Source organism: Paenibacillus albidus (assembly GCF_014644435.1).
In the GTDB taxonomy this organism is placed as follows: domain Bacteria; phylum Bacillota; class Bacilli; order Paenibacillales; family Paenibacillaceae; genus Paenibacillus_AQ; species Paenibacillus_AQ albidus.
Window position 1 is genome coordinate 1 of the sequence record NZ_BMKR01000028.1, and the last position, 93,239, is coordinate 93,239.

The following is a 93,239-nucleotide window of genomic DNA, read 5'->3' on the forward strand; positions in this document are numbered from 1 at the left end:
CCGTTGGAAACGATTGATCGTCTACTTATCAAGTTATAAACTTAATTGCGGTTTATATAGTTGGTCTTTTATTAAATCGTAAACATATAGGTTTTTCTTCAATTATATATTCTTTTTTTGTAGGGCCATTTATTAATTTTATTCATCCATTCATTGCAGATCTGGAATTGCATGATTTATCTTTATTTATAAAATTAATAATAGTAATAGCGGCTAACTTTTGTTTCTCTATAACTTATGTTTTGTTGATGAAATTTGGCAATGGTATGTATGCTATAGATGCTATTTTGCGATATACAGAGTCCAAATTTGGATTAAGGTACGATATCGGCAGAATAGGCGTAGATGCTGTCTTTTTAAGCACCGGATTCTTTTTTGGGGGTATAGTGGGCATTGGAACTGTCATAGCCTTTATTCTAACAGGTCCGGGAACTTTGTTAGTCGAAAAGCTGCTATTTGATAAGAAAAGAAGAGTTTAGAAGATTGATGCCTTCAGAGGAGAGAACGAGGGAAGATCGCATGGATCTCATGAAGTAATGAGAGCTATGCGATCTTTTTTTATTTAAAAGATCAGAACCTCACTCATCGTTGAGGCTGAAGATACTTTTGAGCTGTTCTCCAAATGAGAATAATTGTTGGCTGTGGTGGAGTAGTTACTGTGACCAGCGCAACAATTCATGGACGGCGGGGAAAGGAGCTTGTTATCAAGGAGACGCAAACTGTTGATAACGGGTTAGCTGCTTGAGCAAGTTAAGGCCGCGGGCCGATAGGTACGCCAGGTACGCCAGGACATTCTTATGCCTGGTGTTCCGTTCGATTCTGGTTCCGGTCAAGGCAATGCTCGGAAACGACGTACGTGGACGTCCTTTCATAGGGCTTGATGAGCCCTTACGTGTATCGAGTGCTCTCCGTTTTGATATTTCCCTACCCATACTTTAAGCTGGGTGCAGTTACGAATCCCCAACCTCTCTGCGACTACTTTATAACTCTCCGACCCAGTCAGATACAACTGAATGGCCTTCATTTTGAATTCTTCCGTGTACGATAGAAATACCTGCCCCTTTATCCCCTCCAAGTTCACTCATTTCCTCATGTTAACACAAGTTTTTTAGGAGTGTCTACTTAAAGGGGACATTACCAATTACACATCCAATCTGCGGCTAACTAAAAAATAGAATATGGATGTATATAGAATATTACCAGTGTCCACGTCATAATAGAGTGTAGTTCCAGCTTGTTCTGTTATACAACATCGAATAAGAAAGAGGTGATATTTTTGAAGAAAAGTAAACGGGCTTTGCTGCTGGCCCTGTCCGTGCTGCTCCTGAGCTTTATGATGAGCGTTCCGGCCCAGACAACAGCTGCCCAAACAGGGCCTTTCGTATCCGAGATTATCGTGCGGACGGGCGCCAATTTCAAAAACCATAATGATGTTGTCAGCTTCGTGAACAATGCGGCAAAGAACAAGATTTCCGTCATCAATTTGAGTGTAAAGCAGGATGAGGATGAGGCGGTTCCATCGGGTTATGTATATTATAAGAGCAAGATTGCGCCGATCGCTGCTGGATACGCTAATTTTGACGCCGTCAAGGATGTTATTGCTGAGGCACATAAAAAGAATATTCAGGTGAGGGCATGGATTCCGCAGTTTCACGACCGGGCGGCCTTCGACAAGAACAGCGAGTGGCAGATGCGCGCGCTTGTGGACGGCCAGGTGAAACCTTTTACAGGCTCCAATGGCAATGAATATTTTGTGAATCCGCTCCATCCTGATGTGCAAGCTTATGAGCGCTCCATCATCAAAGAAGTTGCTGCAAATTATGATGTTGATGGCATTGTCCTGGACTGGCTCCGCTTTGACGATTACAACATGGATATGGGGAACTACACGAGAACTCAGTATCAAAATCAATACGGCTATGATCCAATTACCATTGACTTTGCTTCGGATAATGCGAAGCGGGAGGAATGGAACGAGTGGAGAACGACCAAGCTTGGGGAGTATGTACGTGATGTGAGAAGCGATTTGGAGGGTATTACGCCAGAACTCTTTTTCGGGGCTTATATTCTGCCGCCGGAGTTTGTGGAAGTTGGACAGGATGCCGCGAAATTTATGCCATACATGGATTTAATTTCTCCGATGGCATATTTCGACGATTGGGATTTTCCTCAAAGCTGGGTGTATGACAGCGAAGGTATACTAAGCCAGACCCGGCAAAAAATTGGCAATGCCGAAATTATAGCCGCGTTGGATACCGATTGGACCGATGCACAGTATCATGACGTACACCAGGGGATTCGCTCCAGCTTCCCTGACATTTCAAACCTGGCTTTTTTCGTTTATGGCAAGTGGACGAATAATGATATGAAGAATATCAATAAGCGCGCAAGCTGGTAGTAAAGAGCTGAAGCATCTAAAACCTCCTTTGCAGGATCTGACTGAATCAGATGTCTGTATACCGGAAATTATGGCGATTTGTAGTATGATAAATCAGTCAACTGAAGTTGTGGAAAGTGAATAATGCACTTATCCGATACGGTCCGCAAGGGCCGTTTTTTTGTTAAATTGAAAAAAATACGATTATTACCAATATTCGACAAAGTTCCCCTTACATTTTCAAAATAATGTGTTAGCATTAAAAATGCAGTTGTACAAACGTTTGCACAGGCTCGAAGTATCGCTATTCAGAACTAAAGGAGATGTTTTGCATTTAAATGAAAAGAAATGAAAGGAAAAGTAAGGGGATGTAAGGGGAAAGTTGCTGTGAAAGAAGAAAGGGGTATGAGCAATGAAATCAGAACATGCTGAATGTGCAGAATCGCGTAAGATGCCGGCATTAGTATGGAATTCTCAGAGGCTGAATCTGTCCGAATTAGACACCCCGGTTATCACGCTGGAAACTGATGTAAAAGTGAAGATCCAAATGACGGGCATTTGCGGAACGGATCTGGCAGTGATCACAGGTAAGGAACCCGGTGTTCCTGGAGTGATACGTGGTCATGAAGCCGTAGGGACGGTCATTGAAACCGGGAGAAATGTAATAGGGTTGAAAGCAGGCGACAGAGTAGTTATTGATCCCAACCACAACTGCGGCAAATGCAGGTTCTGCCTTCAAGGCAAACAGCATCTCTGCACAGGAACGGATGGACAAGGTATGCCGATTGCCGGATTGAATAAAAATGGAACTTTTGCGCCATGGTTCGTTGCAGAAGAAAAGTATTTACACAAATTACCTGAGCAGATGAGTTGGGAAGCGGCATTGGCCACTGAACCCCTCGCCTGCGTTCTGCATAACTTCCGGGAAAGCAGAGTCCGGGAAGGAAACTCGGTGTTAATCCTTGGTTCCGGACCCATGGGACTATTATGTCAAATTGTTGCTAAACGCATGGGGTGCACCACTGTTTCGATAGAAATCAATACAGGGCGACTGGCCAAAGCAAAGCAATTCTCTGACTATGCCTGCCCGCCGGAGGAGCTGACCGCAGAGCGGGTGTCCCGCATTTTGGGGGATAAGAAATTTGACATCGTAATTGATGCGGTGGGCACCCAGATGGAGATAGCGGAGCGGTGGGTGGAGCGCGGCGGTACGATCATTCCCTTCGGGATAAACGGAAAATACCAGTACACCATTTCCCCTACTTTTTATACCCAGAATGCAGTACGGCTGCTGGGAGCCGGCGAATATCTGAACACCTTTGAGGATGCCTTGCAGTTTGCGAAAGACGTTCCGGAGGTATCTGCTCTGATTACACATAAGTATAGTTTGAATCAATTCGAGACGGCAATTCAGGAGTTGCTGGAAAATAGGACAAATTCTAAGGTTTCTTTGGAGTATCCAGTTTTGAAATCGGCCTTTGTTTTCTGAAAAATAAAGACCCTTACAAAGGAGATACATTTGATGATCAGACCTAACAAGAGAGTAAACCGGATGCTTGAATATTTTGCTGGCTGCCGATTTCAAAAAATGGACCCAATCTGGATACCCGCATTGTGGAACGAGTGCGGCTATGTATCGGCATTGGATATCAAGGATGGCGAAATTCTTGTTGAACCGGCAAGATTTATGGTTAAACATCTGCAGTACTTGCTTGAGTTGTCTTCAGATTATGCGCATATCGTCCAGGCAGATTTAGATGATAGTGTCATCTATTGCTCCTTGCTCCGTTATTCTTCAGCCTGGGATTATACTCATACCGGGAATATCCAATCCGGAACATTCCTGAAATTTATGATTTTGTTGCCAATACTAAAAAAAATGAATGTTAATATCCTTTATCTGCTGCCTGTTACCCGGTACAGCAATTTGAATCTTAAGGGGGATATTGGTTCACCGTATGCGGTTTATAGCCTGTTTGATTTGGATGAGAATTTACATGATTCATTGCTGGACGGCATGGAGAACTTGACCATCCATGATGAGTTGGCGACCTTGGTTGAGGCCTGCCATCTGCTGGACATCAAAGTTGTGCTGGATTTAATCCCCCGGGTGAGTGCAAGAGACAATGTTTTTATAGCAGAACACCCGGAATGGTTTTATTGGATTGATGTTAACGCGCTGCCCGGATTCCAGCCCCCGCAAATTGCTGAATTGGAATTCTTCGCAGAGTGTACACCTGACAGACTGGAAACCATTTACCGCAGTAAGGAAACCTTATCTTTTCTGAACCACTTCCGTCTGCCGCCGAATGAACTGGACTTAAGACTTTGGAATGACCTCAAAAAACGTGCACTTGCGTCCGGCGAGTCCCTATTGCCATTGATCGAACATGAGATGGGCATTACGCCGGCCCCCGCCCATTCGGATTGGATTAATGATGTTCAGCCGATCTGGACGGATATTTCCTTTTTTCGTCTGTACAAGGACCCTTCGCCATTGGTCCGGCCTTATCTGCCTGAGGGTCAACCCCCATATGTGCTCTTCGATACGATCAAGTGCAATGTTTACCCGGGAGAAGAGCCGAATCGGGAATTATGGGACACGCTAATAGAGGCCGCTAGCTTCCAACTGAAAACTTATAACATTGATGGTTTCCGGATAGATATTGGACACACGCTCCCCGTCCCCTTGCTGCAATCTATGTTTAAGGTGATCAAAGAGATAAAGCCAACAGCGATTCTAATCAGCGAGGATTTATTCAACCGCAATCACCGGGAAGCGGCAAAAACCGGATACAATGTGATGTTAGGCAGCGGCTGGAATATCATGACCGATATCCGTGTCGAACGTTTGCAGGATTACTTGCGGGAACTTCCGGAACTGCAGATTCATGTGTTTGCCTGCTCGGAGACGGCGGATACCCCACGCATTACAAGCCGGGGCGGGACAGAACTGGCCCGGCTTATGACGGTATTCAATTATTTCCTGCCGAACGGGATTCCCTATCTGACTACAGGAATGGAAGTTTATGAGGAGCAGCCCCTCAATTGCGGTCTCGGGGATAATACCGGCGGTGCGGATATTCCCAAAGCTTTTTTCAATACCATGGCCATCCACTGGGCTAGTGAATCAACATTACTGCCGCTTCTGGAGCAATTGCAGCAGATGAAGCGACAATACGCTAATCTGCTGAAGCCTGCGAACTTCTATCTTTCCGATTCACAAGGCGATATTTTGATTTACTCTTACTATTTGAAAGATGAACTGTTCAGCGCTTGTTTTAATTTGAACCCGGATCAAGAGCAAACCTTGAGGACTAGGCTTATCTATCCGGGCCATAAAAAGACAAGTCTGCTGCTGGAAAGCGAACAGGGGGGTTGGAATAAGCACAGCTACGATGGGACCTATGAAATGCGGCCCTATCAAGCTCTGGTACTTTTTATGGACCTAATCAAATGACGAGGGAGGAAGGGCAGCTATGAACAAACAAACTTCATATCAACTGAATATCTGGCATGAATTCGATGGGAAGGGAGATACATCCATAGAGGTATTGGAGCAGCTCTGTCGTGCCTATACCTCTAAATTCGGAGTTCCCGTTATTCCGGAAGTCATGAATATCTCCATACTGACCGCCCGCTTGCAGCAGATAAAAACCGGCGGGGCTATACCGCAAATGGCTCTGGTACCGGCAGATATGGCTGGTTACGGGGAAGCCGCCATGTATTCGGAGATTCCCGAGAAATTCTGGTCCATGTCCGGCTTTTCTGATTTGAATATCCGTTACTCCATGCGGTCCAACGGCCGGCAGTATGGGATTCCTATTCTAAAAGGCAATCATTTGGTTCTATATTGCAATTCGGAAATCTACCCGGAAGCTCCCTCTTCCTGGGAAACGATTGAAGAGCAGGCAGAGGCGTTAATAGCTAAAGGAATTGTTCCGGTCGCTTCCGATCTGGCGGACCCGTATTACTTCATCCCGTTTTTGACCGCATTTGGAGGCTGGCCATTGAAGGAGGGGGAACCCAATCTGGCATCTTTTGAAATGGATGCGGCCCTGCGGTTCGTTCAGCGGCAAGTTGCCCAAGAGGTACTCGGCAGTTTTCACGGTTCAACTGAACTCCTGGACCGTTTTATCGCCGGAGAGATTGGAGCGATCCTTTGCGGGGAATGGATTTACAATTATTTGGACCTTCAAATGAGAGACAGACTGCTTGTAGGTGCGCTGCCGGCGATTAATGGCAATCCGGCGGTCTCCATGGCTTCATCTATCGGTCTGGTCTTTCCGCAACAATCGCTGGAATCGGAGCAAGCGGACGAGCTTCTGTCTTTCGCGGCGTATCTGCTGAATGAAAGCAGTCAAATGGAATGGGCAGAGCAGGTGCAGCGAATTCCAGTACATTCCCGTGTATTGGATGACATCAGGGCTACCGCCTCACCGGCCAGGGCTAAACTAATTACCTGCCTTGAAAATGCGCGTAACATGCCCATTGAGCCGGTTATGCGGAATATCTGGGATGCCATGGCCGTTGGCCTACAACATTTATCAGATGAAGACGCCGGGAGAATAATGAGGTTAATGAAAGAGCATGTGAACAGCAGCATCATTCAACAAACTTTATAGAGAAGAGGGAGAACCATGAAAACCACTATTTTTAGCCAAGTGTCGATCGACGGCAAACTTACTTTGGGCGCCGGGAAGTCCAGCAAACAGTTATTCAGTATGTTTGAGGAACCCGATATTAAATACATTCATAAATTCAGGGGTTTAATTGACGCTATCATGGTAGGTAAAAATACAATTCAATATGATGATCCGATGCTGACAAACCGGTATGAGGAGAATAATAACCCGCTGCGGATTATTCCCACAACACATATGGATATTTCGTTGGACAGCCATGTCCTTGCTGACGACGGCAGAACGCTGATCGTTACCACTGAAAACGGCAAGAATCCGGAAATGATAAGTATTTTGAAGGATAGGAATAAAGATGTGTTAATCTGCGGGCAGGACAAAGTGGATTTTGCGAAGCTGTTTCGTGAATTGGAAGATAACTATAATGTACACAGTATTATGGTAGAAGGCGGCGGATTTCTTAATTGGAATGTATTGGACCAGGATTTAGTTGATGAGATCATTATCATGCAGCTGCCGATTATCATCGGAGGCGTGACCAATATCACGCTTGTAGACGGCACGGGATATAATGACCTGGACTTCGTGAAGAAATTCAAAGTTGTCGAAGTTCTCCCGAACAAAAACTATACACTGCTTCGTTATCAGAAGGCTGTTTAACAGCGATGGGAGGCCCTGCTAATGTTAAAAGATTCAAAGGCGGATTTTTATAGCAAAATCTATACAATTGCAATTCCTGTAACCCTGCAAAGCCTGATTATGGCACTGCTAACCTTAACCGATCAGCTGATGGTCGGACAGCTCGGCGATGTGGCCGTTGCTTCTGTAGGGATTTCCATAAAAATATACGGGATCATAACTGTAGTATTGGCAGGGCTGGCTACAGGAGTATCCATTTATGCCGCGCAGTTCTGGGGAAAGAAGGATGAGAAAAGCACTGCACAACTACTGGGATTGGGTTTGCTTTTTGGTATGGGCATCTCCATTATTTTTACGTTGCCTATTCATTTCTTCCCGCAATTCAGTCTCAGCCTATTTACCAAGGACCAGCGGCTGATCACAGAGGGGGCCGGTTTTCTGAAAGTCACCTCACTGAGCTATATTCCTGTCATGCTGACGATGATATTTTCCGCTATATTGCGTGCTACAGGACATGTAAAGCTCCCTATGATGACCAGCATCGTTGCTGTATGTATGAACATTATACTGAACTATCTGCTAATCTTCGGTAACTTTGGTTTTCCGGAATGGGGTGTAAAAGGAGCAGCAGTTTCTACACTTATCGCCCGTTTATTTGAATGCTGCTTCATTATTGCGGCTGCCTACAAGCTTCGCCTTCCGGGAGCAACCCATATTCGTGATTGGTTCGGGGTTTCCAGAACACTGATGGGGAAGTTCCTTCGCACCACCTATCCGATCGTATTGACCGAGCTGATTTGGGTGCTGGGTGAAACAGTATATGCGATTATTTACAGCCGTATGGGAACTGCAGAAATAACCGCGATGACGATAACCTATCCGCTCCAGAGCTTAAGTATCGGATTATTATCCGGGCTCTCCAGCGCGGCCGGTATTATGATTGGGAATAAGCTAGGGGCCGACGAGCAGGACGCGGCACTGGATTTTTCGAAGCGGTTCATTAAGCTGGGGATTGTTGTATCCCTTGGGATAGGTGTATTGATTGCCTTATTTGCCCCTTTATATGTTTCCATCTTTCAGGTGTCAGATGAAGCTCATCTCATGGGAACCCGTCTAGTGTGGGTATTCGCTGCGTTTCTATGGGTAAAGGTTGCCAACATGATATTGGCAGGCGGCATTCTCAACAGCGGCGGTGACAGCAAGTTTGTATTTGCAATGGAGGCTTCAGCGACATGGCTGATCGGTGTCCCTTCCGGATTATTAATGTCATTTGTCTGGAAACAGCCTGTGTTTATGGTTTATATGATCTTGTCGATGGAAGAGGTGGTCAGGCTTAGCATCGGATTGGCCCGAATTCACTCCAGGAAATGGATGAAAAATTTGGTCGCTGAAATCTCTGCGTAATTGACAGCAACAATTAATACGTGATAACTTAACGATAGAATAATAAAGGCAATGTAACCTTCGGGTTCAACCTCGCTGAGAAGTGGGTTGGACCCTTTTTGCATTCAAAACCTGGGGAGGGTTCGTATGCTGAGAACAGAATTGTTGTTACAGCGGCTGGACGAGATCGGCAAATCGCTTGAACGTATGGGGGGAGCTCTTTTATTATTAGGCGTTGGTTCCGTTGGGGTCGAGATAGAACGAATGGATGAATATTCAGATTTAGATTTCTTTGTTATTGTGAAACCGGGGGAGAAAAACAGATTTATCGACCGATTGGATTGGCTCGAAGGAGCACACCCTCTTGCCTATTCATTTAAGAATACGGCTGACGGGTACAAGGTATTGTTCGAGGACGGAATTTTCGGGGAATATGCTGTATTTGAGGAATGGGAGCTGACGGACGCCGCCTATACGGAAGGACGGGTCATATGGAAGGATTCGATGTATGGCAATACGGAAATCGCCAAACCTGTACGTCCGATCCCCAGCCCCAAAAATGATTCCTTGGACTTTCCTTTGAACGAAGCGTTAACCAATCTATACGTAGGGCTCTGCCGCTATGCCAGAGGAGAACGCCTATCCGCTACGAGGTTTATTCAAGGCTACGCTATAGACAGGATTCTATCCGTGCTCCATCTACTGGAACAGGAGGAGGATTACTTTCCCGACCCATTCGGGAATGAGAGGCGGTTAGAGAAGAGATACCCCCGTTTTGCGGAAATCATCGGAGACATGATTCAGGGATATGATCATGTTCCCGAATCGGCACTCCGCATTTTAAATTTCATAGAAGAAGTGTATCCAGTCAATCAAAGGTTAAGCGATGAGATACGGCGCTTGGCTAATCTAACTTGCCGATAGAAACAGCACGGTGAACCGTATCATAATACTAATCTATGGACGCTATATCACCGGGACTATGATGTTTTCGGATTTTTCGTGGACCATCCCGTCTTGTATCTGGTACCCGCCGCGCTGATCGTAGTAACCCTGATGCTTGCCGTGTTTCATTCGGCGCTGCGGCGGAAGCTGTATGGCCGTATCTACCAGGAGCTGAAAAGCAAACTAGGGATGAATGCCTCCTATTTGAAGCAAACTAGAATTAATTGCTCTAGTAGGAGGTTTTATTATGATTTTAAGCGAACTTTGGCTTCATTATGAAGCGGACAAACGAATCGAGGGGTTTAGTCCAAATACACTGAATGCATATGCTCTACAGCTCAGGATGCTGGTTACATATCTCGGGAATATAGATATTTCCGAGGTAACTCTGAATCTGCTAAAGGAATACTTAGCTAAGCAGTCAGATCGATTGAAGCCAAGTAGCCAAGGCCCAAAATGGATAAAGCAAATCCCTAAGTTTTTGATGGAGGAAGATGTAATTCATCTGAAGATCTCTTGTCAGATACTAAGAGAAACGGGAAGGGTTCAAAGCAAAGAGAAGATTACTTCACCACTGAGTGTAAATTAGATTTTATCCAAGGCATGCTGGGTCATGAAAAAGCTTCAACCACGCAAATCTATGCTCAGCTCCGTGGAGGGCGTCGGAGAGAACTGTATCGTCGATTTTTTTAGTATGTGTTAAAGGCGAATTCTCCTTTAGAGATCCGCCGCTTATTCAACGAACGGGCAGTTTAATGTAATAAAGCTGCGGAGGGAGTATACCATGGATTTAATTAAATCATATAACGCTTTTAATGAACTTAATCATTTTGTTGAGGATATTAGGAATCAAATTTCTGCATCGGCATCATCGGTTTTAGTCATGCAAAATAATCAAATAGTAAATGAGTTTTATTCTGGCAATCATGATAAATCTCCTAACAGTCGATCGATTGATGATGATTCGCAATTCAATATAGCATCAATTCGCAAAACATATCTTGGACTTGTTATTAGCCTTGCGCTCTATGAAGGGAAAATAAGAAGCATTAATGATTATGTAATTGATTATTTAGACGGTCTGAACGAAAACGTATTAATTAATACAACAATACGGCATCTTTTGACACACACGCACGGCTTACAAAGTCCAAACATAAGACTATTTCCGCCGGGAACAAACTGGAATTACAATAATGCTGGAGTTCATATACTTATTAGGGTTGTTGAAAAGGTCTTTGATCAATCTCTTGCACAAGTGTTGAAGGAACGAGTGTTTGTACCTTATGGATTTATAAATACAGGCTGGAGAAAAGAGAAAAATGATAAATTGGTGTGGGTTGGTGAAGATTACATAGACCATCAAGGCGGTGAGGCAAATTTATTTGTAAGTACACGAGATTTAGCCAATTGGGGAAACTTACATCTCACTAAGGGAAATTATATGGGTCAACAAATACTACCTAGTTTGATATTTGAACAAGCTGTTTCAATCGTAACTCCAAGCCAACTTGACGAAACGTCACCCCGGAATGGATTTTTTTGGTGGGTAAAAGACAAGAGCCGTCCCTTATCTGAGCTAGGGAATGATCTTCCAAAGGGTTCATATCAATCACTTGGTTTTTATGGAAATGCTGTATTAGTTATTCCTGAGTATAACGTAGTAGCAGTTAGAATGTTAAACCAACTTGATTCTAATCCACCAGAATATGATTATATCAAAGACATTCAAAGGTTCGGGAATTTAGTATTGAAATGTATATTGTCACAATAGTTTGGACGTTTAGGGTATAAACCTAACGGAGTTGGAAATCTGAGTCATTGATGGATGAAAGCATCCGACACAGGCTTTCTTGTTGCGCTAACCGGGAACGTTAGCACAGAAAACACATCATGAGACCGCCGCGGACCAATCGGGCGGCCTCATTGAGCTTCCTCGGACAGAATAACTTGGTCAAGTCACGGATATTTGAAAATGAAGAATGTTAAGGGATGTGTTATTAAAATGAGCCTACAGTTGGTGCCATTAAATATTCCGTCAGATTGGACTGTCGTATGGAATCATTTTTTCGAAATTAATCCCGATGACTTTCATGACGACTCATTTCCTTATGTATGGGAACTACATGAGGATATATTCTATTTTAGAAATGAAAAGAAAGGATTAATTTTGGATTTAGGATGGTATCCAGCTATGAGTTCAGAGGGTGCGTATACATTGTATTTAGTAAAAATAGGTGATGAAGAAACTGGAGCCGAATATTGGGCTAATCCTATTTTGAAATATCGTTCCCGCAACATTAACGAGATAACAAATAAAATCCATGAAGTCCTCGATAAAGAGCAATCTGATTCGTCCGAAACAAAGTAAATCATTGAGCAAAAGGAGAACGATAGTTGATTCAAACAAGGAGCAGTTTGCCACGGCAGAGCTGCTCCTTGTTTTCGTTAAGCTAAAGGGCAGTTTAGCACGCCTTGTAAGCAACAAATAGAGCCTTTGAATAAGAACCTTTACAGAAATGAACCTTTGTATCAGCTAAATTTGTCTATTACTTAGCTAGCTATGAGGGGGAAGGGTAGCGTTTGACTATTCGCTTTTAAAGGGAAGTTAATCATTTTGGGACTGTCAGCCTTTTTTGGTATCTTTCCCGATCTTTTAGGACCACGTGGTATTTCGCCATGGTCACATTCCATTATAGTAATGGGACTTGTCATGGTTCCATTAGTGTATTTATTAGGGTTTTTTCTAAAAAAATACTCTTATATCAAACTGTATTTATGTTTCGCGGGGAGCGTATTGGGGCACATTCTCGTAGACTATCTGGGACATGGGGTACATTTGGTATATCCGCTTTCAAAACAAGCCTATACATTGCCATTGATTTATCTCGGAGACCCTACGGTATGGGTGCCAATGTTACTTGGTGTAATTATATTTATTCTTCCGACGGTATATAAAGGAAAATGGGTATTAAATACAATGTTTGCTGTATTTATTGTCATCTATCTCGGTCTTAAACTTGTATTGCTTGCGCAAATTGAGCAAAGTGTTCCCCATAAGTTCATACTTACTCAGAAGGCAATTGTAAAGGTTTATCCGTTAGGGGAATATCAGGTAAAAAAAATAGCGGATTTTTGGAAAATGGGGTTTGATGTAACAGATTCACAAAGAGCCATCAGGGGGATAGTACCTCTGTTGGGCGGAGATACTCAGTTGCACTCAAACGTTATTTTTTTGATGGAGGGAGACATCGTCGTAAGTAAGACTGGTAAGGATGGGATCGAAGATGTGTATAGAGTGCCAAATTCTAAAAATGAAACTTCATTTGAAGTTATAGAGGAGAAAAATGTAGGGTCTGACGAAATGGTTATTGCACGGGATCGGGAGGGGAATACCCACCAGTTTATATTTAGGGATGGGAAGTGGATACCCTAAGAGTTGTATGTAGGGGCGTGGCGTGCCTAATGTTAAATGAAAATAAACTATTAGACTGAAAAATAAAGTATTAGACTCGGAAAATAAAGTTGTAGACTGAGAAAATAGAGTGTTAGATTGTCATGGCCTTATTAAGCTATACGAACGGGCAGTTTAGTGCGAACTTGTTCAGGAAGGAAAACACAGACCCGATCTGGAATTTATTTAAATATTATTTTAGGAGGACTAGGCCTATCTCCCTTATAATCAATGTATACAAAACGAGGTGGGTGTTCATATGGAAGATGTGTTCAATGCGCTACCAGTTTTAGAGACCAATCGACTTAAACTAAGAAAGATAACATTAGAAGATGCAGAGGATATGTATTATTACTGTTCTAATGAGGAAGTACCGAAGTACGCTTCTTGGAATCCTCACAAAACAATCACAGAAACAAAAGAGGCGATTGAGCGGGTACTTATCCAGTTGAACAATAAGAGCTTGGTTCATTGGGGTATTGAATATAAAGAAAATAGTAGATTGATTGGTACAATAGAGTTCGCCACATGGGATAGACAGCATAAAATTTCCGAAATTGGATATGCCTTATCACCGGATTATTGGGGAAAGGGTATCGCAACGGAAGCCGTAAGAAAAGTTATTAAATTCGGTTTTACCAATATGGACTTGGTTCGTATTCAAGCGAAATGCTATTTAGAAAATATCGGTTCAGCACGAGTTATGGAAAAGGCGGAAATGTCATTTGAAGGGATTATTAGAAAGGGGCTCTTCATAAAAGGGAGACATCAGGATTTAAAAATGTACTCCATACTAAAGGATGAGTTTCAAACTATATGCTGAACTAAATTTAGTTTGATACACGCATAAGAACAAGCCAGTCGATTCAACTAACGGGCAGATTAGCGCAGGCTCTATATATATCAAAGGTCATGATAGAATTTGGAAGAGAATATATACAATCCGAAAGAGAAAATACCATACCGAAAGTGAGCGGGAACAGTATGGACTATAAGTGGAGCAAGATCAGAGAAAAAATAGCATCCAGTGATACCAGTGCGCGTCGCAAATATGAAAAATCCGGCCGTGAAATCAATGTTGCGGCAAGATACCAATTTAACCACTTGTCAGATTTCGTCCTATTGAAAGTCGCATTTTATGCGGCTTTTTTTGATTAATGGGATCAAGTTCGAAATTGAGCGGCCTTATCATACTCATGTTACATCTTCTTTAAATTGTCGACAAAGAAATTTTAAACAATTTTGCTACTCAAGTCTCAAGACCTATTCACCAAATAATTCTAAAATTGAACAGATGTGTTTCACAATCAACATTGATCCTATTCAAACATCTTACAAAAGAAAAGCACGTTAAATTACTCAGTCGGAGGAATCACTATTTTGAGAAAGCTATCTTTCGTTATTGCCATTATTATGTTAGGTGCAATGTTGTCCGCTTGTTCTGCCATTACATCCACCGTGGATCAAGCGCCTGCAGGCGTTACGTCCGCTGAGAGCAAAGAAATCGATAAATACAATGCGTATGTGAGGCTGAATAACTTGATGACAGGCAGAATCAATGAAGTTATGGTTCATTATTTCGAGAAGTTCGGAGTGGATACACAGCCTGTAATCGAGAAGAACTTCAGCTTCATCATGCTCGGCGTTGCTGAAACTGAGCGGGAAGCTGTTGATAAAGCGAACGGTTATACCGCAAGCCAACCTGCTTTTGCGAACGCAGACCCCATAGTGACCAAACTGACACCGGTCATCAAAGATCTGTTGTCCGTCCTGGACGATATGAAAGCCTACTATGATACAAGAGGCTACGTGGATGATGATTTCGTAAAAGGAAAACAGCTGCATACCAAGCTGGTAAGTGCCAATCTCGCTTACGAGACTGTCGCCAAACCATACTTCACGGCTTTGCAAAAATTGGGTAACGAGCAGCGTCTGGCTGAACTGCAAAAACTCCAGGATTCAGACCAGCAGATCAGGTATAATGCCTTGAAGTTCATGATAGATGCCGAGGCTACGGCCATTGAAATGGATGAACAGGGAATCACAGCCGACAATGTGCTGAAGCTTGATATGACGAAGTTTAAAGCCAAATACGACATCATGACCGCAGATCTGAGTGCGCTCATGACAATCTCAAAAGACAAGAAAAGAATTCAAAAAGAAGGGATTAACAGCTTCAGTATCGGGAGTTATGTAGATTCAGCCACTGAGGCAAAAGCGGCCGCTTCAAAAATCATTGAACGTATCAATAAGCAGGAACCTGTATCTGATTCTGACCTGAACGGCCAGTTCCTGAACACTACGGATGGTACACCTGAGAATTTCAATTATAAGCTAAGCAAGGCAGTCGAACGATATAATGAAATGAATTAAGCGTGTCTAACAATTGGGGCTGCGAAATCAAATACGGAATTCCGGTAACGAACAAGCCTTATCCGCGAATGGAACGCGGATAAGAGAGGCGAAAAATATTTTACTGAAGAATTATTCGTTAGAACTTAAACAGGGACAGAGAATAAGCTCAAAAAGACTTGGAGGAAAATAAGACACTGAGGCTGTTATACAAGAATCTCTAGACATAATTGGTCGTTACGCTCCCTCGGGTACGATAGTTGAACAATTGCGTAAGCAGATAAAGTAACATGTGCCGCTTCTTGCGAAGCGGTTTTTTTGTAACATTTAGCCCTTCATAAAGTGGCTTTACAGCATTTGAGGCCAATGGTTAGGCTAGTTTTGTTAAAATCGCCTGATGCATTTAATAGAGCCCTTTCCTTAAGGATACAGGCTCTTTTTATTATGCTCTTCATTTTATTCAGCCGCTTAGTGTCCATGATGTGATGGACAACCAATATTTACAATGGCGGGACCGAGATTTGGAAATAAAGGTTTGGCCCTTAAAGGATTGGGTTATTACGCTTTAGTGTCTACGCTCTGCTCTTAACGAAAATATAGACAAAAACCCTATATAAAGTGAACTTATAAAACTATAAGAGGCAAAAGTGCGGAGGGGAAGTTTGGATCTGGAGGAGCGAATGCGTCCGCCTTTATGTTTGGATTTCTACCGCAGCTAGCGGTTTAAATCAGGAAATCCAAACATAACAGCGGCCGGAAGTTCAAACATTCCCCGCAGTCACGGCCTAGCCGATATATACTGCACTCAAGCCTCATTTTTTAATGTATATAAGCGCTTACAAAAAAGAGTTGAAACGTTTCCAATTTGGTGCTATCATGGGTTCAGAAGCAAAGGTGGGAAGTAAATGCTAAGTATTAAAGACGTAGCGCAATTGGCTGGAGTAGCTGTTGGAACCGTATCCCGTGTGATTAATAACTCGGGTGCCGTGAAGCCGGAGACGCGTAGAAGAGTAGAGCAGGCCATTCAGGAATTAAATTATGTCCCGAATGAAGTCGCCCGGAATTTTAAAATGCAAAAATCCAAAATGGTAGCGCTGCTGCTTCCGAGTATTTGGCATCCCTTTTTCTCGGAGCTTGCCTACTACATTGAAGATGAACTGGATCGGGAAGGCTATAAGCTTATGCTGTGCAACAGCAGCGGCAAGCCGGAGAAAGAGCTGTATTATCTGGAGATGCTGCAGCAAAATAAGGTAGCAGGGATTGTGGGAATTACCTACAATGATATCGAGTCCAGTGTGAGCACCGATATCCCGATTGTGAGCATTGACCGTCATTTCAGCAAGAAAATCACATGTGTAACTTCGGATAATTATGAAGGAGGACGATTGGCACTCAGGGAACTGGTCAAAGCAGGGGCCCGGAAGCCGGCCTTTATGGGCAGTGTAACCGCTGTTTACAGTGAGACGATGAAGCGCAGAGAAGGTTTTGTCGATGAAGCTAAGGCGATGGGAGTGGACTATGTGGTCTACGAGAAACCCGATCCCGTGACTGACGATGACATCTATTACGGAGAGTTTCTCCGAGATCATGCGGATGTGGACGGAGTGTTTGCCATTACGGATATGTTCGCCGCCAAGTATATAGAGAGAGCACGTGAGCAGAACATCCGGGTACCGGAGGATGTAAAGGTGGTCGGATACGACGGCATTCAGGACCACGCTTATTTTCACCCGCTGATATCCACGATCAGACAGCCTGTAGAAGAGATGGCACGTATGACGATCCAATTACTCTATAAGAAAATCCGGGGTGAAAGCCTGGATCTGGAAACCTACCGGCTTCCTGTAACCTTTCGTCCGGGCGAGACCACATAATTTTTTTGTTTCAAGTTGGAAACGTTTCAATTCCACGGGACGTTTCGTTCAAAATTGGAAACGTTTCAATTTTATCCGAGAACGCTTCCAGAATAAACTGACACATGATTATAGAAAAGGGGAGTGAGCCAATGGCATCAAGAGACGCAGCTGTCAATCCGGTACATGTGAGAACAAACCGCAGGCTATGGACACGGATTAAACGTGATTACGAACTGTATCTGTTTTTACTGCCAATCATCGTAGTGTATCTGCTGTTTAAGTATTATCCGATGTACGGGATCCAAATCGCCTTCAAGGATTTCTCGGCCAGCCGGGGAATCTGGGGAAGCGAGTGGGTGGGCTTCAAGCATTTTGTTGATTTTTTCAATGACTATAATTTCTGGCCGATTATCAAAAATACCGTGATTCTCAGCTTTTCATCGCTTGTATTTAGTTTCCCGGTTCCGATTATCATTGCGATTATGCTGAACCAGATGCTCGCCAAACGATATAAAAAATTTGTGCAAACCGTAATTTATGCTCCCCATTTCATCTCCACCGTTGTCCTTGTCGGCATGCTGAATGTATTCCTGTCGCCGAACAGCGGCATCGTCAATCACGTGATCAGCTGGTTCGGCGGAGAGCCTATTCTTTTTATGGCTGATGAGGGCTGGTTTCGTCCTCTGTATATCCTGTCCGGCATCTGGCAGGAGACCGGCTTTGCCACCATTATCTATCTGGCTTCTCTGGCGGGAATTAATCCGGAGCTTCATGAAGCGGCGGTTATGGATGGGGCCAGCAAATGGAAGCGGGTGTGGAATGTGGACATTCCCGGGATTCTCCCAACCATCGTCATCCTGCTGATTCTGGCGCTCGGCAATATGATGAGCATCGGGTTTGAAAAGGCTTTTCTGATGCAGAGCGATTTGAATTATGCCACCTCCAATATTATTCCGACCTATGTATACGAGATGGGGATCCAGAAGGCCCAGTACAGCTTTTCGACCGCAGTCGGGCTGTTTAATTCCCTGATCAACATCATTCTGATCTTTACGGTCAACCGGATTGCCAGAAAATTGACAGAAACCAGCTTGTGGTAAGGGGGAACCAGCGATGAATTCATTATTGAAAAGAAAGACCAGAGGCGATATGTGGTTCGATACCATCAATTATGTCCTGCTCACGATTGTGATGCTGCTGGTGTTGTATCCGCTTTATTTTGTACTTAATGCCTCGTTCAGTGATCCCGATTTGATTTATTCCGGCGAAGTCTGGCTGTTCCCCAAGGGTTTTACGCTGGATGGCTATGAACGGATATTCAGTGACGCCGCAATATGGACTGGGTATGCCAATTCTATAGTATATGCGGTGGTCGGCACGGTGATTGGAGTTGCTATAACAGTCTTTGCAGCGTATCCGCTGGCCCGCAAGGACCTGTTCGGCAAATCGTTCATCATGTGGTTCCTGCTGGTTACCATGTTTTTTAGCGGCGGTCTGATCCCGACTTATCTGCTGATTAAAGATCTGCATATGCTGAACACGATCTGGGCGCTGGTTCTTCCCGGAGCCGGGGGTGTATTCAACGTCATTATTGTGCGTACCTTTTTTCAATCCTCCATACCAGATGAGATGTGGGAAGCGGCTTCCATTGATGGCTGTTCCAATACCCGCTTTTTCTGGAGTATCGTCATGCCTCTATCCAAATCCATTATTGCGGTCATGGTGCTGTATCATGTGGTTGGTTTTTGGAACGGTTTCTTTGATGCCCTGATTTACTTGAATGACGAGCACAAATATCCGCTGCAACTCGTGCTCAGGAATATCCTGGTTCAAAATCAGGTGAGCACTGGAATGATGGCTGATGTGGAGTCCTATGCGGCGAAGATGCGGGTCACCGAGCTGATTAAGTATGGAGTAATTATCGTTGCGAGTGTTCCGCTGCTCGTGTTATATCCCTTCCTGCAAAAATACTTCGTTAAAGGGGTGATGATCGGTTCCATCAAAGGATAATTCCGGGTGAGCGGGGCAAAGGATGAGGTCAATCTGCCATGCTGTTATGTTTTCGATGTACATCCAAGGGGAGGTTCACAAAAATGAAATCTGTATGGAAAAGCACAGGAATTTTAATGGTGGCTGCAGTATTTGCACTGGGCGGATGCTCGGGCGGAGGAAACGCGGTGAATCAGGAAGGTCAGGCGGATGACGCTGCCAATTTCAATAAGACCGGTCTGCCGATCGTCAAGAATGCGGTAACCCTTAAGATGGTGTCTCCGAAATCTTCTCTTGCTCCGGTCTATTCCGAGATGGAAATCTTCAAAAGACTGCAAAAGAGCACGAATGTGGATATCGATTGGGAGAACATACCGGATACCGACTTTGCGGAAAAGAAAAACCTGCTGCTGGCCAGCGGAAACCTGCCGGATGCATTTTACGGCGCGGGACTCTCCGATTACGAACTGGCCAATTACGGTGAAGATGGCACCCTCATTCCGCTTGAAGATCTGATCGATCAATATGCGCCTAACTTGAAAGCGCTCTTAGAGAAAAGACCGGATATCCGTAGCGCGATTACGGCACCGGACGGGCATATTTACGGGTTGCCGTCATGGGAAGAAAACGATCTGGGGACCAACCCTTTTTTTCATTCCATCAACAAAGCCTGGCTGGATAAATTGGGGTTAAGCGTGCCTCAGACACTGGACGAATATACGGATGCTCTGCTCGCCTTCAAAACGCAGGACCCGAACGGAAACGGCAAAGCCGATGAAATCCCATTAAGCTTCATGCATATGCAGTGGTGTATGGATATCGCCGGAATATTCGGAGCTTTTGGCCTGCCTGACAACTTGGAGCACCGCATTGTCCGTGACGGTAAAGTGATCTTCACGGCCAATCAGCCTGAATACAAGGAGGCGCTGAAATATTTTAACGAAAAGTGGTATAAGCAGGGATTGATCGATCCCGAATCGTTTACTCAGGACGCGCCTCAATATCTGGCAAAGGGAAAATCAACGGAGGAGACATTGGGGTCCTTTATATGGTGGGAGATTGAAGAAGTTGTCGGCGCCGACCGCGGCAAAGATTATGTGCTGCTGTCTCCGCTGAAAGGACCACATGGAGATCAGACCATCGGACGCGGTAATGGCGGAGGCCCTGCACACGGCGCATTCGCTATTACCAAGGAAAACCGCTATCCCGAAGTCACCATGAGATGGGTGGATGAGCAGTATGAACCTTACATGGCTGCACAGATGCACTGGGGTCCGCTGGATGTGGTCTACAAAAAAGACAATAACGGTAAACTGGTCGCACTGCCGTTGCCCGAAGGAACATCGGCGGGTGAATTTCGTCAGACGGTTGCTCCTGGGGCCGGTGCTCCCGGGGTCATCACCAAACAGGATTTGGGCGTTGTCGTTGACCTTGAACCCCGTGCCCAGCAGCGCGTCGATGATCTGAAAAAGTACTACGATCCTTACATGGAAAAAGAAAATTATCCAACCATTTTCTTTGAGCCTGACGAGCTGGATAAGATTAATCAGATTGAACCCGCACTGATCAAATACGTGAATACACAAAGAGGCAAGTTCATTGTTGACGGCGGTGTGGATGAAGAGTGGGATAACTACGTGAAGACACTTGAAAAAATGGGGCTGAAGGAGCTGATGGAAATCTATCAGACCGGCCTGGACCGTTACAATGCAGCCTTGAAGAAATAAATCTGAGGTTTGCAGTGCAGAAAATATATGGATAGATGGGGTGGCACCGTGCTTAATGTAAAGAAAAGTTATACCGAACAATTCCGTCCACAGTTTCATTTGACGCCGCCGGCGCAGTGGATGAACGATCCGAACGGCTTGGTTTTATATGAGGGTGAATACCATTTCTTCTATCAGCACCATCCCCATAGTAACGTTTGGGGACCGATGCACTGGGGACACGCAGTCAGCCGCGATCTGATGCATTGGGAGCATCTTCCGGTCGCACTGGAGCCGGATGAACATGGCCATATCTTCTCCGGGTGCTGCGTTGTGGATTGGAACGACAGTACTGGCTTGTTCGAAGGCAGCCATGGCTTAGTCGCTCTGTTTACCCACGCGGATCAACACCCTGAGACCGGCCAGCCGCGGCAGCGGCAGAGCCTTGCTTACAGCAGGGACAAGGGACGGAGCTGGAGCAAATACAAAGGGAATCCGGTCCTTGAAGAATCCGGCCTAATTGATTTCCGCGATCCCAAGGTGTTCTGGCATCAGGAGACGGACCGCTGGATAATGCTGCTCGCTGCTGGTGACCATATTCGTTTCTATCAATCTGAAAATCTGCAGGAATGGGAGTATTCAGGTGAATTCGGAAGTAGGGATGGCTCCCATGACGGAGTCTGGGAATGTCCGGATCTGTTTGAACTGCCTGTAGAGATGAGCGGCGGAATTAGCAAATGGGTGCTGATTGTCAGTATCGGAGATCATCCCTCCTACCCGGAGGGATCGCGGACGCAGTATTTTGTCGGCCATTTCGACGGACGAAGCTTCGTGAATGAAGATTCCGCGAATTCTATTCGCTGGCTCGATCACGGACGGGATAATTACGCAGGCGTCACCTGGTCCAACAGTCCGGACGAAGACGGGCGGCGCCTGTTCATCGGCTGGATGAGCAATTGGAAGTATGCCAATCTCACACCGACTGAAAGCTGGAGAGGCGCGATGACATTGCCAAGATCGTTGTCACTGCGTGAGCAGGACGGTGATATTATACTCATCCAGACGCCGGTCCGGGAAGCAACCGGGCTTCGGAAACAAACGAAGGAGCTAAGGGGGATCACCCTTGCTCCCCATACACCTTTTAGAACGGAGGTTCAGGACGATTTGCTGGAGATTGAAGCCGAATTTGAAGCCGGTTCTTCCAGCGAGATCATCATCAAGCTGCAGTATTCTGAGCCAAACGAGACGCTGATTGGCTATAACTCCCGGGAGCAATGGCTCTATATCGACCGGAGCGCATCCGGACTGACAAGCTTTCATGAGGCTTTTGCCTGCCGGCATGGTGCGCGGCTGAGACCCTCCCAAGGAAGAGTGAAGCTGCATCTTTTCCTGGACCGTAGTTCCATCGAGCTATTCGCGGATGATGGCAGCGTGGTGCTCACGGATCTAATCTTTCCCGAGGGGACGGTCCGCAGTATTGAATTCAGTACAGATTCGGGTGAAGCCGTACTAACTTCGCTCTGCATTCATTCTTTGGATTCTATTTATGCTTTGGAGGAAACGTCATATGCCGGAAAATAAGGGTCTGCTTAAATACTGGGCATTTGATGAAGGGGCCGGAGACCGGGTGAAGGAAAACATCTCCGGGCATTCGGATGAAATCTATGATGTCTTTAAGCAGCCGAAGTTCACAGATAGCCGGGACCCGCAGTGGAGGCGGGGCGTAAGCGGGAATTGTCTGCTGCTGGACGGCTATTCAACGTATATTGCCCATGAGGATCGGCAGGGGGATGGAGAGAATAGGCCAAACTCGCTAAGTGTCGGAGCTTGGGTGGCCCCGCGTTCTTATGAATGGGGAGATGAAGGCAGACTATCCGCCATAGTGAACTGCCATGACCGGGAGAACAACCGCGGCTACCTGCTGGGCATGTATCGGCACGGAGCCTGGTCCTTCCAGATCGGGCTCGAATCGGGGGAATGGGTAGAACTGTGGTCACCGGACGGATACGAGCTGCGCAAGAATGAATGGTCTTGCATCAGTGCTGTATTCGACAGTGAACAGGGAATGATGAAGCTGTATCTGAACGGGGACGAGATTGCCTCGCTCGCTCTCCCTGCCGGTGCGAAGATCGCCCCTTCTCTGGACCGGAAGCTATTAATCGGCAGAAATAACGAGAGCCTCCGCTTGGCGGGAGCCTTCCAGCTGCATATGTTCGCCGGCTTGATCGACGAGCTCAAGCTGTATGGCAGAGCGCTTCAGGCAGAAGAGGTAGCGAAGGCTTACAGAGTGATTTGTGATAACCATGGAGGAAAACATCCGGAGCTTGCCTATGATGAGATCAAGCTTGACCGGACCCCGCTGCTTCATGACAGGCACCGGCCGCAATATCATGTCAGTCCTCCGGCACACTGGATGAACGAGCCGCATGCACCTGTATATTTTAACAGGAAATACCATTTGTTTTATCAGCATAATCCCCAGGGTCCCTTTTTTCATCAGATTCATTGGGGACATTGGGTGAGTGAAGATCTGGTGAACTGGAGGGACCTGCCTGTAGCTCTTGCGCCGGAAAAGGATCATCTGGCTCCCGACGGCATCTGGTCAGGCAGTGCGAGCTATGATTCCAGCGGCCAGCCCGTGCTGTTCTTCACTGCCGGCAATAATAGTGTCACTCCGGATCAGAGCGTTGCTTTGGCCAGAAGCACCTATCTTCAGGACGGAGACTCCGATCTGGTACGCTGGATCAAACATCCGGAGCCGCTGATTGTGCAGGAGCAGGGCTTGGGGTTAACCCGTGACTTCCGGGACCCGTTCGTCTGGAAGGAAGACAATGTCTGGTATGCACTGGTAGGCTCCGGCGTGGAGGGAGCAGGGGGGACAGCACTTGCTTATATATCCACGGACATGATCCATTGGACGTACAAAGGGCATTTTTACCGTGCTGATTTCGGCAAATATTCTTTTCTGGGTCCAATCTGGGAGCTTCCGGTACTTCTTCCGCTGGGAAGAGATGCGGCAGGTGCAGAAAAACATCTGTTCCTGATCAGCCCTGTAGGCCAAGGAGCCGATGTCGAAGTATTTTACTGGATGGGCACACTGGACCGCGAGATGTTATCTTTTACCCCGGATCAAGAAGAGCCGCAGCTGATCGATGTGGGAGACTTTCATTTTACCGGTCCGAGCGGAATGGTTGATCCCAAGACCGGCAGAGCGATCATCTTTACGATTGCCCAGGGTGAGCGGACTCCGGAGCTGGAATATGCATCGGGCTGGGCGCATAACGGCGGCCTGCCGCTGAACGTATATCTGCGGGAAGACGGGCGGCTTGGCATCGAACCCATTCAAGAACTTCAGTCACTTCGGGGCGAGCAGCTGATTTCAATTACCGGCAAGTCACTGAAAGAAACCAACGGACTGCTGGAACAGATCCGGGGGGATATGCTGGAAATTCGCTTGGAAATGAAAATAGATCACCAAGGCCGTAGCGGAATCAAAGTCAGAGTTACACCGGACGGTGAAGAAGAGACACTTCTGTACTATCATGCAGGAAAATCTTTATTGGCGGCCGACCGTACACGCACAACGCTTGACCCGGAGGAGAGAACCAGAGGAATTCAAGGCGGAACGCTGGAGCTGCACGGCGAAAATCTGAAGCTGCATATCTACCTGGACCGTTCGATGATCGAAGTCTATGCCAATGGGTTGAAAAGTCTGACAACCCGGGCTTACCCGAGCCGGAAGGATGCTCTGGGAGTTACTCTGTGGGCAGATGGAGAGGCAGTTGTGCAGTCGCTGGAAATATGGGAAATGAAGCCGGTCTGGAAATAAGGAGGGACATGAATGAAAGAATTTTTTTATCGTCCGGACAATGCTTGGGTAGGGGATGTCATCCCCTATTATGAAGACGGAGAGTTTAAGCTATTTTATCTGCACGGGTGGAGAGACAACTACCGGGAAGGTCTCGATCATGGCTGGCATTTGCTTGGAACGAAAGATTTCGTGAATTACAGAGAAGATGGAGCTTGCAAAATTGAAGGCGGGACCGGCCATATTCTCAAAGTGGATGATGTCTATCATATGTTTTACTGTATTTTTCCCGAAGGGAAACAGTTCGCCTGCCATGCGATCAGCAAGGATCTGAAAACATGGGAGCCGATTCCTGAAGACACTTTTGGTCCGGATGGCGAAATTTATGAACTGGCGGACTGGCGTGATCCCTTTGTATTCTGGAATGAAGAAGAAGGCCAATACTGGATGCTGATCGCTGCCCTGGCGAAAGGACCGACGAACCGGAAAGGCTGCACCGGTCTGCTGACGTCCAAGGATCTGAAGCATTGGGAATACCGCGAGCCGCTATACGCACCGAACCTCCATGTAGGAGCGCATGAGTGCCCGGACTTGTTCCGGATGGGAGATTGGTGGTATCTGATCTACTCTTCTTATACGGGGCGTTTCGGCACTTTTTACCGGATGAGCCGGTCTTTAAACGGGCCGTGGATTACACCGCAGGAAGAGGCGTTTGACGGACGTGCTTATTATGCGGCCAAGTCGGTATCCGATGGACAGAAACGTTATTTGTTCGGCTGGAATCCGACAAAAGATGACGATCTGTTCGGCTGGAACCCGCCGAAAGCCTCAGGCAAAGATTATGACACCTGGGATTGGGGCGGCAATATGATTGTACATGAAATTATTCAACGCCCGGACGGAACACTCGGTGTGAATGTCCCAGAAACCGTAGACTCTGCTTTTGCCAAGCAGGTGGCCGCGAACTTTCATGGAGTTGCCGGAGACTGGTCGATCACGGACGATGTACTTCTGTGCGAATCCCCATATGCGTTTGCCGGCTGTATCTCGCAGGAGGAACTGCCTGATTTGTGCAAGATTTCTACAGACGTTCGATTCTCCGGGGCGACCCAAGGACTGGGGCTTATGCTTCGGGCAGGCGAAAGTCTGGATTTTGCCTACTACATCACGCTGGAACCCCATCGGGGCCGCATTACCTTCCGTGGACCGATTATGCAATCTGAGGAGGGAGGCAAAACCTTCCCTTACGAGGTCGAACTGGAACGTCCGCTCAAGCTGCTGCCGGAACAGGAATACGAGCTAAAGGTATTTATTGACGGTACCATTTGCGAGATTTATGTCGGCGGGGATGTGGCGATGAGTGCCAGAATGTACGATATTCAGCATGGCAAGCTCGCCATGTTCGTCAGCCAGGGCTCAGCGGAATTTAATCGGGTGAAGATTGAAACTGTAGGAGCCGATTAGGCTCTTAAATAAGAGCAATATATGAGCGCATCCGGTTAACTTCATGCTTTTCATGTTCATGTTAAGAACAACCATTTTTATTGAATGAAATGGTTGTTCTTTTCACATAGATGTATGTGGATATTCACCCCCCCACATTGAAAGCGCTTCATTCGTTTTTTTCTCCTATTTGACCTATGACTATTCATCCTTGCACAAGGAGAGCACCTCGAAATCAGGTATCAATGTTTACATGAATAAGAAATTATGAAGGAGGCTCTTGAATGAGTATAGTCAAAGGAAGAAAACCTTGGATCTCCAGAATGGTTATAGGGGTGATGGTTCTTCAGCTTGTAGCTCCCGGAATCTCGGCCGCAGCCGAATCCAAGGCTGATGTTGAGGAAGCACTCAGTCCACAGGTGAACATGGGATTGTCGGTTACGGATGCGGTCTATCATATTCCCAAGGCTGACGAGGGGTTGTCAGTTACGGATACAGTCTATCAAATCCAAAATCCAAGCTTCGAAACTGGGGATATGTCAGGCTGGACGGTTGTCAGAGGTCAAGCGTTCGGTCAGGACAGCGTATCGGATGAAACCACTTGGTGGGCGGAACAAATCCCGTACAACCAGGAAGGCACTTATCACCTAAACGGCTGGAAGCATGACGAGGCTGCGACCGGTGTGCTTCGTTCCAGCACCTTCGAGCTGGACGGAAGCGGCTGGATCAGCTTCAAGCTTGGCGGTGCCAAAAATCCAAACAAGGCATATGTAAATATCGTGGAAGCCCAGACGGGGCAAGTCATTGCCCGGTATGGCAATAGCGCCTTCGCTGACGTTGGCTTCCCGAATCCCGACCAGGGCTTGCGGCTTGCCAATATGGAGCAATATAAGGCGGATCTTTCCGAATATTTGGGCAAAAAGCTGTATGTGGAGATCGTCGACAACGCAACCACGGATTGGGGCGTGGTCTTTGCGGATGCCTTCTTTATGTACCATGAAGCCGAGCCGGCTGAAGGAATTGCCGCCACGGATATCAAGCCGGATTTTAAACGCTATCAAATTGAGAATCCCAGCTTTGAAACCGGGAACTTAACAGGCTGGACGGTTGTAGAAGGAGAAGCGTTTGGTCCAAACAGCGTGTCGGACGAAACCACCTATTGGGTTGAACAAATCCCGTATAACCAGGAAGGCACTTATCATTTAAACGGATTGAAGTATAACGAGACTGCGACAGGTAAGCTTCGTTCCAGCACCTTCGAGCTGGGCGGAACAGGCTGGATTACCTTCAGATTGGGCGGAGGCAAGCATACGGATCAAGTGTATGTGAACGTCATCAATGCGGACACAGGTGAACTGATTGCCAGGTACGGTAACACCGAATTTAACGAGTCCGGGTTCCCGTATCCGGCACAGGGCCTGAGACTCGCGAATATGGAGCAATATAAAGCCGATCTCTCCAAGTATATCGGGAAGAAGCTGTATGTGGAGATCGTCGATAATGGGCACGCGGATTGGGGAGTAATCTTTGCGGACGCCTTCCACTCCTTCAATGAACTCGTGCCGGAAGAAGGAGTCATGGCAGATAACATTATGCCGACTGAAATCCAGAATCCCAGCTTTGAAACCGGAAATTTAGAGAGCTGGATCGTTGAGGGCAACGCTTTTCAAGTGAATAATGATGCTCAAGCTGGTAAAGAAGGGAATTATTATGCCAAATCCTCCTTGGAAGGACAGGGCTCGATTACCTCTAGCACCTTCACACTTCAGGGAACCGGGACTATTAACTTCACTGTTTTAGACATCGACAACCCGGCGGACGCTTACGTCGCATTATATGATGCCAGCACTAATACGTTGCTTGAAAAGACCGGGGATGTCAGTGCGAATGAGAAGATTTCCTGGAAAATGCAGAAGCACTACAATAAGAGGCTTTATGTCAAAGTTATCGATCAATCCAATCAAGCACTTATCTCCGTTGACGCTTTTCAAGCGAATAGTACGGGAACGATTTTCTACATGAATCTTGATGAAGGCGCAGGAAAAAAGGCGCTGGAGGAAGTAAGCAATCTTGAACACGATGTGAACTATGTATTTAACAACGCCAGATACATGGACTCCAAAGAACCGAGATGGACTCCGCGCGGAGTAAAAGGCGGCGCCCTGCTGTTCGATGGATACTCGAATGATATCGGGGTCAATGCAAAGGATGCCGTTCCTGTAAGCGACGCGTTGACGCTTGAAGCTTGGGTCGCGCCGCGCAGCTACGAATGGGGCGACGGAAACAAGCTGTCTGCTATCGTGGGCCAGTCCGATCAGGATAAGGCAGAAGGCTTCGCGCTTGGCATGTACCGGCACGGCACATGGTCGATGCAGGTCGGGATTGGCGGCCAGTGGATTCAGGTATGGGTCAAAGATCATCCACTCGAAAAATACAAGTGGAATTACGTGGCGGCTACGTTCGACAAAAAGGACGGAATGATTAAGTTGTACCTAAACGGTCAGGAAGTGGCTTCTGAGGCGACCCCTGTCAACGTTCCGATCACACCTTCTACGGAAAACCTGATTATCGGGAAAAACAATAGACCTGTAGAGTTTGCGGGATTGTTCTCCTACAATATGTTCAGCGGACTCATCGATGAAGTGAAGCTGCAGAACAAAGCGCTTACGGGTCAGGAGATCCTTGCTGAGTATGAGACTGTAAAGACGCTTCACGGCGGCACGGTTCCGGAAATTCCAAATGGCGATATTGATGAGGACCCTAGTGTATTCGACGGTGATCAGCACCGTCCGCAGTACCATGCGATGCCTCCGCAAAACTGGATGAATGAAGCGCATGCACCGATTTATTATAACGGCCAATACCATTTATTTTATCAGCATAACCCGCAAGGTCCATACTGGCATCAAATCCACTGGGGACATTGGGTGAGTGACGATATGGTACATTGGGAAAATGTGCGGCCTGCCCTTGCCCCCGATGCGGGCACGCTTGATCCGGACGGCGCATGGTCAGGCAGCGCAGCGTATGACCGCGACGGAAATCCCGTTCTGTTCTATACCGCCGGCAATGACTCCCTGTCTCCGAATCAAAGAACAGGGCTGGCGACTCCGGCGGATTTGTCCGACCCCAATCTGGAGCAATGGGTGAAATATCCTGAACCGGTAACGGAACAGAACGGGAATGGCATCCATAACGAGTTTCGGGACCCATTTGTATGGTACGACGAAGAGGTAGACAAGTGGTATCAGTTAGTGACCTCCGGTCTCCAAGACTTCAGCAGCGGCACAGCTTTGGTGTATGTGTCAGATGATATGTACAACTGGGAATATAAGGGGCCTTTATACGTTAGTGACAGAAGCCTGTATCCGGAGCTCGGTACGGTATGGGAACTGCCGGTATTGTTGCCGTTAGGCAAGGACAGTACAGGCAAGCAAAAGTATATTTTCATGGTTAATCCCCATGAGAAACCGGAGCAAGTGCCTCCAGCTAACGATGTGCAAAGAGATGTTGAGGTCTTTTACTGGATTGGCACCTGGGACCGGGATCACTTCAAATTTATACCTGACCAGGAGGCGCCATCCAAAATGGATGTGGGCGATGGCTATTTAACCGCAGAGAGCGGTATGGTCACACCTGACGGAAGAACGGTCGTTTACTCCATGGTGCAGAATGTAAGAACACCACAGGCTGAATATCAAGCCGGTTGGGCTCATAATCTGGCGCTGCCAGTTTCCCTAAGCCTGGATGAAGATGATCAATTGCGCATTGAGCCGATTCAAGAATTGCAGAGTCTCCGGGGAGATAAGGTGGTTGATTTCTCGGACAAAAATTTGGCTGCCGCCAATCAATTGATCCAAAATGTCAAAGGCGACATGCTGGAGATTGTGATGGAAATTGATCCGGGCGAAGCCCAGAAATTCGGTCTCAAAGTGCGGCGCTCCGATAACGGCCAGGAGGAAACGCTGATTTACTATGACAAGACGAACGGGACCTTCAATGTGGACCGGACCAAGAGCAGCATTGATCCGGATGTGCGCGTGGACGGCATTCAAGGAGGGTACGTAGATCTTGACGGAGAGAACCTGAAGCTGCATATCTTCCTCGATCGCTCGGTTGTTGAAGCCTTTGCCAATGACAAGAAAAAGCTGACAACCCGTGTCTACGTAGGCAGATACGACTCCTTGGGCTTGCAGGTCTGGGGCGACAACGATGTAACGGTCAAGTCGATGGAAGTATGGAATATGAATGCCTTGACGGGTGAACCGGCTGCTCCGGTCGACGTGCCTGACAACTGGGACAACTCCGTGTACACCGATATTACGGATCTGCCTAACCATGATTTTGCCACAGGCGACTTAACAGGCTGGATTACGGAAGGAGACGCCTTCCAGAATGTCCATGTGACCGATGCCCAATTTTTCTGGGACACGATTTATTTCAATCCGTCTCATAAAATTCCAGGCGGCTATCATTTGTGGGGCTTCAACGAGGAAGCCGGCGGTGACAGCTTAACGGGAACACTGAAATCGCAGAATTTCGTCCTTGGCGGGAACGGTAAAATCAACTTCCTGGTCAGCGGCGGCCGTGATATCGATAAGCTGTATGTTGCGCTGGTCCGGGCGTCGGACGGCAAAGAGCTATTTAAAGAGACTGCGACCAATTATGAGGAGTATCAACGGAAGATTTGGGATGCGTCGCAGTATATCGGCCAGGAGCTTTACATCAAGGTGGTTGACCAATCCACAGGCGGTTTTGGACATATTAACGTCGATGATTTCAATGTGCCGGTAAAAGTGCAGAATCCAAATAATCCAAATAATCCGAGTAATCCGAGTAATCCGAATAACCCGATAGAACCAACGGATACAAACGGTCCAAGCGATCCGACAGAACCAACGGATACAAACAGTCCAAACGATCCGGCAGATCCAACGGATACAGCCGTCCCAACTAGTCCTCCGAGTAACACTGTGATCCCTGTAAGCAAACCGAACAGCCAGAACAGCTTGTCATTCGAAATGGCAAAGGGAGAGCGGCAGGTGCAATTTCCGGTGACAATGGCAGCAAACGATGGGAACAGCGCTTTGAAGATCAAACAGAGTGGTGCAGAGATCGAAGTTCCCGCAGAGGTATTGAAGGATTTGCAGGGGCTGGTTACCAAAGAGGAACTTGAAAGTGCGCAAATCTCTTTTGAGCTAGATACATTAACTGCAGATCAACTCAAAGTATTGATAGAACGTGCCGGAAGCAAAAATAATGCGGACATATCCGCGGTAGGAGAAGTCTTCCACTTCAAATTATCACTTGTGAAAGCCGATGGAACGGCGCTTAAGCTTGAGAAATTCTCCAAACCGGTCACAATCAAGCTGAGTGCAAATGAGAAGGCCCGTCAGGATCTGAGCGGCATCTATTACATCGCTGATGACGGCAGTCTGGAGTATATGGGCGGAACCTATTCAGGCGATAAATGGACTGCGAATGTCAGCCATTTCAGTAAGTTTGCCGTCCTTAACTATGACAAATCGTTTGAAGATGTTAATACATCATATTGGGCCTATGACGTAATTAAAAGGATGGCTGCAAAACAAATTGTCTTAGGTGTTAGTGAAACGGCATTCGCCCCGAAGCAAAATGTGAGCAGGGCTGAATTTGCCTCCTTTATTAGCCGGGCACTCGGAATAAAAGCTTCGAAGTCGACTGAATTCAAAGATGTTGATCCAACGAAAGAGTACGCTTCTTCCATTGCCGCGGCATACGAAGCGGGAATTGTAACCGGAAGAAGCAAGGATGCATTTGCGCCAGAGGCAACCATTAGCCGTGAAGAAATGGCGAGCATGATTTACAAAGCTTATCTATTTCATACAGGGCAAAACGCTGCCGCTAATCAAATGAGTCATTTTAAAGATGCCGACACGATCAGCGGCTGGGCTGCGGATGCAGTCGCTGCTGTACAGGAGTTTGGCTTAATCAGTGGCCGCGGGAATCAGTTATTCATGCCGCATGAAAAAGTAAACCGTGCAGAAAGTGCGCAAGTCATCTCGCTATTGCTTGACAAGGTCAACAAGTAAGTGCCAAGAGGAGCGCCGGGGTATCAGGTGGTGTATCGTCGCCAGGTCTCCGGCTTTCTCTCTTTTATACCTATGTAGGCATGGGAGTAGCTTATCTTCCTAAGAAGGAGTTCACAGCATGACTGAATCTGAGCAAGAGCCGAAGAGTTATTCGTATAAAGACTTAGTGAAAAGATTATATGATCTTGAATCGCTGGCGGTTCCACCACAGGCTGGCGAGAAATCGGGCTGTTTTTCCAGCTTTGACCGGAGATCTATTCATAATGCCGAGACGGGGCTATACGAGGATTGGGGAGCCAATGATGACGGAGGAGGGTTCATTCGTAAGGAAGGAGACAGTATTGTCGCTATGGAACTAAATGGTCCAGGCGTGATCTGGAGATTCTGGTCTGCACTTCCCGAGAACGGGCATATCCGGATCTATATAGATCATGCCGATATTCCTGTGATCGATCAGCCCTTCCGGGATTATTTTGAGAGATTCAATCAGGAGGGGCCGCCTTCCAACTTTCCGAATCTGGCGCCAACGTTATCCCGAGGAAGAAACTGTTTCATTCCTATCCCTTTTCAAAAACACTGTAAAGTGCTGCTGGATAAAGGCTGGGGTGCATATTATCACATTACTTATACCTCTTTCCCTTCTGGAGTTACACTACCGTCTTTTGACGGCATGATTGACAAGGAGTCGGCAATTGCACTCGCTGAAGCAGACCGGCTGTTACAGCAAAGGGGAAGCTACTCGTTTATGAAATCAGAAGGGTCATTGAGCGAAAGTCTTACGGTATCTGTGCCGGCAGGCGGCAAGGCAGTGATTTTTGATAAACAAGAAGCCGGTGCGATCACTATGATCCGCGTCAGGACTGATTTGGGACGTAAGAGTGAGGAACAGCAGCGGATTTTGTCCAGGCAATTGACTATATCGATGAAGTGGGACAGCGAAGAGGCCCCTTCCGTATGGGCTCCAATCGGCGATTTTTTTGGAAGCGCGCCCGGGATCAAGCCGTACCGCTCTTTGCCTCTAGGAATGAATGACCATGAAATGTACAGTTATTGGTACATGCCGTACTCGGAAGGTGCCAGAATTGAAATTGAAAATGATGGAACAGAAGCATACGAGATAGCGGCTGATTTCCGGTATACGCTCTTAACGAAGGCTCATACGGAAAATCTCCTGCGTTTTCATGCCAAATGGCACCGGGATAATTATCTAGATCTGGAGGAAGACCGCTTCAAGGAAGACGGGGACCGTTGGCCAGATTGGCCACTGCTGCTGGCGAAGGGCCGGGGGAGATTCTGCGGTGTACATCTTCACGTGTACAATACCTGGGAGAAACCGGATGAGGAAGCAGAGACCTGGTGGTATGGGGAGGAGACCGGAAAACCATTGACTGGTGGTGGGGCGAAGGAGATGAGAAATTTTTTGTGGATGGCGAAACCTTTCCGTCCACATTCGGAACGGGCAGCGAAGACTATATTGGTTATGCCTGGGCGGCAGAGCCGCCGTTTCCGATGTTCGACAGTGCCTTCGCCAGTCAGCCGTTTGTTGAACTGGACGCCAACGGGCATACCTCAGTTAACCGTTTTCAAATTTGCGACAATGTACCCTTCATGAACTCCTTTGAGGGATTTATTGAGAAGTATAAAGGGAATCAGTGGGGCCTTAATAACCAGTGTTTGTATGCCGCCACCGTGTACTGGTATCAGGATCGGGGCACAAGCGATGCTTATATGCCGGTTTCGTTAAATGAACGCTTAGCCACTTAGAACAACGGGAGGAATTATTAATGAAAAAAATTTTTTATCGTCCGGACAATGCTTGGGTAGGGGATGTCATCCCCTATTATGAAGACGGAGAGTTTAAGCTATTTTATCTGCACGGATGGAGAGACAACTACCGGGAAGGTCTCGATCATGGCTGGCATTTGCTTGGAACGAAAGATTTCGTGAATTACAGAGAAGATGGAGCTTGCAAGATCGAAGGCGGAACCGGACATATTCTCAAAGTGGACGATGTCTATCATATGTTTTACTGTATTTTTCCCGAAGGGAAACAGTTCGCCTGCCATGCCATCAGCAAGGATCTGAAAACATGGGAGCCAATTCCTGAAGACACTTTTGGTCCGGATGGCAAAATTTATGAGCTGGCGGACTGGCGTGATCCCTTTGTATTCTGGAATGAAGAAGAAGGCCAATACTGGATGCTGATCGCAGCCCTGGCAAAGGGCCGGGCGAACCGGAAAGGCTGCACCGGTCTGCTGACGTCCAAGGATCTCAAGCATTGGGAGTACCGTGAGCCGCTGTACGCACCGAACCTGCATGTAGGCGCGCATGAGTGCCCGGACTTGTTCCGGATGGGAGATTGGTGGTATCTGATCTACTCTTCTTATACGGGGCGTTTCGGCACTTTTTACCGGATGAGCCGGTCTTTAAACGGGCCGTGGATTACACCGCAGGAAGAGGCGTTTGACGGACGTGCTTATTATGCGGCCAAGTCGGTATCCGATGGACAGAAACGTTATTTGTTCGGCTGGAATCCGACGAAAGATGACGATCTGTTCGGATGGAACCCGCCGAAAGCCTCAGGCAAAGATTATGACACCTGGGATTGGGGCGGCAATATGATTGTACATGAAATTATTCAACGCCCGGACGGAACGCTCGGTGTGAACGTTCCCGAAACGGTTGACTCTGCTTTTGCCGAACAGGTACCCGCGAATTTTGAGGGAATCGCCGGAAATTGGTCGATCACGGACGATGTGCTGCTCTGCGAATCTCCTTATGCCTTTGCAGGTTGTATCACACATGAGGAACTGCCCGATCTGTGCAAGATTTCTACAGTCGTACGTTTCTCGGAGTCGACCCAGGGTCTGGGGTTCATGCTTCGGGCAGGCGAAAGTCTTGATTTTGCCTACTATATCACGCTGGAACCCCAGCGCAGCCGAATTACCTTCCGTGGTCCGATTATGCAATCTGAGGAGGGGGGCAAAGCCTTCCCTTACGAGGTCGAACTGGAACGTCCGCTCAAGCTGCTGCCGGAACAGGAATACGAGCTAAAGGTATTTATTGACGGTACCATTTGCGAGATTTATGTCGGCGGGGAGGTGGCGATGAGTGCCAGAATGTACGATATTCAGCATGGCAAGCTCGCCATGTTCGTCAGCCAGGGATCAGCGGAATTTCATCGGGTGAAGATTGAAACTGTAGGAACCGATTAGGCTCTTTACTAAGAGCAATATATGAGCGCATCCGGTTAACAACATGCTTTTCATGTTCATCTTAAGAGCAACCATTTTTATTGAAAAATGGTTGTTCTTTTCTTACCGATAAAGGGGATTTTCAATGAATGGAAAAATTCTTAGAATAAACGAAAACCCTATGATTAACACTTACGTTTTAAAGAACCGGCTAAACGCATGAATGCTTGAAAATCCCAAGTTCTCGGCGATGACCGTCAGAGGGTCATCGATGAACTGGATCATATGCCTGGCGGCATGCGCAAGCATTAATTGATGGTATTGAATAGGGCTTATGCCGAAGGCCTGATGAAAAAGCCGGACCATATAGTGTTTACTGATCGCGACGGAGTTAGTTGACCGGGAGCATGCGCGACTATCAAGCAGAATAACTTTCTTCATTATTTTCTAGACTGCGTTATTAGTAGGAAATTGGGCAAAAATGCAATTAAAATAAACGATTGAACAAAATTATAATGTGCAATATTAGAGGTTTTCATTGTAATTAAACTATCAAATATGAGGAATATTATACATTGAAAATAAAATCAATCTAATAAAAGGCGGATAATATGAAAGATACTCATTTTGTAATATTTTTTTATATTTTTTTTGTGCAAATGAGTAGATTATTGGAAGAATTATTGTTGACTAATAGTCGGGAATATTGTAATTTTTATTTGTAAGGTTCTGGAAAAGGGGTTTTTTAATTACTTTTGTTAAATTTGGATGTATAAAAGTTTATTTATTTGTGCAAATGTAAAATTACCTTTTCTCTTATCAGGTACCTAAAGAAAAGGATGGCCGACTTCACTTGTCTGTTCACCTGTCTGCGGCAATACCAAAAATAGGGTTTAGATGTGGTTTTAAATGAATATTTTTCCTTGATTGTTCTCCCTCCCCATATCAAGAGACACACGTGAAAATGTTGGAGCATTCATGGACAGAATATGAAAGAACCAATGAGGGTTATTGATAGGTTATGTGTTGCATAAGTGTCTGATAAAACTTGATTGTGCCGTGCTCAGGAATTTGTCTATTGTAGATTTGTATGTTTTTAAGATAGGAGGTCGTATTGTGTTTAAAATAGCAGTCACGTATTTTGGGAACAATGAGTTGCACAGTTTAGAGGTTGGCTGTGGGGTTTCAGCATTAAAAAAAACATGATAGTAATTTATCGGTACATAAAATTGATGAAAGTAATATTCAAACTGAAATAGATACAATAGATGTATTGGTGTTGCTGTAATCGGTGAATTTGGAATATGTAGTAACTGATGACAGAGCAATATCGGATATTGAGAGTATATCTCCTCCCGAAAGAGACTGTTTCCCAAATGATACAAGGTTTTTTCATGTTTATGGTTCTAGAGGATGTGAGGAGAGGTGTGGATTTTGTGACAGGAATATCTTATATACAAAAATAAGACCTGTATATTTCTGAGTTCTCCACAACTGTATTTTCGTTACGAGAAGATATTCACGACTCTATTACAGGAGCAAAAGGATCATTAGAGAAATTGTTGTATAATCTGCAGCTTCTGAAGAAATACAATATTCGAGTAAGGGTCAAAACCCCTTTAATGAATATTAATATGGGTGACTTTAAAGCTATTAAAGATTTTTGTCACCAAAATAAATTTATTTTTCATGTTTCTCCTCTTATATTTTCTAAAACTGATGGAAATGAAGCACCGAAGGAGTTAAGAATAGCAAAAGATGATTTATCGTTAATCTTGAAGGAGATTGATGAGATAACTAGACATAGACATATACATAAGTATGAGTGCGATAGATGCCCGGGAATGGCATTGCTTGATGGTAATAGTGTTTTTTCTTGTGATACATTTGCGAAATCATGTGCAGAAATAAGATTATCTAATTATTGTTAATTTAAAATGGGGGGCAAAATGTTTAAACCAAAAGAATATAAGACATTAGATTATTTGATTCTACCATTAAGAATAATACCAGCGCAAACTATTTATGCTATTCTAATTACTATTTTAAATTCGCTTATACCTGCCTACCAGACCCTTGTTATAGCAAATTTTATTAATACTGCGATGGATATTTTTAATGGAAAAACTGATTATTCGTCTATTTATTTACCTATCGTATTAATAATGTGTTTTGTGATGTTTACGAATCTTGTTCCGTCAATTACACAAATTATTGATACTTCAGGTCAAAATAAGCTGAATGCGATTCTGAAAAAAGAGATATCACTAAAGCATGCTCGTTTGGAGTACAAGCATATTGAAAACCATGATACACAGGAAATATTAAACAGGGTATGCTCAGATCCGTTAGGGAATTTTATGGCTGGACTAAATAATTTATTCAGGGGAGCAACACTTTTAATAAGCTCATTTTCATTGCTTATGATCGTTATGTCATCTACTTTTATAAGCGGTCTAATTATAATTTTTATAAGTGTACCTTTATTTTATATTGCTATGAAAACAGGGAAGAAAAATTATGAAATGGAAGTGGAGTCTCAGAAGATTCAGCGAAAATACAATTATTTATCAAGCATTTTAACAAACCGTGACTCTGCTGAGGAACGTAAGCTATTTTCCTACAGCACACCTATTAGTGAAAAGTTTGCTAAGCTTTACAATGAGTCAAGTAAGATTGAAACTAAAATTGAAATTAAAAGCTATATAAACATGAAAAGCGGTTCCATGGTTACATTGTTAATCGTAATTATTATTGTGGCACTACTGTTGCCTTCGCTTCATAGTGGGGGGATTTCCCTTGGTGTTTTTATAGCCCTCGTCAATGCAATTTACGGTTTGGTTCAGAATATGTCGTGGCAATTATCAAGTACTATGTATGAGTATGCACGGTTAAAAGAATACCTGAATGACTTTTCAATCTTTATAAAGCTAAGCGAAAAAAAAGATGCTTGTGTTTTACCGGCCGATGTTGACTCCTTTGTGTTTAAATCCCTGGAATTTAGGAAAGTGAGCTTTAAATATCCGGGGACTGAACGCTATATATTAAAGGACTGCTCTTTCGTATTGAATCACAATACAAATTATTGTTTCGTAGGAGTAAACGGTGCAGGGAAGACAACTATTACGAAACTATTAGTAGGTATGTATGACGAATTTGAAGGCGAAATATTAATAAATGGTAAAAATATTAGAGATTATACATTTGCTGAAATAAAAGGACTAATTTCTGTGGTTTATCAGGATTTTGCTAAATATTCATTGAAATTTAAGGACAATATTCTTATCGGAAATATTATCAAAACCGATGAAGAGAAACTTGTGAATATTGTTTCAGAAATGGGCTTGGATGATGTAGTAAAGAGTTTAGAGTTTGGTATGGATACCTACCTTGGTAAGGTAAAAGAAAACAGCAAGGACATATCCGGAGGGCAGTGGCAGAGACTAGCTATATCTAGATTGTTGTATTCAAACTCTAAAATAAATATTTTGGACGAACCAACGGCTGCACTGGATCCATTGGCCGAAAGCAACGTGTACGAACTGTTTAGGCAGGTTAACAAAGACAGATTTTCAATCTACATAACTCACCGATTGGGCGCTGCCAAAATAGCTGATGAAATATTGGTTGTAAACGAGGGATATATTGCGGAGCAAGGTTCTCATGAACAATTGATGTCGCTAGAAAATGGTATATACAGTAAGATGTTTGCTAGCCAGAAATCCTGGTATGAAACGGATATATAATAATGTTTTAATTAATTTTGTATTTTTAAAGGATGAATGAGGATAATGAAGAGCAAAGGCTTTTTCATAAACAGCCTTAAGGGCATAAAAATAATGTTTGAAGCGAATCCGGCCATGTTTTTATTACATATTTTCTTTACAACCATTCATGGCGCCTCATGGGCTCTGCAAGTATTATTCATGCAAAAGTTTTTTGACATGGCTCAAAATTATGCCGCAAATAAAATTGATTTTGGAACTATCATATTGTATTTAATTGGCATGGGATTAACGTATGCATTATGTCAATTAATGAACGGTGTGGATAATTGCCATGCACGAATCCTTGATATAAATGTTGGCAAACGAACGAACAGGCTAATTCATGAAAGTATTGATAGAATAAATGTGGTTGAATTTGAGGACACCAACCGCCTTGACTTTATAAATAAGGCGATAAACGGAAGCCGCAATATGGTGTGGGTGTGCTTAACTCTTTTGGATTTGGTATTTTTCTATACTATTTATTTTGGTTTTATGGGGTGGTACCTGTTTACTCTTAAACCTATTCTAGGTATAAGTATTGTGATAGTCTTCATACCATGTGTACTTTCTAAATTGGTGCACGTAATGAATTTTAAAAAATTAGAAGATAGCTCCGCACCTATTAGAAGAGAATATGAGAATTATGAAAGATGTATGACAGACAAGGAGTTTTTTAAAGAGACCAGACTGCTTGGCGCAACTGATTTCTTTAATAGGCTATATACCTCTTCTCTTAGAAAGTTAAATCGACTTGTTTTTATAGCTCAGCTTAAAAAAAATCTTCTCAATCTAATTTTAGATATTGTAACAGTAATAGGTTATGGAATTATAATCTATATGCTTTTTAGATTTGTAATGAACCAAGAAATTTCTGTTGGGGCCTTTGCAGCCGTTCTAGCGTCTATTTATAGGCTTTATAGTTTTATGAGTGAATTGGTTTCTGAAAGAATCGGTTGGGCATCTGAAAATGTTGCAACTGTTGAAAACTTTTTAGACTTCATCAGCGAAAAAAACAACCCTGAAAAACTAATGTCAAAGCCTCAAAATTATGATATTAAATTAAATAATGTGAGTTTCATCTATCCAATGACTGACAAGAATGCTCTAGATAACATCAGTTTAACAATACATAATGGACAAACCTTAGCGATAGTTGGAGAGAACGGCAGTGGCAAGACAACCTTATGCAGATTAATTATGGGACTATACGAGGCGTCTGAAGGAGAAGTCACTTTTGGAGATATACCTGTTAGGTATTTGAGTTATGACAACACATCCGCCGTCTTTCAAAAATATGGCCAATACAAAATGACCGTTCAGGAAAATTTGAGCATCAGCCAGATGGACAAACCTGCAAATGAAGCAATGCTTATGGATATTTGTGATAAGTCGGGGGTTCTTTTGAAAGACGAGAGCTATAAAGACGGATTAAATACTATGCTCGGCCGCGATTTTGACGGTATAGAGATATCGGGTGGTCAATGGCAACGTATAGCTATTGCACGCGGGTTATTTAGACATAGTGATTTGATTATTTTGGATGAGCCGACGGCAGCCATTGACCCTCTGGAAGAAACACGCCTTTACAATGACTTTATAAACATCTGCAATGACAAAACAGCGATACTAGTTACTCACAGGTTGGGTTCAGCTAAGATTGCCGATAGAATTATTGTCTTGAAGGATGGTCAGATTGTGCAGGATGGTAATCACAGACAACTTATTAATACTGATGGTGAATATAAAAGTATGTATGAATCTCAGAGGAAGTGGTATAGTGAATGAGTTTTTTTCAAAAAACCCAACTCCTTTGCCAGTGCGTTGTTACTTTTGAAGATATGTTTAAATCAATTTATTATTTGAGTGACTCTAACGAGATAATATTTTTAAAAGCAACGGGAAACTATGACAATCATTTGATATTGCAAAAATCAAAGAATCAATAAGCCACTACTTAGAAGGTATTAATACATATAAAGTGAATGGTATAAACACTTTTAACCGTGAGGACGCATTTGTATTTGGAGTCAATGTTATAACTCTATTAATATCAACGCTTCAGAGCGGAGAAACTCAAATATTAGATATGAGATATTTTCGCACTCTATTAGAGCATAAAAATATAAACTATGACCGCATGAAGTATATATATATAAAGAGTTGAATATTGAAAGTAATGAGATTTTGATTCAATTAAAAGAGATAAGGGTGACGATGGAAGCTGTCTATAATTTAATGATTAAGTATTATATTACGAATAATAATGTAATTTTTAAAGAAAGTGGTAGCGTTGTTGAATAATATTTTGAATTGGGAGAAGAAATGCTATCCAGAAATATTAACTATAAATTAACCTGAATTTTGTAAAGTATAAAACCCTATTATTTTTTCTTTCTCTTGCATAAAAGATTACACCCTAGACCTTGTTTATAAAAAATAAATAGAAATTGGAGAAATTTAAAATATATTTAAAGGATCGGGGGATCTTCAATGAACATGGATGATGAGAATTTACTTCAATATTATCTGGAACTCAAAGGTCCGGATGCCGGAGAATGGAACTCCTCTCCACAGTGCATTCACACACAGCTGGTGACAAGAGACTACATAAAGAAGACCTTTGTTCATTTTGATGGTATTGAGGTATGCAATGTTGGCATCGGAACTGGAGATTGGGACGATTACCTGGGGTATTGGCTTAAGGGAAAAGGAAGTTTAACCAGCATTGATATTGACGAAAGTATTTGCGAGACATTTGAGTATAGACAAATGAGGGAGCAGCATCCGAATCCATCAAAGGTTGTATGCAGGAGCTTATTCGACTCCGATTTGCCTAAAGAAGCCTTTGATCTTGTAACCCTCATTGGGTCCGCCATTAATGAAACCGGAGACTTCAAGAAATGCTTGGATTCGTGTTTTCGTTTAATTAAGCATGGAGGACATTTGATGTTTATGGCAAGTTTAAAATATACGCCCGTTGAAATGCTGGAAGAGTATATAAGTAATACTATATATCATATTGTGCAAAAAGATCTATACGAAGCCTTCCCTGAATACCCATTTTTCATCAGCAAAATCAGGAAATACTGATCCCGAAATATCTGGGAAGCCTTGCCTTGTGATCATAGCAGAGTTTGAGATGTCCGGCTGTACCGCTGAAGAAATCGGATTTGTACTCAGGAGTTCCGGGGACGGCGTGCAGCAGACATTGCTTCTCTATCATAAGCAGACGGGTGTACTGACCTTTGACCGTTCCCGCTCAGACGGCTGGAGCGAGGGCGCTCAAAATGCCATCTTGGAGAGAACTGGTGGGGAGCCGCTGATGCTTCATATTTTTGTCGACACCAGCGTTGTAGAGGTTTATGCAGATAGTTATCGGACAGTCATGACCAACAACATCTATCCGGACCCCGCCAGTATAGGTCTGGAGATTTTCGTCAGAGGGGGAAGTGTCAGCATCATTTCACTAGACGTCTGGAAGCTGCGCTAGGCATGGTGAACCTAAGTGGGAAGCCCGATGCGGATAGGCGCTATTGTCTGAATGATATATCAAGCCTTGTAAACCGGAGGCGCCCGTATATGATAACGGGCGGTCTCCGGTTTTTATGGATAACTTGGTAGGCTTCAGATGATAAGTTACAGGTGATGCAGAAGGAATCGTGTCGCTTTCAGCTTAGTGAAACGGACAGAGGATACGCAATTTAGCGGAAAAACCTGATTTTCCGGTTGATTCGGACTCAGGATCCGTTAATTCGTCCGTACAGGCTCAGAATGAGGGGCAAAAGGTCATTTAGCGGAATCTCTGTCCGTTTGACCTGCTAAATCGCCTGATCCGCCCCAATAACGGATCTCCTGTCCGGATCATTGCAGATTGATCGTGAAGGGACCAAGCACAAGCCCGCAAAGGGACCCGGCGGAATGCTGCATGTCAACCATTCGTGTCTTAGCTCTGCAGAGCCTTGATCCCCAGTGCCAGAGCACCGCACAAGCCCGCATGGTCACCCAGGCCGGGAGGAACAATATAAGTATCCATGTCCTCCAGGATTTCCGGCGCTGCCACGTACCCGTTCAGAGCTTTGCGGACTTCCTTGCGGATCAGCGGAAACAGCTGCTCCTGGTGCATTACCCCTCCGCCCAGGATCACACGCTTTGGAGACAATAGAAGAATCACGCCCGCAATGGCTTGACCCAAATAATACGCCTCCATCTCCCACGCCAGATGATCAGCCGGCAACGCAGAGCCTTTGATGCCCCAACGCTTCTCGATAGCCGGTCCTGCCGCCAATCCCTCCAGACAGTCGCCATGATAAGGACACAAGCCTTCAAAGATATCTTCTGCATGCCGCCGGGTCAGCACATGGCCGCCTTCGGGATGAACAAGTCCGTGGATCAGTTTGCCCTCTGCATACACGCCCACTCCGACACCTGTTCCGATTGTATAATAGACGCAGCTGTCCAATCCTTTAGCCGCGCCCCATTTAACTTCACCAAAGGCCGCAGCATTCACATCCGTATCGAATCCGATTGGCACAGGGAAATGCCGTTTCATATACCCGACGAAGTCGAACCCCTTCCAGCCCCGCTTGGGCGTAGTTGTTACATGTCCATATAAGGGGCTGGATAAATCCATATTCACCGGGCCAAACGATCCAATCCCGATAGCCAGAGCCCCTGTATCCTTAAAATAAGCAACCGCCTGCTTCAGGGTCTCCTCCGGAGTCTCCGTCGGAAAGCTGATCCGGTCCAGAATTTCTCCTTTCTCATTGCCTACTCCGCAGATGAATTTTGTGCCGCCTGCTTCAATCGCCCCAATGATCATAATGTGTTCTCCTCCTGGATGGAAAGAATAAATTTCCCCGTCTCATTTATTGGTAAACGTTTTACCAAATAATATTTCACTAAGTATTCAATATACCTATAAACTCACTATACAAATAAATGTAACCGTTGACAAGAATAAAAATTATGATACTATATGTTTGTAAAACGTTTTACTAATGGAGATGATGATGATGAGTAAAGTATTCTACAGACCCCGGAATGGCTGGGTCGGTGATGTGATTCCGTTTTATGACAATGGGGAGTACAAGCTCTACTATCTTCATGATGAGAGAGTGGGGGGGGACTATGGCAACCATACCTCATGGAATTTACTGGCCACCAGAAATGGACTTGATTTTGAGGATTACGGAGAGGTTCTGCCGAACGGTGATGAAACCGCATTAGACCGGAATGCTTATACCGGCTCCGTCATCAAGGACAAGGAAGGTGTGTACCATCTTTTCTACACGGGACATAACCCCAACCCCGCGTTTTGCAAGAATGGTAAGCCCTTACAAGTTGTGCTGCGGGCAACCGGCACCGACGGGATTCATTGGACGAAGGATAGCGGCTTCAAGCTTTACGGGGATGAAGTGATCTATGAGCAATATGATTGGCGTGATCCCTACGTATTCTTCAACGAAGAGAAGCAGGAATATTGGATGCTGGTCACGGCGAGGGAAATGAATTCTTCCGAGAAAAGAGGCGGGTGCATCGCACTTCTAACTTCCGATGACCTGCTCCACTGGAAATACTGTAAACCCTTCTACAGCCCGGACAAATACATTACGATGGAATGTCCCGATTATTTCAAGATGGGGGAATGGCATTATCTGGTCTATTCCACCTTCAGTGAGAAGTTCGTTACCCACTATAAAAAGAGCAAAACGATCGATGGCTTATACACATCACCGACGTTGGACACCTTTGACGGCAGGGGATTCTATGCAGCCAAAACAGCATCAGACGGCGTGAAGCGGTACGCCTTTGGCTGGGTTCCTTCGAAAAAGGGCTCGAATGATTACGGGGATTGGGAGTGGGCAGGCACTCTGGTTGTCCATGAGCTGCACCAGAATAAACAGGGTGAATTACTTGTGAGAATGCCGTCTTCTATCTATGGACATTTTAATAGGGAAGAACAAATTCGGCCGCAAGAGAAGAAAAATTGCATTCAGCAGGAGAACGGGCTGCAGCTCTCTTCCCCGGATGGGCTGGCTTATAGCGTGCTTAACCCACTGCCTGCTCAGGTCATGCTTGAAGCATCCTTTGCAGATTGGCAGCATGTGAAGGACTTTGGGATCGCGGTTCGCACGGATAAGGCGCTGGACAATGGTTATTTCATCAAATTTGATCCTTTCCACAACCGGATTACATTTGATATGTGGCCGAGAACGGAGCCGGGATTTTTTCAATGGCAAATTGCCGGGGACAGGCCGCAAATGATTGAGCTGGAGCGTCCGTTTGATTTTGCGAGCCACAGCCGGATTCACTTCCAACTGCTTCTGGAAGAAGATATCTTATGCCTTTATGTCAATAATGAAGTTGCAATGACTACACGAATCTATAACTTCAAAGACGGCCATTTTGGATTTTTTGCCAATGAAGGTGCTGTAAACGTTCAGGACATTACCCTAAAAACAGCTGGTGAGCTTTGATCACAGGATGGTTTTACGGCACTTATAAGATATATATTGGAGGGGTTTTAAAATGACAAAGAAAATGTCAAAGGTTATCACTGGGCTCACAGTTTTCTCCCTGGCCGGGGCAGCTCTGGCGGGCTGCGGCAGCTCCGCAGACAACAATAGCTCAGAGGCCGGTGCCTCGAATGCGCCTAAGGAGCAAACGGTGACCTGGCTCTCGGCCAGACCGGAGAACGGGGCCATTGTCCAGACGGTTCGGGAGCTTGCCGACCGGTTCGCCGCCGATCATCCCGGCTTTAAGCTGGATCTTCAGGTGACCGCAGACAGACCTTCTTACCTAACTAAGCTCAGAACGCTGGTCGCTTCCGGACAGATGCCGGATTTCATTGACAGTGATGCCGACCCGTTCGCCCAGGAACTCGTCAAAGCCGACTTGCTTGTGGACATGGAGAAATTCCTGAAGGAGGAGGGGCTGTATGATAAGTTCTATGAGCCCGCGTTGAAATACCAGGAGCTGCCGGATGGAAGCCTGTATCTCCTGCCGATGGAATACCATATGGAAATGACCTGGTATAACAAAAAAATATTTACCGATAACAACCTTACTGTGCCTAAAACCCTGGATGATCTGCTTGCAGTCAGCAAAGCGCTTAAAGACAAGGGGATTACTCCTATCGCTGTAGACGGTGTTGATGTATGGCCGGTATTGCGTTATGCGGCAATGTACCCGTTCCGGACCACAGGCAATCAGTTCATCCGGGATTTGAGCCAGGGCAAAGCCAAAATGTCGGATCCGGCGGGCATGCAGGCGGCTAACTTCGCTTCTCAAGTCGGGAAATACTTTCAGGAAGGTTTCGCTACAACCGATTATACGACAGCGAAAAATCTGTTCCTGAACGGCCAGGCTGCCATGTACAACATGGGAACCTGGGAAATACCATCCTTCGTGGAAGAAAGTCTGCCGGAAGGACTCAAGGGCAATGTGGATTATTTCTATCTGCCAACCACCAGCAAGGCTGTCACACCGGATAATGAATTCTTCGGCAACAGCGGTATCGGACTCGGGGCTTCCGCGAAAACATTCGATGGACTGCCTAAGGAATTCCTGAGCTATGTGCTGAAAAATTACAGCGACGTCTATGTAGCCAAGCAACAAATGTCACCGCTTAAATTCACCATTGATGACGAGTCCAAATTCTCCGAGCTGTTCCTGCGGATCAAAAAGGATATGGACAACTATGGCTCAGAGTTTGCCAAGCCTTGGGATACTTTGCTTGATCCGAACACCAACTCGGTGATGAGCGACCTGATTACCAAACTGACCATGGGCTTTATGACTCCAGAGGACTTTGCCAAACAGATTGATGAGGCCATTGCTAAGAACACAGCCGGTAAATAAAATCCGGGCCTGATCATGCTCCACCCGGCCTTGCAGGCCCGGGTGGAGCCCTTTATCAATAATAGTGTGATTACAGAAGCGGGGTGACCCTATATGAATGTGCTTAAAGACAAAAAGGCGTGGTTAATTTTCATCTTGCCGGCTTTGATATTTTATCTGGGAACAGTCTTTGTCCCCATTATCCAGTCCCTGAAATACGGGTTTCAGCAATGGAATGGCATTCAGGAGCCGCGTTACATCGGCTTTGATAATTATATAGCGTTGTTCAAAGATTCGTATTTCTGGAATTCTGTACAAAACAATCTGGTATACGTGGTGATTGTGGTATTTATGCAGGTGTTCATCGGCTTGTTTTTTGCCTTGATGCTCTCCTATGTCACCAAAGGTGCAGGAATCTTCAGAACCCTATATTATTTGCCGGCGGTTGTTGTAACCGTAGCTATTGCCCAAATGTTCCGTAATTTCTATTCCCTTCAGCCTCTCGGTCTGCTGAATATGTTCCTGGACTGGGTGGGCCTGGGCCATCTTCAGTCCGCCTGGCTCTCCAATCCCCATACGGCATTGATCGCCGTGTCCATCCCTGAGGGGTGGCGGTTTATCGGGATGTATATGGTTATCTTTTATGCGGCGCTGATTGCGATCCCCAAAGAAATCGAAGAAGCGGCTACAATTGACGGCGTAAGCGGCTGGCAGCTGATTCGTTATATTAAGCTTCCTAGCATCAAACATGTGCTGAGCCTGTCTTTGATTATGTGTACAACGGGGGCTCTGCGGGGCTTCGATATTCCTTACATTATCGGTGTGCCAGGGTCTGCTACCGAGCTAGTTACCACCTATATGTATAAGCAAGCGTTCTCCACCATCCAGTATGGATACGGAAGCTCGATCGCTGTGTTCATCGTTATCGAAAGTCTTCTCGCGGTGCTGCTCATCCGGGCTATATTTAATTCAAGGAAAGGAGATGCCTGACATGTTTGCGAAGAAAAAGCTCTCCTCTTCACTTTTGTATCTCCTGGTCATTGCGATTCTTCTGATTCAAATCTACCCGGTAGTCTGGCTGATGTTGTCCAGCTTTAAATCGAGCATCGAGTTGACTACCCAGCCATTTGCAATGCCTGCGTCCTGGTCGTTTGAGAACTATGCCAGTGTATTTCGGGAGAGCAGTCTGCTGCTGTATATCAAGAATACGGCTATTGTAACCTTTACCTGTCTGGCACTGATCATCATCCTGAGCGCAACGGCAGGTTTTGCCCTTGTCAAAATGATCAACCGGCTGAATTCAAAGCTGCTGATGTTCTTTACGATTGGCATTATGATTCCGATTCAGGTTACGCTGATTCCTCTGTTTATTATGTACAAAGATTACGGGCTGCTGAATTCGTATCTGGCGCTGATCCTGCCGCAGGTTGGTTTTGCTCTGCCTTTGTCCATTCTGATCTTCACCAGCTTCTACAGATATGTTCCGAATGAACTCATTGAGGCTGCGGTGATCGACGGCTGTAATATCTTTCAGGTATTCTTCAGAATTATTTCGCCGCTTACCGTCAATACAACCATTACGGTAGCTTCGATAAACTTTATTTTTATCTGGAATGATTTCGTATTCTCCAATACGTTCACGAACGATAAAGCATATAAGACGATTGCCGTAGGGCTCCAAGAATTTATCGGCGCTTTTGGGGCTACGGATTGGGGCCAGACTTTTGCGGCAATCAGCATCAGCATTATTCCCATTATTGTTGTGTACTTGTTCCTGAATAAATATGTGATGGCCGGTGTGTCGGACGGCGCAGTCAAAGGATAAGGAGACGATTAACCATGCAATCAATGAATCAGCTATTTGGCAGAATGAAAGGCAAGAGCAGAGCCATTACAGCGGAGAATCCGCAGGGCCTCAAGGGACAAGGCGGCCAAGCGGAAGGCCCCCTGGGCGTTGCCCGCAAAGGCAAGGCGTTCATCCCGCTCGCGCAGGGAGAAACCGCAACACTTGTTGATATTGAAGGTCCCGGGATCATCCAGCATATCTGGATGACCGTAACCGATAAGACTGAATCAGGCTGGTTCGTCCTGCGCGATCTGGTTCTGCGCATGTATTGGGACGGCGAAGAGACGCCCTCCGTTGAAGTTCCCCTCGGCGATTTCTTCTGCAACGGCTTCGGTGCGCGGGCGGTTGTCAATTCACTGCCGGTTGTGGTGAATCCGGTCGGCGGCATGAACAGCTACTTCGCCATGCCCTTCCGCGAAGCTGCCAAAATAACCATTACGAATGAGCATCCGCAGGGCATTGAGGCGTTTTTCTATCAATTCGACTATATGCTGGTTGATGAATTGGATGAGGATACCGAGTATTTTCATGCCCAATTCCGCAGAGAAAATCCCACTGTGCTTAGGCAGGATTACACCTTAATTGATGGAATTAAAGGAAGAGGCAAATTTATCGGCACCTATATGTCCTGGACTTCTTTATCCCGTTATTGGTATGGTGAAGGAGAAGTGAAATTCTATATTGACGGCGACCGGGATTGGCCGACGATTTGCGGTACCGGGGCAGAGGACTATTTCGGCGGTGCGTGGGGTTTTGTGAAATATGACAACGGAAACCCGGTGCAGGAGCAGACCTACTCAACCCCATTTATGGGTTTCCCTTATTTTGCGACGAGGGACAACACCCGTTCACATATTTATGACGGGGCCGCTTGCCCGATGCGGGGTTTCTACCGCTGGCATATCCTTGATCCGATTCTGTTCGAAGAGGACCTGCGGGTGACCGTACAGCAAATAGGACATGACGGCCAAGCCTTATTTGAACGGAGCGATGACATCAGCTCCATAAGCTATTGGTACCAGACCGAACCACATCAAGCGTTTCCGGAATTTCCGGGCGTAATGGAAAGACGTCCGCGTTAAGCGCGGATGCAAGTTGTGCAAGTAAATTCGCAGAGGTGCAGCAAATGGCAAAACAGAGAGTTACTTTAGTTCAAGTCGCTAAAGATGCAGGTGTATCTCCCGCCACCGTTTCCCATTTTATGAACGGTAATTTTCATAAAATGGGTCCGGAAACGAGAGGAAAGATAAGCGACTCGATCACAAAGCTCGGGTATCAGGTAAACCCCGTTGCCAAAAGTCTGATCACCGGCAAAATGCACACCATCGGACTGGTTCTTTCCAGCAGCACATACGATGGTTATTTCGAAGATTTATATTTTTTGCATTTTGCCAAGGTACTCAAACAGTCCCTGAAGACGATGGGATACAAGCTGATTCTCCTCGACTTCGAGGAAATCTTTATGAATATCCAGATGATCGATGGAATTATTGTTAAAGCAACCCTGGAGACAGAAAAATTCATGCCCAAGCTTATGGACCTCAACGTACCGGTAATCACTATCGGCCGGCATAATTTATCCTATGGAGCGCATATCGTTCGTGTTAACGACTATCAATGCGGCCAGACGGGAGTCGAACATCTGATGTCTAAGGGGCATCAAAAAATCATTGTGCTGACCTATCCGCATGGTCAGGTTCCCGGGTTTGATGACCGGTTAAACGGGGCCTCCCAGTCTCTGCAAGAGAAGGGGAATCTGACAACGGTCATCACTGGAGACATGACTGAAAGCTTCGGGTATGAAACCGTGACGCAGCTGGCGAAAAATGACCAACTGCCACAGGCGTTGTTCTGTCTGAACGACATCTCTGCCATAGGAGTGCTGAAGGCTTGCAAGGACTTGAACCTGTCAGTACCGGGGGACCTTGCGGTACTGGGTGTGGATGACATGCCGACTGTATCCGAGCTGCTCAGTCTGTCAACCATCCGGCATCCGATTAATGATTTAGCCCAGAATGCTTCGGAACTAATCATTCAATCCATTGAATCCAAAGAAGAGCATTTGGAACCGGTTGACCGGGTTTTTCCAATTGAACTAATGGTCCGGCATACCAGCTGAAAGACTAGTGGAACACTGGGCAGTGTATTCAAACCCCCGGAATGGGAGGAATGAGAGGATGCAAAGCAGGGAGAATAGGAAAGCTTCCTCCGGTTCGGGTTTGAATACACGCCCTAAATGAAGGAATTATACCAGACGGTGGGTCCTCTGCTTTCCATCAACCCAGATGGCAGGGACCTGATCGTCCATCTTAACATCGGGGAAGCAGCACTCGTTGTTGGGGCATGCGCCAGAGTATTGCCGGAAACCCTTGATTCTACAAGGTTTTTTGTTTTGTCTGAAGCAGTTATTCGGGGTTATCGAAGCTATTTCTGGGGGTTACCCTGACCCTTTCGTTTCCGGCTATGATAAACAATGAGCAGCAGTAACGGAAATACAAAGGCATAGGTGAAGTTCCAGTCTACCCAATAGGCCGGGACTTCCTTGACGTAGAAGATGATATCTTTGGAAATCAGATGAGACAGTCCGTAAATCAGAAACGCTACCGGAAAAATCAGGGAGCGATAGGTTTTTAGTTTTAGCAGTTGGGCTGTTCCCAAGACAAATGAGTAGAAGTAAAGCGCTGTTTTGAAATAAGTGCTGATGATCCATGCGGTGGCCATTAACGCTTCAATCCGCTGCAGAAAATTAGCGATATTGATTCTTTGGGCAAGAATATAGGCTGCATAGAAATTATGCTCGGAAAAATAAACCCCAAGTACCGTTAGAGAAAGAAACAAAATGAGGTTAAGAGCAATGGCTCCTATCAACAGAAAAATGAAGATATCACGGTTCGTGTTGCTTTGTTTTTGGGCATAGGGATACACCATAAAGAACACACATAATTCTCCAAACGGATAAAACACACCGTACATAATAGTATGCAGCATGTCAGGAAACGGCGTATTCAGCATAGGATAGATCCGTTCCATCCGGACATCGGGAAACAGCAGCACGATCAGACAGATCAGGAACACAGCAAAGAAAGGAAAAAAGATCTGGGCTGCTCTACCTAGGGTTTCAAGACCCAGCCGCATGCCGTAGACCAGTAGAACAACCGCCATGAAGCCGATGACCCCGCTGGGTGTACCCTCATAAATCTGTGTGCCCATGAAATCTTCGATTTCCCTGACATAAGTAGAAGCTGCGATCAGGAAAAAGAATAAATAACTCAGCCCGACAGCCCCGCCTACCCATTTACCTAAAATTTGCAAGGAAAGTTCGATAATCGTTTTAGTTGAATCTATATTTGCTGTGGATATCATCAACTTTACGACTGCGAGACCCAGGGGGAGACTAATCAAGGCAGCAATCCAAGCATCCTCGTGGGCTCCCGCCGTCATCACCGAAGGATAGATAAGTGCCATATCCCCAATCAGAGCGAAAAGTCCGAGTGTGATCATTTGAGATGTACTAAGCCGGTCATTTTCAAGACTCATGCGTTCCCTCCGCTCTGCTTCAAACTGCTAGTCAGCAATATCTTCTTCCCTAGCATGTAATTCCACTTCCAGAATTATGTATCGAGAATGAAAATAGGTCATTCATAGGCATAATTATCAAATATTCCTTCATACTATGTACATCTTGTTCATGGAAAGTGGAGGTTCACTATGAAGGATACCGTTATGGGCACATTGTCACAGCGTCTGGAGGAGAATCAGATCCAGTTGAATCAACTGCTGGGAAAAAGCACCGATCTGGTCACAAAAGAACTGCAACTGGATTCGTCTACCCATATTGCTCTGGTCTACATTGACGGTCTTGTGGATACACAGGTGCTGCATAACTCCATACTATATTCACTTCAGGAAGGAGCGATCCAAGACCAGTTTAAGGATCTTGATCCGTTCCAAAAGCTTGAGCTTCTGCGAAAGCGCATATTAATTGCGGGAGATCTGTCGGTCACCCATGACTTTAAGCAATTTGTTCATCAGCTGATGTCCGGAAATGTGATGGTTCTGGTGGATGGAACCGCGGATGCCCTGCGAATCGGACTGCCCGGGTGGGAGGACCGTAATGTGAGTGAACCAAACTCACAATCGGTTGTACGGGGGCCGATGGAAGGGTTCACGGAGAATATGCGGACGAACACGGCACTGATCCGCAGGAAAATCAAAGACAGCCAGCTATGGCTGGAAACTTTTCAAATCGGGAAGGTAACTCAGACTAGCGTATCTATTATGTACCTGACTCATATCGCAAGTCCTGACCTGGTGCAGGAGGTGAAGAGCCGGCTGGGCAAAATAGATACGGATAGTATCCTGGAGAGCGGCTATATCGAGGAATTTATTCAGGATAAAGCGGCTACACCTTTCCCGACCATTTACAACAGCGACCGGCCGGATACCATTGCGGCGGGAATCCTGGAGGGGAAAGTGGCGATTCTTGTAGACGGAACGCCATTTGTTCTGCTGGTCCCTACCTTTTTTGTCTCCTTTTTTCAATCGTCGGAAGATTATTATCAACGGTCCGATATTTCTACGTTGCTGCGGTTTATCCGTTTTCTTTCCTTCTTCATTACACTATTTGCTCCTTCTTTTTATGTGGCCGTGACCACGTATCACCAGGAGATGATTCCTACCAGTCTTGTGATCAGTCTTGCGGCACAGAGGGAGAGTGTACCTTTTCCGGCTTTTGTGGAGGCGCTGCTGATGGAATTGACGTATGAAATTTTACGGGAAGCCGGTGTGAGAATACCCAAGAATGTAGGACAGGCCATATCTATTGTGGGCACGCTGGTGATTGGACAGGCGGCCGTTTCGGCGGGTCTTATCTCTTCGGCGATGGTCATCATCGTATCCATTACTGCGATTTCCAGTTTCGTCATACCGGAGTCAGGAATGGCGGTTGCTGCGAGAATTATTCGTTTTGCACTAATCGGGCTGGCTGGTTTTATGGGATTATACGGAATACTGTTTGGAGTTTTTTTGATTATATTGCATTTGGCAAGCTTGCGTTCGTTCGGCATGCCTTATATGAGTCCGATCGCTCCATATCGTTCAAGCGATCTGAAGGATTCTATTTTCCGTTTTCCTTGGCCGCTGTTAAAAACTAGGCCGTCAAACAATAAGATTCAAGACCTGAAGCGTCAAGACACATCCAAACGTGAGGGATCGGCATATGATCGCGAGAAATAGGAAGATCTTCATCCGGCTGCTGCTTGCTTTTATCGTACCTATGCTGCTCAGCGGATGCTGGGAAAGGCGGGAGTTAAATGAATTGGCCTTTGTGCTGGGGATGGGGCTGGATAAGGCAGAGTCCGGGTACAGAGTTACGCTGCAGGTGGTGATTCCTTCCTCGCTCACCGCTCCTACCGTGGGAGGAACGGGTGGAGGTGTACCGATAGTGGTTACAGCCTTCACTGTGCCTACGATATACGAAGCCGAACGCCAGTACAGCCTGATCAGTTCTAGAAACGGCTATTTTGGGCATATCCGTGTTCTGGTGATTGGTGAAGAACTTGCCCGGGCGGGAGTTGGCGAGGTATTGGATGTGCTGACGCGGAGCCGGGAGCCGCGTAATGATTTCTATGTCATGGTCGCCAAAGATACGACCGCAGAAAAGGCCCTGAAGGTTTTTACTCCACTAGACAAAGTACCGGCCAATAAGTTGTTTAATTCCCTGGACAAATCCTACAAGAATACGTCCAAAACGGTCGCTGTTCCTTTAAACAGATTCATTGAAGACCTGATTAGTGAGGGGAAGAATCCGGTGTTGACCGGAGTTGTGGTGACCGGCAGTGCCGGGGAGGGCGATAAGAAGAGCAATGTGGAAGATAGCACTCCTAAAGCCAGTACGCTTTTTCATAACGTAGCTGTATTCAAGCAAGATAAGATGATCGGCTGGTTAGGTGATAAGGAGACGATTGGCTACAATTATCTGACCAATAACGTTGTCAAAAGCTCAGGCCCTATAGATGGCGATGATGGCAAGCCGATTATCATTGAAGCGCTCCACACTACTACTAAACGTAAAATTAAGTTCATTGACGGTGAACCGCATATTTACATTCATGTAAAGGCGGTATGCAACATTGAAGATGTGCACAGCAAAGATAATCTGGAAGCAGAACGCGTAATCAAACAGCTGGAGAGAAAATCGGAAGAACGGATTACTTTGCGGATGAAAACGGCCGTCGAGCAAGTAAACAAGAAGTTTAATGCGGATATCTTTGGGTTTGGGGAGTCGATATACCATACCAGTCCGAAAGCTTGGGCCAGACTACAGCAAACCCAAGGGGACGATTATCTGAAGTCGCTGCCCATCCATTATCAAGTGAGTGTGACGATTAATAGGATTGGCATTACTGATAAATCGTTTATTGATGATATCAAGGAGTGAGAGAGCATGTTAATTTTTTTTCTGGTTATTGCTGCGGTTTGCGTGGTCATCGATTTGCCGTTGCTAAGACGAAGAAGGAGGCGCCGCGAGCTCCTGGTCTGGTTCATGTTCTGGGCCGCCGGTATGGGTGCGGTCGTTTGCTCCTTGTACAAAATCAATGTTCCCAGCCCGCTACTTCTCGTTATGCTGATCTATAAACCGGTTAACAGCCTGTTTGAAGCTTGGTTCTAAACTTATTTTACTGATACCAAAAAACCTCTCTTGCAGGCTCTGACTAAATCAGATACCTGTAAGGAGGTTTTTTGGTGGTTATGCGCTTGGCGGCGCAGGTCTAAGGAGTTTGTTCCGACCTTCAGCCTGTCGGCATAGCGACCCAGTGCCCTGCGGAGATCTCTACCAGGCTTGATTGCTCCAAATTATATTTGTCGCCGCCGCTTTGTTCCTCCAGCAGCACTCTTTTCTTAATGGCTTCAATCTTCGGATCGGGCACCGGGATGGCCGCCAGCAGCGACTTCGTATAATCATGCTGCGGGTTGGTGTACAGCTCTTCGCTTTCGGCCAGCTCGACGATCCGGCCCATATACATCACTGCCACCCGGTCGCTGATATGCTTGACCATGGACAAGTCATGGGCAATGAACAGATACGTCAGGCCGAGGCGCTGCTGCAGTTCTTCCAGCAGCTTGACGACCTGCGCCTGAATGGACATATCCAGCGCAGACAATGGTTCATCGCAGACGATGAACTTGGGCTCGACCGCGAGGGCGCGGGCGATGCCGATCCGCTGCCGCTGCCCGCCGGAGAATTCATGCGGATAGCGGATGGCAAAGGCCGGATCAAGCCCGACCAAGTCCAGCAACTCCTCGACACGTTTCTTCCGTTCACTCTTACTGCCGGCCAAGTTATGGACATCCAGTGCCTCCCCGATGATATCCAGCACCTTAAAGCGCGGATTCAGCGAAGCGTACGGGTCCTGGAAGATCATCTGCATATGGCGCCGCATTGTCTTCATCTCCTGGGCATTCAGCCGGTTAACCGCCATGCCCTGGAAGAGCACATCCCCGCCGGTGGGTTCATGCAGGCGCAGAATAGAACGGCCGGTTGTAGACTTGCCGCTGCCGGATTCACCGACCATGCCCAGTGTCTCCCCTTCGCGGATATGGAAGCTAATGTCGTTGACTGCACGCAGTACTCTGCCTTTACCAAGGTCAAAATGCTGCTTCAGCGATCTCACCTCCAGCAGCGGACGTTTCACTTCCCCGGCTCCCTGGATAATCAGCCCGGGTGCCTTGGGTTTCTTCTTTTCGTCCAGACGGGGCAAAGCGTTCAAGAGCCGCTGTGTATAAGGATGTTGCGGGCGGGCAAAAATGTCCTCGGTTGTGCCCGTCTCCACAATTTCCCCGTCCTTCATAACCACTACACGGTCGCACATCCCGGCGACTACGCCCAGATCATGTGTAATCAGAATAATGGAGGTGCCGAGCCGCTCCTGCATATGCTTCATCAGATTGAGAATCTGGGCCTGAATGGTCACATCCAGCGCCGTGGTCGGTTCGTCGGCAATGAGCAGCGCCGGCTGGCAGACCAGGGCTATCGCGATCATCACCCGCTGCCGCATGCCGCCCGAGAATTCATGCGGATACTGCTGATACCGCATCTCACTGTCGCGGATGCCGACTTGCTTCAGCATCTCCAGCGCTTCCTGCCTGGCTGCTTTCCGGGACAGCTTCCGGTGCTTAACCAGACTTTCACTGATCTGTTCTCCAATCCGGATCGTCGGGTTAAGTGAACTCATCGGATCCTGAAAGATCATCCCGATCTCCCGTCCCCGGATGTGCTCCATCTGCTTCTCCGACTTGGTAGCCAGGTTATCCCCCAGAAAGATAATCTCTCCTTCTTTTAGATGTGCGGGCGGAGAAGGCAGCAATCTCATAATGGAGCGGGCAGTGACACTTTTGCCGCTGCCCGACTCTCCGACAATCCCCAGCGTCTCCCCTTTATAAACTTCAAAGCTTACGCCGCGTACGGCAGGACGCTCTTCATCATGGCTCTGGAAAGAGACATGTAAATTATTCACTTCCAAAATCGGTTCCATTGTAACACCTGCCAGTTTTCATTATTAAAGATATCATTTCTTGACATTATTAAAATCTATTAATAAAATATACCTTATCGATCGGAATAGTTCAATTTAAAAAATGTAAAATGAAAAATTAAGGAGGAACACATTATATGGAGGCGGCAAAAAGTGGGGGGATGAACTTCGCCGGGGCAATTGGTGACACTTACGGCAAACTGCTGCAGAACTCCTCATACCGGTATTTCGCCCTTGTGCTGGGCGCACCCGTTAATCTGTTCACGTTGTTTGTCCACCGTGTTCATAAAGCCGGGGATATTTATGCTTCCACTGAGCGGGAGACGCGGCAGGAACTGCTGGCTTCAGGACTTCAGGAGCAGCTCAAGACCGAGTTCGTTGAACAATTGCACAGTAAGATCAGGTTCTTCGGGCAGCAGGCAAGTGTTGCTGAGCTTGACAGCCAAGCCGCGCAGCTGGCGGCAGAACGCTTTGAGAATATTGTTGCCGAACGTGTGGACAGCAGGCTGCGGGAGAAAGGACTCGCCAGGTCAACGTTTATCAGTACCTTTCAGGCGCTGCTGCGGCATCCGTGGTTTTTACCGTTATCTATTATTCCAGGCTTTCCATTATATCTATTAATTTTGTTGTATAGCAGCCCTTATCTCAAATACATATTTGAAAGATTGGTAATGACGGTATTCGTTATTTTCGGCGTTGCAGTCCTTGTATTTACAATATTGTATATTTCACCGTTTGATCCTGCGGTCAATATTCTCGGCCAGACGGCCACCGACGCGCAGATCATCGAATTCAACCGGGTATACGGACTGGATCAGCCGTATCTTGTGCAGCTATGGGACAATGTTAAAGGTATTGCAATGTTCGATCTGGGCAAAGCCTTTGCGGGGAACGAAGACATTGTGACGGCGATTGGCCGCAAATTTCCGGTTACGCTGGAACTTACGCTGCTGTCGCTGCTGATGGCGATCGTTATTGCCATTCCCATCGGAATTATCTCTGCCACCAAACCAAACTCCTGGTTCGACTATACCTTCATGCTCATTGCGCTGATCGGTTTGTCGATCCCGAGCTTCTGGCAGGGGCTGGTCTTTATCCTGGGTTTCTCCATTAAACTGCAGTGGCTTCCGGCTACCTTTAGCCCTAGCAACTGGATGACCTTTATTATGCCGGTGGTGGTGCTGGGGACAGGCCTGACTGCAGCCATTGCCCGAATGACCCGGGCTTCCACGCTTGAGGTCATTCATGAAGATTACATTATTACGGCGACTGCCAAAGGCCTCAGCAAACGGAAGGTGCTGCTGAAGCACGCCGTACGCAATGCGCTCATCCCGATCGTAACCGTCATTGGCCTCCAGTTCGGAGGCATGCTGGGCGGGGCAGCCGTTACAGAAAAAGTATTCAACATCAGCGGGCTGGGCAGCTATATCGTGGATAAGCAGTTTATTCCCGACATTCCGGCCATTATGGGCGGCGTAGTCTATACGGCGATCACCATTTCCTTGATCAACGCGATTATCGACATTCTGTACGCCTTTGTGGACCCGCGTATCCGTTCCAAAATGAAACAATACTGATAGCAGGTGAACATTCATGGTCAACGCAAGCGCCGCAAGGCGCGAAACACAGCTTAAGCTCAAAACCTCCCAGGAGTACCGCCAGGCAGGTTTTGCCTGGGTCGGTTCCCTCATCGTAACATTGGCCTTGTTGCTGAGCAGCTACGATTGGGAGACGCAAGCCATTAAACCTTATGTATGGGTGGCCTGCTGCCTTTATGGCGCCTTTACATTACTGCAAGTACTGCTCACCCTGCTGATACGCAGAGATATCATGGTCCGGGGAGAAATTCATGGCGTAACCCGCGCCTTGGGCTACATCCAGATCCTAAGCCTGGTTACAGGCAATGTCTTCCTCGTTACGGCAGCTTTTCAGCTGATCCGGAAGCGCAAGTCGCCGGAGTATACTCTTGCGGTGTATACGCTGCTGACACAGATAGCTGTTATTGCAGTCTCTGCAATAAACCTGTACAAGCCCTACGTAGCGGATACCTTCCTGACCGGAATGTTTATCCTGCTGGCGGTAGCCGCTTTTCATCTGCTCGTGGTCGTGCTCACAGCTAAATTCGTGCGGCGGCGCCAAGTTCCCCGCCGGCTGGTCTGGGTGGCCTATCCGCTGCTGCTGACCTCGCTGACCGGTAATTTATTCGCGCTGGCGCTGGGCATCATTCTGCTGGTCCGTATCCGGAACAGAGACAATCCTGCGGTAGCCGGTTGGGAGGATGTGCTGGAACGGCTGACCCGCAACACGACGGCAATGCTGGGGCTGCTGTTTATTGCTTTTCTGTTCTCCGTCTCTGTCTGCAGTTACGTCACCTTTGATTACGGTATGGCCGTGGATAACAACTACTCACTGATTTTGCAGCCGCCGTCACTGGCCTATCCGCTGGGTACCGATAATTTCGGACGTTGTCTGTTCACGCGCATTATCTTCGGGGCCCGAATTTCCCTGATTGTCGGTGTAATGTCCACCGTTCTGCCGCTTCTTCTAGGGGGTACACTCGGGGCCATTTCCGGCTACTATGGCCGCTATACCGACAACATCATCATGCGTGCGCTCGATGTTCTGTATGCTATTCCAGGCATCCTGCTGGCCATTGCGATTATTGCCGCCTTTGGTGCCAATACGGTCAATCTGATTCTCGCGCTCAGCGTCGGGGCCATCCCGACCTACGCACGGACCATGCGGGCCAATGTGCTGCAGGTGTCCACGTATGAGTTCGTTGATGCCGCGCGGGCCTTTGGCTCCAGCAATGCAGCCATTATATTCAAACATATTGTTCCGAATTCATTGGCTCCGATGATCGTCAAGTCCACCTTAACTATTGGCGGTGCGGTCATCTCTACCAGCAGTCTCAGCTTCCTGGGGCTGGGCATCGAACCGCATATCCCGGAATGGGGCAATATTCTCAAGCTGGGCAGCACCTACCTGGAGACGAACTCCTATCTGGCGATTTTCCCGGGGCTGGCGATTATTGCACTCGTCTTATCTTTCAACTTCCTGGGTGATGGGCTGCGCGATGCGCTTGACCCCAAGATGGAATAACGGATTCACCGGAAAATGCGTCTTGCTGACGTTTTTCATAGAGATACTATTTATATTCTGGGGAGGAAATTGTAATGAAAACAAGATCTACATTGGCTTTGCTGCTGACTCTGGTGCTTATCCTTAGCGGATGCTCGGTAGCAACCAAATCCAATACAGCCAGCAGTACCACGGAACCCGCTTCTTCCGAAGCTCCGGCTGGAGATAATACTGCTACTACTGCGCCGGTTGGGATTGAAGTGCTTGGCATGAGCAATAATGAGTCTGATCTGAACATTGTCAGAGACCAGCTGACTAAGAACGGCTTCAACGTGAAGCTGAATATTCAGCCTGATTACGCAAGCTTCAAAGCCCAGGAGGATGCAGGCAACTATGATGTGTCCATGTCCAGCTGGACAACAGTTACCGGCAACCCCGACTACGCGGTCAGATCGCTGTTCAAGACTGGAGGCGACTATAGTATCCAGTCCGATCCTGAGCTTGATGCGCTGATTGATAAGGCGGCAACACAAACACCGGAAGAATATACACAAACGTATAAAGAGCTGGAGCAGCGTCTGGTATTCGATGAGGCCCGCATTGCCCCGCTGTATATTTCCTTGAAGAGCCAAGCGGTCAACAAGGAAATTCTGAAGCCGGATTCTGTAAGATTGTCCAAATCGCGGGCACTCGCCTGGGAAGACATTGATTTCAATGACACCGCAAAACGCGCCACTCAGCCGTTGATTCTGGCCCAGGCAGCTTCCAACCTGACCTCCCTGGACCCGATTAAAGGCAATGACGGTTCAATCAACCAGCTCAATACGAATATGTATGTGCGACTGGTCAACCTGACCGATGATGACAAAATCACTTCCGAAGCTTCGCTGTCCCGCAATTACAGCATTGCTGACGGCAACCAAGACTATTATTTCATTCTCCGGGACGATATTAATTTTGCCAAAATCGAGAATAAAAAGGCAGTAGATACCGGGGAACGTGTAGGCGGCGATGATGTCGTGTTTTCTCTGGAGCGCGCCAAGAACAAGGATTCCGTGCCGGATCACCGCACCTACAGCCTGCATGAGCATATCAAAACTGCCGAGGTGTTCACCGACCTGAACGCTCTGGGTTCGATCCAGCAGGCAGGCGGAAAGGGGACTGTGAAGGAAGCCTTGGAACAAGGTCTTGAAGCGCCAATCTCCGAGCTCGTAGCAGACAAGAAACAAGCGAACAACAAGCAAGGCAAATATCAGGTCGTAAAATTGACGACTACTGAGCCCTTTCCGCAAGTGCTGAACTATCTGGCGCATCAATCTGCCGGCATTGTCTCCAAGAAGCAAGTGGAGAGCATCAACACCTATGATGTGGCCAAATTCGACGTCAACAAGGATATTCCTTACGGTGACCAGAACACGGTAACGGAGGGCGACAAATACAACAATACTTTGTACGCCAGCGGCCCTTACATTTTGTCCTACAAGAATGACTATGAAGGGATTTTCCTGAAGAATCCGGGTTATCAAAAAGGCACAGACAACGAGGCCCATATCAACCAGGTAAATGTACGCTTTATTGCAGACGCCGACAGCACATTGTCTGCCCTGCGCAGCGGTGAAATTTATGTGTATTACGGTGTGCCGGAAACCAAATATGAAGTAGTCGAAGGCGACAGCAAGCTGCAGCTTAAGAGCATCCCGAGCAATGCTGTGAGCTACCTGTTGTTCAACACTAAGAACCGCGATATAGCGGGAAACCTGGATCTCCGCAAAGCTGTACTCTACTCCATCAATCAGGATGAAATTCTGGCCTTCTACAAAAACAATAAGCTCAAAGCGGTCTCCACAGTCAGCCCGCTGGTCGATACCGGGAATGAACTGAAGGCCGATCCGGCCAAGGTTAAAGAATTCTTGGGCCTATACCAAGCTTCCAAGTAATTAATGAACGGCAACGTATGACATGCGGCCGAGGCGAAAATAAGTGGAACCGATCAGCAAACGCTGGTCGGTTTTTTCCCATAAGCCATGAAATGGCTGTTTGGGTTGGTCCTTATTTTTGAGTAGGATATACATGAGTGTTTGGTGAGGACGGTGCGCGAACGGACCGTTGTTCCAATCGCTGTTATATCCAGATTTTATTTATTTGCCTTAGCGGTAAAAATCCGGATATAAAGGCGACCGCTACCGCTTTTACACAATCAGTCCGTTCTCTCCGCTCTGGAGTATGCGATACCAGAACCAGACGGCATAGTCAAGGCTCTTCCGAACGAGTGTCCATAAAGCTTAACATTATAGCCATCGCCCTTTCCGGTAATTTGGGTTATAATCGAGGAAAATTTTTGAAGGTGGATTAGTGTGAAAATCGGAAAAATGAGATTACGTTTGCAAGCGACCATCACAGTAATGATTTGCCTCGTTGTCACCCTCGTCCTGCTGATTGTGTTTATAATGTTTGGTATAAAGGTCTCTGAACAAGCCGAAGAAGCACTGGAGAGCAAAGCTATAACCATTGCCCGCACCCTTTCGCGTACTCCAGTTGTCATTGACGGCCTGCTCGGAAATGGCGATTCCGGTGGCATTCAGGATTACGCATCCGAAATCAGCACCATCAATAACGTCGAGTTTATTGTCGTTATGGACATGCAGGGGATTCGCCGTTCCCATCCCGATCCGGCCTTGATCGGCAAGCATTTTATGGGAGGGGATGAGACAGATGCATTGCACGGCAAGGAGACGTTATCCGTTGCTGAGGGTTCGCTGGGCTATTCAGTGAGAGCGTTTTCGCCTATATTTGGATCAGAGGGAAAAGTGATTGGTGCAGTGGCTGTGGGCATCTCGCTTGGCAGCGTCCAGTCCGCTGTGAAGCAGAATCAGTGGATTATCTACTGGGGAATACTGGTTGGGGGACTCATGGGCATCACAGGAGCAGTACTGCTGGCACGCAAAATAAAACGGATGATATTCGGCATGGAGCCCGGGGAAATCGCAAAGCTGCTGGAGGAACGAAACGCCATGCTGCAATCCACCAAAGAAGGGATTTTGGCGGTAGACAAAGAATCCCGTATTACATTAGTCAATGCGGAGGCGCGAAGGCTGATGGGCAGCGTCGGTATGAACCAGGACCCGGTTAACAGGCAAATCGAGCAATTCTGGCCCCTGCTCCGGATGGACAGAGTACTGGGAAATGGCAAGGCGTTGCAGGATATGGAAGTAGAACAGAGCGGCATCACGCTGCTGGTAAATGTGGTTCCGGTCAAGGTTAACGGAATCATCGAAGGAGCCATCGCCACCTTTCGGGACAAGACCGAAATCAGCTTGCTGATGGAGAGGCTTTCGGGGATATCTCTATATGCTGAAGCGCTGCGGGCTCAGACCCATGAATTTATGAACAAGCTTCACGTGATTATGGGCCTGACCAATATGCGCAGCTATGACCGGCTGGAAGAATATCTTACCGACACCGTGCTTAATATTCAGACGGAAGCGGACGCTGTGGTCAAACTGGTGAAGGACCCGATTATGGTCGGATTTCTGCTGGGAAAGCTCAGTCGGATCCGGGAGGCGGGGGTGCGGCTGGTTATCCTGGAGGACGGCGTTCTGCCCGAGTCCGCAAATCACGAAGTATCGCGGGAATTGGTTACAATCGTCGGCAATCTGCTGGATAATGCTCTGGAAGCGGTGGATGGTGTCAGCGACAAGATGATCCAGATCGGTTTCCGGCATGCAGAAAGTCAGCTTACGCTCAAGGTTGGCGACAATGGAACAGGTATTTCTAAGGAGTGTGAAGATCGTATGTATGAACAAGGCTATTCCACCAAAGGCAAGGACAGGGGCATCGGGTTGTATCTGGTGGGCAGGAGCCTGGCCAAGCTGGGCGGAACGATCCGCTGGGAGAGCCGTGCGGGTGAAGGAACCGAGTTTACTGTGCAGTTACCTTATATTGCGAAGAGTGATAAATGACCATGATAAAGGTACTTATTGTTGAAGATGATCCGATGGTTTCGGAGATGAATAAATTTTACCTGCAGCAGGTTGAAGGCTTCCGCGCCGAAGGTTGGGCCAGTTCTGCAGACGAGGCGCTAAACCTGCTGGCGAAGAACGTCTATGATCTGATCCTTTTGGATATTTACATGAAGGAGAGCAACGGGCTGGAGCTGCTGTCCGAGATTCGCCAGAGTGGCCTAAGGGTGGATGTCATCGTCATTTCGGCGGCCAGCGACAAGGAAAGCATCCAGGAGTCTCTGCAAAACGGGGCGGTGGATTATCTGATTAAGCCGTTTGAGTTCTCCAGATTCCGTGCCGCGCTGAATGGATACAAGGAGCAGATCCGGTTGTTCCGTTCCCGGAACCAACTGAACCAATCGGAGCTGGACAAGCTCTCCAGATTCAAACATGAGCGGAAAGTTTCGCAGGAGCTGCCTAAAGGCTTTACGCGTCAGACACTGCAGAACGTCTGGAGAGCGGTGGAGTCCTGCGCCTGCGAGCTTTTTTCCGCAGAGGACATCTCGGTTCTGTCCGGGATTTCCCGTGTATCCGTCGGCAAGTATTTGGTTGAGCTGATGGAGCTGGGAGTGCTGGAAATGGATAGGGTCTACGGAAGTGTGGGCAGGCCGGTGCAGAAATACAGGATCGCTCCAAATGGCAGGTCACTGATTACTCAATACATATAACGAAACAGGAAGCTCTTGCTGCGAAAATCGCAGCGGGAGCTTTTTCTTTTGATAGGGAGAGGGTCCGTGATTTTATGTTGGCGCTAACTTTAATAATTTACAAAACCTCTTCATTATTTACACAAAAACAAAAGCGCTTTCAAAGCAGCTATGATGATTTTGTAAAAGAACTAAGGGAGGTAAGGATAACATGCAAAAAGCATTTCAGTCGCCAGTTGCAGTACCGGATGAGCAGCGTGGCTCTGAGCAAGAAAAACAAGGCTTTGCACAGCGGGTCATCCAATTAAAGGTAGGTGTTATTCCACTGCCGCTGTATGTGATATTTGCCCTCATCATATTTGCGGCGTCTGTGTTAGGCGAACTGCCAAACGATATGATCGGCGGATTTGCGGTGATCATCATCCTGGGTGTGCTGCTAAGCGATCTTGGTTTCAAGCTTCCAATTCTGAAGAATATCGGCGGCCCGGCAATCCTCTCCTTGATGATCCCCTCGTTCCTGGTGTTCTGGAATGTGCTTGATCCTTCGGTTACGGAATCGGTCAACACGCTGATGAAGACGTCGAACTTTCTCTATCTGTATATTTCAATTCTGGTAGCGGGAAGTATTACCGGGATGAACCGCACCACATTAATCAGCGGCTTCATCCGCATCTTTATCCCGATGATGGCCGGAACCATTGTGGCGGTAGCCGCGGGTCTCGGGGTCGGCATGCTGCTCGGCTACAGTGCACACCGCACGTTATTCTACATTATCGTGCCGATTATTGGCGGCGGTGTCGGTGAAGGGATACTCCCGCTGTCCATCGCCTTCTCGCAGATTCTAGGCGGTGAATCGGGTTCCTATGTAGCCCAAATGATACCGGCGGCGGTGATCGGCAATGTGTTCGCGATTATCGGTGCGGGACTGCTCAAGAGAATGGCCGATAAAAATCCGCTCATTACCGGCAATGGCGTGCTGGTGAAATCAAAAAATGGCCAGAAGCTGGGCGGAAGCACCTATGACAGTGCCAAACCGGACTTTCTGCTGATGGGCGCCGGACTGCTGTTTGCCTGCGGGCTATTTATTACGGGGCATTTGCTGTCGCCATTCATCGGCGTCCCCGGTCCTATCCTGATGATCTTTGCCGCAGCGCTGCTTAAAGTACTGAAGCTGCTGCCGGCCAAAATCGAGCAGGGCGCTTACCAGCTCTACAAATTTGTGTCCGGGACATTAACCTGGCCCCTCATGGTAGGCCTTGGTATGCTGTACATTCCGCTTGAGGATGTGGCCGCCCTGATCTCAGTTCCTTATATTATCGTTTGCGCAACCGTTATCGCCGCGATGATTCTCACCGGCTATTTTATCGGTAAATGGGTCAATATGTACCCCGTGGAAGCAGCGATAGTTACCGGCTGCCGCGGCGGTCTCGGCGGAACGGGCGATGTGGCCATTCTGTCGGCATCCGGGCGCATGGAGCTGATGCCGTTCGCTCAGATTTCTACACGTATCGGAGGAGCGATCACAGTGGTTGCAGCAACGCTGCTCATCTCGGTATGGGGCGGCTGATTGCGGGAACAGGCAAAAAAATATGCAGGAGGCGATTAGGATGAATCAACCGCAAGTGTTTACGCTTCGTGTCCAGTACCGCAGCAACAGCGATTATCTGGCGAACCTGGTGAGCATTGCCGAGAACTATAAAGGCACGGTACTAAATGCAGAGCTGAAGAAGCTGCGCGCGGACCTGACCGGCGCGGATGTCGTAATTTCCGTGAAGCACCCGGAGGATCAGAAATGGATTGAAAAAGCGGTAAACCAGTTGAGCGGAGGAGATATTGTGGAACTATTGGAAGAAATCATGCTGCTGCACAAAGGCGGAAAGCTCGAAACAACCCTGAAAAATCCAATCCGGAATAAAGAAGACCTGTCCAAAGTATACACGCCGGGTGTGGCGAAGGTCTGTCAGGCAATTGTGCAGGATCAGGCACAGGCTTATGAATTGACGACGAAGAAAAATACCGTGGCTGTGGTATCCGATGGGACCGCTGTGCTGGGCCTGGGGGACATAGGGCCGAGAGCGGCCATGCCGGTCATGGAAGGCAAGGCGGCGCTTTTCAAGCAGTTCGCGGATGTAGACGCCGTGCCAATCTGCCTCGACACTAAGGATACGGAAGAAATTATCGCCATTGTGAAAGCGCTCGCTCCTACATTCGGAGGCATTAATCTCGAAGATATTTCCTCTCCCCGGTGTTTTGAAATCGAAGCGAGACTAAGAACCGAGCTGGACATTCCGGTATTCCATGATGACCAGCACGGAACGGCCATCGTTGTACTTGCCGGGCTGCTGAACGCACTTAAGGTATGCGGGAAAAATATCAAGGATGTCAAAATCGTAGTGAACGGCGTCGGTGCGGCAGGCATCTCCGTCTCCAAAATGCTGCTGCACGCGGGCGCCGTGAACCTGATCGGAGTGGACCGGGAGGGTGCCATTAACCGGCTGGTCTCTTATACCCGGACACATTGGAGCGACTTCGCCCAAATTACGAATCCCAACCTGGAAACCGGCGGGCTGTCGGATGTAATCAAAGGCGCGGATGTTTTTATCGGGGTTTCCGCACCAAATGTGCTGAAGCTGGAGGATGTGCAGAATATGGCCAAAGATCCGATCGTGTTCGCTATGGCGAATCCGACCCCGGAAATCGATCCCGCTATCGCTGCACCACACGTAAGAGTAATGGCGACAGGCCGTTCCGACTACCCGAACCAGATCAACAATGTGTTGTGTTTCCCCGGCATTTTCAGGGGAGCGCTGGATTGTGAGGCCACTGATATCAATGATGAGATGAAGCTGGCGGCGGCAGAGGCGATTTCCTCGGTTATTGATCCTGCTGATCTTCATGAGAAATATATCATTCCGGATGCTTTTGATGCGCGGGTGGTGGAAAAAATCCGGATAGCCGTTGCCCATGCGGCATTCAAAAGCGGCGTTGCCCGAAAAAGTCTGCTTATCGGCGTGAAATGATTCCAGCCGGGATTTCGGTATGACGTGAATTTGCCGGTCTTATCATGGAGTTTGTGTGACAAGAAAGAAACAGTAATATATACATTATAAGGAGCTGTCTCATTTGTAGTTTTCTACAATGGCAGCTCCTTTTTTCCCCTCGCGGCCATGATTTTTTGTTTGACAGAGGGGGCGCTTTAATCCATAATCAATTCATACTAAACATATATGATTTATTGGAAGGGGAGGATCAGTCATGTCACAGTTTAAAGCAGCTTTAAGAAAGTCATTTTGGGTAGGAACATTAGCAATTCTATTATTGGTGGTGGTTGCTGGATGCTCTGGGTCCAAGAATGAACCTGATCCGAATGAAGGTGCCGAGCAAAGTGCGAACCAGGGAACCAATTCAAGCGCAAATACGGAGAAGCCTGCGGCGGGAGGAACCTTCGTCTATGGACGGCCTGCTTCCGTAACCTCGCTTGATTTGCATAATCAGATTACATCGAACAATGCCTTTGCCATTGACAAGGTATTTGAATCTTTGGTTGCTTTTGATAGTAAAGGTGAGATTGTGGACTGGCTTGCGGAGTCACATAACATCAGTGCTGACGGCTTGACGTATACGTTTGTGTTGCGTGACGGTTTGAAGTTTTCGAATGGCACCGATGTTACTGCGGAGGATGCCGTATTCTCGCTTGAGCGGCATTTGAAGGTTGGCGGCCCGCTGGCTATAGCGGCAAAGGTCGATACCGTTAAAGCCCAGGATAACCAAACGCTGGTTATTACACTGAAAGAGCCTTATACACCCTTTATCTCCGAACTGTCCAACTTTTCCAACGGTATTCTTCCTAACCATTTTGGGGGTGTTGCGGAAGAAGCGTTTTTCAAGAACCCGGTGGGTACAGGGCCTTTCGTGGTTGAGAAGTCGGACCCGGCAGGCGATCTGACTTTTACCAAGAACCCTCACTATTGGCAAGAAGGAAAGCCGTATATTGATAAGCTTGTTTACAAGCTGATTGAAGACGACACCCAGGCTATCAACCAGCTGAAGGCGGGAGAAGTTAATGCTATTGAATCTTTGGCACTGCAAAATGCTGAAGAGCTAAAGAAAGGTCCAGACACTACAGTAGTAACCAATGGCAGCTGGGTGACCGAGCAATTGTTCTTCAATACGCTGGATAAGTATTTTTCGGATGTGCATGTCCGTCGTGCTTTGGCTCTGGCACTTAATCGTGAAGGCTTGACCAAGGCGCTTACCTTTGGTTATGCCCAGACTGCCAATTCACTGCTGCCCACAACGATTCCTTATCATTCGAATGATACGATCAAGGCGCTGAACTTCGATATCAATGCGGCCAAGGAGGAGCTTGCCAAATCCGCCTTCCCGGATGGATTCACTACCAAATTGCTTGTGGCATCAGGGAACAGTACAAGAGCACAAGAGGCGCAAATTATCCAGGCAGCGGGCAAAGAAATCGGGATCCATATCGAGATTGAATCGATTGAACTGGCCACTTTCCGTGAACGTTTCTTTGCCTATGATTTCTCGGTAATGCTCAACAGCGGTCAAGCCGATTCTCCCGAAGCGAACTCGATTATTGCGTTCCAAACTGATCCGGAAGGCTTCAGTAAATCGTATTGGACGCATTACACGAATGATGAAGTCACCAAGCTTCTATATGAAGGCCAAAAAACGCCGGATGGCAAGGAACGTGAGGAAATCTACTCGAAGCTGCTGCAGACTCTTGCGGACGAAGTGCCGTACATTCCGCTGTATTATCCGGATATTCTGAAAGGTGTCCGTTCATCAGTGGATGGTCTCGTAGTTTTACCTAACGGCAGCATTCGTTTTGATGAAGCTCGTATCGGTAAATGAATACATCTTACAGCTGGCTGGTGACAGCTCTTTTAAGAGCACTGGCAGTTATCCTTTTTGTAGTAACAGCAGTCTTTTTCATCATCAGAATTGTGCCGGGGGACCCGGCTAAAATGATTCTGGGAGAATACAGCACGCCTGAGGCCATCAAGAGTATGCATCATACTCTCGGGCTGGATCTCCCTTTATGGGAACAATTTGTCCGGTTTGTAAAGACGCTGTTCACACAGGGAGATACCGGCAATTCTATTATTGCAGGCACCTCTACAAGAGAGCTGATTGCCGAACGGGCTCCCGTTACTTTGCTGCTTATTGTGATGGCCTGTATGATGGCGATTATTATTGCCCTTCTGCTCGCTACGCTTGCAGCCACGCACAAGGATAAGCTGCTGGATCATTTGATCCGGATATTTCCGACTATAACTCTGGGTATGCCAATCTTTTGGGTTGGCATGCTTTTGATCCTGCTGTTCAGTGTCCGGCTTCATTGGTTTCCCGTTGGGGGAGTAAGCGAAGGGTGGATTGGAACCTTATACAGTCTTACGCTTCCGGCGATTACCGTCGCCTTTTCGCAGATTCCTACGCTGGTCCGTTCGTTAAGAGCGCAGATGCTTGAAATCTTGGAATCCGATTTTGTAGTCACGCTGAGAGCTGCGGGATTACCAAGCAGGGTTATTCTGTTCAAGCATGTGCTGCGTAACTCTGCTCTTCCGACTCTTATGCTGCTGGGCGTAAATATTTCTTATCTTATCGGCGGTACACTGGTCGTTGAACAGGTGTTTGGCATCAAGGGAATTGGCAGCTTGCTGTTTACTGCAATTTCGAATCGGGATTTCCCGGTCATTCAAGGAATAGCGCTATATTGTGCGATATCTGTTGTGATCATCAGCCTCCTGATTGAAATGATTTCCTGGTGGCTGGATCCCAGAACGAAAGGAAAACAATGAAACGTATAAGAACAGAACCTCAATTGCATCAGGACGGCAGGCAGCCAAGCATCATCCATCGAATATGGAATACCCCGTCCCTTTTAGTGGGAAGCCTTATGTTTGTGGTACTTATTGTCTTGGCAGTATTCATTCCGTATATTAGTCCTTATCACCCATCCGAGCAAAATTTGAGCGCTTTTTTGCAGCCCCCGTCTGCTGAACATTGGCTGGGGACGGATCAATTGGGGCGCGATCTGTTCACTAGACTGATCTATGCTGCGCGGACCGATCTGAGTATCATGGTACTGGCGGAAGTTGTGCCCTTTTGCACCGGTGTATTTCTGGGCATGCTTGCGGGGTATTACGGGAAATGGGTCGATACGGTCATTACTTTGCTCACAGACACATTTATTGCTTTTCCTTTTTACCTGATCGTAATTATCGTGGCCTTTGCCAGCGGAGCAGGGGAGCGGGGGATTTATATCACTTTTATGCTTGTGGGCTGGATTGTATTTGCCCGGGTGGTCAGAGGTCTCAGCGCCTCCTTCCGCGAGCAAGAATGGGTAGCGTCCGCTCAGACGTTAGGGCTGCCCGGAGTCAGAATTATCCTACGTCATCTCCTGCCGAATGTATTACCGCAAGCGGTTGTAGTCCTTATGACGGATATGGTCGGATTGCTTGTGGCCATTGTTACACTCGGTTATCTCGGCATCGGCATTGCACCGCCCACCCCGGACTGGGGGACCATGATTTCGGATGGACAATCCTTCATAACCACTGCATGGTGGCTCTCGGCAGTTCCGGGATTTGCCGTGGTGTATACAGGCATTGCTTTGTCTCTGGTCGGTGACGGTTTGGCAGATATATGGAGGAAAAAATAATGTCTACAAGCCCGATCTTGGAAATAGAAGCTCTATCGCTGGCAACAAAGTCAAATGAAACCTTAGTCGACAATGTTGGCTTTTCGCTGAACAAAGGGGAGAGTCTGGGACTGGTAGGCGAATCGGGTTCCGGCAAATCGCTTACGCTGCGTGCGATACTGGGGTTGCTTCCGCATGGTGTTAGGCAGACAGGCGGAGTCATTAAGAGTGAGGTGAGCAGCGCGATGGTGTTTCAAGACCCCAGGGGTGCGCTGGACCCGCTCTGTCCGGTAGTCAAGCAGCTTGCAGAAGTCGTTTATTTCAGACAAAAAGTAAGCCGTAAGGCATCACGCGTGGTGGCGCTGGAATTGCTTGAAATGCTCGGTCTCCCCGATTCCTTAAAGAGAACGGACCGGTATCCAAGCCAGCTATCGGGCGGTCAGTGTCAAAGGATAGTCATCGCCATAGCCCTCGCGTGCAAGCCGGGCATTCTTCTCTGTGATGAGCCGACAACGGCGCTCGATGTTACCGTTCAACGGCAAATTATTGAAACGATCGCCCGCCTGCAGCAGGAACTGGGCTTTGCCATGGTGTTTGTTACGCATAATCTGGCGGTTGCCGCCGCCATGTGCTCCAAGCTGGCTGTGATGAAAAAGGGGCAGATTGTCGAGCATGGCAATACCCTCAATGTTTTGCAAAACCCGCAAAATCCTTATACGCAGATGCTGATTAACTCGGTGCTTCCTTTGCCGGAGCTTGAAGGGAGCGGACAACTATGGAGTTAGCCTTGCAAATAAAAAATGTAACGGTTCATTATGGCGGATTTACTGCGCTGAATGGCATCCAGCTGAATCTGCCGAAACATACCACCCTCGGCCTTGTCGGAGAGTCCGGCTCAGGCAAGTCTACGCTGGCGCGGGTCATTGCCGGGTTGATTGTTCCTGCTGAGGGGCAGATTCTGCTGGACTCACAAGAATTAACAAAGAAGAGAAGCCGTGAACAGCGCAAAAGGATACAGATGATCTTCCAAAATCCGGATGCCTCGCTGAATCCCAAACATTCCATCCGGCAGATTCTTTCGGAAGCGCTTTTGTTTCATAACATTGTGGGCCGCACGGAGATCGAAAAGAGATGTAAAGAGCTTTTGGCCCGCGTTCACCTGGAAGGAAAAGCTTTGGACAAATATCCTCACGAATTCTCCGGCGGTCAGCGCCAACGGATAGCGATCGCACGCGCATTAAGCGTGGAGCCAAGCCTTCTGATTGCGGATGAACCGACAAGCGCTTTGGATGTTTCCGTACAGCTGAGTGTGCTTGAGCTTTTTAATACGCTCAAGGCAGAGCTTAATCTCACCATGCTGTTCATCTCCCATGATCTGGGGGTAATCCATGCGATCAGCGATACGGTAGCGGTCATGCGGCAGGGAAACCTGGTTGAAATCAATCCCAAGGATCAATTTTTTGCCCGTCCTGAAACGGCATACAGCCGCGAGCTGTTGTCAGCCGTTCCGAAAATGCCCAAATCGAATACATCAGGAGGTTTTTATGATCCGAGAACATAAAGGATTTGTACCATTGTCACTGTCTGAGTTCGACACGCTTACACGTTTGCTCTCCGAACTTTTGTCTACTGGGCATCCTCCGGTCATTATCCCGGGTGAGGCAATCCTGGGCATTGAGGCGATGGCAGCCGGGATCTCTGCGCCGGGCCGCACATTTTTAAATGTAGTGACAGGCCCGTATGGAAGTTTGTTCGGAAAATGGCTTGAACGCGGCGGCGCGACGGTTGTTGAAGTTAAGGTGCCCTTTGATGAAGTGGTTCCTGCGGAGGAGGTTGCAGCTGCCGTGGAACGCTTTAACCCGGTCGCCCTTTCCTTTGTTCAGGCTGAGGTGGTTACAGGCGGCTCCAATCCGGCCAAAGAAATATTAAAGATTGCACGCGGCTTTAATCTCATTACGGTCATGGACTCCGTTTCGGCGGTTGGAGGAGAGGCCCTGCCGGTTGATGAATGGGGAGTAGATTTGGTAGCTGTGGGCGCGCAAAAAGCCCTGGCTGGACCTAACGGCGTCAGTGCCGTGAGTATTTCCCCGCGCGGCTGGGAATTCATGGAGTCCAATGTAAATGCGCCGCGGAATTCCATTCTGTCTTTGCTGGATCTGAAACCCCCTCAGCAGGGGACAAGGCCGGTCCGGGTTCCTCCCAACATTCCGGCGCTGGAGGCCAGAGCCCTGATCGCGGCCTTGACCGACATTGAGGAAGAAGGATTGGAACAGGTGATCAAGCGCCATGAATCGGCTGCGGCTTCTGCCGTTGCCGGCATCAAGGCCCTGGGTCTTGAGCCTTGGCAGAAGAATAGCAAACATTATTCCACGCTGACTACGACGGTTCGGATTTCCGAACAGAACCTGCGTATTGACCAGCCTGTCGGGATCGTGGCTCCCGGAGACGGGGAACTATTCGGCCACCTTCTGCGGATCAACCATTTTGGAGCGAACGCCTGCCGGCAAAGTGTGGAAGAAGCGATTACGACGCTTGCCCAATTGTTGAATCAGGATGCTGCTCATGCGCTCAAGGCTATCCGGCTGGTTTGGGGGGCTCCCCATGATCAATAAACATCCTGAGGCACTACTCTTCAAGCATATTTTTATAGCGGGTACCGAAGGGAAACGTTTTGATCTTTCGATTAAGGATGGCCGGTTTGCATCTATTGCTGAAACAGAGCAACCTAATGATCAACAGGCTGATCCAGGTAAAGATTTATGGATAAGTCCGGGGGTTATTGATCTGCATACGCATCTGGCCTGGACAGACTTCGACCATGCGGATCAATTGAAACGCGACAGCCATGAACTCGAAGCCATGCAGGCGCAAGCCTTTGAAGCAACGCTTCGGACCGGTGTAACAACGGCGCGCGACGCAGGCGGGATTCTGCCAAGCAGAGTGCAGCATCTTGTGCAGCACTCTGGGCAGCCTTTAAGGGTACAAACCTGCAGCGATATGCTTGGAGCAGCCGATGCCCGCGGTCTTAAGCATTTGGAAGCGCGGATGGCAGAAATTTTTGCTACTGGGGCAGGCTGGATCAAGATCATGGCAACAGGAGGCCTTGGAGCACCTGCTGAACAAGTGCTGGAGCCGATTTTTTCTAGGGAAGAGTTCTCTTTCATTGTCCGCCATGCGCATGCCCATCATAAAAAAGTCCTGGTGCATACTTGGGGTGGAGTGACAATAGACTGGTCCATCCATGCCGGTGTGGAATCGGTGGAGCACGGCATGTTCCTGACCGGGGATCAGGCGGGCAGACTGGCCGAGTCCGGAATAGCTTTCGTGCCTACAACATCAATTTATCGCATTGCCGCAGATCCGAAAGGCGTTCTGGCTCTGAACCAGCTTATTTGTGACCGGGCCGCCCGCGCTGCCGAAGCCCATTCTAAAGCCATCGGCTATGCCCAGAGAGCGGGGGTTCGCATTGGATTGGGTACGGATTATGCCACACCTGCACTTCATGGGTACAACCTTCAAGAGCTGGACTCGTTAATTGATTATGGCTTGACCCGGGCCGAAGCGTGGTTGGCTGCTACGAGAAGCGCTGCTGAGATTCTGGGAAGCGGCCACGAATTGGGACAGATTGCAAAAGGGTATATTGCGGATGCTATTCTATTCAATGCCGATCCGTATCAGGCACCAAATGCAGATGCATTGCGAAAGAGCATTGTCACCGTCATTACCGGGGCGCAGGAACAGGATTTGATTCAGGCCCGCTGATTATTACACTCACCACACAGGGGTATCCCGGCTGCCGCAGGCATGGGGATACCCTTATTTTGATAAATCTGCAGATTGACATGGATAAGCGGCTGCCTTACTATCTTAGTGAAACGAGGCCCATTCGGGCCGGCTGCTTCTTTTCTGCCCTACACAACAGTTCTTGGCTCTGCGAAAGGAGAGGAAGACAGATGTATAACGTACTTGTTGCCGATGATGAACCCCGGCACCGCCGCGGGATCGCGGATATGATTAAGAAGCTTAGACCGGAATATCGGATATTTATGGTTAAGGATGGTCTGGAGGCATTAAGCATTATCGAGGATAACCGGATTGATATCATTCTCACGGATATCCGGATGCCCAATATGGACGGATTGACTTTAATCGAGCATATGGCGGCCCGGAAGAAGCCGGTTAAAATCGTGATTCTCAGTGTATATGGAAATTTTGATTATGCCAGGCAGGCACTGAAGCTTGGAGCTTTCGATTACCTTTTGAAGCCGCTGGAAGCCAAAAGTCTCTCGGAGATCTTGGATAAGCTGGATGTGGCGCTTGAGAAGGATAGACTGAGCTTTCAGGATGGGGCGAATCTCCGCCGGAAGCTTAACTCGGCTGTTCCCGTCTATGAGCAGCATTTGCTCAGCCGCTGGCTGCGCGGCTCTTCAAGCGAAGAGGAGCTTTTGGAAATCCGTAATCTGTTTCCCTTTTTAAGCGGCGGGTTCGTCATGCTGGCCACCTTTCACAAAAGAGAAATCGCTGAGATTTACACGCCTCAGGATTTTGAGGAACTGAAGGTCAGCTTCAAAAGCTGGATGCGGGAAATTCACCAAATGCCAGGACCATTGCTTTCTTTTAATTTGGAAGGAGAGGATCCTGTTATCGGGACCCTGGTGTCAACTGCCGAATCGTTGGAGTGGATGATGACACGGGACAGGGAGCAGTTTGAGCAGTTTATCCATCAGGTCCGGGCAGAATTTGGACTAACCTTGACCCTGGGTGTCGGCAACTGGGTGGCTGATTTGTACAACGAAGCCCCACAATCCTTTGAAGAGGCGCGGAAAGCGCTGGAGTATGTGTTTTATGAGGGAGCCGGAAGGCTTGTTTTTTATGATGAAATCGCTTACAACCCTGAAAAGCCAAGCCTCCGCATGGTGTCTGCCGGGACTGGGATAGCTGAAGCCCTGGCGAGGCTGGACCGGGACAAGGCTGCCCGGAATCTGGATGTGCTGATCCAGAAACTTACCGAAGGGGATTATCCTGCTCCTGCCCATTTAAAGGACTGTGTATTGTACGCTCTGGTAAATGAAGTCAAGGGCAGCGAGGCCATCCTTCGACATGAGGAAGCGAGCAATTTCATTTCGGAGATGGAATTTCAAATCCCCGCATGTGAGAGTCTGGAAGAGGTGAGGACGCGTGCGGTTCATTATCTGCACCGGATTATTGAGAGTATAGAGCAGCGCAAAGATAACAAAAGCGGACGGATTATTAACTTGTGCAGGACATACCTGGAGGAGCATTATATGGAAGATTTGTCGCTGGAGTTTGTCGCCAAGCAATTTTTCTTCAGCCCAACATACTTCAGCAGCTTTTTTAAACAGCATACAACTATGACATTCACTGAATATTTATTACGCTTGCGTATGGATAAGGCCAAGGAGCTGCTGCAAGACGGAGAACAGAAGATATCGGGCATCGCCCTAAGTGTCGGGTTCCGGGATGCGGGTTATTTTACCAGGGTATTCAAGCGGGAGACCGGGTTTTTAAACGGGCAACGGAAGGGAAAGATTATTTTCAGGCGTTCGTTGATTATTTGGTTGTTCTTGAGGACAAATTTTCGGCAGTCTTTTCATAAGTGAATTACTTTATAAGTTGAACAAAAAAGAATAAAAAAGGGCAGAAGGAACGGAGGGGAAGTTTGGAACTGTAGGAGCGGTAGCGACCGCCTTTGTCACCAGATTTCAACCGCTAAAAGCGGTTAGATTGAAGAAATCGGGGGACAACAGCGGCCGGAAGTCCAAACATTCACCGCAGTTACGCTTAAGCTGCTTGTACATTTCTTTTGTTCAACTTATATAGTCCAACATCAGATTAAAAATAAGGGATTTCTGAAGGCTGTTTGATATGGATTAGCGTTCGTCACCAGCTTTTGATCAGTTCTCATGTATATAGTACCTCAGAATGGTTTAAACGAGGCTCAAACCTCCATACTGATGTATTTTGTACATTCAAATAATAGCAATATGGCATTTTTCGGCGAATACTGCGGTTCCTGCTGCACCAAATACACTGAAATCGTAAAACGAGCCTGCTTTTTCCCATCCTGATGTATAAAATGCACTGTAGCGATCTCCGCCCTAGGTTTACAGCGTGCCTCCCGGGAGGCAACTTTCGAGTGCCATCTATTCCCACCTTTTAAAGGCTGATGCTGGACTAACTGTGATCTATAGCAAGATGAAATCTGCAGTTTGACAAATGCAACGCCAGGCATCAGTAGATCGAACACCCCCCGGCCGGCGGCTAGCGGGGGTGTTCGCGATTCAGAAGCTAATATTCCTCCACAGGAAAACGAATTGACCGTAAAATCGTACAGTAAACGAAAGATCGTACAATAGGATTTTGCGGCTGGTCCATCTATGATAGACATAGGCGACTGCAGCGCTTACATCCGGATCAAGGGGGATACACAATGAAAAAGCACACCGGCAGGGCGAAGCTGATGTTAGTCTTCCTAATGATTACAGTGTTATTTGTAACCGCTTGCGGATCAGGCAACACCAATGCGGGAACGAACAATACCGGCAATACAGCCGGAGAGAGCGATGCTCCTAATGAAGGAGCGGATGTGAATTCCGGTGAGAAGGTGAAGCTTAAGTTCACCTTCTGGGGCAGCCCGCAGGAGAAAAAGGCGGTGGAGGATGCCATCAAGGCATTTGAGGCCAAAAACCAGAATGTCACCATTGAATCCATTCATATCCCGGGGACCGACTTTTTGCAGAAGCTGAATGCGATGATTGCCGGCAATGAAGCGCCGGATCTGAGTTATTCCGCGGCATGGAAGCTGAAAATGGGTGAAGAAGGACTGATTTATAACTTCTTCGATTTAATAAAGGAAGATCCGAGCATCAAGAAAGAAGATTACCTCCAGTATGCCTGGTGGAACTGGGATACGGATAAAAGCGCTGGCCCTTACCAGGCTTCCGTTGTCCCATCCCTGATGTACAATGCTGATCTCTTCAAAGAAGCCGACGTAGAGCTTCCGCCTACCAAGGCAGAGGAGGCCTGGAATTGGGATGAGTTCGTGGAGACGGCTAAGAAGCTTACCTTGGACCGCAGCGGCAAACATCCTGACGATCCCGGCTTTGACCCCAAAAATATTAAGCAATATGGGGTAAAGTTCAGTCTTAGCTGGTCCTCGTACATGCCGCTTGTGATGTCCAACGGCGGGGATTATTTGACGGAGGACGGCAAGGAATTCGGACTCGCGAAGCCGGAATCCACGGAAGCTCTTCAGAGAATTGCCGATCTGATTAATGTGCATCATGTGTCGCCTTCTCCAGTGCAGGCCAGCAGTATTCCTGCTCCGGCCACTGCGCTGCAGTCTAGAAAGGTGGCCATGGTGATCGACGGCAGCTGGAATCATCTTGATTTAAGCAAAGCCAACATCAATTGGGGTGTAGGGGTATTGCCTGTTCTGAAAGACTACAAATCCTTCTTTCTCGGTGGCTCACTGATTATTTTCAAGAGCTCGAAGCATCCCAAGGAAGCATGGGAATTCTCCAAATTCCTGACCGATCCGCAAAATGTACTGGAGCTGCACCAAGGACTCTGGATGCCGCAGCTGAAGGAATGGTATGAGGATCCCAAGCTGATCGACAGCTGGGCGAACGAAGAGCTTCCGGGCAGACCGGCAGGTTTTCAGGATGCGGTAATGCGTTCAACCTATGAGCATGCGGAGCCTTCTCCTGAGAATAACGTGAAGAATTTCGTGGAGATCGATGCCGCGGTAACGGCAGGCCTTGATCAGGTCTGGCTGGGAACTAAAACGGCTGAAGCTGCGATGAAGGAAGTAGAAGCCAAAGTAAAAGCGCTTGTTCAGGGGACGTATCTGAAATAACGGACTCTGCCGGAAGGCGGCTCTGCTTGCAGAAGGGGTGGAGCCCCTGCCGGCGCCTGTCCGAAGAGAGGAAGCAAAGGTATGAAACCAATCTCTTCCCGCAGCGGAATCAGTGTAAAGAAGAAGCGCGGTTTTTATAAAAATGAGCTTTATGGCATTCTGTTTGCCCTGCCGGCTATTCTCGGACTTCTGATCTTTACGCTTGGTCCCATGCTTTACAGCCTATATATGAGTTTCACGGATTATTCCGGCTCCAATTCACCAGATTTTATCGGACTGGGCAACTATAAGCGGATGTTCAGCGGGGAGGATCAATATTTCTATAAATCGCTTGGTGTCACCCTGTACTTCGTGGCGCTCAGTGTGCCTACCGGCATCATCTATTCTTTTTTGCTGGCCATTCTGTTGAACCGCGACATTAAAGGTAAGGCCATCTTTCGTACGGTCTTCTATCTGCCTTCCATCGTGCCGATCATTGCCATCTCGTTCATCTGGCTATGGCTGCTCAATCCGGATCTGGGACTTGCCAATGAGCTGCTGCGCTCGCTCGGGCTTCCGGGCAGCCAGTGGATTTTTGGAGAGAAATCCGTGGTTCCCTCGCTTGCGCTGATGAATCTGTGGACGACGGGAGGGACGATGATTATTTTCCTGGCAGGACTGCAGGATATTCCCCGGTCACTGTATGAGGCCCTGGAGATTGACGGCGGCTCGAAGCTGGATAAGCTGTGGAATATTACCATCCCGATGATGACGCCGACCATCTTTTTCAACCTGATCATGGGGATAATCAACGGCTTTCAGGTATTCTCGCAGGCCTATGTAATGACGAGCGGCGGACCGAATAATGCGAGCTTGTTCTATGTCTTTTACCTGTACCGGGAAGCCTTTCAATTCTCGCGGATGGGCAGCGCCAGCGCCATTGCCTGGGTGCTGTTCGTGATCATCATGCTGCTGACATTTGTGGTATTCAAGTCTTCGAAAAAATGGGTGTACTACGAAGGAGATGGGGCGAGATGAAGACGAGGGCACGGGTTGAAAATGGCTTGGTGTATCTGGTGCTCGCGGCCGGCGGTCTCTTCAGTCTTCTGCCTTTGATCTGGCTTGTCCGCAGTTCCTTGATGGATATGGGACAGATTTTTGAGCTGCCGCCGATTTGGATACCCGATCCGTTCCGGTTCGGCAATTTCAAGGAAGCACTAACGATCCTGCCATTCGGCCGTTATTTTATCAACACCTCCATTATTGTGGTCTTTACCATGCTGGGTGTCATCATAACCTGCTCTATCAGCGCCTACAGCTTTGCCCGTATGTCCTGGAGAGGGCGGGACCTTGTTTTCGGCCTGCTATTGTCCAGCATGATGCTTCCGTATGCGGTCACGCTGATCCCGACCTTTATCGGCTGGAGCAAGCTGGGGCTGACCAATTCGTTTATTCCGCTGATTGCACCGGCCTGGTTCGGTGGCGGCGCGTTTAATATCTTCCTGCTGCGGCAGTTTTATCTGAGTATTCCCCGTGATCTGGATGAGGCGGCTTATGTGGACGGTGCCAGCCATTGGCGGATTTTTATCTCCATTATTATTCCGCTCACCCGGCCCGCACTGGTTGTAGTAGGTTTATTCAGCTTCCTGGCTTCGTGGAATGATTTCCTCGGGCCGCTCGTTTATCTGAACAGTGAAAGCAAATATACGCTGGCGCTGGGGCTGCAGCAGTTTAAAGGCATGTATGCGGCGGAGTGGCATCTGATGATGGCGGCGGCGACAGTCGTGCTGGCCCCGGCCATTATCGTCTTTTTTATCGGACAAAGATACTTTATAGAGGGTATTACGCTCACAGGCATCAAAGCCTGATTCCGTAGAAGGAGTGGAGAACCATGATGAATTCATTGTATTTGCGCAAGGAGGGGCTGTCCCGCAGACAGTCCAGTTGGGATCAAACGGGAGGCAACCGGGATTTCATCGTTATAGAAGCAGGCCAAACTGCAGCTATTGCTGAAATTGAGGGTTCCGGCATCATACAGCATATCTGGATGACCATAGCGGCCCAAAATAAATATGCATTCCGCAAAGTGCTGATCCGCATGTACTGGGACGGGGAGGATAAGCCCAGTGTGGAGTCTCCGGTAGGGGATTTCTTCGGTGTCGGGCATGGGGTCGCCAGCCATTATGTCTCCATGCCGCTTAATATGATTACAACCAAGGGTGTGATTGAGGACAAAGCGGCGATGAACTGTTTTTTTGAAATGCCTTTCCGCAATAGCGCCAGAATTGAGATCATCAATGAATGTGAAGACGACATAGTGCTGTACTTCTATGTGGATTATGTGGAAAAGCAAATTGCGGAGGACAGCTTCTACTTTCACGCTTCCTGGCGCCGGGAGAATCCTACGCAAGGAACGGTCGACCTTTCGGCATTGAAGTTGGAGCATGACAATCAGGACAAGGCCAATTATGCCGATCAGAAGGTGTATGAGCTTAAGAATCTGACCGGTGAGGACAACTATGTGCTTATGGATGCGGTAGGGGAAGGCCACTATGTGGGCTGCAACCTCAGCATTGACCATCTAAATCCAATGCCGGGTTTCAGCTGGCCGGGTGAAGGGGACGACATGTTCTTCATCGATGGCGAGCCGTGGCCGCCCCGCCTGCATGGTACGGGAACGGAGGATTACTTCTGCGCCGCCTGGGGATATCCTTCCGGCAAATATGACAGCCCTTATCACGGAATATCGCTGTATGCACCGATCCGTGGCAACGGGGATGCCTGGAGAGAGAGCAATACCATTCTGTTCAATGACTACTCAGGCAAAATAACACAGTACCGGTTCCATATTGTGGACCCTGTTATCTTCAGAGAGTCGCTGCGCTTCAGCATTGAGCATGGCCACGGGAATTCCCAGTCCAATGACTATTCTTCCGTAGCTTACTGGTATCAGCGTGAGCCTCACAAGGCCTTCCCCGAGATGCTGCCTGTAACCCTGCGGCTGCCGATCCCCGAGAAGGACAGCGCGAAGCAGTTCTACCGGACCTTCTGATCCGGGAGCCAGAGCCGGAGCTGGTTCAGACGGGCGATGAACAACCGGGTCCTTAGTGAATGATTCTGCAAAAGCAGCGATTCTCTGTCCTAGAGAATCGCTGCTTTGTGCTGTGCTCAACTGCTGCTTAAGAATAGCTCTCTGAACAACCTACATAATAGCTCTCGGGCCATCTGCCCGCTGCGATCCTGCTTGTTCTTTTGCTGATGCGGACTACAGAGCCGTTATATTGCTCAAAACCTCTATTTTGTGGGGAACGCGGACTCAGGAGACGTTATTTGGGATCGAACGTGGTTTATTAGGGAGAATGGGCGCAATAACGTATTCTCTGTCCGGATACAATGGCTGAACAGGAGGATTCCGGGAAATAAGGTCTCCTGTGTCCGGATCGACCGGGGATTAAGGATAATTCCACTTAGGCCTTGCTTATCGTAATAGAAGGATGTGGCATGGGATCTTTTCCTTTGCTGTGGAGAAGTTTTGGATTATAGGAGGAATTATAAGGATTCCCGTTCCGGGAAACTTCCCATAATGGGAAAATCGTCGCACACTCTTTCCCTCTTTGGGAAAGGGTGTTTTTTTGCAGCTGCCGCTCAGTCGGCCGGATAGTCCATCTGACGGCTGTAATTCCAGGAAACCGGCATGAAAAAAATAAAAATAGAGAATTCAGCAAAGTTGGCACGGAATTTGCTTGTTATAGAGGTGAGGGCCAAATCAAGAGGAGGGATTCACTTGCGTATTTCAAAAGAATTGCTTAGCGGGATGTACCGGAAGATGCAGAGTATCAGGAAATTTGAAAAGACTGCATCCACCTTTTTTGCGGAAGGTAAAATACCGGGCTTTGTCCATCTGTACATCGGGGAAGAAGCCATCGCTGTTGGGGCATGCGCCAATCTGCGGGATGACGATTATATTACGAGCACCCACCGGGGGCATGGACATATCGTGGCCAAAGGCGGGAATCTGAAATATATGATGGCAGAATTGTTCGGCAAGGAAACCGGCTATTGCAAAGGCAAAGGCGGCTCGATGCATATCGCAGACGCGGAGCTTGGCATACTCGGAGCCAACGGAATTGTTGGCGCGGGCCATCTGATTGCCACCGGGGCAGCGTGGAGCGCGCAATACAGAGGGAGCGACCAGGTCAGTGTGTGTTTTTTCGGTGATGCTTCCACGAATCAGAGTACGTTTCATGAAGCGATGAATCTGGCGAGCCTATGGAAGCTGCCGGTTATTTTTGTATGCGAGAACAATCTGTATGGGATATCGGTCAGCCAGGCCAGACATCAGACCATTAAGGACATTGCCAAACGTGCCGAGGGCTATTGCATGCCTTCCCTTACGGCTGACGGCAACGATGTGGTTACGGTGTACGAACATGTGCAAGAGGCGGTACAGCGGGCGAGAAATGGTGAAGGCCCTACCTTGCTGGAATTCAAAACATACAGACAGCATGGCCACTTTGAAGGTGATCCCGGAGCTTACAGACCGAAGGAAGAAGTGGAGGCCTGGCTGCAAAAGGACCCGATTCCCAGATTTGAGAAGTACCTTACGGAGAACAAGCTGATGACGGCGGAAGAGTTGAAGCAGATTGAGGCTGAGGTGGACGGGGAGATTCAGGAGGCGCTTGATTTCGCTTTTGCCAGCGATTATCCGGCCCTGGAATCTTCGGTTCAAGGTATTTATTCCGATATCATTGAGGAGGCGCGCAGCAGATGAGAAAAATGACCTATGGTGAAGGAATCCGTGAAGGCTTGCGCAGCAAAATGCTGGAGGACCCAAATGTGGTATTGCTTGGGGAGGATGTCGGGCCATACGGCGGAACCTTTGGGGTAACGAAGGGGCTTTGGGAGCAATTTGGCGAAGAGCGGGTCCGTGATACTCCGATTTCCGAAGGAATTATTGTGGGGGCTTCCGTCGGAGCGGCCGCAACAGGGCTGAGACCCGTGGCCGAGCTGATGTTCATTGACTTTCTGACTTTTGGCATGGACGGACTGGTAAATCAGGCTGCGAAGATGAGATATATGTTCGGCGGCAAAATCTCCGTGCCGCTCGTACTGCGGCTGCCGGCAGGCGGTGGAATCAGTGCGGGAGCACAGCATTCCGGGTCGCTGGAGGCCTGGGTTACACATGTTCCGGGGCTCAAGGTGGTCTATCCTTCCAACGCCCAGGATGCCTGGGGGCTGATGCTGACCGCGATTGAAGATGACAATCCGGTGGTGTATATCGAGAGCAAGGTTCTGTATTCGAAAAAATTTCAGGTGGACGATACGGTTGCCGCTATTCCTTTTGGCGTAGCCAGCGTCAAGAGGGAAGGAAGCGACGTGTCCATTATAACGTACGGCAAGCAAGTAGAGGATGCGCTTAGCGCCGCGAAAGCACTGGCTGAGGAGGGCATTGAAGCAGAGGTTATTGATCTGCGTTCGCTGTATCCGCTGGACAAAGAGGCGATATTCGCATCAGTTGCCAAAACGCACCGGGCGCTTGTTGTCACTGAAGAAGTGAAGCGGGGCGGGTTCGGGGGCGAACTGTCCGCCATGATCTCGGAGCTGTGTTTTGACGAATTGGATGCTCCTGTTGTCCGAATCGGCGCACTGAATACCCCCGTCCCTTATTCTCCGGCGCTGGAAGCCTATGTGCTGCCAAATACAGAAGATATTATTCAGGGCATTAAGAGCATGTTCTGATGAGGCTCAGGAAACGTCAATATGCAAACTAGCGGAGGTGCACAATGGCTGAACTTATCGTTATGCCCAAATTAGGGCTTACCATGACCGAAGGTACGATCTCCAATTGGCGAAAAGCCGAAGGGGACACCGTAGCCCAAGGAGACATTCTGTTTGATGTGGAAACGGACAAAATTTCCAATGAAGTTGAAGCAAAGCTTGGCGGTGTGCTGCGGAAAATCATTGTAGAGGAAGGCACTGTGGACATCTTCCAGCCGGTAGCCGTCATCGGCGATGCCAATGAGGACATTTCCGCTCTGCTTGGCGGCGGCGTGATGCCGGTGGCTGAGCAGGTCGGAACTCCGGCTGATGCCGGGGCGGCCGCTGCCACTGCCGGTGAAGCGTCTGTTCATGCTGCCAGTGGCAGAATCAAGGCTTCGCCGTACGCCAAGAAGACTGCTGCAGGGTTGTCCGTTGACCTGCAGCAGGTGAAAGGGACCGGGCCGCAGGGTCGAATTACCGAAGGAGATGTGCGCAAGTATGCGATAGAAGGCGGCAGCGGAGCTGCTCCCAAAGTGAAAATATCCCCCGCAGCGGCCAAGGAAGCAGCGGCCCTTGGTATTGATCCTTCCGGGCTCCATAAAGAAGGAAGAATTATGAAGGAGGACATCCGCTCCATCGCAGCAGCCTCCAGTCAGACTGCGGTGCAGGCTGCCGTGCAGGAGGTCAAACGCGTGCCGATGAACAGCATGCGCAAAATCATCGCCAAACGGATGCTGGAAAGCCAGGCGGTTTCTCCGGCCGTGACCTACAATATGAAGCTGGATACAACCGCCTTGGGTGCGCTGAGACAGCAGTTGAAGGATACACTAAAGGTTACGTATACAGATCTGCTGGTCAGTATTGTTGCCAGATCTCTGCTGGAGTTTCCGCTCCTGAACTGTTCTATTGAAGGAACCGAGCTTGTTATGCGGAATTATGTCAACATCGGTGTAGCCGTGGGGCTGGAGGAGGGACTTGTTGTCCCTGTGGTCAAGAACGCCTACCAAAAAGGGTTGGCTGAAATATCGCAGGATGTGAAGCGGCTGGCGGCAGGAGCGAGAAGCAACACTTTGACCTCCGATGACTTGACGGGAGGAACCTTTACTATAACTAATCTGGGGATGTACGGCATGGAGTCCTTCTCACCGATTATCAATCAACCGGAGGTTGCTATTCTGGGTGTCAATGCCATCGTGGATACTCCGGTCGCGATTAATGGAGAGATTATCATCAGACCCTTGATGAACATTAGCCTGACTGCTGACCATAGAGCTGTGGATGGGGCGGTTGCGGCGCAATTTATGCAAAAAATCAAGGCCTATGTAGAGAATCCGGCGCTGCTGCTGCTGTGAGAAGGCCTATGCTAGCCAAACTTAGACGTATGCTTCCGGAGCGAGTTTGTATGAAGTTAATCAATGGAGCGTATGCTTACAAAACTTAGGCGTATGCTTCCGGAGCGAGTTTTGTGTGAAGTTAATCAAAGGAGCGTATACTCACAAAACTTTTAGGGGGAGAAACCATGAGGATCGTTGTGCTTGGAGGCGGCCCGGGCGGTTATGTGGCTGCCATACGGGCTGCGCAATTGGGAGCGGAAGTTACACTTGTGGAGAAGAAGGCTTTGGGCGGGACCTGTCTTAATGTCGGCTGTATACCAACCAAGGTACTGCTTCATACCACGGAGCTGTACACACATCTGAAGCGGGAGGGCAAGGAGCTTGGCATTGAGACGGCGGAGGTTTCAGTGAACTGGGGCCAGCTGCAGAAACGCAAAGATAAGATCATCAGAATGAACACTGGCGGCATCGAGGCGCTGCTCAAAAAAAACAAGATTGCCAAGCTAAGCGGCTCCGGCAAATTTATCAGTGGCCGTGAGCTGGAAGTAACCGCAGCAGATGGCAGTGTCCGCATACTTGGATTCGACCGGGCGATTATTGCTACCGGTTCAGAGCCATCGATCGTGCCTATTCCCGGCATAGAGCTGGAAGGGGTTGTTACAAGCGATCAAGCACTCTCGCTTCCTGCGGTACCGGAGAGCCTTTGCATTATTGGCGGAGGGGTGATCGGCTGTGAGTTTGCCAGTGTGTACAGCAGCCTGGGCTGCAAGGTTACGATTGTCGAGATGCTGCCTGAACTAATTGCAGTTATGGACCGTGATATTGTGCAATGCCTGCGGAAGGAATTTGCAGGTTCCGGCATTGAGGTCCACACAGAGACCAAAGTGGAGAGAATCGAACAGACGGAGGCAGGACTGCGGGTAGTCACCTCCTCCGGAAACGGCAATCATGTTATAGAAGCGGATAAAGTGCTGCTGTCCATCGGCCGGAGGCCGGTGACTGCGGGTCTGGGGCTGGAGAACATCGGTGTGGAGATCAAACGGGGGGCAATTGAGGTCAACCGGAATATGGAAACCTGCATACCGGGCATCTACGCTATCGGGGATTGCAACGGAGGAATCATGCTGGCGCACGTAGCCTCCGCTGAAGGGGTTATTGCTGCAGAAGCGATCATGGGTGAACCCTCACCCATTGATTTCAGAACGGTGCCTTCCTGTGTCTACACACGGCCTGAACTGGCATCCGTGGGGCTTACGGAGGAGGAGGCCAAACAGCAGGGATTCCAGGTGAAGACCGGAGTATTTCCGCTTCAAGCCAATGCCAAGTCCATGATTATGGGCGAGAGCAGCGGGCTGGTGAAGTACGTCGTTGACGCCGGCAACGATGAAATTCTGGGGCTGCACATTGCCGGACCGCGGGCAACGGACATCATTGTGGAAGGGGCGCTGGCGATTCGCCTTGAAGCCACACTGGATGAGCTTGTGACTACCATTCATGCCCATCCCACGGTTGCAGAAGCGTTGCACGAAGCCGCACACGCCGTTCATAACCGTGCCATTCATCTTCATGTTTAACGAATAGCCTTCAAATCTCCAGGGCAAATTCAAATACGATGAACAGAGTATGCCGATCCCTTAATTCCCTGCGGATTGTCATACTAAGTTCATCTTATTTGTCTTTATTGAATGTTATGGGGTTTTATAATAGAGAGAGATGTAAGCGTATACAAAAAAAGGAGTGGGCATATGAGGCTTGCTTTGGATACCAAGCAGCGAATGGGTTTGTCTCCCGGGCTGCTGCAATCTGTTGAGGTGCTGCAAATGGACTCCCAGGAGCTGGGCCAATATGTGGAGCGGCTGGCTGAGGAAAACCCGCTGATTGAGGTTCAATATTCAATAGGCGGCGGCAGGGTCAAGAGCGGAAAGGGCAGTCAGCATTTGCTGCAATATGCCGCGCGTCCCCGGCATAATCTGCAGGAGCATCTGCTGTCGCAACTAAGTCTGCTGGAACTGCCCAAGAAGGAACGGGTCATTGTGGCCTATCTGATCGGCTGCCTGGATGATACCGGGTATTTTGCGGAACGGGTGGAGGAGATTGCAGTTGAACTGGGAGTCGGCTGTCAGGATATCGAAGCCGGACTAAGATATGTTCAGTCTCTGGAGCCTTGCGGGGTCGGAGCCAGGAATTTGCAGGAATGTCTGGTGCTCCAGCTGGAGCATTCCGGCAGAATGACACCTTTATTGCGGATGCTGATTGAACGCCATCTTGAACAATTGGGCAGCAATCAGCTGGTCCGCGTCGCCAAAGAATTGAAGACCTCCCTAAAGAGTATTCAAGAATCATACCCTATAATTAAATCCTTAAATCCCCGCCCCGGAAATACCTTTGATCATGGGGAATCCACGGTTTACATTGTACCTGATGTGTACATTATGCGGAAGAACGGGGGCTACGAAGCCGCAGCCCATCCCTTGTCCAGCCCGCAGGTTGCGCTTGCCGAAAGCTATCAGCGCCTGTGCAGCCTGAGCGGAGACGAGGACACACGCCGCTACCTGCAGGAGAAGAACGAACAAGCAAGCTGGATCATGAAATGCCTCGAAGACCGCAAGGCAACTTTGTGCAGCGTGGCTGGTGCCATTCTGAAGCTGCAGCGGCCTTTTTTCGAAAGAGGGAAAGATTATCTGGTACCCTTGACGCTCGGCAGAATCGCTGAAGAGCTGGATCTTCATGAGTCTACGGTAAGCCGGGCGGTTCGGGGCAAATATGTGCAATGCGTATGGGGAACCTTTGAGCTGAAGTATTTTTTTCCTTCCGGAATTGCAGGTGAAGATAGCGATTGGACGCCGGATGCCCTGAAGCGAATCATCCGTGACCTTATAGAGGGAGAAGATAAGCGGGCAGCCTACAGCGACCGCCGAATCGCTGAACTTCTGCTTGAGCAGGGGATAGTCATATCCCGCCGGACAGTTGCCAAGTACAGAGAATCCATGCGGATTGCCTCCGCCCCGGGCAGACGTGAATATCCGATTTAGATGCTGCGGGCGAGGGAAAGGAGCAGTAGACATGCGAATCAGCTATGCGCAATCGCTTGGGAACTGGGAACATTTCATATCCAGCGGTGAGTGTGCCGCCGGGACGAAGCCGGAAATAGCCGCTTCATGGAGAAGATGCCGCCAAGCCGGAGTCGATCCGATGTGCGGCAAAGGGATGCAGGTGTCGGAAGAGGAGTTGGCTACCCGGTTACAGGAGAAGAAGCAGCTCCTTTCCGTCGCCAAGCCGGTGATGAACAGCATCTATCAGATTATCAAGGATACAGTCTATGCAATTGTCCTGACCGATCAGGACGGTGTTCTCCTGCACACGATGCTCAATAAGGAGCTCGAACCGGAGTGTGTCAAGGTGAACTTCGTGGAGGGGGCCAAGTGGGATGAGCTCAGCGTAGGCACCAATGCGGTGGGTACCGCGCTGGCTATTAATGATGCTATTCAGGTGCTGGGCGGCGAGCATTACTGCACGTCGCATCATGCCTGGACCTGTTCGGCTGCACCGATTCATGACAGCCGGGGCCACGTGATTGGCTGCCTTGATCTGTCGGGCAAGGCCGAGGATGTACATGCCCATACGTTCGGTGTTGTAGTATCGGCGGTCAGCAGTATCGAGAAGCAGCTCCATATGCTAGAGACGAGCCAAATGATGCATGCCGTATTCCAGTCGATGCAGGATGGGCTGCTTGTTATTGATACCGAATACCGCGTGCGGCATTATAATGAAAGACTGGCCTCGATCTTCATGCTCAGCCCGGAGCAAATGGAAGCCTTGAATATCAAGGAGCTGCTGGAAGAAGTCGATTTGGACAGTGTATTCGCCGGCGAGCGGTTTTTAAGCTACGCCGATTGTACCCTCACCGTCGGCAGCAACAAGATTGATTGCATGGTGAACATCTATCCGTTCACCTTCGACGACAAGATTCTCGGCGCTTCGCTTACGATCCGGGAAGCCGGGCAGGTGCGCAAGGAGGTCAATCAATTAGCCGGTTTCAAGGCGAATTACCGGTTCAGGGAAGTTATCACGGACAATCCTTATATGCAGGGACAGATAGCTTTTGCCCAGCGTATTGCGAAGACAAACTGTACGGTGCTGATCGAAGGGGAGAGCGGAACAGGCAAGGAGTTGTTTGCCCAATCCATCCATAATGCCAGCCTGCGGGCCGGAGGACCCTTTATTGCGATTAACTGCGCGGCGCTGCCCAAAGATCTGGTGGAGAGCGAGCTGTTCGGATATGAGAAGGGTTCCTTTACTGGGGCGCTTCGGGAAGGCAATCCGGGGAAGTTCGAGCTGGCGAACGGGGGGACGATTTTTCTGGATGAAATCGGGGAGCTGCCGCTGGAGATTCAGGCGAAGCTGCTCCGTGTTCTGGATAATCATAAAGTCCGCAGAATCGGAGGCAAGCATGAGCGGACGATGGATGTAAGAGTCATTGCAGCTACTAACCGCGATCTGGTGGAGGAAGTAAGCCTGAAATCCTATCGCAGCGATTTGTATTACCGCTTGAATGTGATCAATATCAAGCTGTTGCCGCTTAGGGAGCGAAGGGAAGATATTGCCCCGCTGGCGAGACTGTTCCTGCAGAAGTGCAACCGTGACAATCCCGGCCCGGTCAAGCGGTTCAGCCCTTCCTTTCTGGAAGCCTTGCAGAGCTATGAGTGGCAGGGAAATGCGCGTGAGCTGCAAAATGCCGTGCAACGGGCTTATTATGTATGCAGCTCTGCTGACATTACCCATCTGAATTTGCCTCCGGCAAGGACAACGCCTGTGATATACAGCAACAGCGGTAGTGTGGCGGTACCGCAGAAGCGTGCAACGGAGGCATACGGCAAAAAAATGGAGCAGATTCAGATAGAAAGCATTTGCAGTGCGCTTAAAACATGCGGCGGCAATGTTGTGAGTGCAGCCAAAATGCTGGGGATCGGAAAATCGACCATGTACCGGAAGATTGCCGAGTATGGAATAAGCAAATAGATCAAATTTAAATATGGACCGGCGGATTCTATAACTAAAGTAATTATTGACATTTTGCATTCGAAATAGGGCCTTTCTCTAAGAGAAGAAATGGCAGTATACAGGCTATCCAGGAAGGCGGATTCATCCGCTCTATGGATAGCCTGTACCATTTGACGCTCAGTTCCAGCGGCATATGATTCAGCTCGGCAGGACTTGCAATCTGTATCCTCCTCAATTATGAATGTCCCCCGCCCACTGTGAATAGCGTTGATATTGCGGGAATCAAACGATAATATATAGTATATTAATCGTAATTATTACTATTAATCATTACGTTTGAAGGGGTTCCTGTAAACCATGAACAAAAGCGCGCCACTCAGCGTCTTCCAAGAGCAAAAAGGATAATCAACTTGAAGAGATCAAAATTGTGAAACCTGACGGTGTAAAATGACTTCGTTTTGAGATATAATGAGAATTATTCTCAATTGAGGAGTTAGTACAGTATCAGATTAAATATAAGGGATTCCTGAAGGCTGTATGATATGGATTAGCGTTCGTCACCAGTCTTCGATCTGTTCTAATGTATTTAGTACCTCAGAATGGTTTAAAAGAGGCTCAAACATCCATAATGATGTATTTTGTACATTCAGAGGATAGCCATAAGGCTACTTTTCGGCGAATGCTGCGGTTCCTGCTGCACCAAATACACTGAAATCCTAAAACAAGCCTCCTTTTTCCCATCCTGATGTATAAAGTGCACTCTAGCGATCTCCGCCATAGGCTTACAGGGGCTGTCTCAAAAGTAGATTTTCTATGACTGGTGACAGTTCTCTTCATTCTTAAAACTACAAAAAATGAGTAAAGCAGCAATTTTCCCGTTACTGGAGAATCGCTAGAAAAGTGGTCCATGGTATATTGAATGTACAAAGAAGCCTCTCCTTTGAATGGTTGTGTGATAACTCCATTTTCCCAAAAGAGTCGGTTTCTTTTTTCGTATTATTAGGTCAACCGGAAAACTTCTGGTTGGCCTATTTCTGTAGGTGTTTT

69 protein-coding genes and 1 pseudogene are annotated in these 93,239 nt (G+C 47.8%); 65 read left to right on the top strand and 5 right to left on the bottom strand.

Annotated elements, in window-relative coordinates; all coding sequences use genetic code 11:
- Positions 1–44: 44 nt before the first annotated feature.
- On the top strand, positions 45–479 hold the full coding sequence (locus tag IEY53_RS24530; protein WP_505820294.1) for a DUF6198 family protein: 435 nt from the start codon (positions 45–47) through the stop codon (positions 477–479).
- Positions 480–868: 389 nt separating this feature from the next.
- On the opposite strand, the gene IEY53_RS36160 is transcribed toward IEY53_RS24530, so the two are convergent.
- Positions 869–1,081, bottom strand: coding sequence for a transposase (locus IEY53_RS36160; protein ID WP_189029714.1), 213 nt, complete (start codon positions 1,079–1,081; stop codon positions 869–871).
- Between the two features lie 195 nt (positions 1,082–1,276).
- On the opposite strand from IEY53_RS36160, the gene IEY53_RS24540 reads away from it, so the two are divergent.
- The 25 genes and pseudogenes from IEY53_RS24540 to IEY53_RS24670 all read left to right on the top strand — a co-directional run bounded on the left by IEY53_RS24540 (position 1,277) and on the right by IEY53_RS24670 (position 35,878).
- Entirely contained in the window at positions 1,277–2,398 is a 1,122-nt protein-coding gene (locus IEY53_RS24540; protein ID WP_189029716.1) for a family 10 glycosylhydrolase, read from the top strand.
- 391 nt (positions 2,399–2,789) lie between these two features.
- On the top strand, positions 2,790–3,866 hold the full coding sequence (locus tag IEY53_RS24545; protein WP_229696332.1) for a zinc-dependent alcohol dehydrogenase: 1,077 nt from the start codon (positions 2,790–2,792) through the stop codon (positions 3,864–3,866).
- A 33-nt stretch (positions 3,867–3,899) separates the two neighbouring features.
- A complete protein-coding gene (locus tag IEY53_RS24550) occupies positions 3,900–5,837 on the top strand; it encodes an alpha-amylase family protein (protein ID WP_189029718.1) in 1,938 nt (645 codons plus the stop codon).
- A 19-nt stretch (positions 5,838–5,856) separates the two neighbouring features.
- Complete coding sequence (locus IEY53_RS24555; RefSeq protein WP_189029720.1) at positions 5,857–7,002, top strand: sugar ABC transporter substrate-binding protein; 1,146 nt, start codon at positions 5,857–5,859, stop codon at positions 7,000–7,002.
- A gap of 15 nt (positions 7,003–7,017) precedes the next feature.
- Positions 7,018–7,677: a RibD family protein gene (locus IEY53_RS24560; protein WP_189029722.1), complete on the top strand. Its 660-nt coding sequence runs from the start codon at positions 7,018–7,020 to the stop codon at positions 7,675–7,677.
- 21 nt (positions 7,678–7,698) lie between these two features.
- A complete protein-coding gene (locus tag IEY53_RS24565) occupies positions 7,699–9,060 on the top strand; it encodes an MATE family efflux transporter (protein ID WP_189029724.1) in 1,362 nt (453 codons plus the stop codon).
- Between the two features lie 126 nt (positions 9,061–9,186).
- Entirely contained in the window at positions 9,187–9,963 is a 777-nt protein-coding gene (locus tag IEY53_RS24570) for a hypothetical protein (RefSeq protein WP_189029726.1), read from the top strand.
- A gap of 268 nt (positions 9,964–10,231) precedes the next feature.
- A complete protein-coding gene (locus IEY53_RS24575; RefSeq protein ID WP_308424252.1) occupies positions 10,232–10,573 on the top strand; it encodes a site-specific integrase in 342 nt (113 codons plus the stop codon).
- 195 nt (positions 10,574–10,768) lie between these two features.
- Entirely contained in the window at positions 10,769–11,758 is a 990-nt protein-coding gene (locus tag IEY53_RS24580) for a serine hydrolase domain-containing protein (protein ID WP_189029728.1), read from the top strand.
- A gap of 201 nt (positions 11,759–11,959) precedes the next feature.
- Positions 11,960–12,355: a hypothetical protein gene (locus IEY53_RS24585; RefSeq protein ID WP_189029730.1), complete on the top strand. Its 396-nt coding sequence runs from the start codon at positions 11,960–11,962 to the stop codon at positions 12,353–12,355.
- Positions 12,356–12,601: 246 nt separating this feature from the next.
- A complete protein-coding gene (locus IEY53_RS24590) occupies positions 12,602–13,420 on the top strand; it encodes a metal-dependent hydrolase (protein WP_189029732.1) in 819 nt (272 codons plus the stop codon).
- Between the two features lie 277 nt (positions 13,421–13,697).
- Positions 13,698–14,261 (top strand): GNAT family N-acetyltransferase, encoded by a 564-nt coding sequence (locus IEY53_RS24595; protein ID WP_189029734.1) that lies wholly within the window; start codon positions 13,698–13,700, stop codon positions 14,259–14,261.
- An 89-nt stretch (positions 14,262–14,350) separates the two neighbouring features.
- A complete protein-coding gene (locus IEY53_RS24600; RefSeq protein ID WP_189029736.1) occupies positions 14,351–14,596 on the top strand; it encodes a hypothetical protein in 246 nt (81 codons plus the stop codon).
- Positions 14,597–14,818: 222 nt separating this feature from the next.
- Entirely contained in the window at positions 14,819–15,811 is a 993-nt protein-coding gene (locus IEY53_RS24605) for a YiiG family protein (protein WP_189029738.1), read from the top strand.
- A gap of 884 nt (positions 15,812–16,695) precedes the next feature.
- A complete protein-coding gene (locus IEY53_RS24610) occupies positions 16,696–17,664 on the top strand; it encodes a LacI family DNA-binding transcriptional regulator (RefSeq protein WP_189029740.1) in 969 nt (322 codons plus the stop codon).
- A 131-nt stretch (positions 17,665–17,795) separates the two neighbouring features.
- Entirely contained in the window at positions 17,796–18,746 is a 951-nt protein-coding gene (locus IEY53_RS24615; protein ID WP_189029742.1) for an ABC transporter permease, read from the top strand.
- Between the two features lie 13 nt (positions 18,747–18,759).
- Positions 18,760–19,656 (top strand): carbohydrate ABC transporter permease, encoded by an 897-nt coding sequence (locus IEY53_RS24620; protein WP_189029744.1) that lies wholly within the window; start codon positions 18,760–18,762, stop codon positions 19,654–19,656.
- A gap of 83 nt (positions 19,657–19,739) precedes the next feature.
- Complete coding sequence (locus IEY53_RS24625) at positions 19,740–21,362, top strand: ABC transporter substrate-binding protein (protein ID WP_189029745.1); 1,623 nt, start codon at positions 19,740–19,742, stop codon at positions 21,360–21,362.
- Between the two features lie 27 nt (positions 21,363–21,389).
- Complete coding sequence (locus IEY53_RS24630; protein ID WP_189029746.1) at positions 21,390–22,922, top strand: glycoside hydrolase family 32 protein; 1,533 nt, start codon at positions 21,390–21,392, stop codon at positions 22,920–22,922.
- Positions 22,909–25,170: a GH32 C-terminal domain-containing protein gene (locus tag IEY53_RS24635; RefSeq protein WP_189029747.1), complete on the top strand. Its 2,262-nt coding sequence runs from the start codon at positions 22,909–22,911 to the stop codon at positions 25,168–25,170. The genes IEY53_RS24630 and IEY53_RS24635 overlap by 14 nt, the downstream gene beginning before the upstream one ends.
- A gap of 12 nt (positions 25,171–25,182) precedes the next feature.
- Entirely contained in the window at positions 25,183–26,613 is a 1,431-nt protein-coding gene (locus IEY53_RS24640) for a glycoside hydrolase family 32 protein (RefSeq protein ID WP_189029748.1), read from the top strand.
- A 263-nt stretch (positions 26,614–26,876) separates the two neighbouring features.
- Positions 26,877–32,663 carry an S-layer homology domain-containing protein gene (locus IEY53_RS35315; protein ID WP_229696333.1) on the top strand — a complete coding sequence of 1,929 codons (5,787 nt, stop codon included), beginning with the start codon at positions 26,877–26,879 and terminating at the stop codon, positions 32,661–32,663.
- Between the two features lie 118 nt (positions 32,664–32,781).
- A pseudogene (locus tag IEY53_RS36380) lies at positions 32,782–33,900 on the top strand (DUF2961 domain-containing protein); the annotation flags it as partial.
- Positions 33,901–34,085: 185 nt separating this feature from the next.
- Positions 34,086–34,427: a DUF2961 domain-containing protein gene (locus IEY53_RS35770; RefSeq protein ID WP_268240819.1), complete on the top strand. Its 342-nt coding sequence runs from the start codon at positions 34,086–34,088 to the stop codon at positions 34,425–34,427.
- Positions 34,428–34,447: 20 nt separating this feature from the next.
- Complete coding sequence (locus tag IEY53_RS24670; RefSeq protein ID WP_189029749.1) at positions 34,448–35,878, top strand: glycoside hydrolase family 32 protein; 1,431 nt, start codon at positions 34,448–34,450, stop codon at positions 35,876–35,878.
- 171 nt (positions 35,879–36,049) lie between these two features.
- Here the strand turns inward: IEY53_RS24670 and IEY53_RS24675 are convergent, their stop codons facing one another.
- Entirely contained in the window at positions 36,050–36,298 is a 249-nt protein-coding gene (locus IEY53_RS24675; RefSeq protein WP_189029750.1) for a helix-turn-helix domain-containing protein, read from the bottom strand.
- Between the two features lie 1,181 nt (positions 36,299–37,479).
- Between IEY53_RS24675 and IEY53_RS24680 the strand changes: the two genes are divergently transcribed.
- The 5 genes from IEY53_RS24680 (at position 37,480) to IEY53_RS24700 (ending at position 43,117) form a co-directional block, all read left to right on the top strand.
- Positions 37,480–37,788: a hypothetical protein gene (locus tag IEY53_RS24680; protein WP_189029752.1), complete on the top strand. Its 309-nt coding sequence runs from the start codon at positions 37,480–37,482 to the stop codon at positions 37,786–37,788.
- Positions 37,789–37,806: 18 nt separating this feature from the next.
- On the top strand, positions 37,807–39,603 hold the full coding sequence (locus IEY53_RS24685) for an ABC transporter ATP-binding protein (protein WP_189029754.1): 1,797 nt from the start codon (positions 37,807–37,809) through the stop codon (positions 39,601–39,603).
- Between the two features lie 45 nt (positions 39,604–39,648).
- Positions 39,649–41,412 carry an ABC transporter ATP-binding protein gene (locus IEY53_RS24690; RefSeq protein WP_189029756.1) on the top strand — a complete coding sequence of 588 codons (1,764 nt, stop codon included), beginning with the start codon at positions 39,649–39,651 and terminating at the stop codon, positions 41,410–41,412.
- Positions 41,413–42,117: 705 nt separating this feature from the next.
- Positions 42,118–42,717: a class I SAM-dependent methyltransferase gene (locus tag IEY53_RS24695; RefSeq protein WP_189029758.1), complete on the top strand. Its 600-nt coding sequence runs from the start codon at positions 42,118–42,120 to the stop codon at positions 42,715–42,717.
- Positions 42,647–43,117, top strand: coding sequence for a glycoside hydrolase family 32 C-terminal domain-containing protein (locus tag IEY53_RS24700; RefSeq protein ID WP_189029759.1), 471 nt, complete (start codon positions 42,647–42,649; stop codon positions 43,115–43,117). The genes IEY53_RS24695 and IEY53_RS24700 overlap by 71 nt, the downstream gene beginning before the upstream one ends.
- 453 nt (positions 43,118–43,570) lie before the next feature.
- Here IEY53_RS24700 and IEY53_RS24705 read toward each other — a convergent pair whose 3' ends face one another.
- Positions 43,571–44,446: an ROK family protein gene (locus IEY53_RS24705; RefSeq protein ID WP_308424253.1), complete on the bottom strand. Its 876-nt coding sequence runs from the start codon at positions 44,444–44,446 to the stop codon at positions 43,571–43,573.
- A gap of 193 nt (positions 44,447–44,639) precedes the next feature.
- On the opposite strand from IEY53_RS24705, the gene IEY53_RS24710 reads away from it, so the two are divergent.
- The 6 genes from IEY53_RS24710 (at position 44,640) to IEY53_RS24735 (ending at position 51,431) form a co-directional block, all read left to right on the top strand.
- Positions 44,640–46,103, top strand: a complete 1,464-nt coding sequence (locus tag IEY53_RS24710) for a glycoside hydrolase family 32 protein (protein WP_189029761.1) — start codon at positions 44,640–44,642, stop codon at positions 46,101–46,103.
- A gap of 52 nt (positions 46,104–46,155) precedes the next feature.
- A complete protein-coding gene (locus IEY53_RS24715; RefSeq protein WP_189029763.1) occupies positions 46,156–47,487 on the top strand; it encodes an ABC transporter substrate-binding protein in 1,332 nt (443 codons plus the stop codon).
- A 93-nt stretch (positions 47,488–47,580) separates the two neighbouring features.
- Positions 47,581–48,456, top strand: coding sequence for a carbohydrate ABC transporter permease (locus IEY53_RS24720; protein WP_189029765.1), 876 nt, complete (start codon positions 47,581–47,583; stop codon positions 48,454–48,456).
- Position 48,457: 1 nt separating this feature from the next.
- Complete coding sequence (locus IEY53_RS24725; protein WP_189029767.1) at positions 48,458–49,291, top strand: carbohydrate ABC transporter permease; 834 nt, start codon at positions 48,458–48,460, stop codon at positions 49,289–49,291.
- 14 nt (positions 49,292–49,305) lie between these two features.
- A complete protein-coding gene (locus IEY53_RS24730) occupies positions 49,306–50,394 on the top strand; it encodes a glycoside hydrolase family 172 protein (RefSeq protein ID WP_189029768.1) in 1,089 nt (362 codons plus the stop codon).
- Positions 50,395–50,438: 44 nt separating this feature from the next.
- Entirely contained in the window at positions 50,439–51,431 is a 993-nt protein-coding gene (locus IEY53_RS24735; RefSeq protein WP_189029769.1) for a LacI family DNA-binding transcriptional regulator, read from the top strand.
- Between the two features lie 305 nt (positions 51,432–51,736).
- On the opposite strand, the gene IEY53_RS24740 is transcribed toward IEY53_RS24735, so the two are convergent.
- Positions 51,737–52,849 (bottom strand): GerAB/ArcD/ProY family transporter, encoded by a 1,113-nt coding sequence (locus tag IEY53_RS24740; RefSeq protein ID WP_189029771.1) that lies wholly within the window; start codon positions 52,847–52,849, stop codon positions 51,737–51,739.
- Between the two features lie 171 nt (positions 52,850–53,020).
- On the opposite strand from IEY53_RS24740, the gene IEY53_RS24745 reads away from it, so the two are divergent.
- From IEY53_RS24745 to IEY53_RS24755, 3 genes are read left to right on the top strand one after another with little or no spacing between them, the layout of a single operon-like run.
- A complete protein-coding gene (locus tag IEY53_RS24745) occupies positions 53,021–54,547 on the top strand; it encodes a spore germination protein (RefSeq protein ID WP_189029772.1) in 1,527 nt (508 codons plus the stop codon).
- Positions 54,531–55,751, top strand: coding sequence for a Ger(x)C family spore germination protein (locus IEY53_RS24750; RefSeq protein WP_189029773.1), 1,221 nt, complete (start codon positions 54,531–54,533; stop codon positions 55,749–55,751). The genes IEY53_RS24745 and IEY53_RS24750 overlap by 17 nt, the downstream gene beginning before the upstream one ends.
- Positions 55,752–55,757: 6 nt before the next feature.
- A complete protein-coding gene (locus tag IEY53_RS24755) occupies positions 55,758–55,982 on the top strand; it encodes a hypothetical protein (RefSeq protein ID WP_189029774.1) in 225 nt (74 codons plus the stop codon).
- A 121-nt stretch (positions 55,983–56,103) separates the two neighbouring features.
- On the opposite strand, the gene IEY53_RS24760 is transcribed toward IEY53_RS24755, so the two are convergent.
- The gene (locus IEY53_RS24760) at positions 56,104–57,846 is read right to left on the bottom strand and encodes an ABC transporter ATP-binding protein (protein WP_189029775.1); all 1,743 of its coding nucleotides are present in this window, start codon (positions 57,844–57,846) and stop codon (positions 56,104–56,106) included.
- Positions 57,847–57,983: 137 nt separating this feature from the next.
- Here IEY53_RS24760 and IEY53_RS24765 point away from each other — a divergent pair, with 137 nt between their 5' ends.
- The 25 genes from IEY53_RS24765 (at position 57,984) to IEY53_RS24885 (ending at position 92,210) form a co-directional block, all read left to right on the top strand.
- Positions 57,984–59,423 (top strand): ABC transporter permease, encoded by a 1,440-nt coding sequence (locus IEY53_RS24765; protein ID WP_189029776.1) that lies wholly within the window; start codon positions 57,984–57,986, stop codon positions 59,421–59,423.
- 16 nt (positions 59,424–59,439) lie between these two features.
- Positions 59,440–60,948 (top strand): ABC transporter permease, encoded by a 1,509-nt coding sequence (locus IEY53_RS24770; protein WP_189029777.1) that lies wholly within the window; start codon positions 59,440–59,442, stop codon positions 60,946–60,948.
- A gap of 74 nt (positions 60,949–61,022) precedes the next feature.
- On the top strand, positions 61,023–62,864 hold the full coding sequence (locus tag IEY53_RS24775; protein ID WP_189029779.1) for an ABC transporter substrate-binding protein: 1,842 nt from the start codon (positions 61,023–61,025) through the stop codon (positions 62,862–62,864).
- 417 nt (positions 62,865–63,281) lie between these two features.
- On the top strand, positions 63,282–64,886 hold the full coding sequence (dcuS, locus tag IEY53_RS24780; RefSeq protein WP_229696334.1) for a DcuS/MalK family sensor histidine kinase: 1,605 nt from the start codon (positions 63,282–63,284) through the stop codon (positions 64,884–64,886).
- Positions 64,887–64,888: 2 nt separating this feature from the next.
- Positions 64,889–65,596 (top strand): response regulator, encoded by a 708-nt coding sequence (locus tag IEY53_RS24785; RefSeq protein WP_189029809.1) that lies wholly within the window; start codon positions 64,889–64,891, stop codon positions 65,594–65,596.
- Between the two features lie 190 nt (positions 65,597–65,786).
- Complete coding sequence (locus tag IEY53_RS24790) at positions 65,787–67,142, top strand: 2-hydroxycarboxylate transporter family protein (RefSeq protein WP_189029781.1); 1,356 nt, start codon at positions 65,787–65,789, stop codon at positions 67,140–67,142.
- Positions 67,143–67,182: 40 nt separating this feature from the next.
- Entirely contained in the window at positions 67,183–68,595 is a 1,413-nt protein-coding gene (locus IEY53_RS24795; RefSeq protein ID WP_308424254.1) for an NAD(P)-dependent malic enzyme, read from the top strand.
- 235 nt (positions 68,596–68,830) lie between these two features.
- Positions 68,831–70,450, top strand: a complete 1,620-nt coding sequence (locus IEY53_RS24800; RefSeq protein ID WP_189029783.1) for an ABC transporter substrate-binding protein — start codon at positions 68,831–68,833, stop codon at positions 70,448–70,450.
- Positions 70,447–71,397, top strand: coding sequence for an ABC transporter permease (locus IEY53_RS24805; RefSeq protein WP_229696335.1), 951 nt, complete (start codon positions 70,447–70,449; stop codon positions 71,395–71,397). The genes IEY53_RS24800 and IEY53_RS24805 overlap by 4 nt, the downstream gene beginning before the upstream one ends.
- Positions 71,394–72,260 carry an ABC transporter permease gene (locus IEY53_RS24810; protein WP_189029785.1) on the top strand — a complete coding sequence of 289 codons (867 nt, stop codon included), beginning with the start codon at positions 71,394–71,396 and terminating at the stop codon, positions 72,258–72,260. The genes IEY53_RS24805 and IEY53_RS24810 overlap by 4 nt, the downstream gene beginning before the upstream one ends.
- The gene (locus IEY53_RS24815; RefSeq protein WP_189029787.1) at positions 72,260–73,024 is read left to right on the top strand and encodes an ABC transporter ATP-binding protein; all 765 of its coding nucleotides are present in this window, start codon (positions 72,260–72,262) and stop codon (positions 73,022–73,024) included. Before IEY53_RS24810 ends, IEY53_RS24815 begins: the two co-directional genes overlap by 1 nt.
- Positions 73,015–73,800 carry an ABC transporter ATP-binding protein gene (locus IEY53_RS24820; RefSeq protein WP_189029789.1) on the top strand — a complete coding sequence of 262 codons (786 nt, stop codon included), beginning with the start codon at positions 73,015–73,017 and terminating at the stop codon, positions 73,798–73,800. Before IEY53_RS24815 ends, IEY53_RS24820 begins: the two co-directional genes overlap by 10 nt.
- Positions 73,784–74,851 carry a pyridoxal-phosphate-dependent aminotransferase family protein gene (locus IEY53_RS24825; RefSeq protein WP_189029791.1) on the top strand — a complete coding sequence of 356 codons (1,068 nt, stop codon included), beginning with the start codon at positions 73,784–73,786 and terminating at the stop codon, positions 74,849–74,851. The genes IEY53_RS24820 and IEY53_RS24825 overlap by 17 nt, the downstream gene beginning before the upstream one ends.
- Positions 74,841–76,001 (top strand): amidohydrolase family protein, encoded by a 1,161-nt coding sequence (locus IEY53_RS24830; RefSeq protein WP_189029792.1) that lies wholly within the window; start codon positions 74,841–74,843, stop codon positions 75,999–76,001. Before IEY53_RS24825 ends, IEY53_RS24830 begins: the two co-directional genes overlap by 11 nt.
- Before the next feature lie 191 nt (positions 76,002–76,192).
- Positions 76,193–77,860: a response regulator gene (locus IEY53_RS24835; protein ID WP_189029793.1), complete on the top strand. Its 1,668-nt coding sequence runs from the start codon at positions 76,193–76,195 to the stop codon at positions 77,858–77,860.
- A gap of 830 nt (positions 77,861–78,690) precedes the next feature.
- Entirely contained in the window at positions 78,691–80,118 is a 1,428-nt protein-coding gene (locus IEY53_RS24840) for an ABC transporter substrate-binding protein (RefSeq protein ID WP_189029794.1), read from the top strand.
- Positions 80,119–80,199: 81 nt separating this feature from the next.
- Complete coding sequence (locus IEY53_RS24845) at positions 80,200–81,135, top strand: carbohydrate ABC transporter permease (protein ID WP_189029795.1); 936 nt, start codon at positions 80,200–80,202, stop codon at positions 81,133–81,135.
- Entirely contained in the window at positions 81,132–81,965 is an 834-nt protein-coding gene (locus IEY53_RS24850) for a carbohydrate ABC transporter permease (RefSeq protein WP_189029796.1), read from the top strand. Before IEY53_RS24845 ends, IEY53_RS24850 begins: the two co-directional genes overlap by 4 nt.
- Before the next feature lie 23 nt (positions 81,966–81,988).
- Positions 81,989–83,149 carry a glycoside hydrolase family 172 protein gene (locus IEY53_RS24855; RefSeq protein ID WP_229696337.1) on the top strand — a complete coding sequence of 387 codons (1,161 nt, stop codon included), beginning with the start codon at positions 81,989–81,991 and terminating at the stop codon, positions 83,147–83,149.
- A 762-nt stretch (positions 83,150–83,911) separates the two neighbouring features.
- Entirely contained in the window at positions 83,912–84,868 is a 957-nt protein-coding gene (locus IEY53_RS24860) for a thiamine pyrophosphate-dependent dehydrogenase E1 component subunit alpha (protein WP_229696338.1), read from the top strand.
- Positions 84,865–85,836: an alpha-ketoacid dehydrogenase subunit beta gene (locus IEY53_RS24865; protein ID WP_189029798.1), complete on the top strand. Its 972-nt coding sequence runs from the start codon at positions 84,865–84,867 to the stop codon at positions 85,834–85,836. Before IEY53_RS24860 ends, IEY53_RS24865 begins: the two co-directional genes overlap by 4 nt.
- 44 nt (positions 85,837–85,880) lie before the next feature.
- Complete coding sequence (locus tag IEY53_RS24870; protein ID WP_189029800.1) at positions 85,881–87,209, top strand: dihydrolipoamide acetyltransferase family protein; 1,329 nt, start codon at positions 85,881–85,883, stop codon at positions 87,207–87,209.
- A gap of 167 nt (positions 87,210–87,376) precedes the next feature.
- Entirely contained in the window at positions 87,377–88,765 is a 1,389-nt protein-coding gene (gene lpdA, locus IEY53_RS24875; RefSeq protein ID WP_189029801.1) for a dihydrolipoyl dehydrogenase, read from the top strand.
- A gap of 171 nt (positions 88,766–88,936) precedes the next feature.
- Positions 88,937–90,223 (top strand): RNA polymerase factor sigma-54, encoded by a 1,287-nt coding sequence (gene rpoN / locus IEY53_RS24880; protein WP_189029802.1) that lies wholly within the window; start codon positions 88,937–88,939, stop codon positions 90,221–90,223.
- A 31-nt stretch (positions 90,224–90,254) separates the two neighbouring features.
- Complete coding sequence (locus IEY53_RS24885; protein WP_189029803.1) at positions 90,255–92,210, top strand: sigma-54-dependent Fis family transcriptional regulator; 1,956 nt, start codon at positions 90,255–90,257, stop codon at positions 92,208–92,210.
- Positions 92,211–93,239: the final 1,029 nt, after the last annotated feature.

Coding starts and splice junctions, on each gene's coding strand:
- IEY53_RS24545 (WP_229696332.1), top strand. CDS start 2,790: ATGAAATCAGAACATGCTGAATGTGCAGAATCGCGTAAGATGCCGGCA.
- IEY53_RS24550 (WP_189029718.1), top strand. CDS start 3,900: ATGATCAGACCTAACAAGAGAGTAAACCGGATGCTTGAATATTTTGCT.
- IEY53_RS24555 (WP_189029720.1), top strand. CDS start 5,857: ATGAACAAACAAACTTCATATCAACTGAATATCTGGCATGAATTCGAT.
- IEY53_RS24560 (WP_189029722.1), top strand. CDS start 7,018: ATGAAAACCACTATTTTTAGCCAAGTGTCGATCGACGGCAAACTTACT.
- IEY53_RS24565 (WP_189029724.1), top strand. CDS start 7,699: ATGTTAAAAGATTCAAAGGCGGATTTTTATAGCAAAATCTATACAATT.
- IEY53_RS24570 (WP_189029726.1), top strand. CDS start 9,187: ATGCTGAGAACAGAATTGTTGTTACAGCGGCTGGACGAGATCGGCAAA.
- IEY53_RS24575 (WP_308424252.1), top strand. CDS start 10,232: ATGATTTTAAGCGAACTTTGGCTTCATTATGAAGCGGACAAACGAATC.
- IEY53_RS24580 (WP_189029728.1), top strand. CDS start 10,769: ATGGATTTAATTAAATCATATAACGCTTTTAATGAACTTAATCATTTT.
- IEY53_RS24585 (WP_189029730.1), top strand. CDS start 11,960: ATGAAGAATGTTAAGGGATGTGTTATTAAAATGAGCCTACAGTTGGTG.
- IEY53_RS24595 (WP_189029734.1), top strand. CDS start 13,698: ATGGAAGATGTGTTCAATGCGCTACCAGTTTTAGAGACCAATCGACTT.
- IEY53_RS24600 (WP_189029736.1), top strand. CDS start 14,351: ATGATAGAATTTGGAAGAGAATATATACAATCCGAAAGAGAAAATACC.
- IEY53_RS24610 (WP_189029740.1), top strand. CDS start 16,696: ATGCTAAGTATTAAAGACGTAGCGCAATTGGCTGGAGTAGCTGTTGGA.
- IEY53_RS24615 (WP_189029742.1), top strand. CDS start 17,796: ATGGCATCAAGAGACGCAGCTGTCAATCCGGTACATGTGAGAACAAAC.
- IEY53_RS24620 (WP_189029744.1), top strand. CDS start 18,760: ATGAATTCATTATTGAAAAGAAAGACCAGAGGCGATATGTGGTTCGAT.
- IEY53_RS24625 (WP_189029745.1), top strand. CDS start 19,740: ATGAAATCTGTATGGAAAAGCACAGGAATTTTAATGGTGGCTGCAGTA.
- IEY53_RS24630 (WP_189029746.1), top strand. CDS start 21,390: ATGGATAGATGGGGTGGCACCGTGCTTAATGTAAAGAAAAGTTATACC.
- IEY53_RS24635 (WP_189029747.1), top strand. CDS start 22,909: ATGCCGGAAAATAAGGGTCTGCTTAAATACTGGGCATTTGATGAAGGG.
- IEY53_RS24640 (WP_189029748.1), top strand. CDS start 25,183: ATGAAAGAATTTTTTTATCGTCCGGACAATGCTTGGGTAGGGGATGTC.
- IEY53_RS35315 (WP_229696333.1), top strand. CDS start 26,877: ATGAGTATAGTCAAAGGAAGAAAACCTTGGATCTCCAGAATGGTTATA.
- IEY53_RS24670 (WP_189029749.1), top strand. CDS start 34,448: ATGAAAAAAATTTTTTATCGTCCGGACAATGCTTGGGTAGGGGATGTC.
- IEY53_RS24675 (WP_189029750.1), bottom strand. CDS start 36,298: ATGAAGAAAGTTATTCTGCTTGATAGTCGCGCATGCTCCCGGTCAACT.
- IEY53_RS24680 (WP_189029752.1), top strand. CDS start 37,480: ATGAATATTAATATGGGTGACTTTAAAGCTATTAAAGATTTTTGTCAC.
- IEY53_RS24685 (WP_189029754.1), top strand. CDS start 37,807: ATGTTTAAACCAAAAGAATATAAGACATTAGATTATTTGATTCTACCA.
- IEY53_RS24690 (WP_189029756.1), top strand. CDS start 39,649: ATGAAGAGCAAAGGCTTTTTCATAAACAGCCTTAAGGGCATAAAAATA.
- IEY53_RS24695 (WP_189029758.1), top strand. CDS start 42,118: ATGAACATGGATGATGAGAATTTACTTCAATATTATCTGGAACTCAAA.
- IEY53_RS24705 (WP_308424253.1), bottom strand. CDS start 44,446: ATGATCATTGGGGCGATTGAAGCAGGCGGCACAAAATTCATCTGCGGA.
- IEY53_RS24710 (WP_189029761.1), top strand. CDS start 44,640: ATGAGTAAAGTATTCTACAGACCCCGGAATGGCTGGGTCGGTGATGTG.
- IEY53_RS24715 (WP_189029763.1), top strand. CDS start 46,156: ATGACAAAGAAAATGTCAAAGGTTATCACTGGGCTCACAGTTTTCTCC.
- IEY53_RS24720 (WP_189029765.1), top strand. CDS start 47,581: ATGAATGTGCTTAAAGACAAAAAGGCGTGGTTAATTTTCATCTTGCCG.
- IEY53_RS24725 (WP_189029767.1), top strand. CDS start 48,458: ATGTTTGCGAAGAAAAAGCTCTCCTCTTCACTTTTGTATCTCCTGGTC.
- IEY53_RS24730 (WP_189029768.1), top strand. CDS start 49,306: ATGCAATCAATGAATCAGCTATTTGGCAGAATGAAAGGCAAGAGCAGA.
- IEY53_RS24735 (WP_189029769.1), top strand. CDS start 50,439: ATGGCAAAACAGAGAGTTACTTTAGTTCAAGTCGCTAAAGATGCAGGT.
- IEY53_RS24740 (WP_189029771.1), bottom strand. CDS start 52,849: ATGAGTCTTGAAAATGACCGGCTTAGTACATCTCAAATGATCACACTC.
- IEY53_RS24745 (WP_189029772.1), top strand. CDS start 53,021: ATGAAGGATACCGTTATGGGCACATTGTCACAGCGTCTGGAGGAGAAT.
- IEY53_RS24750 (WP_189029773.1), top strand. CDS start 54,531: ATGATCGCGAGAAATAGGAAGATCTTCATCCGGCTGCTGCTTGCTTTT.
- IEY53_RS24755 (WP_189029774.1), top strand. CDS start 55,758: ATGTTAATTTTTTTTCTGGTTATTGCTGCGGTTTGCGTGGTCATCGAT.
- IEY53_RS24760 (WP_189029775.1), bottom strand. CDS start 57,846: ATGGAACCGATTTTGGAAGTGAATAATTTACATGTCTCTTTCCAGAGC.
- IEY53_RS24765 (WP_189029776.1), top strand. CDS start 57,984: ATGGAGGCGGCAAAAAGTGGGGGGATGAACTTCGCCGGGGCAATTGGT.
- IEY53_RS24770 (WP_189029777.1), top strand. CDS start 59,440: ATGGTCAACGCAAGCGCCGCAAGGCGCGAAACACAGCTTAAGCTCAAA.
- IEY53_RS24775 (WP_189029779.1), top strand. CDS start 61,023: ATGAAAACAAGATCTACATTGGCTTTGCTGCTGACTCTGGTGCTTATC.
- IEY53_RS24785 (WP_189029809.1), top strand. CDS start 64,889: ATGATAAAGGTACTTATTGTTGAAGATGATCCGATGGTTTCGGAGATG.
- IEY53_RS24790 (WP_189029781.1), top strand. CDS start 65,787: ATGCAAAAAGCATTTCAGTCGCCAGTTGCAGTACCGGATGAGCAGCGT.
- IEY53_RS24795 (WP_308424254.1), top strand. CDS start 67,183: ATGAATCAACCGCAAGTGTTTACGCTTCGTGTCCAGTACCGCAGCAAC.
- IEY53_RS24800 (WP_189029783.1), top strand. CDS start 68,831: ATGTCACAGTTTAAAGCAGCTTTAAGAAAGTCATTTTGGGTAGGAACA.
- IEY53_RS24805 (WP_229696335.1), top strand. CDS start 70,447: ATGAATACATCTTACAGCTGGCTGGTGACAGCTCTTTTAAGAGCACTG.
- IEY53_RS24810 (WP_189029785.1), top strand. CDS start 71,394: ATGAAACGTATAAGAACAGAACCTCAATTGCATCAGGACGGCAGGCAG.
- IEY53_RS24815 (WP_189029787.1), top strand. CDS start 72,260: ATGTCTACAAGCCCGATCTTGGAAATAGAAGCTCTATCGCTGGCAACA.
- IEY53_RS24820 (WP_189029789.1), top strand. CDS start 73,015: ATGGAGTTAGCCTTGCAAATAAAAAATGTAACGGTTCATTATGGCGGA.
- IEY53_RS24825 (WP_189029791.1), top strand. CDS start 73,784: ATGATCCGAGAACATAAAGGATTTGTACCATTGTCACTGTCTGAGTTC.
- IEY53_RS24830 (WP_189029792.1), top strand. CDS start 74,841: ATGATCAATAAACATCCTGAGGCACTACTCTTCAAGCATATTTTTATA.
- IEY53_RS24835 (WP_189029793.1), top strand. CDS start 76,193: ATGTATAACGTACTTGTTGCCGATGATGAACCCCGGCACCGCCGCGGG.
- IEY53_RS24840 (WP_189029794.1), top strand. CDS start 78,691: ATGAAAAAGCACACCGGCAGGGCGAAGCTGATGTTAGTCTTCCTAATG.
- IEY53_RS24845 (WP_189029795.1), top strand. CDS start 80,200: ATGAAACCAATCTCTTCCCGCAGCGGAATCAGTGTAAAGAAGAAGCGC.
- IEY53_RS24850 (WP_189029796.1), top strand. CDS start 81,132: ATGAAGACGAGGGCACGGGTTGAAAATGGCTTGGTGTATCTGGTGCTC.
- IEY53_RS24855 (WP_229696337.1), top strand. CDS start 81,989: ATGATGAATTCATTGTATTTGCGCAAGGAGGGGCTGTCCCGCAGACAG.
- IEY53_RS24860 (WP_229696338.1), top strand. CDS start 83,912: ATGTACCGGAAGATGCAGAGTATCAGGAAATTTGAAAAGACTGCATCC.
- IEY53_RS24865 (WP_189029798.1), top strand. CDS start 84,865: ATGAGAAAAATGACCTATGGTGAAGGAATCCGTGAAGGCTTGCGCAGC.
- IEY53_RS24870 (WP_189029800.1), top strand. CDS start 85,881: ATGGCTGAACTTATCGTTATGCCCAAATTAGGGCTTACCATGACCGAA.
- lpdA (WP_189029801.1), top strand. CDS start 87,377: ATGAGGATCGTTGTGCTTGGAGGCGGCCCGGGCGGTTATGTGGCTGCC.
- rpoN (WP_189029802.1), top strand. CDS start 88,937: ATGAGGCTTGCTTTGGATACCAAGCAGCGAATGGGTTTGTCTCCCGGG.
- IEY53_RS24885 (WP_189029803.1), top strand. CDS start 90,255: ATGCGAATCAGCTATGCGCAATCGCTTGGGAACTGGGAACATTTCATA.